This is a genomic window from Inquilinus limosus DSM 16000, from assembly GCF_000423185.1.
In the GTDB taxonomy this organism is placed as follows: domain Bacteria; phylum Pseudomonadota; class Alphaproteobacteria; order DSM-16000; family Inquilinaceae; genus Inquilinus; species Inquilinus limosus.
Genome location: NZ_AUHM01000022.1, coordinates 1 through 111122 on the forward strand (window position 1 = coordinate 1; position 111122 = coordinate 111122).

The window sequence follows — 111122 nt, forward strand, 5'->3', positions numbered from 1 at the left end:
TTACTCGATGATGGAGGCGACGACGCCGGCGCCGACGGTGCGGCCGCCTTCGCGGATGGCGAAGCGCAGGCCCTCGTCCATGGCGATCGGGGCGATCAGCTCGACCGTCATCGAGATGTTGTCGCCCGGCATCACCATCTCGGTGCCCTCCGGCAGATGCACCACTCCGGTCACGTCCGTGGTCCGGAAGTAGAACTGCGGCCGGTAGTTGGTGAAGAACGGCGTATGGCGCCCGCCCTCCTCCTTGGTCAGGATGTACGCCTCGGCCTTGAACTTGGTGTGCGGCGTGATCGAGCCCGGCTTGGCCAGAACCTGGCCGCGCTCGACCTCCTCGCGCTTGGTGCCGCGCAGCAGCGCCCCGATGTTGTCGCCCGCCTCGCCCTGGTCCAGCAGCTTGCGGAACATCTCCACGCCGGTGCAGGTCGTCTTCTGCGTCGGACGCAGACCGACGATCTCGATCTCCTCGCCGACCTTGATCACCCCGCGCTCGACCCGGCCCGTCACCACCGTGCCGCGGCCCGAGATCGAGAACACGTCCTCGATCGGCATCAGGAACGGCTTGTCCTTCGGACGCTCCGGCTGCGGGATGTACGCGTCCACCTGCTTCATCAGCTCCAGGATCGCGTCACGACCCAGCTTCGGGTCGCCGTCCTCCAGCGCCACCAGCGCCGAGCCCGGCACGATCGGAATGTCGTCCCCCGGGAACTCGTACGAGCTCAGCAGCTCCCGCACCTCGAGCTCCACCAGCTCCAGCAGCTCCGGATCGTCGACCATGTCGACCTTGTTCAGGAACACCACCAGCGCCGGCACGCCGACCTGGCGCGCCAGCAGGATGTGCTCCCGCGTCTGCGGCATCGGACCGTCCGCCGCCGACACCACCAGGATCGCGCCGTCCATCTGCGCCGCGCCGGTGATCATGTTCTTCACGTAGTCCGCGTGGCCCGGGCAGTCCACATGCGCGTAGTGACGGTTGTCCGTCTCGTACTCCACATGCGCCGTCGAGATCGTGATACCGCGCGCCTTCTCCTCCGGCGCCTTGTCGATCTGGTCGTACGCCGTGAACGTCGCCCCGCCCTTCTCCGCCAGCACCTTCGTGATCGCCGCCGTCAGCGACGTCTTCCCATGGTCCACGTGACCAATCGTGCCAATGTTGCAGTGCGGCTTCGTCCGCTCAAACTTCGCCTTCGCCATTCCTTGGAGACCTTAATCCGTTCGCGGTTGGGACCAGAGGATCCCGGATGGAGCGGGTGAAGGGAATCGAACCCTCGTATTCAGCTTGGAAGGCTGCTGCTCTACCATTGAGCTACACCCGCCCGTGGCCCGGGACGCGCCATGTCCTTGACCGTGACCACGAAGCCAGGCGGGCTTTGGTGGAGGGGGCTGGATTCGAACCAGCGTACGCTATGCGGGCAGATTTACAGTCTGCTGCCTTTAACCACTCGGCCACCCCTCCACAGGGCTTCGCCGCACGGCTCGGCGAATGGCGGGGCGGAATATCGACATCCCGGCGCGGAAGTCAAGCATGCGTGTTGCGAAAATCGTCATCTTGACCCCGCTCCGCCGACGGCGCAGAGGACGGCGATGACCCGCACGCCCCAGAACCGCCCGCCCCGCGCCCCCCATGCCGCCGGCCGCACCGGCCCGCGCAGCCCCGATTCCCGCGGCCCGCGCCCGCCCGGCGGCGGCCGTCCGCCCGCCGGCCGGCCGCCGGCGCGCGAGCCCGACCGCTATCTCTACGGCGTGCACGCCGCGGTGGCCGCGGTGCTGAATCCGGAGCGCGTGATCACCCGGGTGCAGTGCACCGAGGCCGGCCTCGCGAATCTGTCCGAGGCGCTGGCCGAGGCCGCCCAGGCCGGGATCGCCCGCCCCGAGCCGGAGGTCGTGCCGCGCGAACTGATGGACCGGTTCCTGAAGGGGGCGGTGCATCAGGGCATCGCGCTGGAGGTCAAGCCGCTGGAGGCGCCGGACATCGACGATATCGGCCGCCAGGCCTCGCTGCGTGAGCCGGGGGGCGAGCCCGGAGAGGCCGCGCGCAGCATCGTGGTGGTGCTGGACCAGGTCACCGATCCGCATAATATCGGCGCCATCCTGCGCTCCGCCGCCGCCTTCGGGGCGCTGGCGGTGGTCGTCACCGACCGGCATGCGCCGGAGGTCACCGGGGTGATGGCCAAGACCGCGTCGGGCGCGGTCGAGCACGTGCCGCTGGTCCGGGTGAAGAACCTGGCCCGCGCCCTCGAGTCGCTCGGACAGTGGGGCTTCCGCCGGATCGGCCTGGCCGAGCAGGGCGAGGCCACCCTGGCCGAGGCGGTGCAGGGCGACAAGGTGGCGCTGGTGCTGGGGGCCGAGGGCGAGGGCCTGCGCCACCTGACGCGCGAGACCTGCGACGTGCTGGCCCGGCTGCCGACCCAGGGCCCGATCGCCAGCCTGAACGTCTCCAACGCCGCCGCGATCGCACTCTATGAGGCGGCGCGGGGAGGCTGAACGGGCTGAGCAAAATGGGGGCGGACCGATGGACGAACTCATCCTGGCTGCGATCCGGCGCCGGATCTTGGCGAAGATCACGGATCTTGATGGCTACGCGGCGGCCCGATTGCAACCGGCCGATCCGACCGACGTCGCCGATGACGAAAGACAGCTCGGCTTCTCGCTTCCGCCGCTACTGAAGCGCATCTACACGCAGATCGGAAACGGAGGCTTTGGGCCCGGCTACGGGCTGATAGGCCTGACCAATGGCGTGCCGGACGACACCGGCAAGACCGGCCCCGCCATCTACAGGCAGCTCCGCGACGGCAGCTCGGAAGACTCCTATTGCGAATGGCCAGAGGGGCTTCTGCCGATCTGCCATTGGGGATGCGCCATTCTGTCGTGTGTCGACTGTTCTGATCCGAACTTCCGGATGCGGATTTTCGATCCGAACGTGCATGATAGCGACGATTGGGCCGACGCCTTCTTCGAGGAATCCCCGAGCTTCGAAAAATGGATCCGAGCGTGGGCCTCGGGCGTCAAGCTATGGGCGCTGATGTACGGTGAAGAGGGACATATCACCCGGCTGTTGGCGGCCCGGAATCCAATTCCCTAAGTCAGCACACGCCCCCAAAGCGTGGCTGCGCCACGCGAAGCCCGTAAGGGCGAAGCGTGGTGGGCCCGGCAGGATTCGAACCTGCGACAACACCGTTATGAGCGGCGGGTTCTAACCACTGAACTACAGGCCCGTCGGCGCTTCTTCTAGCAAGCGGCGCCGATGCGGGGAAGCGGGTTGCGGCGCCCGGCGCGGACCGGCCGGGCGCCGCGTCTCGCTAGAGCCCTACTGCGCCTTCTGACCGCCGCCCATCATCTGCTTGATGATGCCGACGATGACCATCAGGATGCCGCCGCCGACGCCGCCGCCGACGATCTGGCCGATGATCGAGCCGATGTCGAGGCTGCCGCTGGCGGCCGCCGCGGAGAGGGCGGGGACGATGGCGGTCAGGATCTGACCGCCGATGCCGCCGCCGACGATGCCGGCGATCGAGTTGCCGAGCGTGCCGAGGTTGTACTGCTTGAGCGCGGCGCCGGCCACATTGCCGCCGACCGCACCCGCCACGAGTTGGATGATCAGTGTCACGATGTCCATAGGATCCCCCTTCCGATCCTTGGAGCGCCGTCGGGCGGTGCGGCGCATGAGACAACCGAATCGCCGAATCATCGGCACCGCACAAATAAAGATGCGCCTCGTCTCGTTTCTCCTCAAGAGATATTTGAGCGTGGACTTCGACGGCCGCCGGGCACCTGAAGAAGCCGCCGTGTCGTCGGGGAGCCTGTTCGCCGATTCTATTGGCTGATTTACGGGTGGCTACACTGAGTCGTGGAGATCGTTTCGGGACCGACCCAGGCACCGGCAGACGGGCCAGAGCGGGTCGGCCAGCCAAAGAAATTACGTTGCAATTTCGGCAATAAACTAATAATACAACTTTATTGGATTGATATTTTCGTCCCCGCTCAGAATCCTTGTTTAATAGCCGCCAGCCGGAGACCGCCGCATGCGCCGCCTTCTCGGATCCATTGTCGCCGCCGCGACGCTGCTCGCCCTTGCCGTCCCCGCCCAGGCCGAGACCGCGACGCTGCGGATCGCCCAGCAATTCGGCATCTCCTACCTGCCGCTGATCGTGGCCAAGCAGCAGAAGCTGATCGAGGCCGCGGCGGCCGAGGCCGGGCTGACGCCGCCGACGATCGAATGGATCCAGGTCAGCGGCGGCGCGGCGATGAACGAGGCGCTGCTGTCCGGCAGCCTGGACGTCGCCGCGGCCGGGGCGCCGCCGGCGATCACGCTGTGGGCCAAGACCCGCGGCTCGATCGACGTCAAGGGCATCGCCTCGCTCGGCTCGATGCCGATCTACCTGACCACCACCAACCCGCAGGTGAAGACCCTGGCGGACTTCACCGACAGGGACCGGATCGCCCTGCCGGCGGTGAAGGTCGGGTTCCAGGCGGTGGTGCTGCAGATGGCGGCGGCCCAGGCCTTCGGCGAGGACCAGGCGACGAAGCTGGACGATCTGACCGTCAGCATGTCGCATCCGGACGCGACCGCTTCCCTTCTGTCCGGCGGGTCCGAGGTCACCGCCAATTTCGGCGCCCCGCCCTTCCAGAACCAGCAGTTGCAGGACTCGAAGATCCACAGGGTGCTGAGCAGCTTCGACGTGCTGGGCGGCCCGCACACCTTCAACGTGATCTACGCGACCGGCGCCTTCTATGCCGAGAACCCGAAGACGGTGGCGGCGATCGTCACCGCGCTGGACCGGGCCGACCGGTTCATCCAGGACCACCCCGCCGACGCGGCGAAGCTGTACATCGCGGCCGAATCCTCGAAGCTGCCGGAGCCCTTCGTCGAGGCGCTGATCACCGCGCCCGACACGCGCTACACCGTGGCGCCCGAGAACATCCTGAAATTCGTCGACTTCCAGCACCGCATCGGCCAGATCGCCACCACCACTTCGGACTGGCGCGACCTGTTCTTCCCGCCGCTGCACGACCGGCAGGGCAGCTGAGATGGCGGCCCCTGCCCTCGCCCCTGCTCCCGAGACGGCCACGTCCCCGGCGCTGCGGCTGGAGGGCGTCACCCTGTCCTATGTCGCCGACGGCCGGATGGTGACGGCGGTCGAGGACGTGACCCTGGAGATCCGCCGCGGCGAGCGGCTGGTGCTGCTGGGCCCGTCCGGCTGCGGCAAGTCGAGCCTCTTGAAGAGCATCGCCGGCTTCCTGCCGCCCAGCGCCGGCCGGGTGCTGCTGGACGGGCGGCCGGTGTCGCGGCCCGGCCCGGACCGGATGATGGTGCTGCAGGATTTCGAGCAGCTGCTGCCCTGGCTGACGGTGCGGCGCAACCTGGTCGCGGCCTTGTCCTGGGCGAAACGCACCCGACGGGCCGAGGCCGAGGCGGCGGCCGACGACATGCTGCGGCGCGTCGGCCTGGCCCGCGTCGCCGACCAGTATCCGAACACGCTGTCGGGCGGCATGAAGCAGCGCGTGGCCATCGCCCGCGCCCTGGCGCTGCGGCCCGAGGTGCTGCTGATGGACGAGCCCTTCGCCGCGCTCGACGCCATGACCCGGCGGCGGATGCAGGAGGAGCTGCTGGCGCTGTGCGAGGCGACCGGGGTCACCACCCTGTTCGTCACCCATGCGGTCGACGAGGCGATCGTGATCGGCAGCCGGATCGTGGTGATGACCGCGCATCCCGGCCGAATCCGCGCCGTGCTCGATCTGCCGGGCGGCCGCGGCCCGGACCGCGGCGATCCGGCCTTCGCCGCGCTGGAGGCGCGAATCGGCGGGCTGATCACCGACCAGATCGGGGCGACGGAGGCCATCGATGGTTGACTATCAGGGCCTGCTGCAGGCCGGGTCGCCGCTGCGCCGGGTCGTGACCGACACTCCCGCGCGGCGGCTGCTCGGGATCGGGGCCTGGCGCCGCCTGCTGATCCTGGCAGCGCTGGCGGCGGTGTGGGAGGCGGCGGCGCGCCTGATCGGCAGTCCGCTGCTGCTGCCCGGCTTCCTGACCACGCTGTCCGCCTTCGGTGAGGGCCTGGCCAGCGGCGAGCTGCCGCTGCGCACCCTGGCCTCGCTGCAGGTGCTGGTGGCGGGCTACGCCATCGGCGTGGCCGCGGCGGCGATCCTGGCCGGGCTGGCCACGGCCAGCCGCCTGGGTGCGGAACTCCTGTCGACCCTGACCGCGATGTTCAACCCGCTGCCGGCGATCGCGCTGCTGCCGATCGCCCTCCTGTGGTTCGGTCTGGGCACGCCCAGCCTGCTCTTCGTCATCGTCCATTCGGTGCTGTGGCCGCTGGCCCTGGCCGCCCACTCCGGCTTCCGCGCGGTGCCGCGGCCGCTGGCCATGGTCGGGCAGAATCTCGGCCTCGGCGGCCTCGCCTATGTCGCCCGCATCCTGGTGCCGGCCGCCTTCCCGGCGATCCTGGCGGGCCTGAAGATCGGCTGGGCTTTCGCCTGGCGCACGCTGATCGCGGCCGAGCTGGTCTTCGGCGTCTCCTCCCGCTCCGGCGGGCTCGGCTGGTTCATCTACGTCAACCGCAACCAGCTGGAGACGGCGAATGTCTTCGCCGGCCTCCTCGCCATCATCCTGATCGGCCTGCTGGTCGAAAGCCTCTTGTTCCGCACCCTGTCCCGGCTCACCGTCGAGCGCTGGGGCACGCAGCACGCCTGAGACACAGAACGGAAACGCCGCCATGTCCAGCTTCACCACCCGTCCCCTGTCCGACCTGCTCGGCGTCGAGATCACCGGGCTCGACCTCGCCGCCGCGCCGGACGAAGCCACCTTCGCCCGGATCAAGGCGCTGTTCGAGGCGCATTCCCTGGTGGTGTTCCGTGACCAGCGGATCACGCCGCAGCAGCACATCGACTTCAGCCGCCGTTTCGGCGAGCTGGAGATCCATGTGCAGCACCATTTCCACCTGGCCGGGCACCCGGAGATCCTGATCGTCTCGAACGAGATGCGGGACGGGAAGCCGATCGGCCTCGCCGACGCCGGCCGCTACTGGCACTCCGACCTGTCCTACAAGGCCGAGCCGAGCCTGGGGTCCCTCCTCCACGCCCAGACCCTGCCGCCGGTCGAGGGCGACACGCTGTTCGTTAGCATGGCCGCGGCCTATGACGCGCTGGACGACGAGACCAAGGCGCAGATCGAGACCCTGACCGCGGTGCACGACTACAGCGCCCGCAACGTGGCCCAGCAGGCCAAGAGCTCGCTGCGGCCCGGTCTGACCGCGGAGCAGGCCAAAACCGTGCCGCCGGTGACTCATCCGGTGGTGCGGATCCACCCGGCCACCGGCCGCAAGGCGCTGTTCGTGAACGAGGGGTTCACCACCCATATCGTCGAGCTGGAGCGGCCGAAGAGCGACGCGCTGCTGCGTCGGCTGTTCGAGCACATGATCCAGCCGCAGTTCCAATACCGGCACCGCTGGCGGGCGCACGACCTGGTATTCTGGGACAACCGGGCGACCATCCATCTCGCCACCGGCTGCCCGCCGCACCTGGCCCGCACGCTCTACCGCACCACGGTGAAGGGCGACCGCCCGATCGGCCCGCGCGACCGGGCGGCGGCGTAAGGTCTACGCGTCAGCCTTCCAGCCGCGCATAGGCCGCGGCCGTGGCCTTGGCGCCCTGGCGGTACAGGGCGTCGAGGGCCCGGGTCACCGCGGCGCGGAATTGCGGGTTGGCAGGCAGATCGTCGCCGAACACGGCGCGGACGCCCAGCAGCGCCGACGCCAGCCGGTCGGCGACCGGCCCGGCCTCGCGGGCGATCGCCGCGAAATCGGCGGCCAGCGGATCGCGGACATCGATCGGCTTGCCGGCCTCATCGGTGCCGGCGACATAGCGCATCCAGGCGGCGACGCCGAGCGCGTGGCGGTCCACCGGCAGGCCGCGGGCCAGACGGTCGCGCACGGTGCCGAGCAGCCGCTGCGGCAGCTTCTGCGATCCGTCCATGGCGATCTGCCAGGTACGGTGCTTCAGCGCCCTGTTGCGGAAGCGGTCGATCAGCGAGCGCCTGTAGCCCGCGACATCGGCGCCGGACGGCAGGGTCAGAGTCGGGGTGGAATCCGCCATCAGCGCCTCGACGAAGGCGGCGATGCCCGGCTCCGCCATCGCCGCCGCCACCGTCTCGCAGCCGGAGAGATAGCCGAGATAGGCCAGCGAGGAGTGGCTGCCGTTGAGCAGCCGCAGCTTCATCGTCTCGTAGGGCGCGACCTCCGACACCAGCGTCGCCCCTGCCGCCTCCCAGGCCGGTCGGCCGGACAGGAAGCGGTCCTCGATCACCCATTGCAGGAAGGGCTCGGTGACGATCGGCCAGGCATCCTGGACCCCGAGCGCGGCGGCGATCCGGCCTCGATCCTCGTCGGTGGTGGCCGGCACGATGCGGTCGACCATGGTCTCGGGGCAGACGATCTCGCCCTCGACATAGGCGCCGAGATCGGGCGAGACCAGCGCGGCGAAGCGCGACAGGATGCGGTGCAGGGTGCGGCCGTTGGCCGGCAGGTTGTCGCAGCACAGCGGGGTGAAGGGCGCCAGCCCCTCCGCCCGGCGGCGGGCGATCGCCCGGGCCAGGATGCCGATGGCCGAGCGCGGCGCCTCGGGGTGGGCGAGGTCGTGGACGATGTCGGGGTGGCTCTCGTCCAGCCGGCCGGTGGCCGGGTCGTGGCAATAGCCCTTCTCGGTCACGGTCAGGCTGACGATGGCGACCGAGGGCCGGCACAGCGCGTCGAGCAGCGCCGCCGGGCTCTCCGGCGCCACCAGCACGTCGCGCACCGCACCGATCACGCGCAGCGCCTCGCCGTCGCTGTCGCGCACCGACAGGGTGTAGAGCCCGTCCTGCGGCACCAGCGCGTCGCGCGTGTCCGGACTGCGCAGGCTGGCGCCGAGGATGCCCCAGCGCCGGTCGCCCGTCGCCAGCACGTCGTCGGTGCAGACCGCCTGATGGGCGCGGTGGAAGGCGCCGATGCCGAGATGGACGATGCCGGTGGCGACCGCGTCGCGGTCATAGCCCGGCCGCGCCACCGATGCCGGCAGCCCGGCCAGGGCGGCCGTGCCGAGCCGGCGCGAAGACGCCATCGTCACGGGCGATACTCCTTGCGGCCAGAGGTCATCAGGCGAACACGGAACCGCATCGGCAGCGCCCTCTCCTACTCCGTTCCGCGGCGGCGCGGATTGCCGCCACATCATCTTCCTGTTGGGTCGGAATACTAGTATGGCGACTCCACCCCAGCAACCTTGCGCGGCTATATCCCGGCTTGGTGGAGTACGCCATGCTTTACTGCCCCGTCCGTCCGCCGAGGCCGCCGATCATGTCCGCCCGCGTGCAAGTGCAGTTCTCCGTCTCGACGCTGCGGCAGCCACAGCCGCCCTCCCCCTCGGCGCAGCGCGCCGCCATGCTCGACCATGTCGTGAGCCGAATCCTGGCCTGCGGGACCGGCCGGCTGCGCATCGGCATCGACGGCTTTACCGCCGCCGGCAAGACCAGCCTGGGCGATGAACTGGCGCAGCGCATTGCAGACCGCGGCCGCCCGGTGCTGCGCGCCAGTCTCGACGACTTCAAGAGGCCATGGCAGGACCGCCATCTCTATGACCGCGAATCCGGTGAGGGATACTACCGGAACGCCTATGACTATCACACGGTGAAGGAGCTGCTGCTTGACCCCATGGGGCCGGAAGGATCCGGCGAATGCGCGCTCTGCTGCATCGATCCCGTACCCAGATCGATCATCGCACCGAAACGACCCGCGCGGCGGAGGATGCGGTGCTGATCGTCGACGGCGTCTTCGCGTTCCGGCCGGAGATCGACGCCTTCTGGGATCTTCGCATCTGGCTTCAGGTCGATCCCGAGCTCAGCCTCAGGAGGGGGATCGAACGCGACCGGAGCTGGGCGGGGCCAGAGGCGGAAGCGCTGCATCGCAACCGGTATCAGGTCGCCGAACGGCTGTATCTGCTCGAAGCGGCCCCCACGGCCCGGGCCGATCTCGTGATCGACAACTCGAGCTTCGACCACCCGTCGATCCTGAGGTCGGGCAGGCCAGACGGATCTGCCGGCTTTCGAGCCTGAACAGTCGGCCGCCCCGGAGCGAGCCTTCCGCCAAACGAAAACGGGCAGCCCGGAGGCTGCCCGTTCATAGCCGGAATCCGGCCTTGCTTCAGGTATCCAGGAAGCTGCGCAGCTTGCGGCTGCGGCTCGGGTGCTTCAGCTTGCGCAGCGCCTTCGCCTCGATCTGGCGGATACGCTCGCGCGTCACCGAGAACTGCTGGCCGACCTCCTCCAGCGTGTGGTCGGTGTTCATGCCGATGCCGAAGCGCATGCGCAGCACCCGCTCCTCGCGCGGCGTCAGCGAGGCCAGGACGCGCGTGGTGGTCTCGCGCAGATTGGCCTGGATCGCGGCGTCCAGCGGCTGGACCGCGTTCTTGTCCTCGATGAAGTCGCCGAGATGGCTGTCCTCCTCGTCGCCGATCGGCGTCTCGAGGCTGATCGGCTCCTTGGCGATCTTCAGGACCTTGCGCACCTTCTCCAGCGGCATCAGCAGGCGCTCGGCCAGCTCCTCCGGGGTCGGCTCGCGGCCGATCTCGTGCAGCATCTGCCGGCTGGTGCGGACCAGCTTGTTGATCGTCTCGATCATGTGCACCGGGATGCGGATGGTCCGCGCCTGGTCGGCGATCGAGCGGGTGATCGCCTGCCGGATCCACCAGGTGGCATAGGTCGAGAACTTGTAGCCGCGGCGGTACTCGAACTTGTCGACCGCCTTCATCAGCCCGATGTTGCCCTCCTGGATCAGGTCCAGGAACTGCAGCCCGCGGTTGGTGTACTTCTTGGCGATCGAGATCACCAGGCGGAGATTGGCCTCGACCATCTCCTTCTTCGCCCGGCTCGCCTCCTTCTCGCCCTTCTGCACGGTCGAGACGATGCGGCGGTACTCCGAGATCGGCAGGCCGACCTCGTCCGAGATCTGGCTGATCTGGGTGCGCACCTTCTGGGCCGCGGCGCCGTTCTTCTCGACGAACTTGGCCCATTTCTTGTCGATGCCGCGCACCCGCTCGATCCAGTTCGGGTCGAGCTCGTGGCCGAAATAGTTCTCGAGGAAGGACTCGCGGGGGACCCCGGCGTCGGCGACCAGGCGCAGGAGCTGGCCCTCCAGGCCCATCAGCTTGCGGTTCTGGGCGTAGAGCTGCTCGACCAGCTGTTCGATCCGGACATTGTTGAGGTGCACGCCTTCCATCAGGCGGACCATGTCCTCCTTCAGCTTGTCGTATTTCGCGTCGGCCTGCTTGGAGATCGCCTCGCCCTTCTGGATCTGGGTCAGGCGCTGCTCCTGCAGCTTGTGCATCTTCTGGTAGGTCTGCTCGATCGCCTCGAAGGTGTCGAGCACCTGCGGCTTCAGCGCCTCCTCCATGGCGGAGAGGGAAATGCCGCCGTCGTCGTCCTCGCCGGCGCCGCCGCCCGCCGCGGCCTCGCCTTCGCCCTCCGACTCGGATTCGGCCTCGTCCTCGGCCTCGCTCTCGCCTTCGCTCATCGCCAGCGCCTCGCCGTCCGGGCTGGCGCCGTAGGTGGCGTCGAGGTCGATGATGTCGCGCAGCAGCATCTTCCCGTCCTTCAGGGCGGAATGCCACTCGATCATCGCGCGGATGGTCAGCGGGCTCTCGCAGATGCCGCCGATCATCATCTCCCGGCCGGCCTCGATCCGCTTGGCGATGGCGATCTCGCCCTCGCGCGACAGCAGCTCGACCGAGCCCATCTCACGCAGATACATGCGCACCGGGTCGTCGGTGCGGCCGACATCGTCGTCGTCCAGGTTGCCGGCCGCGCGGCCCTCGCCGTCGCTGTCGGCCGCAGCCGAGGCGTCGTCCGTCTCCTCGTTCTCGACGACGTTGATGCCCATCTCCGACAGGTTCGAGGTCACGTCCTCGATCTGCTCGGAGGAGGTCAGGTCCGGCGGCAGGGCGGCGTTCAGCTCGTCGATCGTGACGTAGCCGCGCTCCTTGCCCTTGGCGATCAGCTTCTTCACCGCCTGGACGGTCACGTCCATCATCGCGCCGTCCGCGCCATCCTCGCGCGTCTCGGCCGAATCCGCCGCCGTCACTGTCTTGGTTGCCATCTGCACCCGTGCCCCTTCACCCGCCGCCGTCGGGAGTGACCCGAAGTTGGCTCTCATACCTAAGCTTCCGCGCGCAAGGAAGGGGCACGACTCGGAACCCGGTCATGCCCCGCCGCGCCGCGGCGTCCATTCGATCCCTGCGGGCGGTCAGAATCCGCCCGGTATCGCCTGCCGACGCTCGATCTCCTGCCGCAGCCCGCGCCAACGTTCCAGCGCGGCCGCCGTGCCCTGCCTGGCCATGTCGCGCGCCGCATCCGCCAGCTCGCGCCTGAGGGCGCGCAGCTCGAGATGGCCCATGACCATGGACCAGCCGGCGCGAGCCTCCTCGGGAGGCGCTTCCGGCCGGGTGAAGGGCCATTTCCTGCGAATGCGGTCGACCAATGCCGGCGGCAGTCCATCGGCTTCGGGAACAGTCAGGTAGGTCCGAGTCGGCTGCGAATCAAGTCCGTCCGATTCGCCGCTCTGCGAATCACCGAGTCGCGCCAGCAGCGACTGGCGCAGCGAATCGAGGTCCGGATCGGCGATCTCGATCATGGCGAAGGCCTCGCCGACCTCTTCGCCCAGATCGGGATGGGCGGCGAGAAGGCACAGGAGGACGCAGATCGCCAGGCGGTCGTCCTGCTCGTCGCGGATCGATTGCGGCTTCGGCCCGACCGGCGCCGGCGGCTTGCCCGGCCGCCAGTCCCCGCCCTGTCGGCGCGGCCGGGCAGGAAAGGCTTCCTCGAACCGGGTCCGCAGCTCGGCCAGGTACTGGGCCTGCACCGCGGGATCGGCGATCCGCCGGGCCTGGGCCTCGACGCCGGCGCGCAGGCCCGCCCGCCCTTCCGGCGTGTCCAGCCGGTGCATCGTGGTCTGCCGGTCGTACAACACCCGGACCAGCGGCAGGGCGCCCTCCAGCACCGACTGCATGGCCGCGCCGCCGCCGGAGCCGCGGATCAGGCTGTCCGGGTCCTCGCCCTGCGGCAGGAAGGCGATCCGCGCGGAATGGTCCGGCCGCAGCTGCGGCAGGATCCGGTCCATCGCCCGCCAGGCGGCGCGCCGCCCGGCCTCGTCGCCGTCGAAGCACAGCACCGGCACCGGCGCCATCTTCCACAGCTCGACGATCTGCTCCTCGGTCAGGGCGGTGCCGAGCGGCGCCACCGCCGCCTCGAAGCCGGCGCGGACCAGCGCGATCACGTCCATATAGCCTTCGGCGACGATCACGGTCTGGCCCTGCGACGCCGCCTGGCGCGCCCGCGACAGGCCGTACAGCAGCTTGCCCTTGTGGAACAGCGGGTTGTCCGGGCTGTTCAGGTATTTCGGCCCGTCCCCCTCCATGATCCGGCCGCCGAAGGCGACGGTGCGGCCGCGCCGGTCGGCCACCGGGAAGATCACCCGATTGCGGAAGAAGGAATAGAGGTCGCGCCCGTCATCGGGCCGGCGGGCCAGCCCGACCTCCTCGATCATCGCGTCCTGGAAGCCCTGGCCGCGCAGATGCTTGATCAGCCTGCCCCCATCGCCGGGCGCGAAGCCCAGGCGGAAGCGGGAGACCGTTTCGTTGTCGAGGCCACGGCCCCTGAGATAGTCGCGGGCCGCCCGGCCGCCGGGGCCGCGCAGCTCGGCCTCGAAGAAGGCGCAGGCCGACTCGACGACGTCGTACAGGGTCTTCTGCCGCTCGAACCGGGCCCGGTCCTCGGGCTTCGTCTTCGGCACCTCCAGCCCCGCCTGGGCCGCCAGCATCTCCACCGTCTCCATGAAGGACAGGCGGTCGTGCTGCATGACGAAGCTGATGACGTCGCCATGGGCGCCGCAGCCGAAGCAGTGGAAGAAGCCCTTCTGGTCGTTGACCGTGAAGCTCGGCGTCTTCTCCTTGTGGAACGGGCAGCAGGCCTTGTACTCGCCCTTGGTGCTGCGCTGCAGCGGCACCCGCTTGCCGACCACGTCGGACACCTGGAGGCGGGTGCGCAGCTCGTCGAGGAAGCCGGGAGGAAGGGACATGCACGGGTTCTAGCGGGCGGGACCGCTTCAGCCTAACGCGATTCCCGCTCCGCAGGTCAGCGGTTCTCTGCAGGCGGGCCCCGTCCTCAGCCCAGCTGCGCCTTCACCGCGGCCGAGACCTTGGAGAAGTCCATTCGGCCGGCATAGCGCGACTTCAGCTCGGCCATCACCCGGCCCATGTCCTTCATGCCGGCGGCGCCGATCTCCTTGATCACCGCGCCGATCGCGGCCGCCGTCTCGGCCTCGTCCATCGCCTGGGGCAGGAAGCGCTCGATCACCGCGATCTCGCCCTGCTCCTTGTCGACCAGGTCCTGCCGGCCGCCCTTCTCGTAGAGGGCGATGCTCTCGCGCCGCTGCTTCACCATGCCCTGCAGCATCGACAGGATCTCCTCGTCCGGGATGCCGTCGGCGTTGCCCTTGGCGCGGGCGTCGATGTCCTTGGTCTTGAGCGCGGCGATGATCATCCGCACGGTCGAGAGCGTGCGCTCGTCCTTGGCCTTCATCGCCTGCTTCAGCGCGTCGGTGAACTGGGCGCGCAGCATGATCGGATCCTCCTGACAGAAGCGGCGCGGACTGTCGGCCATTCGGCCGACATAGACAAGAGTGAGGGCGGCCATTCTGCCGGCATAGGCAAGAGAAGGGGGCGGCCATTCCGCCAGCGCGGGCAAGAGGGGCTGGAATCTCGCCGCCGTCCGTGCTTTATGCCTGGAAATTCACACCCCGAGGTTGCCATGACCCACACCGCTCCGCCTCCCGGCGCCACTGCGGCGCTCGTGCTCGCCGACGGCACGGTGCTGTGGGGCCGAGGCATCGGGGCCACCGGCCGCGCCATCGGCGAGGTCTGCTTCAACACCTCGATGACCGGCTATCAGGAGATCATGACCGATCCGTCCTATGCCGGGCAGATCGTCACCTTCACCTTCCCGCATATCGGCAATGTCGGCGCCAACCCCGAGGACGTCGAGACCGGGACCACGGCGGCGCGCGGCCTGGTGCTGCGCGACGACATCACCGAGCCGTCGAACTGGCGCGCCACCCGCGACTTCGACGACTGGCTGCAATCCTTCGGCCTGATCGGCATCGCCGGGGTCGACACCCGCGCCCTGACCCGCCGCATCCGCGACGCCGGCGCCCCGACCGGGGTGGTGATCCACGCGCCCGACGGCGCCTTCGACATCGGCGCCGCCCTGGCCGAGGCCCAGGCCTGGCCGGGGCTCGAGGGCATGGACCTGGCGAAGGAGGTGTCCTGCACCCAGACCTATCGCTGGGGCGAGACGCGCTGGGCGCACGGCACCGGCTACGGCACGCTGGAAAACCCGAAGCGCAAGGTCGTGGCGATCGATTTCGGCGCCAAGCGCAACATCCTGCGCTGCCTGGCCTCGACCGGCTGCGAGGTCACCGTGGTGCCGGCGACGGCGACGGCCGAGGACGTGCTGAGCCACAGCCCCGACGGGATCTTCCTGGCCAACGGCCCGGGCGACCCGGCGGCGACCGGCAGCTATGCCGTGCCCACGATCAAGGCGCTGCTCGACACCGGGCTGCCGATGTTCGGCATCTGCCTCGGCCACCAGATGCTGGCGCTGGCGCTGGGCGGCCGCACCGGCAAGATGGCGCGCGGCCATCGCGGGGCCAACCACCCGGTCAAGGACCTGACCACCGGCAAGGTCGAGATCACCAGCCAGAACCACGGCTTCCAGGTGCTGCCGGAGAGCCTGCCGGACACGGTCGAGGTCACCCATGTCAGCCTGTTCGACGGCTCGAACGAGGGGCTGCGGCTGAAGGACCGGCCGGTGTTCTCGGTGCAGTACCACCCCGAGGCCAGCCCGGGACCGCAGGACAGCCACTACCTGTTCCAGCGCTTCGTCGACCTGATCGACGCGCGGAAGCGCTGATGCCGCAGCGCGAGCCGCCACGCCTGCTCGGCCCCAGGGTCGCCCTGACCCTGGCCGGACCGGCCGACGGCGCGGCGCTGGCCGCCTTCCACGACCGGGAGTGGGATTATCTCGGTCCCTGGATGCCGCCGCGCAGCGCCGCCTGGCGGACCGAGCCCTATTGGCGCCGCTGGGGCGCGGACGCGGCGGAGCTGTTCCTCGAGGACCGCGCCGTGCGCCTGGTGCTGCGCCTGCCCGACCAGCCGGAGGCCGGCATCATCGGGCAGCTGAACCTGAACATGCTGGCGCGCGGACCTTTCCAGGCCGCGACGCTGGGCTACCACCTGGCCGCGGCGCAGCAGGGCCAGGGCCTGATGCGCGAGGCGCTGGAGTTGGCGATCGCCTATGCCTTCGGCCCTCTGGGGCTGCACCGGCTGATGGCCAACCACCTGCCGGAGAACGCGCGCAGCGCCGCCCTGCTGCAGCGCCTGGGCTTCGCCCGCGAAGGCTATGCCAAGGACTATCTGTTCATCGGCGGGGCCTGGCGCGACCATGTGCTGACGGCCCTGACCAACCCCGATCCGGTCGATCCCCGGCCGGGTAGGCCCGGAACCCGCTTCCCCCGCCCGCCGTTGCTTTGACGACGGCCGGCCCGCTCCGCGGCCGGCGCGCAGCGCAGCGAGGAGGCGACATGCCGGACGACCGTCCTCCGCCGACGATCAACACCACCGAGGCCCGGCAGGGCGAATCCCGCGGCCGCATGCGCTGGGTGCTGCACCTGTCGCTCGGCCTGGCGATCGTGGTGCTCGGCGCACTTCTGCTCGGATGGGTGTTCTGACCGGGGCACAAGAAGAGGGCGGCCGCGAGGCCGCCCCAGTCTCCCTAGCCTGCCTTCGTTTCTACAGCCAATAGGGCGGCACGCGGTAATAGTCGTGCACTTGCCGCGCCCATTGCCGGTCGTCCCAGTCGAAGCCGTCGCCGACGTCGTGGGCCGGGGCGCCACGAAGCTGGTCCTCGGTGATGTCCAGCTCATAGGCGTCGAGCGCCTCGTTGTAGGTCAGCATCGACCACGGCAGGGCGTAGTAGTCCTCGCCGATGCCGAGGAAGCCGCCGAAGGTCATGACCGCATAGGCGACGCGGCCGGTCCGCTTGTCGATCATCACCCGCTGGATGGTGCCGATCCGATCGCCGTTCGGCCGCCGCACCGGGGTGCTCTCGACCTTGTCGCTGGCGATCAGCCGCTCGGTCTCGCGGGTGCGGAGATCCCGGTCTGCCTGGGTCTGCATGTCGCTCTCCCGCAGTTGTGGCCTCATCCCGGCAACGCCGCGTCGGACCCGCCGGTTCCCCGGAACCGGAGCGGATGGGCGGCGATTGACCAGGGAGACCGCCGTCCCCGGATATGCGAGGCCGTGACGATGAGCGATCCCAAGAAGCCGCCGCCGGACCCGACCCAGCCGCCGATCCCCAATCCGCGGCCGGACACGCCGCCCGACCAGCCGGGCCAGCCGCCGCCGGAAGTGCCGCCGGGAATCCCGCCCGAGCCGCCCCTGCCGGATCCGGTCCGGATGTGACGGCCCATGAAAAAGGCCGGCACCCGAAGGGTGCCGGCCCCACCGTCCTTGGCTGGTCGCGCGCGATCAGTAGCGCCAGTACCAGTAGGGACGGCGCCAGCTGTGGTCGCGCCAGCGCCAGTCGCGATGCTGCCAGTACCGGCGGTCGTGGCGCCAATGGTCGCGATACCACTCCCGGCGGTCGCGGCGCCAGTCGCGGTAGTCGCGCCGCCATTCGCGACGGTCGCGGCGCCAGTCGCGGCGGTCGCGCCAGTCCACCTTGGTGTTGAGCGACGTGTCCCCCTGGCCATGCCAGACCGCCGGCGTCGCCACAGGGGCAGGCGCCCGGTCCTGGGCGAGGGCGGCGCCCGAGGCGCCGGCGAGGAGCAGGGCCGCCGAAGCGGCCATGAGAACACGCTTCATACGAGACAACATAGGGGTGATCCCTCTTCCATCAACCGGCGATGTGCCCTGGGGAACAACAGCCGGCTCCCACACTTCACGCTCCACCCCGAAGACTCCGTCGCCGCCACCGGCAGTCGACACAAGCAATCACCAACAAACCGAGCCGCGATGCGGCCAAATTCCTTTTAAGCCACGAAGATATCAAAAAGAAGCCACAATTTGAATTCGCGATAGATTGCAATCGGACGCCAAAACTCAATTATCAACATAAAAGGAAGACCAGAACTCTGCGTTCCCAGTGATCGGGAGCGTCGTCGGCGGTCAGAGGATGGCGAGCGGCATCTTCCGCCGCGGCGGCGGGAAGGCCTGGTCCAGCGCCGCCAGATCGGCCTCGTCGAGGACGATATCCAGCGCCCGGCGGTGGTCGCGCAGGCGGTCGACCCGGCTGGATTTCGGGATGGCGACGACGCCCTGCCGGGTCAGCAGCCAGGCGAGCGCCACCGTGGCCGGCGCGACGTCGTGCCGGCTGGCGACTTCGCCGAGGACGGGGTGGCCGAGCAGCCGGCCCTGGCCGAGCGGGGAATAGGCCATCACCGGCAGGCCGCGCCGCTGGCACCAGGGCAGGAGGTCCCATTCGATGCCGCGCGCCGACAGGCTGTAGCAGACCTGGTTCGTCGCGGTGCGGTCGCCGCCCTTCTCGCCGGTCCAGGCCTCCATGTCGCCGAGATCGAAATTGCTGACGCCCCAGTCGACCACCTTGCCGTCGGCGCGCAAACGCTCGAAGGCCTCGATCGTCTCGGCATAGGGCACACGGCCCTGCCAGTGCAGCAGGTAGAGGTCGATCCGGTCGGTGCCGAGCCGGCGCAGGCTGCGCTCGCAGGCTTCGATCGCGGCGGTGCGGCCGGCATTGTGCGGATAGACCTTGCTGACCAGGAAGACCTCGTCGCGGCGGCCGCGGACCGCCTGGCCGACCACCTCCTCGGCCCCGCCCTCACCATACATCTCGGCGGTGTCGATCAGGGTCAGGCCGAGATCGATCCCGGCGGCCAGCGCCGCCGCCTCCTCCTTCGCCCGGCGCCGGTCCTCGCCCATGCCCCAGGTGCCCTGCCCCAGGATCGGCATGGCGGCGCCGGACGGCAGCGCCACGGTGGTCTCGCCCGCCGGCCGGCGGCGCAGGCCGGCCCCATCGCTGCTGCTCATGCGCATCCTCCTATTCCGCGATCGCCACCCGTCCCTGCGACGCCGCGCCGAGCGCGGCCAGGGTCCAGATCGCCAGCGCCTCCTGCCGGCCGCGGATCTCCGCCTGCCCGGCCGGCCCGAAATCGTCCAGCACCTCCCGCGGGCAGCCTTCGCGGGCGGCCTGGGAGACCGCGGCGTCGCTGGCCACCACCCGGGCGGCGAGGCGGCGGCTCAGCCGCTCCAGCCGGCTGGCGACGTTGACCGTGTCGCCGACGACGCCGAATTCCAGGCGCCGCTCGTCGCCGATATTGCCCATCACCACCAGGCCGTAATGCAGGCCGATGCCGACCTCGACCGGCGCGGCGCCGCGCCGTTGCCGCTTCTCGTTCCAGCGCTCGACCTCCGCGCACATCGCCCGGGCGCAGCACAGCGCGTTGCTGGCGTCGCGCGGGCCCGGCTGGGGCGTGCCGAAGGTCGCCATCACGCAGTCGCCGATATACTTGTCGATCGTGCCCTCATGGGCGAAGACCTGCTCGGCCATCCGCCGGTGGAAGCTGCGCAGCAGCGCCACCACCCGTTCCGGCGCCAGCCCTTCGGCCTGGCCGGAGAAGCCGACGATGTCGACGAACAGGATCACCGCCGGCTGCCGCTGGATCTCGCCCAGCGGCGCTGCCGAGGCGGCGAGCCGGCCGACCAGGTTGGGCGAGAAGTAGCGCGACAGCGCCGCCTTGGCCGCCTCCATCCGCGCCACCCGCCCGACCAGCCGGCGCGACCGCCACACGGCCAGCGCCAGGACCAGTGTCATCAGCACCAGGATGACGGTCTGGATCATCCACAGGGTGCTGCTGACGGCGTGCGGGTCGAGCGACATCGCGATGCGCTTGCCGTCGGCGCCGGGGCCCTCGACCACGTCGCTGGCGCTGGTGACGATGCTGTCGGGCCGCGTCGCCAGCCAGGCGAAGCCGAGCGACCAGGACACGGTCAGCGTCCCGCCGACCAGCAGCACCAGCTTCGGCGAATAGCTCAGCGCCACGCCGCACAGGAACAGCAGCAGGAACAGGAAGTTGGGGATGCGCTGGGTGAACTGGACCGGCACCTCGGAGCCGAACAGCGGGTTCGGCGCCACCATCACGAAGGTCAGCAGCACCGCGTCGAGCACCAGGAAGGCGCCGACGCCCCAGACGCCGATGCGGCCGCGCCGCTGCAGCAGATACGGGATCAGCCCGAGGCCGAGGAAGGCGGCGATCACGCCGAGATAGGCGATCGACCGTTCGGCCGGGATCGACAGCACGACATAAAGCGCCAGCAGCGCCGACACCAGGACGCGGCCGTAGAAGACATAGGAGAGGCCGTCCCGCTCCTCCCGCTCCATGGCGCCCCGGATGCCGCCGGGCGTCGCCTGCGCCGGCTCGGCCATGCCGTCCTCCCAGCCTGATGACCCGCTGCAGATAGGGCGTCGGAGCGGCTTTCGCCAGGGTGCGGATGACGTCAGATCGCCCCAGCCCTGCGCCGATGGGCTTTCCCCCATCGCCATCCTTCCTTATAAGAGCGCGCTCCTTCGGGAGCGTGCCCCCCGTACCCAGCAGGCCGCCCCCATGCCCAAGCGCACCGACATCCGCTCGATCTGCATCATCGGCGCCGGACCGATCGTCATCGGTCAGGCCTGCGAGTTCGACTATTCCGGCGCCCAGGCCTGCAAGGCGCTGAAGCAGGAGGGCTACCGCGTCATCCTGGTCAACTCCAACCCGGCGACGATCATGACCGATCCGGAGCTGGCGGACGCGACCTATATCGAGCCGATCACGCCGGAGATCGTGGCCCGCATCCTGGAGGCGGAGAAGCCGGACGCCCTGCTGCCGACCATGGGCGGGCAGACGGCGCTGAACACCGCCATGGCCCTGGCCGAGGACGGCACGCTGGAGCGGCTGGGGATCGAGCTGATCGGGGCCAAGCGCGAGAGCATCGAGAAGGCCGAGGACCGCGCCAAGTTCCGCGAGGCGATGGACGCGATCGGGCTGGAATCGCCGAAGAGCGCCGTGGTCCATTCCGTGGACGAGGCGCTGCGGGCGCTGCCCAATGTCGGCCTGCCGGCGATCATCCGCCCGTCCTTCACCCTCGGCGGCACCGGCGGCGGCATCGCCTACAACCGGGTCGAGTTCGAGGAGATCGTCCGCTCCGGCCTCGCGGCCAGCCCGACGCATGAGGTGCTGATCGAGGAATCGGTCCTCGGCTGGAAGGAATACGAGATGGAGGTGGTCCGCGACCGGGCGGACAACTGCATCATCATCTGCTCGATCGAGAACGTCGATCCGATGGGCATCCACACCGGCGACAGTGTCACCGTCGCCCCGGCCCTGACGCTGACCGACAAGGAATACCAGCGGATGCGCGACGCCTCGATCGCGGTGCTGCGCGCGATCGGCGTCGACACCGGCGGGTCGAACGTGCAGTTCGCAGTCGACCCCGAGACCGGCCGCATGGTCGTGATCGAGATGAACCCGCGGGTCAGCCGGTCCTCCGCCCTGGCGTCGAAGGCGACCGGATTCCCGATCGCCAAGGTCGCGGCCAAGCTGGCGGTCGGCTACACGCTCGACGAGCTGGCCAACGACATCACCAAGGTCACCCCGGCCAGCTTCGAGCCGACGATCGACTATGTCGTCGTCAAGATGCCGCGCTTCACCTTCGAGAAGTTCCCGGGCGCCGAGCCGACCCTGACCACCAGCATGAAGTCGGTGGGCGAGGCGATGTCGATCGGCCGCAGCTTCCCCGAGGCGCTGCAGAAGGCGCTGCGGTCGATGGAGACCGGGCTGACCGGCCTGGACGAGATCGAGATCCCGGGCGTCGCCATGGACGCGCCGGACCCGCAGGTCGTCCGCGCCGCCCTGGCCCGCCCGACCCACGACCGCCTGCTCGTCATCGCCCAGGCCATGCGCCTCGGCCTCGGGGTCGAGGAGATCCGCGCCGCCTGCAAGTTCGACCCCTGGTTCCTGCGCGAGATCGAGCGGATCGTCGCGGCGGAGGAGGAGGTGCGGCGCTACGGACTGCCCGAGGACGCCCAGGGCTTCGCCCGGCTGAAGCGGCTCGGCTTCTCCGACGCCCGGCTGGCGAAGCTGGCCGGCGTCAGCGAGGCGGAGGCCGCCTCCGCCCGCCGCGGCCTCGGCGTGACGCCGGTCTACAAGCGGATCGACACCTGCGCCGCCGAGTTCGCCTCGGCCACGCCCTACATGTACTCGACCCACGAGGCCGGCTTCGACGACGGCGAGTGCGAATCCGACCCGACCGACCGCGAGAAGATCGTCATCCTCGGCGGCGGCCCGAACCGGATCGGCCAGGGCATCGAGTTCGACTATTGCTGCGTCCACGCCGCCTACGCGCTGAAGGAGGCCGGCTACGAGACCATCATGGTCAACTGCAACCCGGAGACGGTGTCGACCGACTACGACACCTCGGACCGGTTGTATTTCGAGCCGCTGACCGCCGAGGACGTGATCGAGCTGATCCGGGTCGAGCAGGAGCGCGGCACGGTCAAGGGCGTGATCGTCCAGTTCGGCGGCCAGACGCCGCTGAAGCTGGCGCACGACCTGCAGGCCGCGGGCATCCCGATCCTCGGCTCGCCGCTCGATGCGATCGACCTGGCCGAGGACCGCGAGCGCTTCCGCGACCTGCTGGACCGGCTGGGCCTGCGCCAGCCGAAGAGCGGCATCGCCCGCTCCGCCGAGGAGGCGGAGGCGATCGCCCAGGAGGTCGGCTTCCCCTGCCTGATGCGCCCGTCCTACGTGCTGGGCGGCCGGGCGATGGAGATCGTCTACGACCTGCAGGGGCTGCGCCGCTACATCACCACGGCCGTGAAGGTCTCCGGCCGCAACCCGGTGCTGATCGACCGCTACCTGCAGGACGCGATCGAGGTCGATGTCGACGCGGTGCGCGACGGCGAGCAGGTCTATGTCGCCGGCATCATGGAGCACATCGAGGAGGCCGGGATCCATTCCGGCGACAGCGCCTGCGCCCTGCCGCCCTATTCCCTGCCCGCCTTCGTGGTGCGCGAGATCGAGCGCCAGACCCGGATGCTGGCCGACGGCCTCGGCGTCATCGGCCTGATGAACACCCAGTACGCGGTCAAGGACAACGAGGTCTACGTCATCGAGGTCAATCCCCGCGCCAGCCGCACCGTGCCCTTCGTGGCCAAGGCGACCGGCACGCCGATCGCCAAGATCGCGGCCCGGGTGATGGCCGGCGAGAAGCTGGCCGACTTCCCCCTGACCGGACCGACCCCGCCCTACACCGCGGTGAAGGAGGCCGTGTTCCCGTTCAACCGCTTCCCCGGCGTCGACGTGATCCTGGGGCCGGAGATGAAGTCGACCGGCGAGGTCATGGGCCTGGACCGCGACTTCGGCCGCGCCTTCGCCAAGAGCCAGCTGGGCGCCAACCAGAAGGTGCCGCTGTCGGGCACGGTCTTCATCTCGGTCAAGGACCGCGACAAGCCGGCGATCCTCCCGATCGCCCGCCGCATCGCCGAGCTGGGCTTCGAGATCCTGGCCTCGACCGGCACCGCCAAGGCCCTGGAGGAAGGCGGCCTCAAGGTCCGGCGCATCAACAAGGTGATGGAAGGCCAGCCGCACATCGTCGACGCCATCCTGAACGGCGAGGTCCAGCTGGTGTTCAACACCACGGACGGCGCCCAGACGGTGCGCGACAGCTTCGGCTTGCGCCGCGCCGCGCTGGTCAATAACATCCCTTACTCGACGACCGTGGCCGGGGCGCGCGCGACCGTGGAGGCGATCGCCGCGCTGAAGGCCGGGGCGCTTGAAGTCGCCCCGCTGCAATCCTACCTAGGTTCGGCGCGGTAGCACCGGGGGCAGGGATACGAGCAGGTCTGGAAGGCCGGCGTCCTTGACGCCGGAGGTACCGCTTTTTGGCTTTTTGGGACTGGAGCGCGATGGAAAAGGTGCCGATGACCGCGGCGGGGTACAACCGGCTGCAGGAAGAGTTGAAGCATCTGAAGAGCGTGGCGCGGCCCGAGGTGATCAAGGCGATCGCGGAGGCGCGCGAGCATGGTGACCTGTCCGAAAACGCGGAATACCACGCGGCGCGCGAGCGCCAGAGCTTCATCGAAGGCCGGGTGATGGAACTCGAGGACCGGATCAGCCGGGCCGAGATCATCGACACCTCGAAGCTGTCGGGCGACACCATCAAGTTCGGCGCCACCGTGACGCTGGCGGACGAGGACACCGACGAGGAGATCACCTACCAGATCGTCGGCCAGGACGAGTCCGACATCAAGGAGGGCCGCCTGTCGATCACCGCCCCCCTGGCGCGCTCGCTGATCGGCAAGGCCGAGGGCGACCAGGTCGAGGTCACCACCCCCGGCGGCTCCAAGAGCTACGAGATCGTCACGGTCCAGTTCGTCTGACCACCGATCCTCTTTGCATTGCGCAGCGGCCCCGCTTCGGCGGGGCCGCTTCCGTTTCGGCTCCGCCCATCGGAGCGGACCGGCCATTCCCACCGGACCGGTCCTGTGGTATACGCCGCGCATGACCCACGCTCTGCGATATCCATGCGAAAAATCCACCTTCTGATCGGAAGGGTGGCAGAGCGGTCGTGCGTCGGTTTTCCAAGCCGCAGTTAACATTCAGCCCCAGCGAGAGTCCGGTGCCCCTTCCCTGTCCGGGAATGGTGCGTCCGCTGGGCCGGCTTTCCGGCTTCTCCGCCAGCCTTCCGCGGCCCACGGGCTCGCCTATCGGTGAAGGCAAGGCGCTGTAAACGCCCCGCTCGCGCTGTGGTGGTTCGACTCCATCCCCGTGGACCAGACCTCCCGGATCCGTCCGGTGGATCCGACAGGACAGGATCGATGGCGAATTCCGGCGCGGCGGCACCGTCGAGGGACGTCGCGCCATCCCTTGTCGTCATCGGCGGTGCAGGCAGGCCGTAAGGGCGGCGCGCCGGAACCTTGACGCGCCGTTCGACCCGGCCGTCTGCACCGCATCACCTGTGCCCTGCTTCAGCGGGGTCGGTTGCCTTGACGACAGCTGTCATGCGGCCGGTCGCGGCACCGGTCCGCCGCCGGATCTCCAGGAACACCAGACCCGCCAGACTGCCGAGGCCGGCCGTCAGCCAGAGGGCCGGCGCAGGCCCCAGCCGGCCCAGCAGAGCGGCGAACAGGAACGGCGCCAGGGCAGAGACGATGTGGACGATGCTGGAGATCCAGCCGAGGCGCTCGGCATAGCCGGACCGCCCGAACAGCGCCAGCGGCACCGTGCCGCGGACGATGCTGTTCAGCCCGGATCCCAGCCCGAACAGAACCGCGAAGCCGACCGCCGCCGCCAGGGCGGGCGCGCCGAGCAGCAGCAGGCCGAGCGCCAGCGGCGGCAGGACGGTGGCGATGATCGCCAGGCTGACCGGGCTGGCGCGGCGGCCGGCGGTCATGGTCAGGAACCGGCTCAGCACCTGTGCCGGGCCGAAGAGGCTGCCGACCAGCAGGCTGCCGGCGCCCAGGCCGATCGCCCCGAGCAGCGGGACCATATGCACCAGCACGGCCGAGGAGACGAAGCCGGCGAGCGAGAAGCCGGTCATGGTCAGCACCAGCAGAGCGCGCTGATCCTGGCGCCAGGCCCCGTCACCCTCGGGAACCGCGACGGCCTCGGCCGGATGCGCCGCCGGGCCGGTCGCCCGGGCGAGGCCGCGGAGCCAGAGATGGACGGGCAGGCACAGGAGCAGGTGCAGCGCCGCGAAAACGAGATACACCTCGCGCCAGGCCAGGTGGTCCTGCATCGCCGCTGTGAGAGGCCAGAACAGGGTCGAGGCGAAGCCGGCGATCAGGGTCAGATGGGTGATGCTGCGCCGGGCGCCGAAGCCGGCGACCTGGACCAGGGCCGGGAAGGCCACCTCGTAGAGAACAAAGGACGACGCCAGCTGGATCGCGATCAGCCCGAGGGCGAAGCCGACCGGCCCGGGCGCTAGGGCGCAGCCGATCAGGGCGAGCGCCGAGGCCGCCGATCCGAACGCCATGATCCGGCCGGCGCCATGCCGGTCGACCCACCGGCCGCATCTGGGGCCGATCAGCGCCCCGATCAGGAGGGCAGCGGAAAAGGCGCCGTAGACGCGATCCAGTCGCCAGCCGATATCGGCGGCCATCCCGGCGGCCAGGATGCTGAAGCTGTAGTACAGCGTGCCGTAGCCGATGATCTGGGTCAGCCCGAGCCCGGCCACGGCGGCGAGCAGGCGCCGCCCCGAGACCGGACCGGCCGCGCCGGTCGCTCCAGCCATGACCAGGTTTCCCCCTGAGGCCTATCCGCAGCAGGCGGATGCCGTGGCGGACTCGGCCGGTGCGGCGGGGCCGCAGCAGGTCGCCGCCTCCGTCTTGCGGCCGGGACCGTTGCAGACGCCGGTCTCCGGCAGCACCAGCTCGACCCGCCGCGCCGCCTCGTGGTCCCCGGCCAGATGGGCCGCGACCGATCGCGCCTGCTCATATCCGGTCGCGAGCAGAAAGGTCGGGGCTCGGCCATAGGCCTTCATGCCGATGATGAACAGGCCGGGCTCCGGCTGCGCCAGCTCGGCCGCGCCATGCGGGCGGACGGTGCCGCAGCTGTGCTCGTTCGGGTCGATCAGCGGCGCCAGCGCCCGGGGGCAGTCGAGCGCCGGGTCGAGGTCGAGGCGCAGCTCGGCGAGGATCGACAGGTCCGGCCGCAGCCCGGTCGCCACCACCATCTCGTCGGCCTCGATGCCGCGCACGGCCCCGTCCTGGTCGCCGAGGACGCGCAGGCCGTTCCCGGCCGCCTCGATCGCATCGACCGCGAAGGGCGCGACGATCTCATAGGTCCCCGCCTCCGCCAGCGCCCGCAGGCGCAGGCCGAGGGCGCCGCGGCGCGGCAGCTGGTCGGCCTCGCCGCCGCCGAACAGCTTCGCCCGGTCGGTATTGCGGAAGGCCCAGACGATGCTCGTGCCCGGTGCCTCCCGGGCCAGATCGGCCAGGTCGAGCAGCGTGCCTGTGGCGGAATGGCCGCTGCCGAGGACGAGGATGCGGCGGCCGGCATAACGGTCGCGCTCGCGGCCCAGCACGTCGGGCATGCCGTAGCGGATGCGGGATGCGGCCGCGCGCTCGCCGACCGCCGGCAGGCCGCTGGCGCCGGCCGGATTCGGCGAGGACCAGGTGCCGGAGGCGTCGATCACCGCCCGCACGAACAATCGCCCTTCCCGCCCCTCGTCATCGACATACCGCACCTCGAACGGCCGGTCTTCCCGTCCGGCAGTCCGGACCTTGCCGAGGCCGGCGCGGGCGATGCCGGTGACCCGCGTGCCCAGGCGCAGGCGGCCGGCGACCTCCGGCGTCGCGGCCAGCGGGTCGAGATAGCGCTCGGCCAGGTCCCGGCCGGTCGGATAGCCGGCCTCGTCCGGATGCGTCCAGCCATGCCGCCGCAGCAGCGCGACCGCGGTCCGGTCGGTGCTGTACCCCCAGGGCGAGAACATCGGGACATGGCCCCAGTCGCGCACCGCGGCGCCGACCACCGTGCCGGCCTCCAGAACCACGGGCTCGATCCCGTAGCCGAGCAGATGCACCGCGGCGGCCAAGCCCACCGGTCCCGCGCCGATGATCGCGACCGGCAGCTCCGACGGCGCGGCGGTCTCGAGCGCCATACGGTCCGACGAGACAAGAGGACGATTCATCTCGCATCTCCTTTGGCTTCTAGGCATTGATGGTCGATGTATTGAGGCAAAAAAGAGAGGCTGCTATCCGCAGCAGCCTCCGCCGCTGCCCTGCCGCTCGATCACCTGGCCGGTCTCGGTCAGCACCTGGGTGACCTCGAGCCAGGCCTCGACGCCGACCCGGAAGGCTTCCCGCCCCTTCTCGGTCAGGGTGTAGGTCTTGCGCGGGCGGCCGGAGACGACGCTGCTCTCGACCGTGACATAGCCGCCCTCCTCGAACTCGCGCAGCACCGGGTAGATCGTGCCCTCGGTCGGGGAGCAGCAGCCATTCGTCGTCAGTTCCACCGCGCGGGCGATGTCGTAGCCGTGCATCGGCCGGTCGTGCAGCACGCGCAGGATGAAGAACTTGGACAGGCTCATCTTGATCGTGCCGGCCCAGTAGGACCGGCTGGTGTAGTCGACCGCGGGACGGGCGACGGCGGAGAGTTTGCGGGCTTCGGTCATGCGCCGATCCTCATACCTTGATGGTCGATGAGTCAAGGGATAATGTATGCGCATTCCAGCCCGGCCGGGAAACCCGATGATCCGCCTCGCCACGCCGGAGGACGCCCCTGCCCTCCAGGCCATCTATGCCCCGATCGTCGCCGAAAGCGCGATTTCCTTCGAGCTGGCGCCGCCCACGGCGGCAGAGATGGCCGACCGCATCCGCGGCACGATCCCGGCCCATCCCTGGCTGATCATGGAACAGGACGGCCGGATCCTGGGCTATGCCTATGCCGGCCCGCACCGGACGCGGCCGGCCTATCGCTGGTCGGTCGACGTCAGCGTCTATGTCGCCGAGGCCGGGCGACGGCGAGGCATCGGCCGCGCCCTCTATGAGCGGCTGTTCGAGCTGCTGCGGCGGCAGGGCTACCACTCCGCCTTCGCCGGCATCGCCCTGCCGAACCCGGCCAGCGTCGCCTTGCACGAGGCGGTCGGGTTCGTGCCGCTCGGCGTCTACCGCGACGTCGGCTTCAAGCACGGCGCCTGGCACGACGTCGGCTGGTGGCAGCGCCCGATCGGCGACCGGCCGGATCAGCCGGCCGAACCTCGGCCGGTGACCGAGGTCCTGGACTGATCAGATCGCCCGGCGCTCATACCAACCCCGCGTCGCCGTCACCAGGCGTACCACCGACAGCATGACCGGCACCTCGACCAGTACGCCGACCACGGTGGCCAGCGCCGCGCCGGAGTCGAGGCCGAACAGGCTGATCGCGGCCGCCACCGCCAGCTCGAAGAAGTTCGACGCGCCGATCAAAGCCGCCGGCGCCGCGACGCACCAAGCGACGCCGAGCCGCCGGGACAGCCAATAGGCGATGCCGGCGTTGAGATAGACCTGAACCAGGATCGGCACGGCCAGCAGCAGGATCACCAGCGGCTGGGCCAGGATGTGCTCGCCCTGGAAGCCGAACAGCAGCACCAGCGTCGCCAGCAGGGCCGCGAGCGACAGCGGCTGCAGCACCGCCAGCGTCCGGCGCAGCGCCGGTTCGCCGCCCGCGGCCAGCAGCAACCGGCGCCAGAGCTGCGCCGCCGCCACCGGCACGACGATGTAGAGCAGCACCGACAGCAGCAGCGTGTCCCAGGGCACGGTGATCGAGGCGACGCCGAGCAGCAGTCCGACCAGCGGCGCGAAGGCGAAGACCATGATCAGGTCGTTCAGCGCCACCTGGCTCAGCGTGTAATGCGGCTCGCCCTCGCACAGGTTGGACCAGACGAAGACCATGGCGGTGCAGGGCGCGGCGGCCAGCAGGATCAGCCCGGCGATGTAGGACGGGATCTGGTCCGGCGCCAGCCAGGGCGCGAACAGATGGCCGATGAACAGGCTGCCCAGCAGCGCCATCGAGAACGGCTTGACGCCCCAGTTGACGAACAGGGTCACGCCGACGCCGCGCCAATGCTCCTTCACCTGGCCGAGGGCCGCGAAGTCGATCTTCAGCAGCATCGGCACGATCATCGCCCAGATCAGTACCGCCACCGGCAGATTGACCTTCGCAGCCTCCGCCGAGGCGACGAGCGCGAAGAAGCCCGGCGCCACCGCGCCGAGGCCGATTCCGGCGACGATGCAGAGCGCGACCCAGAGGCTGAGATAGCGTTCGAAGAGTCCCATGGGCGGGGCTGCCGGCGCGGGCCCGGCCGCGGTGGTTTCGGCGGTCATCACGGATCCGATCGGTCGGAGGGAAGGATCAGGCGCGCTTGCCGGAGGCGTCGACGACCAGCTCGCCGTCCTCCTTGCGGAACTCGCCCCGCTGCGGCGCCGGCAGGATGTCCAGCACCGTCTCCGATGGGCGGGCCAGCTTCACCCCCCGCTCGGTCACGACGATCGGGCGGTTGATCAGGATCGGATGCGCCATCATCGCGTCGAGCAGCTGGTCGTCGGTGAGCTCCGGATTGTCGAGGCCGAGTTCGTGGTAGGGCGTGCCCTTCTCGCGCAGCACCGCCCGCACCGGGACACCCATGCGGCGGATGAGATCAGCCAGCTCGGCCCGGCTCGGCGGCGTCTTCAGATACTCGATGACCGTCGGCTCGATGCCGGCGTTGCGGATCAGGCCGAGGACGTTGCGCGACGTGCCGCAGGCCGGGTTGTGGTAGATCGTGACCGCGCTCATGACGATGCCGGTTCCTTCTGGGTCTGGCCGATCTCACGCAGCCGATGCCCGAGCGAGATGCGGTCCAGCGACCGCAACGGCAGGCAGGTGAAGATCGAGATGCGATTGGACAGCAGGCGATAGGTCTCGGCGAAGGCGAGGCCGATCTCGGACTCCTTGCCCTCGACCGCGGCCGGGTCCGGCACGCCCCAATGGGCGCTCATCGGCTGGCCGGGCCAGACCGGGCAGACCTCGTTCGCGGCGTTGTCGCAGACGGTGAACACGAAATCGAGCCGTGGGGCGTCCGGGCCGGTGAACTCCTCCCATCCCTTGGAGCGGAGACCGCTGACGTCGTGATGGCTGTGCTCGAGCACCGCTAGGGCGCGGGGATGAACCCGGCCCTTGGGCTGGCTGCCGGCGGAGAAGGCCCGGAACCGGCCCTGCCCGACCCGGTTCAGGATCGCCTCTGCGATGATCGAGCGGGCGGAGTTTCCGGTGCAGAGGAACAGCACGTTGAAGACGGGATCGCTCATGCCACACCTCCCGATGCCGATGGCGCGGGAACGCAGCCGCAGCTCGCCTGCTCGATCACGTCCATCAGCGGCGCGCAGATCTCCGGCCGTCCGTGGCAGCAATCCTGCACCAGGAAGGACAGCAGGGCCCGTACGCCGTCGAGATCGGCGGAGTAGATGATCGACCGGCTTTCCCGCCGCGACCGGATCAACCCGGCGCGGGCGAGGATGCCGAGATGGGTCGACAGCGTGGTCGCGGGCACGCCGAGCCGTTCCGCCACGGCTCCGGCCGGCACCCCGTCCGGCCCGGCCTGGACCAGCAGGCGGAAGACCGCCAGGCGGGTGGACTGGGCAAGCGCCCCAAGGCCTTCGATCGCTGCATTCTCATCCATATTTCGAGAATAGCAGAAATATGGAATTGGAGCAAGCTCGCTCGGATGTGGACCTATCGCGCTTTTGTCTAATCCATTGAACTCATTCGCGAAATCCACAGGCGAGCACGCCAAATGTCACTTCGGCGATACGAATGTTAAATCGAATCGTCATCATCCCCCTGTAGGGAACGATCCCGTCGCCGCCGCCGTGGGGCGTGCAGGGGCGGCCAAACGGGAGACACACATGACCGTCGTGACCAAGCTGTCGGCGGCCGCCTTCGCGCTGGCCGCCGCCGCGGCATTCGCACAGCCGGCCCAGGCCGAGCGCACCAAGTTCGAGTTCTGGTACGGGCTGACCGGGGACCTGGAGCAGCGGGTGCAGGACACCTGCAAGCGCTTCAACGACAGCCAGGCCGATTACGAGATCGTCTGCGTCGGCCAGGGCGGCTATCCGAATGCGGTGCAGAACGCCATCGCCGCCTACCGGGCCCAGAAGCAGCCGACCGTGGTGCAGGTGTTCGACGCCGGCACGCTGGACCTGATGCTGTCCGGCGCCTATGTCCCCGCCCGCAAGCTGATGGCCGACAACGGCTACGACATCAAGTGGGACGACTATTTCGGCGGCATCGCGAACTACTACGCGACGTCAAAGGGCGAGCTGATGTCGTTCCCCTACAACTCCTCGACGGCGCTGTTCTACTGGAACAAGGACGCCTTCGCCAAGATCGGCCGCGACAAGGGCCCCGAGACCTGGGAAGACGTCGAGCAGATCGCCCGGCAGCTGAAGGCCGCCGGCTACGACTGCCCGCTGGCCTTCAACTTCGACCCCTGGCCGACGCTGGAGCAGTTCTCGGCGATCCACAACCAGCCGATCGCCAGCAAGAACAACGGCTATGACGGGCTCGACGCCGAGCTGGTCTTCAACAAGACCAAGTTCGTCGACCATGTCGCCTTCATCAAGAAGATGTACGACGAAGGCCTGTTCGTGCTGAAGACCAAGGAAGGCGGCCAGGACGTTGTCCCGGCCTTCGCCTCCGGCACCTGCCAGATGACGCAGTCCTCGGTCGCCGATCACGGCACCATCGGCAAGCTGGCCGCCCCGGACATGCATTGGGACGTGGTCAAGCTGCCGGTCTGGGCCGGCACCGAGCGCAAGAACTCGCTGGTCGGCGGCGCCTCGCTGTGGGTCCTCGCCGGCAAGTCCGACGCCGAATACAAGGGCGCGGCGTCGTTCCTGAATTTCCTGGCCCAGCCCTCCTCGGTCGAGTGGTGGTCGACCGTCACCGGCTACATCCCGGTGACCAATTCCGGCTTCCAGGCGATGAAGGCCGAGGGCTTCTACGACAAGGCGCCCTACAAGGGCCGCGAGCTGGCGATCGAGAGCCTGACCTACACCCCGACCACCCCGATCTCCCGCGGCATCCGCCTCGGCGGCTACATCCAGATCCGCAAGGAGGTCCAGGACGCGCTGCAGGCGATCATCAGCGGCAAGGTCTCGGTGCAGGACGGCCTCGACCAGGCGGTGGAGCGCGGCAACGCGATCCTGCGCCGCTTCGAGAAGACCTACGCCGGCAAGCAGCTGCTCTGACCGGCGCCGCCGCCCTCACCCTCTCGGCCCACGGGAGGGTGAGGGACGGCAGGTCCCTTTCCATCCCCATACTTCACCAGTCGCCTCGGACCCGATGGAAAAACGCGCCTTCTTCAAGAACCGGACGCTGGCCTGGCTCCTGATCGCACCGCAGCTGCTGCTGGTGTTCCTGTTCTTCTACTGGCCGGCCGGCGAGGCGCTGTACTGGGCCTTCACCCTCGAGCAGCCCTGGGGCGGCGGCAATGAATGGGTCGGGCTGGAGAATTTCCGGGCGCTGTTCCAGGACGGAGCCTATTGGGGCTCGATCGGCGTCAGCTTCGGCTACGCCCTCCTGGCCACCGGCATTGCCATGGCCGGCGCTCTGGTCCTGGCGCTCTTCGTCGACCGGCAGCTGCGCGGCTTCCAGGCCTACCGCTCGGTCTTCGTCTGGCCCTATGCCATCGCCGCGCCCGCCGCCGCCGTGGCCTTCCGCTTCATCTTCGCGCCCGAGAGCGGGATGATCGGGGCGCTGAACGCCCTCTGGCCCGGCCTGTGGAACCCGGTGCTGAACGCCACCCAGGCCCTGATCATGGTCGTGCTGTGCCACGCCTGGATCTGGATCGGCTACAATTTCATCTTCTTCCTGGCGGCGCTGCAGTCGATCCCCCGCAGCCTGATCGAGGCCAGCGCCATGGATGGGTCGGGCGCGCTGCGCCGGATGCGCGACATCCAGTTGCCGCTGATCGCCCCGACCCTGTTCTTCCTGGTCGTGATCAACCTCACCGGCAGCTTCACCGACAGCTTCGGCATCGTCGACATCATGACCGAGGGCGGCCCGGCCCGCGGCACCGAGGTCATGGTCTACAAGATCTATTTCGACGGCTTCAAAGGCCTCGACTACTCCGGCGCCGCCGCTCAGAGCATCGTGCTGATGCTGCTCGTCATGGCCCTCACCTTCGTCCAGTTCCGCTGGGTCGAACGCCGCGTGCACTACAGCTGAGGGAGGTCGGCGATGATCGAACGCACCCCGATCCTGAACGCGCTGACGCATGTGATCCTGATCACCGGCCTGGTCCTCGTGCTGCTGCCCTTCGCCATCGTCCTGGCCGCCGCGACCAAGGACATCCAGGGCGTCAACCAGGTGCCGATGAGCCTGATCCCCGGCGGCCATCTGATCGACAACCTGGCCGCGGCCTGGGACCGCGCCGAGTTCGGCCCGAAGCTGCTGAACAGCCTGATCGTCGCGGTCGGCGTCACCGTCGGCAAGATCGTGCTGGCGGCGCTGACCGCCTTCTCGATCGTGTTCTTCCGCTACCGCGCGCGGATGCTGGTGTTCTGGCTGATCTTCACCACGCTGATGCTGCCGCTCGAGGTCCGTATCGTGCCGACCTATTCGATCGCGGCCAACGCCCTGTCGCCGTTCCAGAGCATGCTCGCGGCCATCGGGCTGCAGGTCGACCTGCAATGGAACCTGCTGAATTCTTACACCGGGCTGATCCTGCCGCTGATCGCGACCGCCACCGGCACCTTCCTCTACCGCCAGTTCTTCCTGACCGTGCCGGACGAGCTGCTGGAGGCGTCGAAGATGGACGGCGCCGGCGCCATGCGCTTCTTCGCCGAGATCCTGATGCCACTGTCGCGCACCAACATGCTGGCGCTGGCCGCGATCCTCTTCGTCTACAGCTGGAACCAGTATCTCTGGCCGTTGCTGGTCACCACCGACCAGTCCTTCAGCACCGCGGTGGTCGAGCTGAAGCGCCTGATCCCGACCAACCAGGGCGGCCTGCCGGAATGGAACATCGCCATGGCCGGCACCCTGATCGTGATGATCCCGCCGCTCCTGGTCGTCGCGCTGATGCAGCGCTGGTTCGTGCGCGGCCTGATCGCCACCGAAAAGTGAACCGGAAGGAGAAAGCCATGGCCCACATCGCCATCCGCGGCGTGCGCAAGAGCTACGGCAAGACGCCGGTGGTGCACGGCGTCGACCTGGACCTGCCGTCGGGCACCTTCGCCGTGATCCTCGGCCCGTCCGGCTGCGGCAAGTCCACCCTGCTGCGCATGATCGCCGGCCTCGAGGAGATCACTGCCGGCGAGATCGCGATCGGCGGCCGGGTGGTGAACCAACTGGAGCCGCGGGAGCGCGGCTGCGCCATGGTGTTCCAGAATTACGCCCTGTACCCGCACATGACCGTAGCCCAGAACATGGGTTATGCGCTGAAGGTGGCCGGCGTGCCGAAGGCCGAGCGCATGGCCAAGGTGCGCGAGGTGGCGAAGCTGGTCGGGCTCGAGGATTTCCTCGACCGCAAGCCGGCCGCCCTGTCCGGCGGCCAGCGCCAGCGCGTCGCCATGGGCCGCGCCATCATCCGCGAGCCGCAGGTGTTCCTGTTCGACGAGCCGCTGTCCAACCTGGACGCCAAGCTGCGGGTGCAGATGCGGGTCGAGATCCGCCGCCTGCACCGGCGCCTGGGCGCCACCTCGGTCTTCGTCACCCACGACCAGGTCGAGGCGATGACCCTGGCCGACGTGCTGATCGTGATGAACAAGGGCGTGGTCGAGCAGATCGGCCGCCCGGCCGAGATCTACAACCACCCCCGCACCCGCTACGTCGCCAGCTTCATCGGCTCGCCGGCAATGAACTTCATCGAGGGCCGCATCTTCGCCCCCGGCCAGTTCGGCTTCGACGAGACGAAGACGATCGCGATCGACCCGGCCTATGGCGGGCGCTTCGTCGAGCGCTCCGCCGCGCTGGGCATCCGGCCCGAGCTGGTGGAGATCGTGCCGGCCGACCGGCCCGGCGCGCTGGTCGCCACCGTCGATTTCATCGAGGAGCTGGGCGCCGGCCGGGTGATCCACACCGACATCGACGGCCTGTCCTTCGCCGTCACCACCGGTGACGAGGCGGACTACGTCCCCGGCCAGCCGCTGGGCCTTCACCTGCCGCCGTCGCAGCTGCATTTCTTCGACCCGCACACCGGGCTGCGGCTCGATGCCGACCTGCCGGCCGAGCATCGCTTCGCCGTCGCCACCGCCGCCTGACCATCCGCTTCAGCGAGACAACTCCATGACCGACATCATCACCGCCATCGGCTTCTCCACCGGCGTCAGCGGCAAAGGCGACCTGTCGCGCCTGGACGCCAGCCTCGGCCGACTCACCGAGATCGGCGCCGACGCGGCCGAGCTGTCGCTGTACGGCGAGGACCTGATCGCCGGCGGGCGGCTGCTGCCCGACCGCGTGCACAAGCTGGAGCAGATCGTGCGCCGCCACGATCTGCACTACACCGTGCACGGCCAGATCGTCTCCAACTTCATGGACGAGCAGAACCTACATCTGCAGAAGGCGGTGGTGCGGGCGATGCTGGAGCTGTGCGACCAGGTCGGCGCGACCGTGCTGGTACACCACGCCGGCAAGGCGGCGATGACCGACCAGGCCGGCCGCGACCGGCTGGACGCGATGGAGCGCGAGGCGCTGGCCGAGCTGGCCGAGGTCGCCCGCGGCTACGGCGTCAAGCTGGCCTTCGAGAACATCTTCGCCATGGATGACGGCGAGTACCGCCAGACCCCGGCCGAGGTGGCCGACACGGTGCGGGCGGTGAGCCACCCGAACCTGTGCACGCTGATCGACTTCAGCCACGCCTATATCGAATGCACCCGCCGCGGCCTGGACTGGCGCGCCCAGATCCGCAGCATGGCCTCGGCCACCGGCCATCTGCACGTGCATGACAGCTTCGGCCGGCCCTACACCATGACCAGGTTCTACGATCCGTCCGAGGCCGTGGCGCTGGGCATCGGCGACCTGCACCTGCCGTTGGGCTGGGGCGACATCCCCTGGGACGAGATCTTCGCCGAGCTGCGCTTCCAGCCGGACACGGTGATGATCCTGGAGCTGAACGGCGACCGCTACGACGCCGAGCTGGCCGACAGCCTGGCCCGCGCCCGGCGCCTGGCCGATCTGGTCAACCAGCGCGCGCTCGCGGCCTGACCCGGACGATGCGGGAGATCATCACCCGGAGGGCCGGCGTGCTGCCGGCCCCCGACCCGATCCTCTTGGCCGACGCCGCCCTGGCGCCGGACGACGCGCATGACCGCTTCGCCGCCCAGGTGCCGGCGCTGACCGCGGTCGAGCACCGCCCGGCCCCGGTGGAACTGCCGGTGCCGCCGCGGCTCCGCCTCGCCGCCTGGAACGCCGAGCGGCTGAAGTACCACGCCCCCTCCGCCGCCCTGCTAAGGGGCACCGATGTGGTGCTGCTGACCGAGGCCGATATCGGCATGGCCCGGTCCGGCAACCGGCACACGGTGCGCGACCTGGCCGAGGCGCTGGGCATGGGCTGGGCCTATGGCGTGGAGTTCGTCGAACTCGGCCTCGGCGACGCCCGCGAATGCGAATGGCACGCCGACGAGGACAACCGCGTCGGGCTGCACGGCAACGCCATCCTCAGCCGCCATCCGCTGCTGGACCCGGTGATCATCCCGCTCGACGCCGGCGGCACCTGGTTCGCCGGCCGCAGCGGCAACCAGCGCCGGCTGGGCGGCCGCATGGCGGTCGCCGCCCGGCTCGATGCCCCGCGGCCGCTCTGGCTCGTCGCCGCCCATCTCGAGAGCCACAGCGACGCCGCCGACCGGGCGCGCCAGGGCGAGCGGCTGGTCGCGGCGCTCGACCGGCTGGTGCCGGCCGGCGCCGGGGTGGTGCTGGGCGGCGACTTCAACACCAAGGAGGCGTCGGGCTCGCTGGAGGCGCCGGAGGCGGAGGAGCCGCTGTTCGCCGTGCTGCGCGACGCCGGCTTCGACTGGCGCCGCTGCAATGCGCCGGGCATCACCCAGCGCACCCGCCCCGACGGGACGCCCGAGCCGCCCTTCGCCAGGCTGGACTGGCTGTTCACCCGCCATGTCGAAGCCGAGGCGCCGGAGACCATCCCTGCGGTCGACGCCGCGGGCGCCGCGATCTCCGACCACGACGCGGTGGCGGCGACGGTGGTCACGGGCGTGGCGGCGGAGCCGAAGGTCACGGCCCGGGCTGAGGCTTAGGTTTCCTGCTTCACCGTCATGGCGAGCCCCGAAGGGGCGTGGCCATCCAGGGGCCGGTGTCGCTGGATGGCCACGTCGCTTCGCTCCTCGCCATGACGACAGGGGGAGCCCCTTCCCAAATGACTCCGATGTCATGAAACGTCCCGGCCATCCGCTCCGTATAGAGGGATGGCCGCGCTATTCTCTCCGTGGCCGCAACCCCGACCGCGTCCACCGAGGATCTGATGCGTTCGCCCTTTACCGACCGTGCCGGCCGCTTCTCCTGGCTGAAGACCGTGGTCTTCGTGCTGCTGCTCCTGCCCGGCCTGTGGTACGGCGGGCGCCTCCTGGCCGGCGATCTGGGCGCCGATCCGGTGCAGACCTTCCTGCGCAATATCGGGCTTTGGGTGCTGTATCTGCTGGTCATCGGCCTGGCCGTCACGCCGCTGAAGCGGGCGCTGCGCTGGCCGCAACTGATCCAGGTGCGGCGCATGATCGGTGTCGCCGCCGCCACCTATGTGCTGATCCATTTCACCGGCTACATCGTCCTGCAGCGCTTCGACCTGACCTTCGTGGCCTCGGAGATCGTGAAGCGCCTCTACCTCACCATCGGTTTCCTGGCGCTGCTGGGACTGATGCCGCTGCTGGCCACCTCGACCGACGCCATGGTCAAGCGCCTGGGCGGCAAGGCCTGGCAGCGGCTGCACCGGCTGGTCTATGCGATCGTGGTGCTGGGGCTGATCCACGGGGTGATGCAGTCCAAGGTCGACGTCGCCATCCCGACCACGCTGGCCGGCTTCACCATCTGGCTGCTGGCCTGGCGGGTGCTGGACGCCCGCTTCGGCCGCGGCGACGGGCTGCCGCTGTGGTCGCTGGCGCTGCTGTCGGTGGTCACCGCATTGGTCACCGCCGGCGGCGAGGCGGCGATGTACGGGCTGTTCACCGGCGTCGACCCGATGCGGGTGCTGCGCGCCGATCTGGTGTTCACCTTCGGCCCGCGCCCGGCCTGGATCGTGCTGGGCGCCGGCCTGGCGGTCACCCTGCTGGCAGCGCTGCGCCGGCTGCAGAAGGACCGCGCCCGCCGCCCTGCGCTAGCTTGAGGCGGCCGGCTTCCGGATCCAGATCACGGCGGCCAAGAGGCCGAGCAGCATGGCGCCGCCGCCGAGGCCCATCGCCAGCCGCATGCCGTCGACCGAGACCCCTCCCCCGCCGATCGCGCCCAGCACGGCGACGCCGATGGCGCCGCCGGTCTGACGCACCGCGTTGAGCACGCCCGACGCGATGCCGGAGCGGGCGCGGTCGACCGTCGCCAGCAGCGCCGCGGTCATCGGCGGCACGGTCAGCGCCGTGCCGCAGCCGATCAGCAGCAGCGTCCACCAGATCGCGCCGTAATCCGTCGCCGGGTTCAGCTCCAGCGCCAGCGCGGCGAAGCCGGCCACGGTGACGCACAGGCCGGCGACCATCGGCTGCCGCGCCCCGCGGCGCGCCGCGATCCGGCCGGCGGCGACGTTGACCAGGGCGATCAGCCCGGTCATCGGCACGAAGGCGAGGCCGGTGAGGAAGGGCGACAGGCCGAGCGGCCCCTGGAAGTAGAGGCTGAGCAGGAAGGTGGCGCCGTAGAAGCCGGCATTCATCAGGAAGCCGATGAAGGATACCGCCGAGAACACCGGATGGCGGAACAGGCCGAGCGGCATCATCGGCGCCCGGCTGCGGGATTCGACCAGGAGGAAGCCGGCGCCGGCCAGCAGGAACAACGCCGCCCCGCCCAGCACCAGCGGATGGGTCCAGCCCAGAGGCTCGCCCTCGATGATCGAGCCGGTCAGCGCCACCAGCGCGACGATCGCCAGGATCTGACCCGGCAGGTCGAGGGCGCGGTTGTGCCGGCCCTCGGTCTCGGCGGTGAAGCGCAAGGTCAGCCACAGGCCGATCACGCCGACCGGCAGGTTGACCAGGAAGATGCTGCGCCAGCCGAGCAGCGCGATCAGCACGCCGCCGACCACCGGCCCGGCCACCATCGCCATGCCGCCGGCCCCGGCCCAGATGCCGATCGCCCGCATCCGTTCGCCCGGATCGTGATAGGCATGTGCGACCAGGGCCAGGGAGCAGGGCATCAGCAGCGCCGCCCCCAGCCCCTGCGCCACCCGCGCCGCGATCAGCACCGTGCCGGTCGGCGCCAGGCCGCAGGCCAGCGAGGCCAGGGTGAACAGGGCGAAGCCGGCCAGGTACAGGCGCCGCGCCCCGAACCGGTCGCCCAGCGCGCCGCCGGTCAGCAGCAGGCTGGCGAAGGCCAGGGTGTAGCCGTTGACCACCCATTGCAGCCCGGCGACGCCGCCCTGCATCAGCCCCTGGATCTGGTCGAGCGCGACGTTGACGATGGTGACGTCGAGCTGCACCACGACGATGCCGAGGCTGAGCGCGGCGAGGCGGGCGGCGCGCCGCACGGGGGCAGCGCGATCGAGGCTGGCGTCGAAGGGCATGGGCTCGCCGGCGGCGACGGGACGTTCGGTTTCTGTTCCCTAGCACGAGTCGCGCAGACCCGAGGCCGCCATCGGCGCATCGCTGTCCCGCGGGTCGGTCAATCCGGCGACGGCCTGCCCTACACTGGACATGGACCACGGGAGGGGTGATCGTGACAGCCGAATTCTATCTGATCCGCCACTGCCGGGCCGCCGGCCAGGAGCCGGACGCGCCGCTGACCGACGAGGGCCGGGAGCAGGCGTACCGGCTGAGCGACCGGCTGTCGGCTCTGCCGATCGCGCGCATCGTCTCCAGCCCCTTCCTTCGCGCCCGCGACAGCGCCGCCCCGCTGGCGGAACGCCTGGGGCTGTCGGTCGCGATTGATGCGCGGCTGGCGGAGCGGGTGCTGGCGGCGGAGCCGGCCGAGGATTGGCGGGACCGGCTGCGCCGATCCTTCGCCGATCCCGCCCTGGCCTGGCCGGGTGGAGAATCCGGCGCCGCGGCGACCCGGCGCGGCCTGGCGGCGCTGATGGATGCCGCGGCCGGCGCCGAGGGGACGGTGGGGATCGTCACCCACGGCAACCTTCTGGCCCTGCTGCTGCAGAGCTTCGACGGCCGCGACGGCTTCGCCGCCTGGGCCGCGCTGAGCAACCCCGATGTGTTCCACATCGACATCGCCGGCGCGGTCCGGCGCTTCTGGAAGGACGACGACTGAGATGGCCCTGACGATCGCCCGGGAGACGCCGGACCAGGCGGAGGTGCATGCGCTGCTGGAGCAGGCCGATCGCCGCTCGGCCGGCCTCTATCCGGAAGAGAGCCGGCACGGGCTGGACGTCGCCGCCCTCCTGGCGCAGCGGGTCCACTTCTTCGTCGCCCGGCTGGACGGGCGCGCGGTCGGCTGCGGCGGCTATGCCCCCGAGGGCGACGGCACGGCGGAGCTGAAGCGGATCTTCGTCGCCACCGAGGCCCGCGGCCTGGGCATCGGCCGCGCCCTGCTGGCGGCCCTCGAGGCCGAGGCGCGGCGCGAGGGCATCCGGCTGTTGCGGTTGGAGACCGGGGTGAAGTCGACCGAGGCGCTCGGCCTCTACCGCCGCTTCGGCTATCGCGAGACCGGCCCCTTCGGCGCCTACGGCCCCGACCCGCTGAGCGTGTTCATGGAGAAGGCGCTGCCGGACGAGTGAGGCGCCCGTCATCATCCTGTCGCGATCCGGCTGCTACGCCCGCGCAGACCGAACGACGGAGACAGCCTTGGACCACATTGATTGGGCCTCACGCCTGACGGCACCTGCCGAGGGCGCGCCGAACCCGACGCTAGCCGTGAAATTCGCGCGCGACGGGTCGCCCCTGCCCTTCCGCGGCAACACCATCATCTGCCACATCCCGGCAACGGCGCCGGAACAGCCCGCCCTGGCCGAGCTGGCGCAGCGGCTGCGCGACCTGCCTTGGGGTGGCCGTTTCGCCTTCCTGCCGGCCTCCAGCTATCACATGACCGTGTTCGAAGGCGTGATCTGTGCCGAGCGGTCGCCGGAGCGCTGGCCGCAGGGCGTGGCTCCCGATGCGCCGCTGGAGGACATCACCCGCCGCTTCATCGACCGGCTGCGCGGCCTGTCCGCGCCGCAGCGCTTCGCCATGCGTCCCGCCGGGCTGTTCCCGATGGGCACCGGCGGTACCGTGGTCGGGCTGGAGCCGGCCGATGAGGACACCGCCCGCCAGATCCGCGGCCTGCGCGAGGCCTTCGCCTTGATCCTGGGCCTGCGCAAGCCGAACCACGACGCCTACCGCTTCCACATCACGCTGAGCTACCTGCTGGAGTGGCTGAGCCCGGCCGAGGCGGAGCAGCATCTGGCCGCGCATCAGCGCCTCGGCGAGGCCTTCATCCAGGCCCATCCGGTGCTGCATCTCGGCCCGCCGGAATTCTGCGTGTTCGAGACCCTGCACCGCTTCCTGCCGGTGCTGCGCTTCCAGGGCTAAGAAAAGACCCGCCACCCCGGAGGATGGCGGGCCAGTCCGGACGGCGGCCCCACAGAGCAACGGCCGCCGTCCTTGGGATCGGGTCAGGCCGCGGCGTCGACCGAAACGGTCAGGCCCAGCCGCTCGGCCACGCCGGCGCCGTAGGCCGGGTCGGCCTTGGCGAAATGGGCGATCTGGCGGCGCTGGATCGCCTCCGGCACCGGGCGCATCGAGGCGGCGATGTTGTCCATCAGTCGGGTGCGGGCGCCGTCGTCCATCAGCCGGAACAGCGCGCCGGCCTGGCTGTAATCATCATTGCCGACGCGGTGGTCGTAGCGGTCGGCGGCGCCGCGCAGCGGCAGGGGCGGCTCGGCCGCCGCCGGGTCCTGCTTCGGGCCGCCGAAGCTGTTCGGCTCGTAGTTCACCGCGCCCTTGCCGTTGTTGTCGAAGCGCATCGCCCCGTCGCGCTGGTAGTTGCTGGCCACGGCGGCGTGCGGCCGGTTGACCGGCAGCAGGCCGTGATTGCCGCCCAGGCGATAGCGATGCGCGTCGCCATAGGCGAAGAGCCGGCCCTGCAGCATCTTGTCCGGGCTGAAGGAGATGCCGGGCACCACATTGGCCGGGCTGAAGGCCGACTGCTCGACCTCGGCGAAGTAGTTCTCCGGGTTCCGGTTCAGCACCAGCTCGCCGATCTCGATCAGCGGATGCGCGGCGTGCGGCCAGACCTTGGTCAGGTCGAACGGGTCGATCGGGAAGGCCTCGGCCTCCGCCTCGGTCATGATCTGCACCGAGACTTTCCAGGCCGGGAACTCGCCGTCCTGGATCGAGGCGAACAGGTCACGGGTGGCATGGTCGGGATCGATGCCGATCATCGCCGTCGCCTGCTCGGCGGTGAAGTTCTGGATCCCCTGCTTCGTCTTGAAGTGATACTTCACCCACACCCGCTCGCCGGCGGCGTTGATCCAGCTGAAGGTGTGGCTGGAGAAGCCGTCCATGTGGCGGTAGCTGCGCGGCGTGCCGCGGTCGCTGAACAGGATGGTGAACTGGTGCAGCGTCTCCGGCGACAGGGAGGCGAAGTCCCAGACCGCCGTCGGGTCCTTCAGGTTGGTGGCCGGGTTGCGCTTCTGGGTGTGGATGAAGTCCGGGAACTTCAGCGGGTCGCGGATGAAGAAGACCGGCGTGTTGTTGCCGACGATGTCGTAGTTGCCGTCCTCGGTGTACAGCTTGAGGGCAAAGCCGCGCGGGTCGCGCTCGGCATCGGCCGAGCCCTTCTCGCCGCCGACGGTGGAGAAGCGCAGGAAGACCTCGGTCTCCTTGCCGACCTCCGACAGGAACTTCGCCCTGGTCCATTTCGTGACATCGGCGGTGACGCGGAAGGTGCCGTAGGCGCCGGCGCCCTTGGCGTGCACCACCCGCTCCGGGATCCGCTCGCGGTTGAAATGCGCCAGCTTCTCGATCAGGTGGAAGTCCTGGATCAGCACCGGGCCGCGCGGCCCTGCGGTCAGCGAGTTCTGGTTGTCGGACACCGGGGCGCCGAAGGTCGTCGTCAGGGTGGTCATCGAGGGCTCCTGTCGGGGGCGGGACATCCGCCGTGGGAAAGAGGGTTGCCGTCGCGCCGCGATCAGGGAAATCGATCGTTCTTATCGGCGCGATAAGTGAACGCCGCGCTCGACCAGGGGCAGCAGGTCTCGGCGGTGACGGTGCAGCCGCAGCAGCAGCTGGGGCGGCAGGTCGCCCTGCACCCCGACCCGGCCGTTCTCGAGGGTCAGCCGGGCGCCGTGGCGGGCGAGGTCGGCGAGCAGCGCGTTCAGGGCGGGACGCATCAGGCCGCCCTCCGCATCGGCCCGGCGCCGAGGGCCCGCCGGACCTGGGCCACCAAGCCGGCGACATAGGCAGGATGCACGCCGACGGTCGGGACGCGGATGAAGGAGGGCACGCCGGCGGCCTCGGCCACCGCGCGGTATTCGCGGTCGAGCTCGACCAGCGTCTCTGAATGCTCGGAGACGAAAGCGACCGGCACCAGCACCAGGCCGACGCCGTCGCGCCCGGCCTGCCGCACCTCCTCCTCCGTGTCCGGCTTCAGCCATTCCTGCGGCGTCACCCGGCTCTGGAAGGCGATGCGCCAATCGAGGTCCGGCAGGCCGAGTGCCGCGACCACCGCCTCGGCCGAGGCGCGGACCTGGTCGGGATACGGGTCGCCCGCCTTCACGATCGACAGCGGCAGGCCGTGGGCGGTGAACAGCAGGCGATGGCGCCCGCCGTCGCGCGGCCAGGCCCGGCGGATCAGATCCGCCTGGGCGGCGATGAAGCCGGGGTCGACGGGCGCCGCCTCGACGATCCGGGTCGGCGCGTCGAGCCCGGCCGCGCGGGCGGCTCGTGCCCAGTCCGCCAGGGCGGAGCGGGTGGTGGTGGTCGAATACTGCGGGTAGAGCGGCAGCAGCACGATCTCGTCCGGCCCCCAGGCGCGAACCAGCGCCGCCGTCTCGGCCGCGAAGGGGTGCCAGTAGCGCATCGCCACGAAGGACCGGACCTCGCCGAGATCGCCGAGCCGTTCGGCCACGGCCTGGCCTTGCGCCCGGGTCTGGCCGAGGATCGGCGAGGCGCCGCCGAGCTGGCGATAGATCCCCTGCGCGATCGGGGTGCGGCGCCGGGCGATCAGCCGGGCCACCGCGGCCCGCAGCGGGCCGGGCAAACGGATGATCTCGGGGTCGGAGAAGAAGTTGCGCAGGAACGGGCCGACCGCCTCCAGCCGGTCCGGGCCGCCGATCTGCAGCAGCACCAGGGCGATGCGACGGCGACGGGCAGCGGGGACGGGTCCGGCGAAGGGCGACATGGCGGGCTCCTGTGGCTGACCGGAGCCTCACTTACCGCTTCGATAAGATCCAATCGATCTATCCGATCTGGTAGATAGACATCGCTTATCGTACATAGATGGGCATGACCCTCGCCGGCCTCTCCCTTCGCGATCTCGAATATCTCGTCGCCGTCGCCGAGCTGCGCCATTTCGGCCAGGCGGCGGAGCGCTGCGGCGTCAGCCAGCCGGCGCTGAGCATGCAGATCCGCAAGCTGGAGGAGACGCTGGGCCTGGCGGTGTTCGAGCGCGGGCCGAAAACGGTGCTGGTGACCGCCAAGGGCGAGGTCATCCTGGCCCAGGCCCGCCGCGTGCTGCTGGAGGCGCGCCGGCTGACGGCGCTGGCGCAGGAGCTGGACGCGCCCCTGTCCGGCCCGCTGACCGTGGGCGCGATCGAAACGCTGGGCCCCTATCTGTTCCCGCACATGCTGAAGCCGCTGCGCCGGGCCTTCCCGAAGCTGGAGCTGGTGCTGCACGAGGGCCGCACCTACCAGCTGGTGGAGGCGCTGCGGCACGGCGCGCTGGATCTGGTGTTCCTGTCGCTGCCGGTCGCCGATCCGCAGATCGCGACGGCGCCGCTGTTCTTCGAGCCCTTCGTCCTGGCCCAGCCGGCCGACCGGCCGGTGGCGGCGGACGGCGCCGCCCGAGTCGCCGAGCTGCCGCGCGAAGGCCTGCTGCTGCTGGAGGACGGGCACTGCCTGCGCGACCAGGCGCTGGAGGTGTGCGGCACGCTGGGCACCGGCGGCAAGCGGCACAGCACCAGCCTGGAAACTCTGCGCCAGATGATCGCGGCCGGCGCCGGCTACAGCCTGTTCCCGCGCCTGGCCACGCTGGGCGAGGCCAGCGTCGGCGGCCTGGTCAGCTATGCCGGCTTCGACGGCGCGCCGCCGGGCCGGATGATCGGCCTGGCCTGGCGCCAGAGCGACCCGCGGGCGGAGCAGTTCGAGGCGCTGCGCCGCGTCCTGCTCGACCACCCTCCGCCCGGTACACGGATTGCGGACGGGGCCGAGCCCATGAAAAACGGGGGCGCGGCGTGAGGCCGGCCCCCGTCGAAGCGATGCGATCCGCGCGGATCACTCGTCGCGATGATGGTCCTTCACGTCGACGTCGATCGGCACGCCCGGCAGCTGCTTGGCGGTGCGGATCGCCAGGGCCGATTTGACGTGGTTGACGTTCGGCGCCGAGGTCAGCTGGGTGGTCAGGAAGCGCTGATAGCTGTCCCAGTCCTCGGCCACGATCTTCAGCAGGAAATCGGTCTCGCCGGCCAGCATGTGGCATTCGCGGACCAGCGGCCAGCTGCCGACCAGATCCTCGAACTTGCGCAGATCGGCCTCGGCCTGGCTGGTCAGCCCGACCTGGGCGAAGACGGTGACGCCGAAGCCCAGCGCCTCGGGGTTGATGTCGGCATGGTAACCGCGGATGTAATGCGCTTCCTCCAGCGCCCGGACTCGGCGCAGGCAGGGCGGGGCGGAGATGCCGGCACGGCGCGCCAGCTCGACATTCGTCATCCGGCCGTCGTCCTGGAGGTCGCGGAGGATACGGCGGTCGATGCGGTCGAGCTTCACACGGCGCATGGGTTCTCTCATGAAAGGGCTTCCGTGATTACGCGCAAGGATATTGCCGGACTTTCGCCGGGCGCAAGCGCAATCCTGTTTCGCGGGGAGGGTTTGGCAGCATGAGCGCGACGCCGCGCGCGGGGACAGGCGACATCGGCTCCCTGCGGGTGTGGGTGGTGTCGGATGGCCGCCCGGCGAACGAGAACCAGTGCCTGGGTCTGGCGGAAGCGCTCGGCATCGTCCCGGAGGTGGTCCGACTCGGCACTCGCCATGGCTGGCATCGGCTTCTCGATCCCGTTCGGCCCGCCGCCGGCTTCGGCCTGAACGGGCCGCCCTGGCCCGACCTGCTGATCGCAGCCGGCCGGCAGAGCGTGTATCCCGCCCTCGCCGTGAAACGGGCCAGCGGTCATCGGACGCGCCTTGTGCAAATATTTCGTCCCGGCGTCAACCCGCGGCGTTTCGATCTGATCGTGACGCCCCGCCACGACGGACTGAAAGCACCCAACGTCTTCGCCACCAGCGGCGCGCTCAACCTCGTCACCCCGGCCCGCCTCGCCGCGGCCGCGGCGGAGTGGGAGCCGGTGCTGGGCGGGCTGCCGCGACCACGCGCCGCGGTGCTGATCGGCGGCAGCAGCAAGTCGGTCGCGGTGCCGGCGGGCGCCGTGGCCCGACTCGCCGGGCAGCTCGCCGACCTGGCCCGCAGCGGGGTCGGGCTGATGGTCACCACCAGCCGGCGCACGCCGGAGGGCGAGGCCGCGGCGCTGCGCCGGGCGCTGGAGGGGCTGCCCGCCTGGATCTGGGACGGCCGTCCGCCCAACCCCTACTTCGGCTTCCTGGCCCTGGCCGACGCGGTGATCGTCACCAATGACAGCATCAACATGACCTCGGAGGCGGCGACCACCGGCAAGCCGGTGCATGTCGTGCAGTGGGCCGAGCTGGCGCCGAAGCACCGCCGTTTCCACGAGGCGCTGGCGGCCGCGGGCGTCACCCGCCCCTTCGCCGGCCGGCTGGAGCAATGGGACTACACGCCGCTCGACGACACCGCGCAGGCGGCCGAACGGGTGCGGGCGCTGTTCCGGCCCGGCTGAGGCGACGCCGAAGCAGCGGACCCTAGGGCTTCAGGAGCCTGAACTCGACAGCTGTCCCGGCCCGGATCTTCGCTGCGATGGCGTTCAGATCCGAAGACGCGCCGGCCGCGGCCGGCGCGAGATTCAGGCGACCGCCGGCGAGGGGCATCAGAATTCGCACCGACGGCGACACGATCTGCTCGCCGACTCGGATCTCGACGTCCCGATCCAGATGCTCCGACGTGAACTCGAACAGCCGCCCCGCGGCTGCCTCGGTCAGGGACACCCGGACCGACGGCCTCGGCAAGCCGTGATTGACCTGGACATCGGCGATATCGGATGGGACGAACCGAAGCACATCCCCGCCGAGCCCGGCCTGAGCCTGCGCCATGGCATCGGGTATGAGTGGCCCACCGCCCGCGGTCGTGAGCGGACCTAGGGTCGCCAGCGTCGCCATAAGAACGGCGAGTGTTCTGCACCAAAAGTTCATTCTGCGCTTCATTGACCAAGCCGGATCAATGCCTTAACTGACGACAGGGTATCACGTCGGGCGAACTCAGCGAGGTCGCGGATGAGGAAAATTCCTGATCACAGCGACCCGCTCGAATGGCTCGTCTATCGCGTTGCAGATTTAGTGCGTAGGGCTTTTCCCAACGTGTTCGGTCGCCTGATTGCCGTGGCCATCCTTATCGCCGGGCTGACCATTCTGATCGCCCTATACGGCAGCGAATGGTTGGCCATCCTGTCGAAATGGATAGGAGAGTAGCCCATCATGGAAACTGTGGTGGTTCAACCGAACCTTGGACCAAAGCCGGCGCCGCATGAGTCGCTCGCCGTAGCTTCATTTGGCGCATTCGGAAATAGAATCCCGAGAGTTCGTGGGCACTATCACTATGCCACATTCGGGTATTATACCACCCGCACCCCGAATACTTATGTGCTCCAGATACAAGGATTGATGGGTTTTGCAAATTACACAGCACCAATTTTAGTCGCGATCGAGTACTATGACGCAGCGCAAAGAGCAACGGTTCGGGAGTGGCAAATAGCCGGGGGAGGCCAATCCCCGACGCAGGTCAGCATTGTTGCAGGAGGCTCTCAAGACGGCAGGACTGAGGGAGCGTTTGAGATCAGAGTCGCGGTATTCCCACTGTCTGGGACTATTCCTGGCATAGGCCCGGCAGCACGATTTCTGGGACGGGTAGGAAGAGTGGCCAATCGCCTCGGCGATGCCATTGATGGAATCAATGTGAACCCGAGCTATCGCATTTCCCTGATTCAGGTGGCGCCAGCTCCACGCCCGCCGCAATTTGCCGGCCTCCAGTGCACAGCAGAAAATCCGTACGGAAGATCGGCAGACAATCGCATAATGACGATCATTCGATGGTAGAGAAGCTGCGAACGCCCGTTGAGACTTGAGAAGTCCATGGGCCGGGCTATGACCGGCGACCCGTCGTCGGCCGCCGGTCCGCGCCTACCTTGCCACCCCGGGTGGCGGTGGCTATCTATCGGTGACACTTCCCCGCAGCGGATTGTCGCCCCATGCCGGCCACCCATCGCACCAAGGTCCTGATCATCGGTTCCGGCCCGGCCGGCTACACCGCCGCGATCTACGCGGCGCGCGCCAATCTGGAGCCAATCCTGGTGCAGGGGCTGCAGCCCGGCGGGCAGCTGACCATCACCACCGATGTCGAGAACTATCCCGGCTTCGCCGACGTGATCCAGGGCCCCTGGCTGATGGAGCAGATGGAGGCCCAGGCCCGGCACTGCGGCGCGCGGATGGAGTTCGACCTGATCACGAAGGTCGACTTCTCGCGCCGGCCCTTCGTCTGCACCGCCGATTCCGGCACGGTCTACGAGGCCGATTCGGTGATCATCGCCACCGGCGCCCAGGCGCGCTGGCTGGGCCTGCCCAGCGAGCAGGCGTTCCAGGGCCGCGGCGTCTCCGCCTGCGCCACCTGCGACGGCTTCTTCTTCCGCGGCAGGGAGGTGGCGGTGATCGGCGGCGGCAACTCCGCGGTCGAGGAGGCGCTGTACCTGACCAACCACGCCACCAAGGTGACGCTGGTGCACCGCCGCGACCAGCTGCGCGCTGAGCGCGTGCTGCAGGACCGGCTGTTCGCCCATCCCAAGATCGAGGTGGTGTGGAATCATGTGGTCGAGGAGATCGTCGGCGGCGGCATACCGGAAGCCGTGACCGGCGTCAGGCTGCGCGACACCCGCACCGGGGCCGAGACCCTGCTGCCGGTCGACGGCGTCTTCGTCGCCATCGGCCACGACCCGGCGACCGCGGTGTTCAAGGGCCATGTCCGCATGGACGCCGACGGCTACATCCTGACCGCGCCCGATTCGACCGCGACCGACGTGCCCGGCGTCTTCGCCGCCGGCGACGTCAAGGACCGGGTCTACCGCCAGGCGGTGACCGCCGCCGGCATGGGCTGCATGGCGGCGCTGGAGGCCGAGCGCTTCCTGTCCGAGCATGCCGGCACCGGACATCTGGCCCGGATCGCCGACCGCGACGCCCGCCCGGTGGCCGCCGCCGCGGGCTGAGCCTGCTGCCGGCCTCCCGGCCCGCCTCGATTCGTAAGGGCGATGACGAAGGGGGTGCCATCCCCCCTTTCGAGTCGGGCGGCAACAATTGTTCCCGCCCGGCCCAAGCTTTGCTTGCGTTCCGTCGGGGGTGGCCGTCATAGTGTATATAGTGTGATTCGCAGGCGCGACGCCGAGCGCTGGTATATCGACCACCCCGCCCTAGTCGCCCGCGCAAGAAACGAACGGGTGCCGGAGATGGACTGGGACAAGCTGCGCGTTTTCCACGCCGTCGCTGACGCGGGCAGCTTTACCCATGCGGGCGAGAAGCTGAACCTCAGCCAGTCGGCGGTCAGCCGTCAGATCAGCGCTCTTGAGGAGAGCCTCAAGGTTCCGCTGTTCCACCGCCATGCCCGCGGCCTGATCCTGACCGAGCAGGGCGAGCTGCTGTTCCGCACCGCGCGCGAGGTCTTCGCCAAGCTGTCGATGACCGAGGCGCAGCTGAGCGAGAGCAAGGACCACGCCCGCGGCCCGCTGAAGATCACCACCACCGTCGCCTTCGGCTCGACCTGGCTGACGCCGCGGGTGCGCGAGTTCCTGACCGCCTACCCCGAGATCGACCTGACGGTCCTGATCGACGACGAGGAGCTGGACCTCGGCATGCGCGAGGCCGATGTCGCCATCCGCATGACGCCGCCGCGGCAGCCGGACCTGATCCAGCGCCACCTGATGACGGTGAAGATCCACATCTTCGGATCGGTCGACTACCTCAAGCGCAACGGCATCCCGCAGACGCTGGACGACCTGAACAAGCACTCGATCATCATCTATGGCGAGGATGCGCGCGGGCCGATCGCCGACATCAACTGGCTGGCCCATGTCGGCAGCCCGCCGCCGGGCGGCCGCAAGATCGCGCTCAGGGTCAACAACCAGTACGCGATCTACCGCGCCGTGCGCAGCGGCCTCGGCCTCGCCGCCCTGCCCGACTTCATGGTCGATCCGACCCTGAACGTGGTGCGGGTGCTGCCCGAGGTCACCGGCCCGACCACCGAGGCCTATTTCGTCTATGCCGAGGAGCTGCGCCACTCCAAGCGCATCGCGGTATTCCGCGACTTCCTCGTTCGCAAGGTGGCCGAAAGCAAGTTCTGACGCCTGCCGCAGGGCGGAGTCGGGCGGCCCACGCCTCCCGCATAGGGCATGATGCGCGCTTTTCCAGGGCGGGATGTGGGAAAAAGACGGCAAATGTCCGAAATCTGTGCAAAAGCACCTGGAAAAGTGGCGGATTTCCTAGGGGTTGCATGGCGCGGAGCGAGCTATGCAATGCGCGCATAAAAGCAATGGTAGAAACTGGTTACCAATCGCTCAGAGATTGCCTATCTTAAGAGCGTTCGTGCTGCAGCGCAGCAGAACAAGGGTCCGGCACTGCCGGCTCCTTGCGTCTCCCAGACGTGAAGCCTCCCTGTTTGACTCGGGCCGGAACGCGTTTCCGGCCCTTTTTTTGTGCAGATTCCGGGCCCGGACGGACCGGACCCTGCCGCTGCCGCGGGAACGGGCAGGACGCGGGAGGATGAGGGGGGGTGCCGCCCCCCCTCCCGCTCGGTCCCGTTGCCGGTCAGGCGTACAGGCGCTCGTTCTCCAGCCCTTTGTAGAGGTCGGCGACATATTCGCCGTAGCCGTTGAACAGCTGGGTCGGCACCCGCTCGCCGGTGCCCAGCACCCGCTCCATCGCCTGGCTCCAGCGCGGATGCGGCACCTGCGGGTTCACATTGGCCCAGAAGCCGTACTCGCTGCTCTGCAGCTGCTCCCAGAAGCTGACCGGCCGCTCGTCGGTGAAGCCGATGCGGACGATGCTCTTGATCGACTTGAAGCCGTATTTCCACGGCGTCACCAGCCGCAGCGGAGCGCCGTTCTGGCGCGGCACCGGCTTGCCGTAGAGGCCGGTGACCATGAAGGCCAGCTCGTTCGTCGCCTCGGCCATGGTCAGGCCCTCGACATAGGGCCAGGGGTAGAAGATCTGGCTGAAGCCCGGCGCCTCGTCGTCCTGGAATGTTTGCATGCGTACATATTTCGCCGAGGACAGCGGCCGGGCGTAGTCGACCAGCGCCTTCAGCGGGAAGCCGGTCCAGGGCACCGCCATCGACCAGGCCTCGACACAGCGGTGGCGGTACAGACGCTCCTCCAGCGGCATGGCGCGGATCAGGGTGTCGATGTCGACCTCCCGCTCCTCTTCGACCATGCCCTCGAACTTCACGGTCCAGGGGCGGATCTTCAGCTCCTGCGCCGCCTCCCAGATGTCCTTGTCGGAGCCGTATTCGTAGAAGTTGTTGTAGGTGGTGACGTCCTGCTCGGGCGTCAGCGGCCGGTCCAGCGTGTAGCGCCCGTTGCGCCTGGCCGGGTAGAGGTCGGCGGTCGGGTCCGGATCGGCCGCCCGGGCCGGGCGGAGGCTGAGCGCCGCGCCGGCGGTGGCCAGCAGGCCGGCGCCGAAGCCCATCGCCTGCAGCAGGCGCCGCCGGTCGAGATACACCGCCTCCGGCGTCGCCCGGCTTTCGGGGATGCGCCATCCCGGGTTGCGCTTGATCAGCATCGGCCTGTCTCCCTTGACCCGAACCATCCGACCGCGAAGCGGTCTCCCCTGTAGTTCGCGGCAGGACCGTCCGACGTTACCGCGGGCCGCCCCCGACATAGGGCGCCAGCACGCCCAGCAGCGCCGCATGCGTCGGGGTCGGGACGCCGGCTGCGGCGCCGAGCCGCACCACCGCGCCGGACAGCCAGGGCAGCTCCAGCCGCCCGCCGGCCTCGAGGTCCTGCTGCATCGAGGTCCGGATCATCGGCGGCCGCTCGTCCAGCGCCGCCAGGATGCGGGCGGCGAAATCGGCGGGCAGGCCGACCCCGCGGGCCCGCCCCACCGCTTCGATCTCCGCGATCGCAGCGACCAGGACGGCCCGGGTCTCCCGCACCGAGCGGATGACGCCGACGGGCTGGCGCGCCGCGGCCCCGACCCCGGCGAAGGCGGCGAGGAAGGCGAACTTCTCCCACAGCGCGACCTCGATCCGGTCGCTGGCGCCGCCCTCGATCCCGGCGGCGCGGCACAGCCGGTCCAGCGCCCGGACCGCATCGCTCATGGAGCCGTCGCGCCGGCCGAAGGTCAGCCGCCGCAGCGCGCCGGTCTGGCGGATCACACCCGGCGACTCGATCCGCGCCGAGACATGGGCCACGCCGCCCAGCACCTCCGGCCCGGGCAGCGCGGTGGCGACGATGTCCGCCGCCTCGACGCCGTTCTGCAGCGGCAGCAGCAGCGTGCCGGGCCCGATCAGCGGCCGGGCCGCCGCCGCGGCCGTGGCGAGGTCCCACAGCTTGACCGTGAGGATGACGAGGCCGACCGGGCCGATCGCGGCCGGGTCGTCCGTGGCGGTGACGGGCCCGGCGAACAGCACGGCGCCGGTCTCGTCCCGGATGGTCAGGCCCTGCTCCTGCAGCGCCTGGAGATTCGCGCCGCGGGCGAGAAAGGCGACCTCGGCCCCGGCCTGCTGCAGCGCCGCCCCGAACACGGCGCCGACGCCGCCCGCCCCGATGATCGCAATGCGCATGGGTCTGCCCTCCTCCCGCAGGTTGGGTTCGCCGACGGCGAACCCAACAACCCACAATCGGAAAGATGTTGGGTCCGCTCCCGCGAACCCAACCTACGCAAGCACCCCGGATCAGCTACCGCAACGCGGCGCAGGCGCGCTGGATGCGGATGCCGGCCTCCTGCAGCGCCTCGGTCGCGGTGGCGTAGGAGATGCGGAAGAACGGCGCCAGGCCGAAGGCCGAGCCCTGCACCACCGCCACGCCCTCGGATTCCAGCAAATAGGTGACGAAGTCCTCGTCGGTCTCGATCACCTTGCCGTCCGGGGTCTTCTTGCCGATGGTGCCGGCGCAGGACGGGAAGACGTAGAAGGCGCCTTCCGGCCGGTGGCAGGACAGGCCGGCCGACTGGTTCAGCATCGACACGATCAGGTCGCGGCGCTGCTTGAACACCTCGTTGTGCCGCGGGATGAAGTCCTGCGGGCCGTTCAGCGCCTCCACCGCGGCCGCCTGGCTGATCGAGGAGGGATTGGAGGTCGACTGGCTCTGCACCTTGGCGATGGCCTTGATCAGGTCCGGCCGGCCGGCGGCGTAGCCGATGCGCCAGCCGGTCATGCAATAGGCCTTGGACACGCCGTTCAGCGTCAGGGTGCGGTCGTACAGCTTCGGCTCGACCTGGGCCGGGGTGACGAACTGGAAGCCGTCATAGACCAGGTGCTCGTACATGTCGTCAGTCAGGACATGCACCTGCGGGTGGCGCAGCAGCACGTCGGTCAGCGCCTTCATCTCGGCGAAGCTGTAGGCGGCGCCGGTCGGGTTCGAGGGCGAGTTCAGGATCAGCCACTTGGTCTTCGGCGTGATCGCGGCCTCGAGAGCGGCCGGCTGCAGCTTGAAGCCCTGCTCCGCCGGGCAGATCACCGGCACCGGCGTGCCGCCGCACAGCAGCACCATGTCGGGGTAGCTGACCCAGTAGGGGGCGGGGATGATCACCTCGTCGCCCGGGTCCAGCGTGGCCAGCAGCGCGTTGTACAGCACCTGCTTGCCGCCGGTGCCGACGGTGACCTGGTTCGGCTCGTATTTGAGGCCGTTCTCGCGCAGGAACTTGGCGGCGATGGCCTTCTTCAGCTCCGGCGTGCCGTCGACCGCGGTGTATTTGGTCTTGCCGGCCTGGATCGCGGCGATCGCCGCCTGCTTGATGTTGTCCGGCGTGTCGAAATCCGGCTCGCCGGCGCCGAGGCCGATGACGTCGCGGCCGGCGGCCTTCAGCTCGGCCGCCTTGGTGGTGACGGCGATGGTCGGGGACGGCTTGACGCGGGCGAGCGAGGCGGCGAGGAAGGCCATGAGTCCGGATCCCGGAAAGTTGGAAGCGGGGGACGGTAGACCCGCCCGCCGCCCGCCGACAAGCCGAGAGCTCTGCGAAAATTCGGCACCGCGCCCGCGCCGGGCGCGGATGCTACCCCTTCACCGCGCCCTGGGTCAGGCCGGCGATGAGCTGGCGGGAGAAGAAGGCGTAGAGCACGAGGACCGGGATGATGGCCAGCGTCAGCGAGGCCAGCACCGCGTTCCAGTCGGTCACGTACTGGCCGACGAATTGCTGCACGCCGAGGGTGATGGTGCGGGTGCTGTCGCCCGGCGCCAGAATCAGCGGGAACCACAGATCGTTCCAGATCGGCACCATGGTGAAGACCGCCACCGTGGCCAGCGCCGGCCGCACCAGCGGCAGAATGATGCGGAAGAAGATGCGGTATTCGCCGACCCCGTCGCAGCGCGCGGAATCCTTCAGCTCCTTCGGGATCTGGCGCATGAACTCCGACAATATGAAGATCGACAGCGGCAGCCCCATCGCGGTGTAGACCAGGATCAGCGCCGCCAGCGTGTTGATCAGGTCGAGCGACACGACGAGGCGCAGGATCGAGACGGTGCCGAGCCGGATCGGGATCATGATGCCGACGGCGAGGTACAGCGCCAGCACGGCGTTGCCCTTGAAGCTGTATTCCGACAGCGCCCAGGCGGCCATGGCGCCGAGGAACACGACCAGGAACAGGGTCGCCAGCGTCACCGTGAGGCTGTTGCCGAAATAGAGACCGAAGTCCGAGCGGGTCAGCACCGTGTCGAAGCCGATCAGGCTGAAGGTGTCCGACAGCGGCGGCGCCAGCGGCTGGCTGAAGATCGCCTTGCGCGACTTGAAGGCGTTGAACAGCACCAGGACGATCGGGAACAGCGCGATCGCGGTGTAGGCCAGCAGGATCGCGTGGACAGCCGCGGTCGAGACGGAGGAGCGACGGTTGGCCATGGGTCAGAGCTCGTAGCGCTGCAGCCGGCGCTGCACCAGGTAGAAGTAGATCATCACGCCGGTCAGGATGATCAGGAACATCACCGTCGCCACCGCGGCGCCCATGGTCGGGTCGCCCAGCTGCAGCTGGAAACCGAAGAAGGTGCGGTAGAAGAAGGTGCCGAGGATGTCGGTCGCGAAGTTCGGCCCGGCCAGCGCCCCCTGGGTCACATAGATCAGGTCGAAGGCGTTGAAGTTGCCGACGAAGGTCAGGATCGAGACCATGCCGATGGTCGGCCAGATCAGCGGCAGCTTGATCCGCCAGAAGATCGTCATCTGCCCGGCGCCGTCGACCCGCGCCGCCTCGGTCAGGCTTTCCGGGATGTTCAGAAGAGCGGCATAGGTCAGCAGCAGCGGCATGCCGACCCACTGCCAGACCGAGACCAGCGACAGGGCGACCAGCGCCGAGCCCTCCTGCCCCAGCCAGGGCGCGAAGAGCGAGCCGAGGCCGACCGAGGACAGCATCGACTTGGCGACGCCCCAGGTCGGCGACAGGATCAGCTTCCAGATGAAGCCGATGATCACCACCGACAGCAGCGTCGGGGTGAACATCAGGGTGCGGTAGGTGTTGGTGAAGCGCAGATTGGGCAGCGACAGCAGCGCCGCCAGGCCGATCGCGATCGGGTTCTGCACCAGCATGTGCACGGCGAAGAACAGCACGTTGTTGCCCAGCGCGTTCCAGAACCGGTCGGCCCATTGCGGGTCGAAGAACAGCGCCGCGTAATTGGCCAGCCCGGCGAAATGCTCCGCCCCCGCCTCGTCCCGCGTGAACAGGCTGAGCCGCAGGCTGTCGAGCAGCGGGTAGATCATGAACACGGTGTAGATCAGCGTCGCCGGCGCCAGGAAGACGACGACGTGCCAGGGGAAGCGGCCCCGGCGGCCCGCGATCTGCGAGCGGGGGATGGCGACGGCTTGGGTGCTGGCCATGGGAACAGCCTATCAATACGGGCACGGGGGCGCGCGGTCCGGGACAGCCGGCCCGCGCGCCCTGCGCCGGGGTCAGATCACTTGGCGGCCGGCTTGTACCAGGAGTCGAGCCCCTTCTGGATGCTCTCCGCCGCCTGCTGCGCCGTCATGGTGCCGTTCAGCACCTGGGCGGAGACGTTCCACAGCTCGTTCTCCAGGTTCGGCGTGCCGCGCGACAGGATCTGGTAGGAGTTGCGGATGGTCGACTCGCAGGTCTTGCGCCAGGACGCGAACTCCGCCGCCACCGGGTCCTTGATCGTGACCGGGTGGTTCGACAGCGAATAGAAGCCCGGCAGCGCGTTCGAGTAGATGTCCGCGAATTCCGGCGTCGCCAGCCATTCCAGGAAGGCCTTGGCGGCCTCCGGATTCTTGGTCTTGGCGTTCATGCCGAGGGCGATGTCGGTGTGGTCGCTGATGTAGCACTTGTCGCCGGCCTTCTCGACGGGCGGCGGGAAGGCGCCCATCTTGAAATCGGCCTGCTGGTTGAACACCGCGATGTCCCAGGACCCGGCCGGGTAGATCGCGGCGCGGCCGAGGGTGAACAGGTTCTGGCTGTCCGGATAGGCCTGCGCCTCATAGCCCTCGGGCAGGTAGGGCTTCCACTTCGCCAACTCCTCGAAGGCCTCGACATAGGGCTTATCGGTGAACTTCTGCGTCCCGGCGATCAGCGCCTTGCGCCCCTCCTCGCCCTTCCACAGGTTCGGACCGATGTTCTGGAAGCCCATGGTCGCGGCCTCCCACTGGTCCTTGGTGCCGATATCGAGCGGCGCGACCTCGCCCTTGGCCTTGATCTTGTCGAGCAGGGCGAAGAACTCGGCCTCGGTCTTCGGCGGGGTCAGCCCCTCGGCGTCGAAGAGGTCCTTGTTGTAGAGGAAGCCGTGGATCACCGAGGCCATCGGCACGCAGAACAGCGTCTTGCCGTCATCGGTGATCCAGGCGCTCTTGGCCACTTCGGAGAAGCTGTCCATGCCCTTCAGATCGGTGACCGGGGTCAGGTAGCCCTTCTGGAACAGCGCCAGCGAGGCGTCGAAGGGCCGGCAGGAGATCAGGTCGCCCGCGGTGCCGCCTTCGAGCTTCGCGTTCAGGGCGGCGTTGTACTCGGTCGGGGTCGACGGCGCGAACACCACCTTGATCCCCGGATGGCTCTTCTCGAAGGCCGGGATGATGGTGTCCTGCCAGACCTTCAGGTCGTCGTTGCGCCAGCTCTCGATCGTCAGGGTGACGTCGGCCGCGGCCGCCTGGCCGGCCAGGGCGACGAGCGCCGCACCGGCCAGGAACGCGCCGCGCAGGAACGAATGGGACATGTGCAATGGCCTCCTCTGTTCGGCGTTTCGCCGTGTTCACGGACGGCGGCCTCCCGCCGCCCGCTGTCTCGCTAGGATCGCTGCTTGGCCGCCAGGGCGCGGCGCAGGTCGCCGTCTGCGGCGTCCAGGCGGCGGCGCCCGTCCTCGGCAGTGTCGCCGAGCGCCACCAGGGCCGCCAGCTTGACGTTCTGGCCCGCCGCCTGCAGCGCCGCCCGGGCCGCCGCTTCGTCGACCGGGACGATGGCGCGCAGCATGCGCACCGAGCGGTCGTTCAGCTTGGCGTTGGTCGGCTGCATGTCGACCATCAGCCCGTCATAGACATGGCCGAGCCGGGTCATCACCAGGGTCGAGAACAGGTTCAGCGCCACCTTCTGCGCCGTGCCGGCCTTGAGCCGGGTGGAGCCGGCGATCGGCTCCTCCCCCGTCGCCAGCAGCACGGCATGGGCGGCGTCGCCGAAGAGCGGCGCGCCGGGGTTGGAGGCGATGGCGATGGTCAGGGCGCCGGCGCGGGAGGCCTCCTGCAGCACGGCGCGGGTGTAGGGGGTGCCGCCGCTGGCGGCGACGCCGATCACCACGTCGTCGGGCCCGAGGCCGAGCGCCGCGGCCTCGGACCGGCCGGCCTCGGCATCGTCCTCGGCGTTCTCCACCGGCCGGCTCAGCGCCGTGGCGCCGCCGGCGATCAGATAGGCCAGCCGGTCCTGCGGGTGGCCGAAGGTCGGGAACAGCTCCGACCCGTCCTGCGCCGCGACCCGGCCGGAGGTGCCGGCGCCGGCATAGACCAGCCGGCCGCCGCGGCGCAGCCGGGGCGCCGCATCGGCGGCGGCGGCGGCCAGCGCCGGCAGGGCCGGGCGCACCGAGGCAACGGCGGCGAGCTGGGATTCCAGCAGCGCGTCGAGGATCTCCGCATCCTCCCAGGTGTCGATGCCCCTGAAGCGGCGTGATGCGGTCTCGGTTCCCATGCGGCGCGGTCGCTGGTTGCGTGAGTGGTCTAGACCACTCTCTCAGCTTTGCCGGCGCAGCGCAAGATCGTCGTGGATGCGCCCGACCCGGGCGACGTCGCACTTACCAGTTGAAGGAGATCCCGGCGGTGAACTTGGCGCCCGGCTGATCGGTGCCGAGATCGACCAGCGAGGCGCTGACCTTCAACGGGCCGAACACAGTCTGCTCGGCGCCGACGCTGCCGGTCAGGTGCCGCTCGGTGCTGGTGTACTGGCTGCCGAGCAGCAGCGCGGTCGTGTGCCAGGGCAGCTCCACCCGGGTGGTGCGGTCGATCTCCCAGCTCGTCACCGGCGCCTCGGGGCCGAGCAGGCCGCCCTGGCTCACGACATAGCGGTTCTCGGACGACGCCGTCAGCCCGACCAGTGACCAGGAGCTGGAGAGCACCGCCGCCACCTGCCCGGTGCCCTCGCCGGCCTGCGGGTCGAAGCTGGCCTCGATCCGGGCCGAGCTGAAGAACGGCACGAACCAGGGCAACTGGGTCAGGCCGACGCTGGCCTCCGCCTTGCCGGACGCCGAGCGCCGCGCCATCTCCAGCCGGTTCCAGCGCTGGGCGAAGCCGGGATAGGGATCGGCCGGGATGTCGAAGGTGACGCCGGTCTTGGCGATGAAGCCGGACGACTGGGCCTGCAGCGCCGCCCCGACCGATCCGGCGCCGGTCGGGTCGCGCTGGCCGGTGACCACGGAATGGTCCTGGTCGGGCGCCGCATAGGCACTGAGCCCCATCGGGGCGCGCGGCGCCGTGTCCGGCCCGTCCCAGCGCCAGGCCGGCCCGAGCTGGGGGTCGGCAGGGATGTCGAAGATGATGCCGGTGTCGGGAATGAATCCCTGGACCTGCGACGCCTCCCCGGCCGGGCCGGGATCCGGCCAGGCACGGGCCGCGGGCGCAGCCGCCGGGATCAGCGCGGCGGCCACGGCGGCACGCAAAAAAAGGGGCTGGCAGGGCCGCGGCATCGGCGGGCTGGCTCTCCTGGGGAATGGTGGTGGTTCCCCCAAGACTAGCCTTCCGGCCGCTGCTGCCAACCCCTTGAATTGTGACAATTTCCGCCTGGCTGCGGCCGGTGCCTCAGAAGCCCAGCACGACCTTGCCGAAATGCCGCCCCGATTCGAGATGTCGCAGGGCCTCGCGCGCCTCGGTCCAGGGGAAGCTGCGGTCGATCACCGGCCGCAGCCCGGTGGCGGCGATGGCGCGGTTCATCGCCTCGAAGCTCTCGCGCGAACCGACCGGGATGCCGCGGATGCGGGCGCGGCGGAACAGGATCTGCACCGGGTTGATCTCGGCCGATTTGCCGCCGAGATAGCCGATCACGTTGATCTGGCCTCCGGTGCGGATGGCGGCCAGCGAGCGGGCGAAGGTCTCGGGACCGCCGACCTCGATGACATGGTCGACGCCGCGCCCGCCGGTCAGGTCGCGCACGGCCTCGTCCCAGCCCGGGGTCGTCCGGTAGTTGACCGTGCCGAAGGCGCCGAGCGCCCGCGCCCGCTCCAGCTTCTCGTCGCTGGAGGAGGTGACGATCACCCGGGCGCCGGCGGCCAGGGCGAATTGCAGGGCGAAGATCGAGACCCCGCCGGTGCCCTGGACCAGCACGGTGTCGCCGGGCTTCAGCCCGCCTTCGGTCACGAGAGAGGTCCAGGCGGTCAGCGCGGCGCAGGGCAGCGTCGCCGCCTCCTCGTCGGTCAGGTGCTCCGGCACCGGGACCACGCCTTCGGCGTCGAGCCGGACGTACTCCGCCAGCACGCCGGGGCCGGGCCCGCCCAGCGGCACCGCCCGCTCGATCTCCTCGAAATCGCCGGCGATCCAGCCCTGCCAGAAGGTCGTGGCCACCCGGTCGCCGACCTTGACGCGGGTGACGCCCTCACCCACCGCCGCCACCTCGCCGACCCCGTCGGACAGCGGCACCATCGGCAGCTCGAAGCCGGCGTGATAATTGCCGCGCACGATCTCCAGGTCGCGGTAGTTCAGCGAGGCCGCGCGCATCCGCAGCAGCACCTCGCCCCGCCGCGGCTCCGGCACCGGCCGCTCCGCCGGCCGCAGCCGGTCGAGACCCGACCCCTCTTCGATCACGAACGCCTTCATCGCTTCGCTCCAGGATGTTGCGCTGGAGAGATCGCCCAGCCTCCGCTAATCTTCAAATTCATTGTTTTCAGAAACTTCATGACGGACCGGCATGATGTTGGACGAGATGCGCGCCTTCGTGCTGCTGGCCGAGACCGGCTCGATCCAGCGGGTGGCGGAGCGGCTGCCGCTGACCCAGCCGGCGGTGACCCGGCAGATCCAGCGGCTGGAGCAGCATCTCGGCGCCGCCCTGCTGGACCGCCGGGTGAAGCCGCCGCGCCTGACCCCGGCCGGCCTCGCCGCGCTCGACCGCTGCCGCGCCATCCTGGCGGCGGTGGAGGACCTCAAGGCCGGCACCGGCGGGGATGCCGAGCCGGAAGGGCCGCTGCGGCTGGGCATCGGCGTGCTGCACGCCTTCGCCGAGACCGATTTCGCGGCGCTGATGCGCGACCTGCGGCAGCGCTGGCCGCGCCTGTCGCTGCGCCTGACCGGCGGCTTGGCGACGACGCTGCTGCAGGACCTGGACCGCGGCCGGCTGGATGCCGCGGTGGTGCTGCTGCAGGAGAGCTCGGCCCCCTATCCCGGCCGGGTGGTGGGGCAGGAGAAGCTGGTGGTGGTCGGTGCCCGCAGCCTGGCCCTGCCGCGCCGGCCGTCGCTGGCCGACCTCGCCGCCTGCGACTGGGTGGTCAGTCCGCGCGAATCCTGCGACGTGCGGCCGGCGCTGGAAGCGCTGTTCGCGCGGGAAGGGCTGACGCTCAAGGTCTCGGCCGAGGTGCACGACCTGGCGATCCAGCAATCGCTGATCCGCTCCGGCTTCGGACTCGGCGTGCTGCCGGCGCGGCGCTGCGCCCCGTTCACTGCACGCGACGAGCTGCGCCGCATCGACCTGCCCGGCTTCCGCTTCGACTTCGCGATCAGCGTGGTGCGGGCGCCGCATCTCGGCCGGCTGGACCGCGCGGTCGACCATCTCGAGGACGCGCTGCGGCAAAGGCTGGCGCCGGCAGTGGTTTCCCTGGCCACGGGATAGCCCCTCACCATCATTGCGAGGAGGCGAAGCCGACGAAGCAATCCAGGGGCCGGTGCGTGGGGCCCCTGGATTGCTTCGCTGCGCTCGCAATGACAATAAAGAGTTACGAAGCGGGAGAGGTCACGCCCCGTCGGTCACTCGGGCAGGCTGCGCCGGCAGCCCGAAGCGGCGGGCGGCGATGTCGACGATGCGGCGCGGCGCGTGGCGGATGTCGACCGTCACCACCCGTTCGCCGTCGCCCGGCGGCTCCAGCGTCTCGAACTGGCTGCGCAGCAGCGAGGGCGGCATGAAATGGCCCTTGCGGTTGGCCAAGCGCGCGGCGATCACCGCCTCCGATCCCGAGAGATAGAGGAAGGCGACGCCGGGCCGGCCGGCGACCAGCTGGTCGCGATACACCCGCTTGAGGGCCGAGCAGGCCAGCACCGCCGGCTGACCGTCCGCCAGCCACCGCCCGATCTGCGCCGCCATGGCGTCGAGCCAGGGCCAGCGGTCCTCGTCGGTCAGCGGGTGGCCGGCCTTCATCTTCTCGATATTGGCCGGCGGGTGGAAGCTGTCGGCATCGGCGAAGACGCCGCCCATGCGGCGGGCCAGCTGCTTGCCGATCGTGGTCTTGCCCGAGCCCGAGACGCCCATGACGATGATCACGCCGGGCGGGCCGCCGCGGCCGGAGTCGGAAGGTTGGGTCGCGCCGTGATCCGCGGCCGCCATAAGCATGTCCTCAGCTGAGCTTCACAACCTCGCCGGTGCGGAAGCTCTCATCCGCCGCCAGCACGATGCGCAGGCTGTCGATCGCCGCCTGCATGGAATCGGTGAGGTCCAGATCCTCGCGGATCGCGCGCAGGAAGAACTCCTGCTCGCGGTCGCACAACTCCTGGTGGCCGGGCTCGTCCGCCATGGTGATCCAGCGGTCCTTCTCGACGAAATGGTTGTCCGCGTCGATCGCGGCGGAATGCAGCTTCAGCGCGTTGGTCTTGGTGTGCCGGTCGATGTCGGCGGAATCGGAGATCGCATCGGTCCGCGCCTCGCCCTGCCCGTCCTGCGGCACCACGATCGAGACGCAGCCCTTCGGCCCGACCACGTCCTTCACGAAATAGGCCACCTCGCTCATCATCGGGCCCCAGCCGGCCTCGTACCAGCCGACCGAGCCGTCGTCGAAGACGACGTGCAGATGGCCGTAATTGTGGATCGCGACCTCGTCCGACAGCCGGGCGCCGATGCCGTGCACCCGCACCGGCTTGGCGCCGGTCATCTGGCACATCACGTCGACATAGTGGACGCCGCAATCGACCACCGGCGACAGCGACTGCAGCAGGTTCTTGTGCCAGGTCCAGGAGGGGCCGGAGCTCTGCTGGTTCAGGTTCATCCGCATCACCAGCGGCTTGCCCAGCGTCTTCGCCACCTCGATGAACCTCATCCAGGAGGGGTGGACGCGCAGGATGTAGCCGACCACCAGCTTGCGCCCGGTCTCCTTCGCCCGGGCGACCACGCGCTCGGCATCCTCGACCGTGGTCGCGATCGGCTTCTCCATGAACACATGGGCGCCGGCATCCATCGCCTTCAGCGCGAAGTCGGCATGGGTGTCGGACCAGGTGTTGATCGAGACGGCGTCCGGCCGGGTCTCGGCCAGGGCCTGCTCGTAATCGGCGAAGCGCGGATAATCCGTCAGCTCGGCCGGCAGGTCGGCCCGGGCGATGGAGCGGGCGACGAGGCCGACGATCTGAAACCCGTCCAGCTTGTGATAGGCCAGGGCGTGCGACAGGCCCATATGGCCGACGCCGACGACGAGGACGCGCACCGGACCGGTCATGACAGGCCTCCATGGTCGCCAAACGGCATTGCTGCCCGGGTCTTCATTCCAGCCTCCCGGAGAATCGCTCGCCGGAACCCTAGCGGACAGCGCCGGTCGGTCCCAGGCCCGATGTGCCCGGCCCGATAACCTGAAGTTCAGGCCTCCGTCGCTTTCGTGACTTGTCAGGGGCGACGGCCGCCTGCCCAAATCGCCGGCGGCGGGGCGGAACGTTCCCGCAGGACGCTTGGGGCAGGAAGGCACACAAGGATCGGCCCGGCCGGACCGGGACCGTCGCGCCGCCTCGGCGGAGGGGGATCACGGATCTGGGGGATCGCATGAGCTTTCTGAACAAATCGGCTATGGCCGCCCTGGCCTTGGGCCTGGCGGTGTCCGCCGTAGCGGTGTCCGGATTGACCGGCCCGGCGGCGGCGGAGACGGTGCTGAACCGCGGCTTCGGCAGCGCGCCGTCGACGCTGGACCCGCAGCTGAACACCGGCGCGCGCGAGAACTACATCGTCGCCGACCTGTTCGAGGCGCTGCTGGTCCTGGACCCGCAGGGCAACCCGCAACCGGGCGCGGCGGAGAAATGGGAGACCAGCGCCGACGGCCTGACCTGGACCTTCCATCTGCGGCCCGGGCTGAAATGGTCGAACGGCGACCCGATGGCGGCGGCCGATTTCGTGCGCGGCATCGTCCGCGCGCTGGACCCGGAGATGGCCTCGAACCACGCCTACTATCTGACCCAGGTTCTGCCGATCAAGAACGGCAAGGCGTTCAACGAGGGCAAGCTGAAGGATGCGAGCCAGCTGGGCGCCGCGGCGCCGGACGACCGCACCGTCGTGCTGACGCTCGACTACCCGATGCCGGACGCGCCCTACATCCTCGACTTCCACACCACGGCGCCGGTGCACGAGCCGAGCCTGAAGGCCGCCGGCAACAAGCTGGACTACACCCGGCCGGAACTGTTCGTCGGCAACGGCGCCTATATGCTGAAGGAATACGTGCCGCAGTCGAAGGTGGTGCTGGTCAAGAACCCGCATTACTGGGACGCGGCCAACGTCAAGATCGACACGGTCGTCTACCACGTCACCGAGGACGCCTCGACCGAGCTGAAGCGCTATCTGGCGGGCGAGCTGGACTCGACCATGACGGTGCCGGTCGAGCAGCTGGAGAAGCTGAAGGCCGAGCGGCCGCAGGAGCTGCGCCAGAACCCGACGCTGGGCATGAAGTATCTCAGCTTCCAGCCCGATGCCGGCCCGCTGTCCGACATCCGCGTGCGCAAGGCGCTGGCCTACGCCATCGACCGCGACTTCCTGCAGGAGAAGATCGAGAAGGCCGGCAACGTGCCGATGTACACCTTCTCGATCAACCAGGACCCCAGCTACAAGCCCGGCAAGGTGCAAGAGGCGGGGCTGAGCAAGGAGGAGCGCCTGGCCGAGGCCAAGAAGCTGCTGGCCGAGGCTGGCTACGGCCCGGACAAGCCGCTGCAGCTGGAGATCATCGGCCCGTCCAGCGCCGCCAGCAAGCGGCGGGTCGAGGGCATCGTCGCGATGTGGAAGCAGAATCTCGGCGTCCGCACCAAGCTGGACCTGACCGAGGTGAAGACCTGGCTGGAAAAGCTGCACACCGGCACCTGGCAGGTCTGCATGGACAGCTATGGCGGCGACTATCCGCAGGCCAAGACCTGGCTGGACGCGCTGCGCTACACCGGCACGCCCAGCTACCACTGGAAGGACGACGAGTACGAGAAGCTGATGGACGAGGCCAACGCCAACGCGGCGGACAAGGCCAAGTTCTACGAGATCCTGGGCAAAGCCGAGCAGCGCATGCTGGACCAGTACGTGTTCATCCCGATCACGGTGTCGAGCGACAACCTGCTGGTCCAGACCTATGTCAAGGGCTGGGGCGCCAACCCGATCGGCCATCCGATGTCGAAGTATCTGAGCATCGAGAAATAGGCGTCGGAGTCCTTCGATCGACACCCCCCTCCCCCTGCCCCCTCCCGCAGGGGGAGGGGGGACGTGAATGGTTCGGCTGGAATCGTTGACCCGGAAGAGATCGCAATCGTTTCGAGTCCCCCTCCCCTCGCGGGAGGGAGCTAGGGGGAGGGGGTTCCCTCCACCGGAGCAGAGACAGGGAGCCACCAGGGCCGATGGTCTTGTCCGTCCTCCGCCGCATACTGGGCAGCGTGCCGACGCTGTTCGCGCTGGCGACGATCACCTTCTTCGTCATCCGCTTCGCGCCGGGCGGTCCCTTCGACGACGACAAGAAGCTGCCGCCGGCCCTGATCGCCCGGATGGAGGCGCAGTTCCACCTGAACGAGCCGCTGTGGCAGCAGTATCTGCGCTTCCTGGGCGATGTCGTGCGGCTCGATTTCGGCCAGTCGATGTACTACCGCGAATACACAGTGGCACAGCTGATCGGCCACGGCCTGCCGATCTCGCTGCAGATCGGGCTGTGGGCCACGCTGCTCTACGCCGTCGCCGGCGTCACCCTGGGCGTGGTCGCGGCGCTGCGGCGCAACGGCATCCTGGACAACCTGGTCAGCGCCGTGGCCATGGGCGGCATCGTGGTGCCGACCTTCGTGATGGCGCCGATCCTGCAGATCGTCTTCGCCCTGATGCTGAGCCTGGTGCCGGTGGCCGGCTGGGACAATGGCTGGCGGTCGATGGTGCTGCCGGTGGTGGCCATGGCGCTGCCGAACATCGCCTATGTCGCCCGGCTGACCCGCGGCGCGATGATCGAGACGCTGCGCAGCAACTACATCCGCACCGCCCGGGCCAAGGGCGTCGGCGAATGGCGCGTCCTGACCCACCACGCCATCCGCGGCGCCATGATCCCGGTGGTCGCCTATCTCGGCCCCGCTACCGCCGGGCTGATCACCGGGTCGATGGTGATCGAGACCATCTTCGCCGTGCCGGGCATCGGCCGCTACTTCGTCGAGAGCGCGATCAGCCGCGACTACACCATGGTGATGGGGGTCACCCTGGTCTACGGCAGCTGCATCATCCTGTTCAACATGGCGACCGACGTGGCGCAGATGCTGCTGGACCCGAGGTCGCGGACATGACCGACGCCGCCGCCGATCTCGCCGTGCCGGAGGACGGCGCCGAGGGCGTCAGCCCGCTGCGCGAGGCGCTGCGCCGCTTCCGCGCCAACCGGACCGCGGTCGCCAGCCTGGTCATGCTGGTCCTGATCGTAATCGTCTGCTTCGGCGGGCCGCTGCTGTACGGCTACGAACCGGACGACGCCAATTTCGAGGCGATGAACGCGCCGATGGACCTGCTTTCGGCGCATCCCTTCGGCACCGACGACCTCGGCCGCGACCTCTTGCTGCGGATCATGGCCGGCGGCCAGGTGTCGCTGATCATCGGCCTGGTGGCGACGCTGATCGCGGTCGCCATCGGCGTCACCTGGGGGTCTGTCGCGGGCTTCCTGGGCGGGGCGGTGGACCAGGTGATGATGCGCATCGTCGACGTGCTGTACGGCATCCCCTACATCTTCCAGGTCATCCTGATCAGCATGGCGCTGGGCCGCGGCAGCACCGCCGTGATCATCGCCGTGGTGCTGTCGCTGTGGCTGACGCCGTCGCGCATCGTCCGCGCCCAGGCGATCGCGCTGCGCAACCGCGAGTTCATCGAGGCGGCGCGGGCCGGCGGCATGACCCGGCGGCAGATCGTGCTGAAGCACATCATGCCGAACTGCGTCGGCGTGGTGATCGTCTATTCCAGCCTGCTGATTCCGGACGTGATCCTGAGCGAATCCCTGCTCAGCTTCCTCGGCCTCGGCGTGCAGGCGCCGGAGACCAGCTGGGGCGTGCTGATCAGCGAGGGCCAGGCCAAGATCGAGACCGACCCGCATATGCTGATCCTGCCGGGCGCCGCCCTGGCCCTGACCCTGTTCTGCATGAACTTCGTCGCCGACGGGCTGCGCGATGCCTTCGACCCCAATGAGCGCTGATCCCCTGCTGTCGGTCGAGGATCTGGCGATCCGCTTCCGGATGCGCAGGGGCGACACCGTCGCCGTGGCCGGGGTCGACTTCACCGTCCGCCGCGGCGAGGTGCTGGGCATCGTCGGCGAGAGCGGATCGGGCAAGAGCCAGATCCTGCTGTCGATCATGGGCCTTCTGGCCGGCAACGGCACGGCCACCGGCCGGATCCGCTTCGAGGGGCAGGACCTGCTGGCGCTGGACCGGCGCGGGCTGGACCGGCTGCGCGGGTCGGCCATGACCATGATCTTCCAGGACCCGATGACCTCGCTGAACCCCTATCACCGGGTCGGGGCGCAGCTGACCGAGGTGCTGATCCGCCACCAGGGAATGCGGAAGCAGGAGGCCTGGGACAAGGCGGCGCGGATGCTGGACCGGGTGAAGATCCCCGATGCGGAGCGCCGGATGCGGCAGTATCCGCACCAGCTGTCGGGCGGCATGCGCCAGCGCGTCATGATCGCCATGGCTCTGTTGTGCAACCCGCGCATCCTGCTGGCCGACGAGCCGACCACGGCGCTGGACGTCACCGTCCAGGCCCAGGTGCTGGACCTGCTGCGCGACCTGGTGCGCGAGCTGGGGACGGCGGTGATCCTGGTGACCCACGACCTCGGCGTCGTCGCCGAGATGTGCGACCGGGTGCTGGTGCTGTATGGCGGCAAGGTGATGGAGGCGGCGCCGGTCGAGCCCCTGTTCGCCGACCCGGCCCACCCCTACACCCGCGGCCTCTTGGATTCGACGCCGGATCTGGAGGGCACGGAGGGCGAGCTGCGGGTGATCCCGGGCCAGCCGCGCGCCGCGGCCGGCGACCTGCCGGGCTGCCCGTTCGCGCCGCGCTGCGACCGCCGGGTCGAGGCCTGCACCGCCCAGATGCCGCCGCTGCTGCCGGCCCGGGACCAAGCCGGCCGCGTCGTCGCCTGCCATCGGCCATTGCCGCAGCCCGCCGCCGTGCCGGAGCTGGTGCCGTGACCCCGGTGCTGTCGGTCCGCAACCTGAAGATCCATTTCCCCCTCTCGGCCGGGCTGCTGGGCGGGCCGCCCCTGGTGGTGAAGGCGGTGGACGACGTGTCCTTCGACCTCGCCCCCGGCGAGGTGCTGGCGGTGGTCGGCGAATCCGGCTGCGGCAAGTCCACCCTGGGCCGGGCCGTGCTGCGGCTGATCCCGGCCAGCGGCGGCACCATCGCCTGGAACGGCGCCGACGTGACCGGCCTGCCCGAGGACGCGCTGCGGCCGCGCCGGCGGGACATGCAGATCATCTTCCAGGACCCGCTGGCCTCGCTGGACCCGCGCATGACGGTGGCCCAGATCATCGGCCGGCCGCTGCGCACCTTCCACCCCGAGCTGAAGCGGGCCGAGGTCGCGGCCCGGGTGAACGAGGCGATGCGCCAGGTCGGGCTGTCCCCTGCCCTGGCCCACCGCTATCCGCACGAATTCTCCGGCGGGCAGTGCCAGCGCATCGGCATCGCCCGCGCCATCATCCTGCGACCGAAGCTGATCGTCTGCGACGAGCCGGTCTCGGCGCTGGACGTCTCGATCCAGGCGCAGATCGTCAACCTGCTGATGCGGCTGCGGCAGGAGATGGGCATGGCGCTGATCTTCATCTCGCACAACATGAGCGTGGTGCGGCACATCAGCGACCGGGTGATGGTGCTGTATCTGGGCCGGGAGGCCGAGATCGCCGGCCGCGACGCCTTCTTCGCCCGGCCGCTGCATCCCTATGCCCAGGCCTTGCTCTCGGCCGTGCCGGTGCCGGACCCGGTGCGGGCGCGGCAGCGCCGGCGAGTGGTGCTGCAGGGCGACACGCCGTCGCCGATCGACCCGCCCTCCGGCTGCGCCTTCCGCACCCGCTGCCCGCACGCGGCCGAGCTGTGCGCCCGCGCCGTGCCGGTGCTGCGCGACTTCGGCCCCGGCCACCGCGCCGCCTGCCACCGGGTCGAGGAGCTGGCCCATGCGCCGGCGGCGGGTCACACCGAAGCGGTGCTGGGGTAAGATTTCCGTCATGAGCATCGATCCCGGCTTCCTCGACCGCCTGATTGCCGCGCCGCGGCTGCTGTTCCCGGCCGTGTCGCCGGACGGTCGCTGGGTGGCCTGGCTGTGGAACGGCAAGGCCGAGGGCAACGGCCCCTGGGTCGCCCCGACCGCGGGCGATGCGCGGCCGCGCCTGCTGCTGGAACCGCATTCCGGCTGGGATTGCAAGAGCTTCTCCTGGGCGCCGGACAGCCTGTCGCTGATCGTCGCCCGCCGCCGCGACGGCGAGGAGCAGGTCGGGCTGCAGCGCGTCTGGCTGGATCCCGCGCGGCCGGCGGAGACACTGCTGCCGGACCGGCCGGGCTACTACGTCTACACCGCCCAGCAGCATCCGGACGGACGGCGGCTGGTCTACGCCGCCAGCCGCGACCCGGCCACCGGGCTGGGTGGCGACATCCTGCATCTCTACGAGCACGACATAGCCACCAGCGTGCAGCGCGTCCTGGCCTCGCCGCGGCGGTCCTGCAAGCTGATGCCGAAGCTGGATCCGACCGGGCGCCGGATCCTGTATCTGCGCAATGACCACCACCCGAGCGGCCGGGCGCTGTGGGTCTACGACCTGGAGACCGGCGCGGACCGAGAGCTGTACAGCCCCGGCGGCCCGGCCAAGGCCGAGGGCGTGTGGTCGCCGGACGGGTCTCGCGTGGCCTTCGTCGCCGAGGGGCCGACGCACAAGCGGCTGGGGCTGATCGACCCGGCCACCGACGATCTGCGCTGGCTGATCGACGACCCGGCGATCCCGGTCGAGCATGTGCGCTGGCCGCGCCAGGCCGATGGCGGCCAGGACCTGCTGGTGGTGATCGAATCCCGCGCCGCGCGGGACGAAGCCGGCTTCCTGATGGTCTCGACCGGCGCCTATGCCCCGGTGTTCCGCGGCGGCGACATCCTGCGCCCCATCGCGCCGCTGCCGGACGGGCGCTGGGTGCTGGAACGCGGCCGGGCCACGGCGCCGACCGATATCGTCACCCTGGCGGCCGAGGCGCCGGACCAGCTGACCGCGCACCAGCTGTCGCCGCTGCCCGAAGGTTCGCTGCCAGACCCGGCGGATCTGAGCCCCGCCGAGCCCTTCTGGTGGCATTCGGTCGACGGGCTGCGCGTCCAGGGCTGGCTCTACCGCGCGAAGGGTGAGGCCCGCGGCGCCGTGATCCACGTCCATGGCGGGCCGACCGCGCATTACGACGGCCGCTTCGATCCCATCCCGCAGGCGCTGTGCCGCGCCGGCTTCCACGTGCTACAGCCGAACTACCGCGGCAGCACGGGCCTTGGTCTCGCCTATCAGGAGGCAATCAAGGTGGACGGCTGGGGCGGGCGCGAGCAGGAGGATATCCGCACCGGCATCCTGGCGCTGATGAATGCCGGGCTGGCGCAGCCGGGCCGCGTCGGCATCACCGGCCTGTCCTATGGCGGCTATTCCGCCTGGTGGGCGATCACCCGTTTCCCGCGCGATGTCATAGTGGCCTCGGCGCCGATCTGCGGCATGACCGACCTGGTCACCGATTACTGGACCACCCGGCCCGACCTGCGCCCCTATTCCGAGGCGATGATGGGCGGCACGCCAGACGAGCTGCCGGAGAAGTACCGCGAGCGGTCGCCGATCCATTTCGTCGACCGGATCGAGGGGCGCCTCTTGATCGTCCAGGGCCTGACCGACCCGAATGTGACGCCGGAGCATGTCGAGATCATGCGCGCGGCGCTGGATGCCCTGGGCAAGCCCTATGAGACGCTGCTGTTCCCGGACGAGGGCCACGGCATCGTCAAGCCGGAGAACTGCCGGGTGCTGTACGAGCGGCTGATCGCCTTCTTCGCCGAGGCCTTCGCGGTGGGGCCGCAGAAGACGCCCGCCTCCTCCGCGGCTACGGCGGAGGAGCTCTGCCCGCTCGATCCGGACGTCGGCCCTGCCGGATAGCGCGACATCGCGGATGCAATCCGGCGGCCGGCCCGATACTGTGCGGCCCAGCACCCGATCCTGCCGCCTGGACCCCGAATGAGCCGTACCGTCCCCTCCGAAGGCGCCCCCGCCTGGCGCACCACCGTCACCGTCGGCCCCGCCATCGGCGATGCCGTGCAGACGGCCTTCGACGACCTGTTCGCCTCGGTGGCGGCCTTCGAGGTCGAGGAGGGCGGCGACTGGCTGATCGAGGGGATCGACCGCAACCCGCCGGACACGGCGCAGCTGAACGCCAGGCTGGCGCTGGTCTCGGCCATGATCGGCACGCCCCTGCCCGCCCCGATGGTGGAGAAGATCCCGCCGACCGACTGGCTGGCCGCGACCTATCAGGCCTTTCCGCCGCTGCGCATCGGCCGCTTCTTCATCCACGGCTCGCATATCGAGGACGCGCCGCCACCCGGCACCATCCCGCTCTGCATCGACGCCGCCACCGCCTTCGGCTCCGGCGAGCACCCGACCACCGAAGGCTGCCTGCGGGCGCTGGACCGGCTGTCGCGGCGCCGCCGCTTCCGCCGCATCCTCGACATGGGCTGCGGCACCGGCATCCTGTCCTTCGCCGCCGCGCAGCTGTTCCACGCCCCGGTTCTGGCCGCCGACATCGACCCGGAATCGATCCGCGTCACCCGGATCAACGCCCGGATCAACAAGCTGTCGGACCGGATCACCGCCGTGGTCTCGAACGGCTATGCCAGCCGGGTGGTGGCCGAACACGGCCCCTACGACCTGATCGTCGCCAACATCCTGGCCCGGCCGCTGATGAGCATGGCGGCCGATCTGCGCCGCCACCTGGCGCCGGGCGGCGTGGCGATTCTGGCCGGGCTGCTGGACCGCCAGGCGCCCCAGGTGCTGGCCGCGCACCGGCTGCAGCGCCTGACGCTGGCGGACAAGATCCCGATCCGGGGCTGGCCGACGCTGATCCTGGGCTGAGGCGGCACAGCGCGCCCGCTGCAGCGGCCGTCGCTCCTGGACAAAATCCCGGCCCGCGGCCGGCCTAGGCTGACCTTGGGCTGGTGCCTCCGGTCCGGACTGTCGACTTCACTCACTGTCATGCTCGGGCTTGACCCGAGCATCCAGGGGCCGCAAGCACCGCTCTTGATGGCCCTGGATCACCGGGTCAAGCCCGGTGATGACAAGTAAGGGGAGCAGACCTCCGAACCCGGCGGCATACGGAATGATTTGCCGCCGAGGTTCCCCCGATGACCGCCGTCCTTTCTTCCGTCGCCGCGCTCCTGGCCGGGGTCGGGCTGATGCTGTGCGGCAACGGGCTGCAGGCGGTGCTGGTGGCGGTGCGGGCGACCGATGCCGGCTTCGGCACCGTGGTCACCGGCCTGCTCGGCTCCGGCTATTATGCCGGCTTCGTGCTGGGCTGCCTGCTTGGCCCCCATCTGGTCCGCCGCGCCGGGCATGTCCGCACCTTCGCCGCGGTGGCGGCGCTGGCGGCGGCGGTCGCCCTGTCCTTCCCGCAACTCGTCCATCCGGCGCCCTGGATCGTGCTGCGCGGCGGCACCGGCTTCTGCTTCGCCGTCGTGTTCATGGTGATCGAGAGCTGGCTGAACGAGCAGGCGACCAGCCGCACGCGCGGCACCGTGCTGTCGCTCTACACCACCGTCACCCTGGTCGCGATCACCATCGGCCAGATGCTGCTGGGGGTGGAGACCGGCAACCCGACGACCGCGTTCACCTGGATCGCGATCATGATCTGCCTGGCGGTGCTGCCGATCGCGATGACCCGCGTCGCGGCCCCGCCGCCGCCCGAGGCGGTGCGGCTGCGGCTGGGGCGGCTGGTCGCGACCTCGCCGGTCGGCGCGGCCGCCTGCCTGGTGGTCGGCATCGCCAACGCCGCCTTCTGGTCGCTGGGACCGGTCTTCGCCCAGCGGCGCGGCTTCGACGCCGCGGCCGTGGCGCTGTTCATGAGCGTGGGCGTGCTGGGCGGCGCCATCGGGCAATGGCCGCTGGGCCGGCTGTCCGACCGGGTCGACCGGCGGTGGACGATTGTGATCTCGGGCATCGGCACCGCCGCCGCCGGAACGGCGCTGCTGGCGGTCGACTGGCTGCCGGAGGGGCCGGTGATCGGCCTCGCCTTCCTCTACGGCGCCTTCTCGCTGCCGCTCTACCCGCTGGCCCTGGCGCACACCTTCGACCAGGTCCGGGCCGGGGAGTTCGTCGAGACCTCGAGCGGCCTGCTGCTGATCTACGCCGTCGGCGCGGTGGTCGGGCCGGTGCCGGCCAGCCTGCTGATGGTGCAGTTGGGCTATCCGACGCTGTTCGCCTTCGTCGGCGCGGTGAACCTGGTGCTGGTCGCCTTCACCCTCTACCGCATGGGGCAGCGGGCCCGCGCCCCGGCCGAGTCGCGGCCGGGCTTCGTATCCGTGCAGCCGGCGACCCAGGGTGCCATCGGGCTCGACCCGCGGGCGCCCGAGACGCCCGCCGTCGAAGCCGCAGAGCCCTGATCAGGCCGCGCCGGCGACCCGGTTGACGTTGGCGGCGCGCAGCAGCGAGGCGCGCACCGCGCCTTCCGGCAGCATGGCGGCGACGTCGTCGTCGCCCTGCACCAGCACCGTCTCGATCAGGTTGCGGGTCAGGCCGATGTCCTCGAGCTGCCGGTCGGTCAGCTCCATCAGCTCGTGATAGGTCAGGCTGCGGTCGATGCCCCCGCGGAGCTTGAAGAAGCCGCGGATGAGAGTGGCGAGAAGCTGGTATCCCATGATCGTGTCCCGTGTTTCCGCTTCCTGTTGGCGCAGGTTATTGCGTTGCAACATCCGCCGCGGCCCTGCCGTGACGGTATGGAGGAACGCTGCTTCCGGGAGACGTTTCCGAGATTGTCGTTGATGGAGCGATCGCCGGGGACGGCGATCTCACATCGATAGAATGCGCGCTTTTTTGTGCAGCGCAATATCGATTTTGTGCATAGCAACATATCGATATGCGCGGCCGCGCCGGGCTTGATCGGAGCGACGCCCGCCCGCTTCCCCCGCCCCGCCCGATGCGCGATAAGGATTCATCCCGCCCGGCGCCGAGGCCCGGGCCGCCCCCGTTCACGGAACGCGCCGACCATGACCACCGATCTCGCCGATGCCCTCGCCGCCGCGGCCGCCGACACCGGCGGCCGCTACGACGCCGCCGGGCTGCAGGAGCTGCTGGAGGGCGTGATCGCCGCACCCGCGGCGCTGGACGACCGGGAGTGGATGGAGCTGGCGGTGCCGGGCGCGACCGAGGCTCAGGCCAAGCGGCTGCGCGCCGCCAAGGCCGCCGTCGCCGCCGCCCGCCGCCCGGCCGGACCGAAGCCGGCGGAGCGGCTGGCCGCGCTGCGCGCCGCGCTCGCCCGCCTCGGCCTCGACGCCTATGTCGTGCCGCATGCCGACGAGCATCAGGGCGAGTACCTGCCGGCCCGGGCCGAACGCCTGGCCTGGCTGACCGGCTTCACCGGCTCCGCCGGCGTCGCCGTGGTCACGGCCGAGCGGGCCGCGCTCTTCATCGACGGCCGCTACACCATCCAGGCCGAGCAGCAGACCGACCCGGCGCTGTGGGAGCGTCGGCACCTGCACCAGGAGCCGCACGAGGCCTGGCTGGCCGAAGCGCTGCCGAAGGGCGGTCGCGCCGGCTACGACCCACGCCTCGTCACCGTCGGCTGGGTCGAGAAGGCCCGCAAGGCGGTCGAAGCGGCGGGCGGCACGCTGGTGGCGGTGGAGGAGAACCCGATCGACACGCTGTGGACCGACCAGCCGCCGGCCCCGATCTCCCCCACCATCGTCCATGGGCTCGATGTCGCCGGCAAGGAGGCTCGGGAGAAGCGGGCCGAGATCGCCGAGGCGCTGCGGCGCGAACGGCTGGATGCCGTGGTGCTGACCGCGCCGGAGAGCGTGGCCTGGCTGCTGAACCTGCGCGGCGCCGACGTGCCGCACACGCCGCTGCCGCTGTCCTTCGCCGTGCTGCACGCCGACGGCCTCGTCGACCTGTTCATCGACCGGCGCAAACTGGTGCCGGGCGTCGACACCCATCTCGGCAACGAGGTGGCGATCCAGCCGCCGGCCAGCCTGGGCCAGGCGCTGGAGGCGCTGGGCCGGGCCGGCAAGGCGGTGCGGATCGACGCCGCCTCGGCCAGCGCCTGGGTGCAGGACCGGCTGAAGGGCGCCAGGGTCGATGTCGGAACCGACCCCTGCGCCCTGCCCCGCGCCCGCAAGAACGCGATCGAGCTGGAGGGCACCCGCGAAGCCCATCGCCGCGACGCCACCGCGGTCAGCCGCTTCCTGGCCTGGCTGGCGCGCGAGGCGCCCTCCGGCACGCTGGACGAGGCCAGCGCCGCCGCCAAGCTGCTGGAGTTCCGGGTGGCGACCGGCGCGCTGCGGGACCTCAGCTTCGACACCATCTCCGCCGCCGGCCCCAACGCCGCCCTGCCCCACTACCGCTTCAGCGCCGAGAGCAACCGGCGGATCGAGCCGGGCAACGTCTATCTGGTCGACAGCGGCGGCCAGTACCGCGACGGCACCACCGACATCACCCGCACCATCATCGTCGGCACCCCGACCGAGGAGATGCGGCGCAACTTCACTTTGGTGCTGAAGGGCCATATCGCGATCTCGACCGCGCGCTTCCCGAAGGGCACCACCGGCTCGCAGATCGACGCCTTCGCCCGCCGGCCGCTGTGGGAGCACGGCCTCGACTACGACCACGGCACCGGCCACGGCGTCGGCAGCTATCTCAGCGTGCATGAAGGGCCCGCGCGGATCGCCAAGACGCCGAACACGATCGCGCTGGAGCCGGGCATGATCCTGTCGAACGAGCCCGGCTACTACGCCGCCGGCCGCTACGGCATCCGTACCGAGACGCTGGTGGTGGTGCAGCCCTGCGCGGAGCTGAGCGACGAGACCCGGACCTTCTACGAGTTCGAGACCATCACCTTCGCCCCGATCGACCTGAACCTGGTCGACCCGGCGCTGCTGACCGCGGACGAACGCGCCTGGCTGGACGCCTACCACGCCCGGGTGCGCGAGATCGTTGGTCCGCAGCTGGAGGGCGAGGACCGCGCCTGGCTGGAGCAGGCGACGCGGCCGGTGGGGTAACGGACCGCGTAGGTTGGGTTCGCCTCGGTGAACCCAACATCTTGACGACGGAAACTGTTGGGTTCGCGTCCGCGAACCCAACCTACTCGAGTTCGATCCCTCTGGTCTCCGGCAGCATCAGAGTCGCGCCGACGTCGATCAGATAGATCACCGCCAGCAGCCCGATCGCCAGGCTGAAGGAGTACTGGGAGGCCAGGGCGCCGACCACCAGCGGGCCGAAGCCGCCGACGCCGCGGCCGAGGTTGAACAGCACGCTCTGCGCCGTCGCACGCGCCTCGGTCGGGTACAGCTCCGACATCAGCGCGCCGTAGCCGCCGATCATGCCGTTGACGAACAGCCCCATCACCGCGCCGCCCAGCAGCAGCGCCATGGGCGAGGTCAGCTGGGCGTAGACCACCACCATCACGGCGGCGCCGATCTGGAAGAGGATGAAGGTCGGGCGCCGGCCGATCCGGTCCGCCAGATGGCCGAAGGCGCCGATGCCGACGCACATGCCGAGGATCGTGACCACCGTCCACAGCGCCGACTTGGTCAGGGAATAGCCCATGGCCGTCGACAGGTAGCTCGGCAGCCAGATCATCAGCCCGTAATAGCCGAAGTTCTGCACCGAGCAGAGGATCAGCACGGCGAAGCTGATCCTGGCGGTGCGGGCGTCCTTGACCAGCAGCCGCAGCGAGTTGCCCTGGCGCGGCCGGGCGGCGCGTTCGACGAACAGCGCCGGCTCGCCGACCGTGCGGCGGACGATGAAGGAGACCACGGCCGGCAGCAGGCCGATCGCGAACATGCCGCGCCAGCCGATCAGCGGCAGCAGCAGTGGCGTGACCAGCGCCGCGGCCAGCACGCCCGCCTGCCAGCCGAGCCCGACATAGGAGGCGGCGCGCGCCCGGTAGCGGGCCGGCCAGGTCTCCGCCACCAGGGCCATGCCGATGCCGAACTCGCCGCCGAGGCCGAGCCCGGCGATGGTGCGGTAGGCCAGCAGGTCCCAGTAGCCCTGGGCCAGGGCACAGAGACCGGTGAAGACGGCGAAGAGCAGGATGGTCCAGGTCAGCACCCGCACCCGGCCGATGCGGTCGCTGAGCATGCCGAACAGGATGCCGCCGGCCACCGCGCCGATCAGGGTGGCGGTCACCAGCGACCCCGATTCGGCCGGGGTGAGGCCGAGCCCGGCGGCGACCGCCGTCAGCATGAAGCCGAGGATCAGCAGGTCGAACCCGTCCATGGCGTAGCCGACCGTCGAGGCGATCAGCGCCCGCCGCGCCGTCGCATCCGGCCGGTCCGCCGCCGTGCCGCCCGCCGCCATCGCGATTTCTGTCGTTGCCATCGCCATCCCCCTGCCCTGGTCCCGCCGCTGTCCGAGCATTGTTTCAGTTCGATTGCAAGCAAGACCGGTGCCAAGGGGACCGATCGCGCTAGACTGGAATCGGAACGACCGGCGGCGAGGACGGCGATGCTGAGCGAGACGCAGAAGGCGCAATACGAGCGCGACGGCTATCTGGTGCTGGAAGGCTTCAAGCCGATCGAGGAGATCCGCACCGTCCGCGCCCGGGCCGAGGCGATCGTCGAGGCGTTCGATCCCGGCGACACGGTGTCGATCTTCACCACGAAGGACCAGGAGCGCAAGTCGGACGAGTACTTCCTGACCTCGGGCGACAAGATCCGCTGCTTCTTCGAGGAGGAAGCCTTCGACGAACACGGCCGACTACGCCAGGCCAAGGCGCTGTCGATCAACAAGATCGGCCATGCGCTGCACGACCTTGACCCGGTGTTCGACCGCTTCTCGCGCGACCCGAAGCTGGCCGCCCTGGCCGCCGATCTCGGCCTCGCCGAGCCGCAGATCTGGCAGTCGATGTACATCTTCAAGCAGCCGGGCATCGGCGGCGAGGTGCGCTGGCACCAGGACGCCAGCTTCTTCGAGACGACGCCGATCAGCGTCACCACCTTCTGGTTCGCGCTGGAGGATGCCGACCGCTCCAACGGCTGCCTGTGGGTCGAGCCCGGCGGACATCGCGGCCCGCTGCGCGAGCGCTTCGTGCTGGAGGACGGCGCGACGCGGATGGAAAAGCTGGACGCCACGCCCTGGCCGACCGAGGCCACCGCCGTGCCGGTCGAGGTCAAAGCCGGCGCCCTCGTCTGCTTCCACGGCAAGCTGCCGCATTACAGCGCCCCAAACCGGTCGCCGGTGTCGCGCCATGCCTATACGCTGCACGTCACCGACGGCCGAACCGCCTATTCACCGCTCAACTGGCTGCGCCGCGGCCGGGATCTACCGGTCCGCGGATTCATCTGAGAGAGCAAAGCCTTGCATCCCGTCGCCGGTTGATTCCATCCTTCCGGCAACAGAGTCCGCAAGGAACCAACCGCAAGTTGGGAGGGACCCATGGTCAAGGCTGTGCTGACCGGGACGGACGATCAGGGCGGCAGCGTCTCGATCGCCAAGGGCGACATCGTCTTCATCCGCGAATCCTACCGGTCGGGCGAGATCCCCGGCCGCACCAAGATCGATTTCGGCACCGCCGAGGCCGAGCAGGAGGCCTATCTGGTGGATTCGCTGCCCACCGTGCTGAAGAAGCTCGGCAACGGCGTGTCCGTGGCCCGGCTGACCACCCCGCTGGGCACGCCGGTGCATGTCGTCGCCGCCCGGGTCGAGGCGGTGCGGGCGCCGCAGAGCTGGCATCACCCGAGGGCGCGCACGGTCCTGCTGGCCCGCGGCCGCGAGATCCAGGTGCGCGAGGAGCGCGACCTGGTGCTGCGGCGGATCAACGCCGCCCGGCCGGAGAAGGCGAAGCCGGTCGCGTCCTGAGGCCTGTGCCGGGGAAAGAGGCCGGCACAGGCCGCCCCAGGTCGTGCGCTTCCGGCGTGATCAGTGCAGGTTGCGCGACCAGGCGTCGACCTGCCGGTCGGCCTCCTCCTTGGCGATGCCGTAACGCTCCTGGATCCGGCCGACCAGCTGGTCGCGCTGGCCGGCGAGCCTGTCGAGGTCGTCGTCGGTCAGCTTGCCCCACTGCTCCTTGGCCTTGCCCTTCATCTGCTTCCACTGGCCTGCGATCTGGTCCCAGTTCATCGCGATCTCCTGTCCGTGAGGTGGTCAGGCCCGGATCAAAGCGAGCCCGCTCTCCGGGTCGAGCGCCTTGCGAAGATGGGCCGGCGCCTCGGTGACGATCAGCTCCAGCGTCGGCCGCACCCGGGCCTCGGCCAGATGGCCGGCCAGGGCCGTGCCGTCACGGCGGCCGAGCACCAGATGCACATGCAGCGCCGGCTTCCCTTCGGGCGACACCGCCACATCGCCGATCAGCGACGCAACCTCGACCTGCTCCCGGACCGGGATCGGCAGATACTCCTTCCGCTCCCAGTCGAAATAGCGCAGCTCGGCCTCGCTGAAGGCGCCGATGCCGGTGATCTGCGCGGCGGTCAGCCGCTCCGCCTCGGCGAAGCGCTGCAGGCACTCCATCACGGCCTCGCCGGTCTCGAGGATCACGGCGAAGACCTTCTGGCCGGCATCCGCGTGCAGCTGCTTGACGTTCATCGCATCGCTCCCGTGGCGCTCGATCAGGCAACGAGGTCCCGGGGCGATGCGTTCCGCTACGTCACACCAGCGGCGTTTGAAATCGGCTCCCCGATTTTTTCCCCGTCATGGCGAGGCGCGCAGCGCCGTGGCCATCCAGGGGCCGGTGCGAGCGGCCCTGGATGGCCACGCCCCCCAATTGGACTCAGGGGCGGGGCTCGCCATGACGAATCAATGTTCCGGACCGTCGGTATCAGTGGTCGACGCGCCGGATCCGGGCGCCGCAGCGGCGCAGCCGTTCGACCAGCGTGTCGTAGCCGCGGTCGACATGCTCGACCCCGTGCAGCGTGCTGGTGCCGTCGGCGGCCAGCGCCGCGATCAGCAGGCCGGCGCCGGCGCGGATGTCGGTCGCCGTGACCTCCGCCCCGTGCAGCGCCGGCACGCCCCGGATCACGGCGTGGTTGCGCACCACCCGGATGTTGGCGCCCATGCGCTGCAGCTCCGGCACATGGCGGAAGCGGTTCTCGAACAAGGTCTCGGTGACCATCGCCGCGCCTTCGGCGCAGGACAGCAGCGCCATGGCCTGGGGCTGCAGGTCGGTGGCGAAGCCGGGATAGGGCTGGGTCATGATGTCGACGCCCACGAGCCCGCCGGCGCCGCGCCGGGCGAGGATGGCGCCGTCGGAGGACCCGATCTCGATGCCCGCCCCTTCGAACACCGGCAGCGCGGCGCTGAGGAGATCCGCCGGCGCGCCGGTCAGGCGCAGCGCGCCGCCCGTGGCCGCGGCGGCGCAGATCAGGGTGCCGAGCTCGATCCGGTCCGGCAGCACGTCATAGGTGGCGCCGTGCAGCCGGTCGACGCCGGTGATGTGCAGCGTGTCGGTGCCGATGCCGTCGATGTGGGCGCCCATCGCCGCGAGGCAGCGGGCGAGATCGGTCACCTCGGGCTCCCGCGCCGCGTTGGTGATGCTGGTCTCGCCCTTGGCGAGCGTCGCCGCCAGCATCAGGTTCTGGGTGGCGCCGACCGAGGGGAACGGCAGCACGATCGGGGCGCCGTGCAGCCCGTTCGGCGCGCTCAGCACCACCTCGCCGCCTTCGATCTCGGCGGTCGCCCCCATCTGGCGGAAACCGGCGAGGTGGAAGTCGACAGGCCTGAGACCGATGGCGTCGCCGCCCGGCAGCGGCAGGGCGATCCGGCCCAGCCGGGCCAGCGCAGCGCCGGCGATCAGGAAGGAGGCGCGCATCCGCGCGACCAACGCGGAGTCGACCCGGCCGGTGCCGAAGCCGGCGCCGCTCATGGTGCCGGAGAGGACCGAGCCGGATTCGTCCCACGACACCTCGACGCCGAGCTCCGCCAGGATGCCGGCCAGGATCGCGACGTCGAGGATGCGCGGCAGGTTGCGCAGCGTCAGCCGCTCGTCGGTCAGCGCGGCGCAGACCATCAGCGGCAGCGCCGCGTTCTTCGCCCCGGCGACGGCGATCTCGCCTTTCAGCGGCACGCCGCCGTCGATCTCCAGCCGGCCGGCCGCAGAGGCAATCCACCACGGCGCCGCCCGGCGGAACGACACGACATTGGCACGCGACATAAGGATCCCCCGGGGTGTGATCAGGACGGCGGCGTCTTCCGGGCGGGGATAGCACGATCGGCGGTGCGGTGGTCCAGCCCGAAGCCGGAATGGGTCACGATCCGGGCGGGAGCGCGAATCCGGTCGCCAGGGCGTGGGCCCAGTCATGCCGGCCGTTCTCCGCCGCCCGGCGGGCCGCGCGGTCGTGGTCGTAGGGGATTGCGATCAGCTCCGCCGTCACCCGATCGCCGTCCAGCTCCAGCATCGCGTAGCGGGCGGAGGGCGAGCCCGATTCGGAGATATGGGCCGGCGGCGTCGGGTCTTCATAGGCCGGGCAGCCGATGCTGCCGGGGTTGAGGATCCAGCGCCCGTCCGGCAGGCACAGCAGCCACGGCAGATGGCTATGACCGCACAGCAGGGCCGGGGCGGAGACACCGCCGAGCCACGCGGCGATCGCGTCCGCGGGGGCGCGCACCAGCCGGCCGCCTTCGACATCCTCCAGCAGATAGGCATCGTCGTTATCCGGCCGGGCATGGAAGGCGACGATGCCCCCAGGCACCTCCAACTGCACCGGCAGGGCGCCGAGCCAGGCGCGGCCGGCAGCGTCGAGCGCGTGGCGGGCATAGCCGTCGGAGGTGTTCAGCGGCTCGTCCCGGTCCTCCGCCACCCAGCGGTCGTGGTTGCCGCGCACGGTCGGCCAGCCCTTCGCCATCAGAAGGTCAAGCGCCTCGCGCGGCCAGAGGGGGCCGGAGACGCAGTCGCCGAGATTGACGATGCTGTCGGCGCCGCGGCGGCCGAGATCGGCCAGAACGGCCTCAAGAGCCGGAAGGTTGCCGTGAATGTCGGCGAGGACGGCGAGGCGCATGCTGGACCTGCGGCGGAGAGCGGGACGGCCACGATGCCGCCCCGCGGCGGCGATGGGAAGCCTACTCCGCCAGCGCCTCCTCCCGCTTGCGGGTGACGGCCGGCACCAGCATCGCCAGCAGCAGGACCGCCGCCACGGCCAACAGCACCGCGCTGATCGGGTGGCTCAGGAACACGGTGAAGTCGCCGTCCGACAGCAGCATGGCGCGGCGGAAATACTCCTCGAGCTGCGGTCCCAGCACCAGGCCGAGCAGCAGCGGCGCCGGCTCGGCCTTCACCTTGACGAAGAAGTAGCCGACCACGGCGCAGCCGAGCATGAGCCAGACGTTGAACATGCTGTTGGCGATGCCGTAGGTGCCGATGCAGCAGAACAGGACGATCGCCGGGAACATCAGCCGGTAGGGGATCTTCAGCATGGAGATCCAGATCCCGATCAGCGGCAGGTTGATCACCAGCAGCATCAGGTTGCCCATCCACATGCTGGCGACCACGCCCCAGACGAGCTGCGGCTGCTCGATCATGATCTGGGGCCCGGGCTGGATGCCGTGCATCATCAGCGCCCCGATCATCAGCGCCATCAGCGCGTTGGACGGGATGCCGAGCGTCAGCAGCGGGATGAAGCTGGTCTGCGCCCCGGCGTTGTTCGCGGCCTCCGGCCCGGCCACGCCCTCGATCGCGCCCTTGCCGAAGCGGCTGGGATCCCGCGCCAGCTTCTTCTCCATGGCATAGGCGGTGAAGGGCGGCAGCGCCGCCCCGCCCCCCGGCAGCACGCCAAGGAAGGAGCCGATGGCAGTGCCGCGGACCATCGCCGGGAAGGCCTGGCGCAGATCGGCCCAGCGGGGCATCAGGTCGCGCACCTTGCGGCTGACCAGCTGGCGCGACTGCGGCCGGTCGAGATTGGCCATGATCTCGCCGAGCCCGAACAGCCCCATGGCGATCGGCACGAAGTCGAGCCCGTCGCCCAACTCCGGGATGCCGAAGGTCAGGCGCGAGGCGCCGGAGGAGACGTCGATACCGACGGTGCCGAGCAGGAGGCCCAGCACCACCATCGCCAGCGCCTTCACCACCGAGCCATGCGCCAGGATCACCGCCGCGATCAGGCCGAGCACCAGCAGGCTGAAATACTCGACCGCCGTGAACTCCAGCGCCAGGGCGGCGAGCGGCAGGGCCAGGGCGGCGATCACCACCGTCGCCACCGTGCCGGCGAAGAAGGAGGAGATGGCGGCGATGGCCAGCGCCAGCCCGGCCTTGCCCTGGCGCGCCATCTGGTGGCCGTCGAGGCAGGTGACGACCGATGAGGTCTCCCCCGGCACATTGACCAGGATCGCCGTGGTCGAGCCGCCGTATTGCGCGCCGTAGAAGATGCCGGCGAGCATGATGAAGGCGGAGGCCGGCTCGAGCCCGAAGGTGAAGGGCAGCAGGAGGGCCACGGTCGGGATCGGCCCGATGCCCGGCAACACGCCGATGGCCGTGCCGATCAGGACGCCGAACAGGCAGTAGAGCAGGTTCTGCCACTGCAGCGCGGTGGCCAGGCCGAGGAGCAGATTGTCGAACAGGTCCATGGCGTCCTGAGGGCAGGCCTAGAAGCGCGGCCAGACCGGCACCGGCAGGTCCAGCAGCAGCACGAACAGGATCACCGCGCCGGCGCTGAGCGCGACGGCGAAGATCGCGGTTTCGCCCAGCCGCGTCTCCCGGCTGGCGAGGCCGGCGACGATCACCGTGGCGAAGGCGGCGACCGCCAGCCCCGCCTTGACGGTGAGCAGGGCGAAGACGGCGACGGCGGCGAGAATGCCGAGGATCGGCCGCAGCTTCGGCGTTTCGATGCCCTCGCCGCCGATCGCCAGGCTGCGGAGGGCGAAGACGAGCCCGAAGCCGGCGGCGCCGATGGCCAGCACCCGCGGCATGAATCCCGGCCCCATCTCCGTCGGGTTGCCGAAGCTCAGCTTGCGCGTGGCGACCAGGACAATGGCCGCCACGACGCAGAGAAAAAGGCCGAACAGCAGATCCGGCCAGTTGATGCGCCCCGGCATCACTCGGCCTTGATGCCGGCGTCCGCGATCACCTTGCCCCAGGCCTCGGTGTTGGTGGCGAGCCAGGTCCCGAGATCCGCCGGCGGGCCGGCGACGACCCGACCGCCCTGCTGGGCGATCCGTTCCACCACCTCCGGCTTCTTCAGGATCTCGCCGAGCGCCTGGTTCAGCTTGTCGACCAGGGCCGGCGGCGAGCCGGCGGTGGTCAGGAGGCCCTGCCAGGAGCCGACATCGGCGGAGGGCAGCTTCGCCTCGATGAAGGTCGGGATGTCGGGCGCGCTGGCGATCCGGTCCTTGCCGGTCACCGCGATGCCGCGGAGCTGGCCGTTGGCGACGAAGGGCAGGGTCGCGGTGGCGCCGTTGATGATGACCTTGCTCTCGCCCGAGACCACGGCCTGGGTGGCCGCGGAACCACCGCGATAGGGCACGGTCTTCCACTGGATACCGAGCTCCTTGGCCATGGCGACCGCGGTGATGTGATTGACGCCGCCGATGCCGGAATTGGCCACCGCCAGCTTGCCGGGATTGGCCTTGGCGTAGTCGACCAGCTCGGCCGCCGTGTTGACCGGCAGATCCTTGTTCACCGCCAGCACATAGGGCACGAACATGATCATGCCGACCGGCGCCAAGTCCTTCAGCGGGTCGTAGGACAGGTCGGGGAACAGCCCGGGCGCGGTGGCGATGGAGCCGACATCCGCCAGCAGCAGCGTGTGCGCGTCCGGGTCGGCCTTGGCCACCGCATCGGCGCCGATGTTGCCGGCGGCGCCCGGCTTGTTCTCCACCACCACGGTCTGGCCGATGGCCTCGGAGAGCTGCGGCGCGATGATGCGCGCCAGCGTGTCGGAGGTGCCGCCCGGCGCATAGGGCACGATGATGCGGACGGTGCGCTGGAAATCCTGCGCGGCAACCGGCCCGTTGCCGGCGGTGGCGAGCATCGCGAGGCCGGCGGCGAGCGCGAGCGCAGAACGTCTGGTGATCATGGTTGTCCTCCCCCTGAATGGATCGTCTCGGCCCCGCCCGTCTTCCGGCGGGCTTGGGGCGGACGTTACGGAGGTCAACGATCCGACTCCATGTCCAAGACGGCATCGATCGATGCTCTACCTGCATCAATCTGAGGGCAGATCGGGTCCCGGCGGTCTCAAGGTAATGTCCCTTGCCCCGCCGGCGGACCTCGCGTCTGATGCCACAGCAAGCAGGATCAGAGGGAGAGAGGCGCGATGGACATCCTGGACGAGACCTTCCTGTCCCCTGCCCTCGACCCGCGCCTGGCCTGGACCAACCCGCCGCCGGACTGGTCGATCGGGCCGGAAGGGCTGCGGCTGCGCACCGCGGCCCGGACCGATTTCTGGCAGGGCACGCATTACGGCTTCCGGGTCGACAACGGCCATGTGCTGGCGCTGCCGGTCGCGGGCGACTTCGTGATGGAGACGGTGGTGCGCGGCAGGCCCCTGCACCAGTACGACCAGGCCGGGCTGATCGTGCGCCAGTCGCCGGAGAGCTGGATCAAGACCTCGGTCGAGTTCGAGACGGCGGCGCACAGCCGCCTCGGCGCCGTGGTCACCAATGCCGGCTGGTCCGACTGGTCGACCCAGGACGTACCGACCCGGCCGGGCGGCGCCGTGGGCTTCCGCATCCGCCGCACCGGCGCCGACTACATCGTGGAGGCGGCACCGGAGGGCGAGGAAAGTTGGGTGCAGATCCGCATCGCCCGGCTGCACGCCGATGACGGCGTCGGCCCGGTCCTGGCCGGCCTCTACGCCTGCAGCCCGAAGGACGCGGGCTACGAGGCGCAGTTCGCCCATCTGCGGATCAAGCGTCCTTAGGCGGGTGCGAAGCCGGCGAAGGCGCCGCCATAGGGCTTCGGCCGCGGCGGGGCGTAGCCGCCGGTCTTGGCGGTGCGCAGGCCGAGCCGCGCCAGCCCCTCCACCAGCGTGACCGCTGCGGCGACGCCGTCAACCACCGGCACGCCGTGGCGCGCCGACAGCCGCGCGGCCAGATCGGCCATGCCGGCGCAGCCCAGCACGATCGCCTCGGCCCGGTCGATTTCCAGCGCCGCCGCGATCTCGGCCGAGATCCGCTCCTCGGCGGCCGAGCCCGGGCGCTCCAGGTCGAGGACCGGGATCTCCGCCGCCCGTACCCGGGTGCAACGCGCGGCCAAACCACAGCGCTGGAGGTTCGCCTCGATCACCGGGATCGAGCGCGCCAGCGTCGTCACCACCGAGAAGCGGCCGGCCAGCAGCGAGGCGACATGGAAGCCGGCCTCGCCGATGCCGACCACCGGCGCCGTGGCGAGGCTGCGGGCGGCGTCGAGCCCGGTGTCGTCGAAGCAGGCGATCACATGCCCCGCGACGCCGCGCGCCTCCCCGCGAGCGATCTCCTGCAGCAGGCCGGGCACGGCGAAGGCGCCGTCGACCCAGCCCTCGATCGAGGCCGGCCCCATCTCCGGATTCACCGCGGTGACACGGGTGCCCGGCGCCGCGGCGGCCGCGGCGGCGGCCCCGATCTTGGCGGTCATGCCGGCCGTGGTGTTCGGGTTGACGACGAGGATCTCCATGGGGTCAGGCCGCAGCATGCGTGGTGGGAGCGGCAGCCTTCCCCACGCTGTCATACCCGGGCTTGACCCGGGCATCCAGAGAGCGTCGACATCTTCTGGATTGCCGGGTCAAGCCCGGCAATGACAATGAAAGAAAACCGAGCTTCTTCACCATCCTTACACCAGCCCCTGGCCTGCATCTGAGCCGTGGCGGCCGCGGCGGCGGCGCAGCAGCGCGATCAGGCCGAGCGCGGTCAGCACCACCGCCAGCGACACCGCCGTGGTCACGGTGCCGAGGGCGTAGATCTCCGGCGTCGTCACCGTGGTGGTCAGGCCCTGCAGCTCCAGCGGCAAGGTGTTCTGCTCGCCGATCGCCTGCGACGACCGGGCGATCTCGTCCCAGGACAGGGTGAAGCCGAACAGGCCGACGCCGACCACGCTGGCGCCGATGATCGGCAGCACGACGTGCCGGAAGCTCTGCCAGGAGGACGCGCCGAGGTCCCGCGCCGCCTCCTCGTAGCGGCGGTCGAAGCGGTTGAAGACCGCGAACATGATCAGGAGGCCGAAGGGCATGGTCCAGGTCAGATGCGCGCCGAGGCCGGAGCGGAACAGGCCCATCGCCGTGGTGAACTCGTCGGTGATCCAGGCGATGTCCCAGCTCTCGCCCAGGGCCTTGATCGCCTCGTCCAGCAGGCGGAACTCGAGCGCGATGCCGAGCGAGACCACGATCGACGGCATGATCAGGCTGGCGATCGCGGTGTAGAACAGCGCCGACTGGCCCGGAAAGCGCCGGCGGAAGGCGAGGCCCGCCGAGACCGAGAAGACCATGGTCAGCACCATGACCACGAGGCCGAGCTTGAGCGAGCGCCAGAAGGCGGCGCCGATGTCGACCACGCCCATCCCGTCCCACAGCTTGCCGAACCAGAAGGTCGAGACCCCGTTCATCGGGAAGGTCAGCCCACCCTGCGGCCCCTGGAAGGACAGGACGAAGATGGTCAGCGTCGGGCCGTAGAGGAACAGCACGAAGAGGGCGAAGACCGCAGCCAGGACGTAGAAGGAGAGAGGACGGCCTTCGCGCATCACAGTTCCTTCCGGATGTCGACCAGCCGGGTCAGCGCCACGATGATCATGATCACCACCGCCAGCAGGATCACGGCGTTGGCCGCCGCGGCCGGGAACTGCAGGTAGCTGAGCTGGACCTGAATCACCTTGCCGACCGAGGCGATCTGCTGCCCGCCCATGACGCCGACGGTGACGAAATCGCCCATCACGATGGTGACGACGAAGATCGAGCCGATGACGATGCCCGGCTTGCACAGCGGCACGATCACGTTCCGCAGGATCTGCCAGCCGCTGGCGCCGGCGTCGGTCGCGGCCTCGATCAGCGACCGGTCGATGCGCAGCATCGAGTTCAGGATCGGCACGATCATGAACACGGTGAACAGGTGGACGAAGGCCAGCACCACCGAGAACTCGGAATAGAGCAGCCCGTCGATCGGCCGGTCGATCAGGCCGAGGCCGAGCAGCCCTTGGTTGACCAGCCCGTTGCGGCCGAGCAGCGGGATCCAGGAGATCATCCGGATCACGTTCGAGGTCCAGAACGGGATGGTGCAGAGGAGGCAGAGCACGATCTGCATCGCCGTGCTGCGCACGTGGAACACCAGGAAATAGGCGATGGTGAAACCGAGGACGAGGGTGATGGCCCAGACCATCGCCCCGATCTTGAGCGTCGAGAGATAGGTCTTGAAGGTGGTGCACAGCTCCGGCAGCGACGTCAGGCAGCCGTCGAAGGCCTCGACATAGTTGCGCAGCGTGAAATCCGGGACGATCGAGTATTCGGTGTAGTCCCAGAAGCTGACCACCACCGTCACCGCCAGCGGCAGCACGAAGAACAGCAGAAACACCAGCATCATCGGTGCCGCCTGCAGGAACGCCGCCAGCCGGCCGGAGGATGGGGCCCGGGGCGCCGCGGCGGTGTGGGCGGGTGCGTCTTCCGCGGGGATGGCGGTCATGGTCGGCGGCCCTCGGCAAGAAGGGGACGGCGGGCACGATAAAATGAGTCCCCCCTCCCCTCGCGGGAGGGGGTTAGGGGGAGGGGGGGGGCGAAGCCCCGCGCCGACATTGCCCTTCGGCGTCGATCAATGGATCCGTGAGAACGATCGGAAGCCGGCTCATGCGGCAAGAACCCCCTCCCCCTACCCCCTCCCGCAAGGTGAGGGGGGACAAGGAAAAGCACCCGTTGCGAAGCCCTGGCGTCATCACGCGGCGATGAAGCCGTTCCACTTGCGGACCATGTAGTCGTTCTCGTCCATCACCGCGTTCCAGCAGGCGACGCCGCCCATCCGCTGTTCGTAGGAGCCGCCGTCGCGCACCGCGCCGGCCTTCTCCATCACCGTGCCGTCCGGCGCCTTGATGTCCTTCTCGGCCGGCTTGCCCTCCATCCAATAGGCCCACTCGTACGGCTCCATATTGGCCTTGGCCGTCTCCAGCACCGCCGAATAGTAGCCCTGGCGGTTGAGATAGGCGCCGGCCCAGCCGGACAGGAACCAGTTGATGAAGTCGTAGGCGGCGTCGAGCTTCCGGTCCTTCAGTGTCTTCGGCAGGCCGAAGCCCGAGGCCCAGGCGCGGTAGCCCTCCTTCAGCGGCTGGAAGGTGCAGGCGATGCCCATGGAGCGCACCTTGGTCACGGCCGGCGACCACATCGACTGGATCACCGTCTCGCCCGAGGCCATCAGGTTCACGCTCTCGTTGAAATCCTGCCAGAAGGCGCGGAACTGGCCGGCCTGCTTGGCCTCGGTCAGCACCTTCATGGTCAGGTCGATCTCCTCCTTCGTCATGTTGCCCTTGTCGGCATAGGTGTGCAGGCCCATCGCCTCCACCACCATCGCCGCGTCCATGATGCCGATCGACGGAATGTTCAGGATCGAGGCCTTGCCCTTGAACTCGGGGTTCAGCAGCTCCTTCCAGCTCTCGACCGGGCGGCCGATCAGGTCGGGCCGGATGCCGAGCGTGTCGGCGTTGTAGGTGGTCGGGATCAGGGTGATCCATTCGGTCGGCTCGGTCGCGAAGGCCTTGCCGTTCTTCTCGGTCAGGTAGAAGACCTTCTTCGGCGCGGTGCCCTGGTCGCCGATCTTCTTGCCGTTCAGCTCGCCCTTGGTGAAGACCGGCGAGATCTGATCGACATACTTGATCCGCTTCGCGTCCATGCCCTGCAGATTGCCGGAGGGCAGCAGCTTCTTCAGCGAGAAGTATTCGCTGTCGACCAGGTCGAAGGAGTTCGGCTGGGTGACGATGCGCTTGGTCACCTCGTCGGTCGTGACCGGCACGTATTCGATGGTGATGCCGAGGTCCTCCTTCGCCTTCCGGGCGATGTCGGCGCTCTGGTTCACCGCGGTGCCGAGATAGCGCAGCGTCACAGGCTCGGCCGCGATGATCGCCGGAAAGCCGGTGATCGCGCGGCTGCCGACCAGGGCCCCGGCCGTCGCCGCCGTGGTCTTCAGCAGGGTGCGGCGGGAGAGGCCGCGCGGGGTCTTGGTGTTCGTGGTATCCGCCATGGTGAGCCTCCTTAGGGTTGGGGGCGATGGTCGCCGCGCCCCGCGGCGTCGAGGGGATGGATGTCCCGGTCGGCCCAGGCGACGGCGACGCGGTCGCCCGGCGCCACCGGGTCGGCGAAGAATTCGGCCTCGGGCAGCCAGGCCAGCATGTCGGGCGCCAGGTCGCAGGCGAAGGCGACATGGACGGTGGCGCCCTGGTACTCGACCCCCTGCACCACCGCCTCGACCTGGCCGGGCGGCAGGCCGGAGCCGTTCAGCCGCGAGAGCCGCAGCCGGTCGGCGCGCAGCGTCGCCAGGCGGCCGCCGAGGGTCACGACGTTGTGGCCGCCGATGAAGCGGGCGACGAATTCGGTGGCCGGCCGGGCGAACAGATCCTGCGGCGGGCCGGCCTGCTCGATCCGGCCGCCCTGCATCACCACCGCCAGGTCGGCCAGAGCCATCGCCTCCTCCTGGCTGTGGGTGACATGGATGAAGCTGATGCCGAGCTCCGCCTGCAGCCGCTTCAGCTCCGCCCGCATCCGGACCCGGAGGAAGGGGTCGAGGGCCGAGAGCGGCTCGTCCAGCAGCAGGATCTGCGGCTGGGTGATCAGCGCCCGGGCCAGCGCCACGCGCTGCTGCTGCCCGCCCGACAGCTGCGCCGGCAGCCGCCCGCCATAGGTCTCCATCGCGACCAGGGCCAGCAGCTCCGCCGCCTTGGCCCGGCGCTCCGCCTTCGCCACGCCGCGCATCTTCAGGCTGAAGGCGACGTTGTCGACGACCGAGAGATGCGGGAACAGGGCGTAGGACTGGAACATCATCGCCGTGCCGCGCCGGGCCGGCGGACGGTCGGTGACGTTGGCGGCACCAAGGATGATGTCGCCGTCCGACACCGCCTCGTGCCCCGCGACCATGCGCAGGGTCGAGGTCTTGCCGCAGCCCGACGGGCCCAGCAGGCAGCAATAGGTGCCGGCCGGGATCCTCAGGTCGATCGCGTCGACGGCGGTGGTGCCGCCGTAGCGCTTGGTCACCTTCACCAGTTCGAGATCTGCGCCGCGCATCCGCTCTCCCTTTCGGGACAGCGAATGTGCAAGCGCCGTGCCAAGCGCCGGACGGCGGGACTCTCCCGCCCGGGCACCGCATCGCGGATCGATCGTCGCCTAAGCTTTGGGCAGATGCATACAGATAGACCTAGGATTGTGCACAATCCTTGCCATACAAGAATACAATCTTGAGCCGCACCGGCCTGCGTGGGATGGTGGGCCGGGACGAGTCGCGGATGCGCCTCGTCGCCGGAGCGGAACAATGGACACGATCGAGACCGTCGGCACCCTGGCCGGAACCCGCGACCTCCCCGACCGCGGCGCGCGGGCGACCGCCATCTACCGCTCGATCCTCGACGCGATCGTCGAGCATCGGCTGCCGCCGCGCACCAAGCTGTCGGAAGACGAGATCGGCTCGGCCTTCGGCGTCAGCCGCACCATCGTCCGCTCCGCCCTGCAGGCGCTGGCGCATCAGCACATGGTGGTGATCGAGAAGAACCGCGGCGCCTTCGTCGCGGCGCCCTCGGTCGAAGAGGCGCGCGAGGTGTTCGAGGCCCGGCGCACGCTGGAGGCCACGATCGCCCGCCGTGCCGCCGAGCGCACCGTGCCGGCCGATATCGCGCGGCTGCAGCGGCACCTGGCCGAGGAGGCGGAGGCGCTGCGCCGGGGCGACCGGCCGCGCGCCATCCAGCTCTCCGGCCTGTTCCATCTCGGCATCGCCGAGATCGCCCGGCAGCGGGTGATGGAGCGGTTCCTGCGCGAGCTGGTGTCGCGCGCCTCGCTGGTCATCGCGCTCTACGGCCGCAGCGGCGCTTCGGCCTGCGGTCATGCCGAGCATGAGGCGATCCTGCAGGCCCTGGCCCGGCACGAGCCCGACCGCGCCGGCGCCGCCATGCTGGCCCATCTGACCCATATCGAGCAGGACCTCGACCTCAGCCCGGCCGAGGCCGGGCCGGTCGATCTGGCCGCGGTGCTGCGGGGACGATAGGGGCGGCGCCGGTTCAGAGGATCGGCCAGTATTCCCCCTCACCCGAAATCGCTGACGCGATTTCGACCTCTCCCCAAGGAGAGGTGTGGCGGTCGCGACCCACACTCCCCTCTCCTCGGGGAGAGGGAGGGGCCCGTTGCGTCAGCAACGGGAGGGTGAGGGGGATGGAGCCGCTTTCACTCCAGCGAGATCATCGCGGCCCGACGGCTGGTGACCTCGCCCCTCGCCCTCGCCTCGGCGGCCGCCCTGGCGCGCCTGTGGCCGCTGTGCATCTCCAGGAGATCGGCGATCCAGCCGCCCGGACGGAAGGCCTCGACCGTCGTCGGCTGCCAGTCGTCATAGGCGGCGCCCGCCTTGTTCACCATCGAGACGCCGAACACCGTCTCTCCGGCCGTCGACAGATAGGCCTCGCCGTGGCTGTCCCCGTGCTCGTCCGGATGCAGCGACCGCTCCTTGAAGGTGATGGCGTAGTGCCGGCCGCGATAGGCGAAGGTGACGGCGAAATCCTTCATGTGATCCGTGACCAGGTCGAGATCGGCGTATTCCGACGGAACCGGCTTGGCGTGGCACGACCAGGCGGCGAAGCGGCGGACGTCCCACACGATCGCGCACAGCGCCGCGCCGATGCCGCTGCCTTCCATGAACCGCTGCGCCTCGGCGACCTTGGCCCTGGCCTCCGCGGTGCACGCCAGGCAATTGTCGCTCTCCTCCTGCTCGAGCCGGCGGGCCTTCTCCCGGAACTCGTCGACCAGGGACCGCCACTTCTCCAGATGGGCGTTTCCCATCGCAGCCTCCTCCTCGGCCACATGACGGAATGGTGCGCCGTTTTCGCGGGAATGCAAGGGGTTGGACACCATCCTCCAGGCTGGCGGCTTGACAATTCCCGGCAAATGTTCTCTTTTTGTTCGAGCCTGTGCGCGACATGACCGGGGCGGAGATGACGGCCACCATCCTCCACGCGGATCTGGACGCCTTCTATGCCTCGGTCGAGCAGCTGCTCGACCCTTCCCTGCGCGGCAGGCCGGTCGCGGTCGGCGGCGGGGTGGTGCTGGCCGCCTCCTATGAGGCCAAGGCCTTCGGCGTCCGCAGCGGCATGCCGGGGCGGAAGGCGCGCGAGCTGTGCCCGCAGCTGGTCTTCGTTCCCGGCCATTTCCGCGACTACCAGCGGCTGGGCGACGCGGCAATCAAGGTGCTCGGCGACTTCACGCCGGTGGTGGAGCGCATCTCCATCGACGAGGCCTTCGCCGACGTCGCCGGCTGCACTCATCTGTTCGGTCCGCCGGCCGAAATCGCGAGGGCGGTCCGCCGCCGGGTGCGGGACGAGCTCGGCCTGCCGATCTCGATCGGCGTCGCCCGCACCAAGCACCTGGCGAAGATCGCGTCGCAGGTGGCCAAGCCGGACGGGCTGGTGGTGGTCGCCCCGGACACGGAGCTGGCCTTCCTGCACGACCTGCCGGTCGAGCTGATGTGGGGTGTCGGCCCGGTCACCCGGGCGCGGCTGGCCGACAGCGGCGTGCACACGATCGGGCAGCTGGCGGAGATGCCGGGCTGGTCGCTGGAACGGCTGCTCGGCCGTGCGGCCGGCGGGAAATTGGCGGCCCTGGCCTGGAACCGCGATCCGCGGGAAATCGAGACGCGGCGGCGGTCGCGCTCGGCCGGGGCGCAATCCGCGCTCGGCCGGAAGCCCGCCGAGGAACGGGTGTTCGTGCCGACCCTGCGCCATCTCGCCGACCGGGTCGCCACGCGGCTGCGGGCCAAGTCCCGCCCCGGCCGGACGGTGACGGTCCGCGTCCGCTTCGCCGATCTGCGGTCTGTCACCCGCTCGGTCACCCTCGACGCGCCGATCGCGGCGACCGCGACCCTGGCCGAGGTCGCCGAGGAGCTGGTGCGCGGGGTGTTGGCGCAGCATCCGGAGGAGAGGACGATCTCGCTGCTCGGAATCTCGGTCTCGCATCTCGAAGACCGGCCGCAACTGCAGCTCGAGCTTCCGCTCGGCCTCGCCGACGAGCGGCGCCGGCCCGGCACCCGGAAGGGCATGGCGCGCTGGCAGGCCGACCGCGCCATCGACGCGATCCGCGACCGGTTCGGCTGGCAGGCGGTCGGCTACGGGTCGGTCGTGTTCGGGCCCTCCCGCTCCGTCCCCGACGCGTTCCGGGAGCTCGCCGAGAAGGATCTGTGACCGTCACTGGAGGGCGCGGATCCGCCGGTCCGCTTCGGCCGCGAGCGGATGGTTCGGATAGGTCCTGGCGAAAGCGCGATAGGCCTCGGCCGCGCCGACACGGCGGGCGGCATCGAACGCCGCGTAGATCGCCGCGTCCGGATCATGGGCGAGCGGCCGCTCGTCCGGCGCGGTCCGGCCCTCCAGACGGCGCCACGCCTCCCCCGCCAGGGCGTGCTCCGGGTGGCGCGCGATGAAGCGGATCAGCGCCGCGCTCGAGCCGTCCTCGACGGCGCCACGGAATTCCTGGGCGATCACCGCCTCCTCGTCCGGCGGTCGCCCCATCTCTGCCTGTGACATCCGCCATTCCTCCCGGATCCGCTGGACGCCGTCACCGGCGATGACGTCCTCCGCCCGAAGCAACGCAACGAGCAGAAGGGGCCATACGAGGCCGGCGGATCCCCGCCCCCTGGCCTTCCGCCCCCTGCTGGCGCATGCCGTCGCGATGCCGGCCATTCGAGCTCCGCCGGGACAACAGAAACGCATAAGTTTCCGATTCACATATAAGCAACTCATAACGATTCTCAGAAGTCTATACCCATCGCCATACCTCTTCAGTCTATATATTGGGCTACTCTATATAGTCGTACAATAGGGCACTTTTTAACCACATTTTTAAATCTTCAGACATCACATTGACATTATCAACAATTAAAACTATGATCTAAGAGTAGGAAAATATCGTTTCCTTTGGGATGCTCTGAAATGTAATCAGATCAAAACATCGTCTCTCTCTATATAAGTCAGGATTGCGACATATTCGCAACCAGATCCCATGCCATGATCAGTGCTGGCTCGAATTGCTGCACATGACGACGCGACCTTTTGCGTCCGAACGACCCAACAACTGACAACAAGTTGCGGATCTTAACTCAAAGGTTGCGGTTCTTCACCACGTAGGGGAGACCCGACATGAAATCGTCACATCTTTTCGAACACCCCACGCTGTTTTCGGACAACGATCTCTTCCACGATCCATTGGCATGGTCGCTGATGCGGAGATCGCCGAACGATCTCCTGTTCCACCAGACCTTCTTCGACGGGTCCCGCATGGACGCGCTCCTGTCCAGGTCGAGCGGCGGCGTTCGCTCCGCAACCGGCGACCGGTCCGACGGCGCGGTGGTCTCCGCGCCCGCGTCGGGGGCGCCGAAGCCGGAGGAGAACGGCTCGGGCGACACCACCGCGGCGGTCGCCGCCTCCGGCAACCAGCAGATCGACGGGCTGCTGAGCGGCGTCCGCTGGGCGGACGGCTTCATCACCTACAGCGATCCGGATGCCGTCTCCGACTACCAGGCCGGGCATCCCGAGGCGTTCACCAATTTCTCGCAATTGACGGCGCAGCAGATGATCGCCGTCCACTTCGCGCTCAACGCAGCGATCTACACGCAGCCCTCCGGGGCTTTCGGTTTCTCGGTCGAGGGCTTCAGCAATCTTGACATCACCTATGCCGGCTCCGGGCTGGGGACCGGCACGATCCGCCTCGCCAACACCGACGATCCGGGAACGGCCTATGCCTATTACCCGGCCAACGCGGTCTACGGCGGCGACGCCTTCTTCGGCCCCAGCGGCGACCTGCCGACCGCCGGCAACTACGACTGGCACACCGTGATCCATGAGCTCGGCCATGCGCTGGGCCTGAAGCACGGTCACGAGACCAGCGTCTACGGGGCGTTGCCGGCCGACCGCGATTCGCTCGAATATTCGGTGATGACGTACCGCACCTTCATCGGCGACGACGCGAGCGGCTACAATTACGAGACATGGGGCGCGCCCCAGACCTTCATGATGCTGGACATCGCCGCCCTGCAATACATGTACGGGGCGGATTTCAGCACCAACAGCGGCAACACGGTCTACAGCTGGAGCCCGACCACCGGCGAGACCTTCGTCAACGGCAGCATCGCCATCGACCCGGGCGGCAACCGCATCTTCGCGACGATCTGGGACGGCGGCGGCATCGACACCTACGACCTGTCGAACTACACCACCAACCTGATCCTGGACCTGACGCCCGGCGGCCACTCCGTCTTCTCGTCGGCCCAGCTCGCCTATCTCGGCGGCGGACCGAATGGCGGCTATGCCCGGGGCAACATCTTCAACGCCCTGCAATTCAACGGGGATGCCCGGTCGCTGATCGAGAACGCCAATGGCGGCAGCGGCAACGACACCATCCAGGGCAATGTCGCCAACAACACGCTGAACGGCAATGCCGGCAACGACACCCTTTATGGCGACTGGGGCAACGACGTCATCAACGGCGGGGCCGGCAACGACTGGATCGAGGGCGGCTTCGATGTCGACACGGTCAATGGCGGCGACGGCGACGACACCTTCGTCGTGCGTCTCGGCCAGTTCGCCGACAACGTCACCGGGGGCGCGGGGATCGACCTGCTCGACTTCAGCAACGTCACGTCCTTCGGGCTGAACGTCAACCTCGCCACGGGTGGCTACAACTTCACGACCCCTCACCCCGGGCCGTACACCGTCACAGGAGTCGAGAACGTCAACGGCTCGAACTTCGCCGATACCATCATCGGCGACGGCACCAGCAACACGTTCTTCGGCAACAACGGCGACGACAACCTGCAAGGCGGCGCCGGCAACGACGTCGTCAACGGCGGCGGCGGTGCCGACTTCATCCGGGGCGGCGACGGCAACGACACGCTGACGGCCGGCTCGGGGCTGGACCAGATCTACGGCGACGCGGGCAACGACCGCTTCTACATCGAGACCGGATGGACCGGCGGCCCCGGCGAGGCCTTCTTCGGCGGCGCCGGTATCGATACCTTCGACACCTCGACCGTGATCTTCAGCGGCTTCTCCGCCTACATCAACCTGCAGGACGGCATCTTCTACATCCTGGGCTCCGGATCGGGCGAGATCTGGCTGTCGAGCGTCGAGAACGCCATCGGCACCGACGAGAACGACCAGATCACCGGCTCCGGCGAGAACAACCTCCTTGATCTCGGCGCCGGCAACGACACCGGTTCCGGGCTCGGCGGCAACGATACCCTGCTGGGAGGGGCCGGCAACGACGTGCTCCGCGGCGGGGCGGGGGCCGACACGCTCAATGGCGGCACCGGCACCGACACGGTCAGCTACTACGACAGCTCGGTCGGAATCACGGTCAACCTCGCCACCGGCGTGGGCAGCGGCGGCGACGCCGCAGGCGACGCACTGGCCGGGATCGAGAACCTCTCCGGCAGCCAGGGCAGTGACAGCCTGGCCGGGAATGCCGGCGTCAACACGCTGCAGGGCTGGAACGGCAACGACGTCCTCGTCGGCGCAGGCGGCAAGGACACGCTGCAAGGCGGGGCTGGAGCAGACCGCTTCCGCTTCGCCGCCCTCAGCGACAGCGTGGTGGGCGTCAATGCCGACCGGATCACCGATTTCAGCCATGCCCAGGCCGACCGCATCGACCTGAGCGCGATCGACGCCAACATCGGCGTCGCCGGCAATCAGGCCTTCAGCTTCATCGGCACCGCGGCCTATACCGGCGTCGCCGGCCAGCTGCGCTATGCCGTGAGCGGCGGCGTCACCACCGTCGCCGGCGACGTCAACGGCGACAAGGTGTCCGACTTCCACATCCAGCTCACCGGCTCGATCGCCCTCGTGGCGGCCGATTTCGTGCTGTGAGCCGGGCTGAGGAAGTCCAAGGATAGTCCGTAACTCACGAGGCCTGGGGCAGGTCTTCCTCAGGCCTCGTTCTCATTCGCCCTTCCCTTCTGCCCCCGCCCCGCCGATCAGGTCGATCCATTCCTGCTCGGTCAGCGTGGCGACGCCGAGCTCACGCGCCTTGGCGGCCTTGGAGCCGGCATCGGCGCCGACCACGACATAGTCCGTCTTGCTGGAGACCGAGCCGGCGACCTTGGCGCCGAGGAATTCCGCCCGCGCCTTCGCCTCCGGCCGCGTCATCGTCTCCAGCGTGCCGGTGAACACCACGGTCTTGCCGGCCACGGCGCTGGCGACGGCGCGCGGCCGCGCGAAATCCTCGACCGTGAGCTGCGCCCCCAGATCCTCGATCACCGTGCGGTTGTGCTCCTCGGCGAAGAAGGCCAGCAGGTCGTCGGCCACCGACGGGCCGATCTGGTCGATCGCGGTCAGGTCGCGATAGGCCTCGCTGTCGCGGTCCTGCGCCGCCTCCATCGCCGCGCGCCAGTTGGCGAAGCTGCCGTAGTGCCGTGACAGCAGCTTGGCCGTCGCCTCGCCCACCTGGCGGATGCCGAGGGCGTAGATGAAGCGGTCGAGCGGGATGGTCCGCCGGGTCTCGATCGCCTCGAACAGCTTCTGCGCGCTCTTCGCCCCCCAGCCCTCGCGGTTGCGCAGCGGCGTCAGGCTGGTCTTGTCGCGCTCCGCCAGCCGGAAGATGTCGCCCGGCGTCTTGATCAGACCGTCGGCGTAAAAGGCGCGGATGTGCTTGTCGCCGAGACCTTCGATGTCGAAGGCGTTGCGCGACACGAAATGGCGCAGCCGCTCCACCGCCTGGGCCGGGCAGATCAGGCCGCCGGTGCAGCGGCGGATCGCGCCGCCCTCCTCCCGCACCGCCAGGCTGCCGCATTCCGGGCAGTGATCGGGGAAGACGTATTCCTCCGCCCCTTCCGGCCGCCGCTCCAGGATCACCCGCACGATCTGCGGGATCACGTCGCCGGCGCGCTGCACCACCACCGTGTCGCCGATGCGCACATCCTTGCGCCGGATCTCGTCCTCGTTGTGCAGCGTGGCGTTGGAGACGACGACGCCGCCGACCGTGATCGGCTCCAGCCGCGCCACCGGCGTCAGCGATCCGGTGCGGCCGACCTGGATGTCGATCGCCTTCAGCACGGTCTGCGCCTGCTCGGCCGGGAACTTGTGCGCCGTGGCCCAGCGCGGCGCCCGGCTGACGAAGCCGAGCCGGTCCTGCCAGTCCAGCCGGTCGACCTTGTAGACCACGCCGTCGATGTCGAAGGGCAGCTCCGCCCGCAGCGCCGCGATCTCGTCGTAATAGGCCAGCAGCTCCTCGGCCGTGTGGCACAGCCGCGCCGGCTCGTTCAGGCGGAAGCCCCAGCCGGCGAGGCGCCGGCGGATCTCGTCGAGGGTCTTGCCCAGCGGCGCCGACACCTCGCCCCAGGAATAGCCGAAGAAGCGCAGCGGCCGCGACGCGGTGATGGCGGGGTCGAGCTGGCGCAGGCTGCCGGCGGCGGAGTTGCGCGGATTGGCGAAGATCGGCTCGCCCGCCTCGGCCCGGCGGGCGTTCAGCGCGGCGAAGTCGCTGCGCTCCATATAGACCTCGCCGCGGATCTCCAGCACGTCCGGCGCATCGCCGTTCAGCCGCTGCGGCACGTCCTTGATCGTCCTGACATTGGCGGTGACGTCCTCGCCCTCGCTGCCGTCGCCGCGGGTCGCGGCCTGGACGAAGCGCCCCTTCTCGTAGCGCAGCGAGCAGGACAGGCCGTCGATCTTCGGCTCCGCCATGATCGCGACCGGGCGCTCGGGATCGTCGCGCAGCTCCTTGATGAAGGAACGGATCGAGCTCAGGAAATCGTGCACGTCCTCCGGCGTGAAGGCGTTGCCGAGCGACAGCATCGGAATCGCGTGGCGGATCTTGCGGAAACCGCCCGCCGGCGCCGCCCCGACCCGGGCCGAGGGGCTGTCCGGCCGGATCAGCTCCGGATACAGCGCTTCCAACTCGGCGTTGCGCCGGCGCAGCGCGTCGTACTCCGCGTCCGAGATCGTCGGCGCATCCTTCTGGTGGTAGGCGATGTCATGCGCCGCGATCTCGGCGGCCAGCGCCTTCAGCTCCTCCGCCGCCTCCTCCGGCGTCAGCGCGTCCACCGGCCGGCTGCGCAGATCCTGATCGCTCATCGACGCCTCCTCGCGCATCGGCCCGTCCGGCAGGCCGCATGGCAGCCCCCCCTCGCCGACTCACAGCAGAATCCTAATGGTTGCGGCCCGGTTCACGCGAGAGATCCGATCAGGACCGGGCGGCCAGCAAGCTGTCGGCCGCCGCGCGCGCCTCCGCCGTGATCTTGGCCCCGGACAGCATCCGGGCGATCTCCTCCCGCCGCTCCTCCGGCGACAGCGCCGCCACCTGGGTGACGGCGGCGCCACCGCGCGCAGCCTTGCGCACCTGCCAGTGATGGTCGGCGCGGGCCGCCACCTGCGGGCTGTGGGTCACCACCAGCACCTGCACCTGCTGCCCGAGGCGCTTCAGCCGCTCGCCCACCGCATCGGCCACGGCGCCGCCGATGCCGGCATCGACCTCGTCGAAGACCATCGACGGCAGGGTGCCCGGCGCGCCGCGCCGGTGCAGCAGCACCACCTTGAGCGCCAGCATGAAGCGGGCCAGCTCACCGCCCGAGGCGATCTTGCCGATCGGCCCGGGCGGGCTGCCCGGATTGGCGGCAACCAGGAAGGTGATGCGGTCGAGCCCGGCCGGCCCCCATTCCGATTCCGGCAGCCGCTCGACCTGGGTGACGAAGCGGGCGCGCTCCATCTTCAGCGGCGGCAGCTCCGCCTTCACCCCCGCATCCAGCTTCGCCGCCGCCTTGCGGCGGGCCTCGGACAGCGCCTCGCCGGCCCGGACATAGGCGGCGCGCGTCTCGGCGGCGGCCGCGGCCAGCCGCTGCAGCACCGCGGCCCGGTCCTCGACCAGCGCCAGCCGCTCGGCGAACTGCCGGCGCAGATCGGGCAGCGCGTCGGTCTCCACCCCGTGCTTGCGCGCCAGCGACCGCAGCGCATAGAGCCGGTCCTCGAGCCGTTCCAGCTCACCGGCGTCGAGATCGATGTCGGCGGAGAAGCGCTCGATCGCCGCCGTGGCCTCCGCCGCCTCGTCCAGGGCGCGGCCGAGCTGATCGAGAACCGGGTCGAGCCGGCCGGCGGCGCGGTCGGCGATGCGCTGCAGCGCCCGCTGCGCGGCCACCAGCGCCCGTTCGGCGCCGCGGTCGCCGGACAGCTCGGTCAGGGCGGCGGCGACGCCCTCCATCACCTTCTCGCGATGCTGCAGCAGGGCGCGGCGCTCAGCCAGCTGCGCCTCCTCGCCCGGCTCCGGCGCCAGCGCCTCCATCTCCTCGACCGAATGGCGCAGGAAGCCCTCCTCCGCCTGGGCGCGCTCGGCCTCGGCCAGCGCCTCCTCCTGCCGCCGCAGCGCGCCGCGCCAGGCGTCCCAGGCGGCGGCACAGGCGGCAGCCAGGGCCTCGGCCCCGGCATAGGCGTCCAGCACCTCGCGATGGGTCTTCGGGTCGAGCAGCCCCTGGGTCTCGAACTGGCCGTGCACCTCGACCAGCCCGGCGCCAATCTGGCGCAGCAGGCCGATCGACACCGGCTGGTCGTTGACGAAGGCGCGGCTGCGCCCGTCGGCGCCGACGCTGCGGCGCAGCACCAGCGCGTCGTCGACCGGCAGATCCTGCTCGGCCAGCAGCGCCTTGACCGGGTGGCCGTCGGGCAGCAGGAACTCGGCGCTGACCGTAGCGGCGTCGGCGCCGTGCCGCACCAGCCCGGCGTCGCTGCGGCCGCCGAGGGCGAGGCCGAGCGCGTCGAGCAGGATCGACTTGCCGGCCCCGGTCTCGCCGGTCAGCGCCGACAGGCCTTCGGCGAAGCCGAGCGAGAGCTGTTCGATCAGAACCACATTCCTGATCGAAAGTCCGGCCAGCATGGGATCAGAGGATCGACCCGAGGGTGCGGTCGAAGAAATCCTTGTCGTCGGGCGGCCGGATGCCGGACCCGGTCAGCAGCACATAGGCGTCCTGGTACCAGGGATCGCCCGGATAGTTGTGACCGAGCACCGCCGCGACGTGCCGCGCCTCCTCCTTGAGGCCGAGCGCGACATAGGCCTCGACCAGCCGCTCCAGCGCCTCCGGCACCTGGCTGGTGGTCTGCCAGTTCTTGACCACGTTGCGGAACCGGTTGATCGCCGCGTTGTAGTCGCCACGCTTCAGGTAGAAGCGGCCGATCGACATGTCCTTGCCGGCGAGCTGGTCGTAGGTCAGGTCCAGCTTCAGCTTGGCGTCGCGGGCGTAGTCGCTGTTCGGGAAGCGGGTGATGACGTCGTTCAGCGCGTTCGTCGCCAGCTGGGTGATGCGCTGGTCGCGCTCCACGTCCGAGATCCGGTCGTAGTAGCACAGCGCCTTCAGGTAATAGGCGTAGGCCAGCTCCTCGCTGCCCGGATGCAGGCTGATGAAGCGGTCGAGCGCCACGATCGCGCCATCGTAGTCGCCGCGCTTGTAGCTGGAATAGGCCGACATCAGCTGGGCCTTGGTCGCCCAGCTCGAATAGGGGTGCTGCCGCTCAACCTCGTCGAACCGGGTCGATGCGGTCCGATAATCCGCGTCGTCGAAAGCCTGCTGCGCCTGGGAATAGAGCGCCTCGGGCGGCTGGTCCGCGGCCGGCGTGCTATCGGAGGAGGAGGAACCGCCGCAGGCGGTGAGAAGAACGGCCGGCAGGACGAGCCCGATCCGCGCCATATGGCGAAACTGCAGACGCTTGTTCACTCGATCATCGCCTTCGGTTCTGTCCGGGCCTCTATATACCCACCCCGAATGCGAATGGCGAGACGCCTTCCCGGGGGCGGACGCGCATCGTCCCTCCACGCGAGGCGAAGAGGGACGACGGCGTCAAGCGAAACGGGATCAGGCTGCGTTGGCGGTGGGCATCGCCGCGGCCGGCGCGGGCCGGGCCCAGGGCTCCGCCGCCGCCGGTTCGGCACCGAAGCTGGTGTCGTAGCACCAGGCGGTGTCGTCGGCGAACAGCGCCCGCAGCAGCTGGTTGTTCAGGGCGTGCCCGGCCTTGTAGCCGTGGAAATGGCCGAGGATCGGGGCGCCGGCGAGATACAGGTCGCCGATCGAATCGAGGATCTTGTGGCGCACGAACTCGTCCTCGTAGCGCAGCCCCTCGGCGTTCAGCACCCGGTCGCCATTGACCACGATCGCGTTCTCCAGCGACCCGCCGAGGGCGAGGCCGTGCCGGCGCAGCGCCTCCACCTCCTGGGCGAAGCCGAAGGTGCGGGCGCGGGCGATCTCGGTCTTGAAATTGCCGTTCGACAGCCGGACCAGGCCTTCCTGATGCGCGATCGCGCGGCTCTCGAAGTCGATCTCGAAGCTGAAGGTGGTGCTGGCCGACGGCGTCAGCCGGGCCCAGCGGTCCTCGGCCGTGACCTCGACCGGGCGCAGCACGCGGATGCTGCGGCGCAGCGCCGGCTGGCTGACCAGCCCGGCGCATTCGATCAGGAACACGAAGGGGGCGGCGCTGCCGTCCATGATCGGCACTTCCGGGCCGTTCAGCTCGACCACCGCATTGTCGACGCCGCAGCCGCGCAGCGCCGCCATCAGATGCTCGATGGTGCCGACCGAGACGCCCTGGGCATTGCTGATCAGGGTGCACAGGCGGGTGTCGGTGACCTTGTCCCAGCGGGCGGCGACGGTGCGCCGGCCCTGGGGCACGTCGGTGCGGACGAAGACGATGCCGGTGTTGATCTCACCCGGACGCAGCACCATGGTGACGTCCTGCCCGCTGTGCAGGCCGACGCCGGTGCACTTGATCGCGGTCTTCAGCGTCTTCTGCGTCGCCGCGCCCGATTCCGCCGAGATGTGAGCCACGATGGGTGTCCTTCGATTCGTTTGGATGCACTTCGCCGGGCAAAGTGCTGACAGGATGTCCCTTTCGGGACGCAGGGCACCCTAGACCCCTCGGCGCGCAAGCAAAAATCACACTTTGTTTCGGACTGTTACGTGCAGGTGTTCATGTTCCGACCGCCGCAAAAGAAAGGCCGCCCGCGGGGAGGCGGGCGGCGAAGGAGCAAAGAAATCCCCACCGGCCGCGAGGGGAGCGTGCGGCCGGTGGAAGCGGCGGAGGCGGCCTTCAGTTCGCCTGGCGGCGGAGGAAGGCCGGGATGTCGAGCGCGTCCTCGTCGCTGCGCGGCAGCGGGGCGCGGCCGGCATCGATCGCCAAGCGCTGCTGCGCCACCGGGCGCGGCGCCTCCGGGGCCGCCCCCCGCGGCGGCTCGGCCGCGCGCGGCGCCGGCTCCTGGCGCAGCGTCGGCTCGTGATGCGCCTCGGGCTGCGGCTGCTCCTCCTCGCGCAGCAGGCCGGTCACCCGCCGGAACAGGCCCAGCTTCTTGCGTCCCTCGGCCGGGGCGGCGGCCGGCGCCGCTTCGACCGGACGCTGCGCCGCGGGCTGCGGGGCGGGCATCGGCGCCGGACGCGGCGCCGCGAAGCCCGGGCGCGCGCCGGCCGACATCGCCGGGGCGCGGGCTGCGGCCGACTGCGCCACCGCCTGCTCCTGCGCCTCGGCCGCCGCCGACTCGGCCTGGTCCTCGGCCGCCGGGGCGTAGTCCGGCTCCGGCGCCGCCTCGACCGGGGTGGCCGCCGCCGGAGCCTGAGGCTCGACCGGGGCCGGGGCGACCGGCTTCGGCGCCGGGGCGAAGCGCTGCTGCGTCACCGCCGCGGGACGGACCGGCATCGCCGGCTGCGGCGCCGGCGCGGCGGCCGGCTGCGGCCGGGCGCGGTCGCCCGAGGGCAGCGTGGTGGTGCTGTAGGTCTGCGGCCGCGCCGCCTGGTTGACCTGCATGTCGATGCCTGTGGCGACGACCGACACGCGCACCCGGCCCTCCATGCTCTCGTCGAAGGTCGAGCCGAAGATGATGTTGGCGTCGGGGTCGACCTCGTCGCGGATGCGGTTGGTCGCCTCGTCGACCTCGTACAGGGTCATGTCGAGGCCGCCCGTGATGTTGATCAGGACGCCCTTGGCCCCCTTCATCGAGATGTCGTCGAGCAGCGGGTTCGAGATCGCGGCCTCGGCGGCGCTGATCGAGCGGCGCTCGCCCTCGGCCTCGCCGGTGCCCATCATCGCCTTGCCCATCTCGGCCATCACCGTGCGGATGTCGGCGAAGTCGAGATTGATCAGGCCCGGCTGCACCATCAGGTCAGTGACGCCGCGGACGCCGGAATGCAGCACCTCGTCCGCCATGCGGAAGGCGTCCGCGAAGGTCGTCTTCTCGTTGGCGATGCGGAACAGGTTCTGGTTCGGGATGATGATCAGGGTGTCGACATACTGCTGCAGCTCCTGCAGCCCCTGCTCGGCCATGCGCATGCGGTGCGCGCCCTCGAAGTGGAAGGGCTTGGTCACCACGCCGACGGTCAGGATGCCCTGCTCGCGCGCCGCCCGGGCGATCACCGGGGCCGCGCCGGTGCCGGTGCCGCCGCCCATGCCAGCGGTGATGAACACCATGTGCGCGCCTTCGAGATGGGCGACGATCTGGTCCATGGCCTCCTCGGCCGAGGCCCGGCCGATATCGGGCCGCGACCCGGCGCCGAGGCCCTGGGTCAGCCCGGCGCCGAGCTGGATCCGCTTCTGCGCCGCGGAGCCGGCCAGCGCCTGCGCGTCGGTGTTGGCCACCACGAACTCGACCCCGGCCAGGTTGGCGCGGATCATGTTGTTCACGGCGTTGCCGCCGGCGCCGCCCACGCCCACCACAGTGATCCGCGGCTGCAGGCTGACATCGCCCTGCGGGATGCTCAGATTGATCATATCGGTGCTCCCCTACTGTCCCCTATTCACCCTTCGACCGCTTCCATCCGTCCGATCCGTGCTCCCGGCATCGCCCCGGATGGGCCAGACGTGCCGGGTTTATTGGTCTCTGCTCAGAGGTTGTCACGGAACCACCCCCCGATCCGGCTGAAGAAGCCGCCGCCCGAGGCGCCGCTCTCCTCCAGCCCCGGGCCCGAGCCGACCAGGTCGGCAGGCCCCGAAATGGCGTAGGCCAGGAGGCCCGTCGCCGTCGAAAAGCTCGGCCCCGCCGTCGCCTCGGCCAGGCCGTCGAGGCCCAGCGGGCGGCCCATGCGGACCTGCTTGTCGAGAACCAGCTGCGCCAGCTCGCGCGCGCCCTGCAGCTGCGAGGCGCCGCCGGTCAGCACCACGCGGCGGCCGAAGGCCTTGTCGAAGCCGCTGGCCTCGAGCCGCGAGCGCACCAGCTCGAAGATCTCCTCCATCCGCGGCTGGATGATGCCGGTCAGCAGGCTCTTCGGCACGTGGGTCGGCTGGCTGTCCTCCTCCTCGCCGACCTGCGGCACGTCGATCACCTCGCGGTCGTCGGCGACCGAGGGCAGGGCCGAGCCGTAGAGCGTCTTCATCCGCTCGGCATGCACCACAGGCGTGGTCAGGCCGCGGGCGATGTCGTTGGTGACATGGGCGCCGCCGACCGGCAGGCAGTCGGCGAAGACCATCCGGCCCTCGATGAACACGGCCAGCGAGGTGGTGCCGCCGCCCATGTCGATCACGGTGCAGCCCAGCTCGCGCTCGTCCGGCACCAGGCAGGCCAGGCCCGAGGCATAGGGCGAGAGCACGATGCTCTCGACCTCGAGATGGGCCCGGTTGACGCAGCTCGACAGGTTGCGCACGGCGCCGGTGTTGGCGGTGATCAGATGCAGGTCGATCGACAGCTGGTCGCCGACCATGCCGCGCGGGTCGCGCACGCCGCGCACCTCGTCGAGGCCGTAGCTGATCGGCACGGCATGGATGACCTCGGCGTCGGTGGCGACGCTGCCGTTGAAGGCGCGGGCGGCGCGGCGCAGGTCGTTGTCGTTCACCTCGCGGCCGCCGACCGGCACCTGCAGCGACAGGCTCTGCGACGCCGGATGGCCGCCGGAGAGGTTGACGATCACCTCGTTGACGGTCTCGCCGGCCATCTGCTCGGCCGCCTGGACCGCCAGGGCGATGGTCTTCTCCGCCGCGTCGAGCTCGACGATCGCGCCGGCGCGGACGCCGCGGCTGGCCTGGTGGCCGATGCCGATGACCTGGGCCCGGCCCTCCTCGGCCACGCGCGCGATGAAGCACACGACCTTGGTCGTGCCGAGGTCCACCGCGGCGACGATCGAACCCCGGGCGCGGGTGCGGGGGCGGCGCATCGCATTAAATCCCATGAGAGCCATCCGCGCCGCCCATCACGTCTTGTCCTTCGACGGCGTGCGCTGCGCCGCCGCCGCGGGGGTGAGCTGGATCACCATCCGGTCGCCCAGGCGCAGATCGACCGCCACGATGTCGCGGTCCAGCACCGATTCCCTGCGCTGCGCCTCGTCCAGCCGGGCCAGCGCCGGGGCGACGTCGCCATCCGGCAGCTTCACGGTGACGTGGTTGTCGAGCACGAGGTCCCAGCGCCGGCCGCCGACCCGCATCGCCGAGCGGATCCGGCGGGCGATGTCCGGCGTCTTCGACAGGGCGTCGATCAGCGGCGCCGCGGTCTGGGCCGCGTCGGCGCCGACCACCATCGGCAGGTCCGGATAGTCGGCCACCGACGGCACCGGCAGGACATGGCCCTCGCGGTCGATCAGGCTGAACTTCTGGTTGTTCTGCCACAGCGCCAGCGGCACCCGCTCCTCGATCCGCACGAAGATCGTGTCCGGCAGCCGCCGCTCGACGCTGGCCGAGCGGATCCAGGGAATCTCCAGCAGCTTGGCCTGGGCCGCGTCCGGATCGAGGTCGAAGATCGGGTCGCCGCGGCCGACGCCGAGCGCCGCCATGATCGCGCCGCCATCGACCGAGCGCCGGCCCTCGACCAGCACCTCCTGCACCGAGAAGCCGGCCGCTGCCGTCAGCCCCATCACCGCGCCGTGGATGCCCCGTCCGGCCGCGGTCAGCGTGCCGCTGGTCCACAGCGCGGCCAGGAGGCCGAACACGGCGATGCCGCCCAGCGCCATGCCGCCCAGGCGCAGCGCCGCCGCCTGGCGCCGCGCCATCGGCTTGCGGCGGACCGAGGTGCCGCCGCTGCCGCGCCGGCGCGCGGCGTCGGGTTCGGCGCTCAGCGGCCGCATGCGGCGTCCTCCAGCAGCCATTCGCAGAGGTCGGCGAAGTCGACGCCGACGTATCTGGCCTGTTCCGGCACCAGCGAGATCGGGGTGAAGCCCGGCTGGGTGTTGATCTCGAGGAAGTACAGCCCCTCGGTCCCCGGCCGGGAATCGTCCCAGCGGAAATCGGTGCGGCTGATGCCGCGGCAGCCCAGGGTGCGGTGCGCCAGCAGCGCCAGGCGCATGGCCTCGGCGAAGACGGCGTCCGGCACCCGCGCCGGCAGGGTGTGGACGGCGTGGCCTTCGGTGTACTTCGCCTCGTAGTCGAAGAAGGCGTGGCTGTGGGTGACTTCGGTCACGGTCAAGGCGCGATCGCCCATCACGCCCACGGTCAGCTCGCGGCCGGGGATGTACTCCTCGACCAGCGCGTCGCCGAAATGCCAGGAGCCGAGATCGATCGGCGGGGCGTTGTCGTTGGCGCGGACGATGCGGACGCCGACGCTCGACCCCTCCTCCGCCGGCTTCACCACATAGGGCGGCTCCAGCAGGTGGCGCTCGGCCACCTGCTGCGGCGGCGCCACGGCGCCGCGGACGGTGCGGACGCCGGCGGATGCCAGCACCAGCTTGGTCAGCGGCTTGGACATGGCGATCGCCGAGGCCCGCACGCCGGAATGGGTATAGGGCAGGCCCAGCATGTCGAGCACGCCCTGAACCGTGCCGTCCTCGCCGCCCTTGCCGTGCAGCGCGTTGAACACCACGTCCGGAGCCGGCCGCAGGGCGCGCAGCAGCGCGTCGAGGTCGCGGCCGACATCGATCAGCTGGACCCGGTGGCCGCGGTCGCGCAGCGCCATGGCGACGGCCTTGCCGGACACGAGGCTGACCTCGCGCTCCGCCGACCAGCCGCCGTAGAGGACCGCGACGGACCTAGCCTGCATCTCTCGCCCCCCTTACGTCCTGCGTCGCCTTGCGGCGAGTCGAATGAGGGCGCGGGTCGCGAAGAGCGTATCGGGCCATACGGTCGAGCGGCCCGCGCCCGCAGGCGGCCGCCGCAAGGCGACCCTTCGGGCCGGTTGAACCTGCCGACCGGGGGCGTCGAACGGCTTGCGCGATGTCCCACATCGCGCTGCGCCGCTCTCCTGCCCAGTCGGCAGGTTGAACCGGCGCAGGACGCAAGGGGGGCGAGAGATGCAGGCTAATCATCGGCCCGCCCCCGCCGCCTTCTTGGCGCGCAGCGCGTCGAGCTCGGTGGGCAGGGCGTTGGCCCAGGCGGTGATGTTGCCGGCGCCGAGGCAGACCACGAAGTCGCCCGGCTGCGCCAGGTCGTAGACGAGCTGCGGCAGCGCCTCGGGCCCCGGCAGCGGGATCACCCGGCGGTGGCCGCTGTCGCGCAGGCCTTCGACCAGGGCCGAGCGGGTGGCGCCCTCGATCGGCGCCTCGCCGGCCGCGTAGACATCCGCGACCACGACGATGTCGGCGTCGTTGAAGCAGGTGCAGAATTCCTGGAACAGGCTGGCCAAGCGGCTGTAGCGGTGCGGCTGCACCACCGCGATCACCTTGTGCTTCTGGGCCGCGGCCCGGGCCGCCTTGAGCACCGCCGCAATCTCCACCGGGTGGTGGCCGTAATCGTCGATCACCATCACGCCGCCCGACTCGCCGGTCTTGGTGAACCGGCGCTTCACACCGCTGAAGCGCGCAAGCGTTTCGATGATCTGCCCGTCGTCCATTCCCATCTCATGGGCCACGGCGATAGCGGCCAATGCATTCTGGATATTGTGTTGCCCGAGCATTGGCAACACAATATCGCGGATCATTCGGCTTT

Annotated in this window: 105 protein-coding genes and 4 tRNA genes (1 of these 109 running past the window's edge); 47 read left to right on the forward strand and 62 right to left on the reverse strand. The window is 69.8% G+C overall.

The window, feature by feature from the left end; all coding sequences use genetic code 11:
- From tuf to G537_RS0119180, 3 genes are all read right to left on the reverse strand, one after another.
- The gene (gene tuf / locus G537_RS0119170) at positions 1-1191 is read right to left on the reverse strand and encodes an elongation factor Tu (RefSeq protein WP_026871507.1); all 1191 of its coding nucleotides are present in this window, start codon (positions 1189-1191) and stop codon (positions 1-3) included.
- 48 nt (positions 1192-1239) lie between these two features.
- Positions 1240-1313 (reverse strand) — tRNA-Gly (locus G537_RS0119175).
- Between the two features lie 55 nt (positions 1314-1368).
- Positions 1369-1453 (reverse strand) — tRNA-Tyr (locus tag G537_RS0119180).
- Positions 1454-1581: 128 nt separating this feature from the next.
- Between G537_RS0119180 and rlmB the strand changes: the two genes are divergently transcribed.
- Both rlmB and G537_RS0119190 read left to right on the forward strand, forming a co-directional pair.
- Complete coding sequence (gene rlmB / locus G537_RS0119185) at positions 1582-2481, forward strand: 23S rRNA (guanosine(2251)-2'-O)-methyltransferase RlmB (protein ID WP_026871508.1); 900 nt, start codon at positions 1582-1584, stop codon at positions 2479-2481.
- Positions 2482-2509: 28 nt separating this feature from the next.
- Positions 2510-3079, forward strand: a complete 570-nt coding sequence (locus G537_RS0119190) for an SMI1/KNR4 family protein (RefSeq protein ID WP_026871509.1) — start codon at positions 2510-2512, stop codon at positions 3077-3079.
- Between the two features lie 57 nt (positions 3080-3136).
- On the opposite strand, the gene G537_RS0119195 is transcribed toward G537_RS0119190, so the two are convergent.
- Positions 3137-3212: transfer RNA gene (locus tag G537_RS0119195), tRNA-Ile, on the reverse strand.
- Positions 3213-3304: 92 nt separating this feature from the next.
- Positions 3305-3613 (reverse strand): hypothetical protein, encoded by a 309-nt coding sequence (locus G537_RS0119200; protein WP_026871510.1) that lies wholly within the window; start codon positions 3611-3613, stop codon positions 3305-3307.
- Between the two features lie 406 nt (positions 3614-4019).
- On the opposite strand from G537_RS0119200, the gene G537_RS0119205 reads away from it, so the two are divergent.
- Genes G537_RS0119205 through G537_RS38730 form a run of 4 tightly spaced genes read left to right on the forward strand, consistent with a single transcriptional unit; the run spans position 4020 to position 7589 of the window.
- Positions 4020-5024: an ABC transporter substrate-binding protein gene (locus G537_RS0119205; RefSeq protein ID WP_026871511.1), complete on the forward strand. Its 1005-nt coding sequence runs from the start codon at positions 4020-4022 to the stop codon at positions 5022-5024.
- Position 5025: 1 nt separating this feature from the next.
- Positions 5026-5847, forward strand: coding sequence for an ABC transporter ATP-binding protein (locus tag G537_RS0119210; RefSeq protein WP_026871512.1), 822 nt, complete (start codon positions 5026-5028; stop codon positions 5845-5847).
- Entirely contained in the window at positions 5840-6688 is an 849-nt protein-coding gene (locus G537_RS0119215; RefSeq protein ID WP_081688915.1) for an ABC transporter permease, read from the forward strand. Before G537_RS0119210 ends, G537_RS0119215 begins: the two co-directional genes overlap by 8 nt.
- A gap of 22 nt (positions 6689-6710) precedes the next feature.
- On the forward strand, positions 6711-7589 hold the full coding sequence (locus G537_RS38730; protein WP_034852272.1) for a TauD/TfdA dioxygenase family protein: 879 nt from the start codon (positions 6711-6713) through the stop codon (positions 7587-7589).
- Positions 7590-7599: 10 nt separating this feature from the next.
- On the opposite strand, the gene G537_RS0119225 is transcribed toward G537_RS38730, so the two are convergent.
- On the reverse strand, positions 7600-9090 hold the full coding sequence (locus G537_RS0119225) for a mannitol dehydrogenase family protein (RefSeq protein ID WP_026871514.1): 1491 nt from the start codon (positions 9088-9090) through the stop codon (positions 7600-7602).
- A 233-nt stretch (positions 9091-9323) separates the two neighbouring features.
- Here G537_RS0119225 and G537_RS44690 point away from each other — a divergent pair, with 233 nt between their 5' ends.
- Positions 9324-9782, forward strand: a complete 459-nt coding sequence (locus G537_RS44690) for a nucleoside/nucleotide kinase family protein (protein ID WP_211230431.1) — start codon at positions 9324-9326, stop codon at positions 9780-9782.
- Positions 9776-10078 carry a nucleoside/nucleotide kinase family protein gene (locus G537_RS44695; protein ID WP_211230432.1) on the forward strand — a complete coding sequence of 101 codons (303 nt, stop codon included), beginning with the start codon at positions 9776-9778 and terminating at the stop codon, positions 10076-10078. The genes G537_RS44690 and G537_RS44695 overlap by 7 nt, the downstream gene beginning before the upstream one ends.
- Positions 10079-10166: 88 nt before the next feature.
- Here G537_RS44695 and rpoD read toward each other — a convergent pair whose 3' ends face one another.
- The 3 genes from rpoD to G537_RS0119245 form a co-directional block, all read right to left on the reverse strand.
- Complete coding sequence (gene rpoD, locus G537_RS0119235; protein WP_026871515.1) at positions 10167-12116, reverse strand: RNA polymerase sigma factor RpoD; 1950 nt, start codon at positions 12114-12116, stop codon at positions 10167-10169.
- 147 nt (positions 12117-12263) lie between these two features.
- On the reverse strand, positions 12264-14093 hold the full coding sequence (gene dnaG, locus G537_RS0119240; protein WP_026871516.1) for a DNA primase: 1830 nt from the start codon (positions 14091-14093) through the stop codon (positions 12264-12266).
- 86 nt (positions 14094-14179) lie between these two features.
- Complete coding sequence (locus tag G537_RS0119245; RefSeq protein ID WP_026871517.1) at positions 14180-14635, reverse strand: GatB/YqeY domain-containing protein; 456 nt, start codon at positions 14633-14635, stop codon at positions 14180-14182.
- 189 nt (positions 14636-14824) lie between these two features.
- Here G537_RS0119245 and carA point away from each other — a divergent pair, with 189 nt between their 5' ends.
- Genes carA through G537_RS44495 form a run of 3 tightly spaced genes read left to right on the forward strand, consistent with a single transcriptional unit; the run spans position 14825 to position 16802 of the window.
- Positions 14825-15985: a glutamine-hydrolyzing carbamoyl-phosphate synthase small subunit gene (carA, locus tag G537_RS0119250; RefSeq protein ID WP_026871518.1), complete on the forward strand. Its 1161-nt coding sequence runs from the start codon at positions 14825-14827 to the stop codon at positions 15983-15985.
- Positions 15985-16605 (forward strand): GNAT family N-acetyltransferase, encoded by a 621-nt coding sequence (locus tag G537_RS38740; protein ID WP_051248631.1) that lies wholly within the window; start codon positions 15985-15987, stop codon positions 16603-16605. Before carA ends, G537_RS38740 begins: the two co-directional genes overlap by 1 nt.
- A 50-nt stretch (positions 16606-16655) precedes the next feature.
- Positions 16656-16802 (forward strand): hypothetical protein, encoded by a 147-nt coding sequence (locus G537_RS44495; RefSeq protein WP_169516733.1) that lies wholly within the window; start codon positions 16656-16658, stop codon positions 16800-16802.
- 61 nt (positions 16803-16863) lie between these two features.
- On the opposite strand, the gene G537_RS0119265 is transcribed toward G537_RS44495, so the two are convergent.
- Positions 16864-17250 (reverse strand): PRC-barrel domain-containing protein, encoded by a 387-nt coding sequence (locus G537_RS0119265; RefSeq protein WP_026871519.1) that lies wholly within the window; start codon positions 17248-17250, stop codon positions 16864-16866.
- Between the two features lie 129 nt (positions 17251-17379).
- Here G537_RS0119265 and G537_RS43765 point away from each other — a divergent pair, with 129 nt between their 5' ends.
- Entirely contained in the window at positions 17380-17535 is a 156-nt protein-coding gene (locus G537_RS43765) for a hypothetical protein (RefSeq protein ID WP_155888673.1), read from the forward strand.
- A gap of 66 nt (positions 17536-17601) precedes the next feature.
- Here the strand turns inward: G537_RS43765 and G537_RS0119275 are convergent, their stop codons facing one another.
- The 3 genes from G537_RS0119275 to G537_RS38745 all read right to left on the reverse strand — a co-directional run bounded on the left by G537_RS0119275 (position 17602) and on the right by G537_RS38745 (position 20515).
- Positions 17602-17922, reverse strand: a complete 321-nt coding sequence (locus G537_RS0119275; protein ID WP_051248634.1) for a hypothetical protein — start codon at positions 17920-17922, stop codon at positions 17602-17604.
- 318 nt (positions 17923-18240) lie between these two features.
- A complete protein-coding gene (locus G537_RS0119280; RefSeq protein WP_051248636.1) occupies positions 18241-19119 on the reverse strand; it encodes an aldo/keto reductase in 879 nt (292 codons plus the stop codon).
- Between the two features lie 10 nt (positions 19120-19129).
- Positions 19130-20515 (reverse strand): adenylate/guanylate cyclase domain-containing protein, encoded by a 1386-nt coding sequence (locus G537_RS38745; RefSeq protein WP_051248639.1) that lies wholly within the window; start codon positions 20513-20515, stop codon positions 19130-19132.
- 178 nt (positions 20516-20693) lie between these two features.
- On the opposite strand from G537_RS38745, the gene carB reads away from it, so the two are divergent.
- The 3 genes from carB to G537_RS0119300 all read left to right on the forward strand — a co-directional run bounded on the left by carB (position 20694) and on the right by G537_RS0119300 (position 24904).
- Positions 20694-23945 carry a carbamoyl-phosphate synthase large subunit gene (gene carB / locus G537_RS0119290; protein WP_026871522.1) on the forward strand — a complete coding sequence of 1084 codons (3252 nt, stop codon included), beginning with the start codon at positions 20694-20696 and terminating at the stop codon, positions 23943-23945.
- 89 nt (positions 23946-24034) lie between these two features.
- Positions 24035-24508 carry a transcription elongation factor GreA gene (gene greA / locus G537_RS0119295; RefSeq protein WP_026871523.1) on the forward strand — a complete coding sequence of 158 codons (474 nt, stop codon included), beginning with the start codon at positions 24035-24037 and terminating at the stop codon, positions 24506-24508.
- Between the two features lie 312 nt (positions 24509-24820).
- Positions 24821-24904 (forward strand) — tRNA-Tyr (locus G537_RS0119300).
- Positions 24905-25080: 176 nt separating this feature from the next.
- On the opposite strand, the gene arsK is transcribed toward G537_RS0119300, so the two are convergent.
- The 3 genes from arsK to G537_RS0119315 form a co-directional block, all read right to left on the reverse strand.
- A complete protein-coding gene (gene arsK, locus G537_RS38750) occupies positions 25081-26361 on the reverse strand; it encodes an arsenite efflux MFS transporter ArsK (protein WP_051248641.1) in 1281 nt (426 codons plus the stop codon).
- Positions 26362-26382: 21 nt separating this feature from the next.
- Positions 26383-27759, reverse strand: a complete 1377-nt coding sequence (locus G537_RS38755) for an NAD(P)-binding domain-containing protein (RefSeq protein WP_211230434.1) — start codon at positions 27757-27759, stop codon at positions 26383-26385.
- 63 nt (positions 27760-27822) lie between these two features.
- Positions 27823-28242, reverse strand: coding sequence for a PadR family transcriptional regulator (locus G537_RS0119315; RefSeq protein ID WP_026871524.1), 420 nt, complete (start codon positions 28240-28242; stop codon positions 27823-27825).
- A gap of 76 nt (positions 28243-28318) precedes the next feature.
- Between G537_RS0119315 and G537_RS0119320 the strand changes: the two genes are divergently transcribed.
- Positions 28319-28855 (forward strand): arsinothricin resistance N-acetyltransferase ArsN1 family B, encoded by a 537-nt coding sequence (locus tag G537_RS0119320; protein WP_162146128.1) that lies wholly within the window; start codon positions 28319-28321, stop codon positions 28853-28855.
- On the opposite strand, the gene arsB is transcribed toward G537_RS0119320, so the two are convergent.
- The 4 genes from arsB to G537_RS0119340 form a co-directional block, all read right to left on the reverse strand.
- Positions 28856-29884, reverse strand: coding sequence for an ACR3 family arsenite efflux transporter (gene arsB, locus G537_RS0119325; protein ID WP_026871526.1), 1029 nt, complete (start codon positions 29882-29884; stop codon positions 28856-28858).
- Positions 29885-29960: 76 nt separating this feature from the next.
- On the reverse strand, positions 29961-30383 hold the full coding sequence (arsC, locus tag G537_RS0119330; RefSeq protein WP_026871527.1) for an arsenate reductase (glutaredoxin): 423 nt from the start codon (positions 30381-30383) through the stop codon (positions 29961-29963).
- Positions 30380-30895 (reverse strand): arsenate reductase ArsC, encoded by a 516-nt coding sequence (locus G537_RS0119335; protein WP_026871528.1) that lies wholly within the window; start codon positions 30893-30895, stop codon positions 30380-30382. Before G537_RS0119335 ends, arsC begins: the two co-directional genes overlap by 4 nt.
- Positions 30892-31266, reverse strand: coding sequence for an ArsR/SmtB family transcription factor (locus G537_RS0119340; RefSeq protein ID WP_026871529.1), 375 nt, complete (start codon positions 31264-31266; stop codon positions 30892-30894). Before G537_RS0119340 ends, G537_RS0119335 begins: the two co-directional genes overlap by 4 nt.
- A 226-nt stretch (positions 31267-31492) precedes the next feature.
- Here G537_RS0119340 and G537_RS0119345 point away from each other — a divergent pair, with 226 nt between their 5' ends.
- The 7 genes from G537_RS0119345 to G537_RS38765 all read left to right on the forward strand — a co-directional run bounded on the left by G537_RS0119345 (position 31493) and on the right by G537_RS38765 (position 38916).
- On the forward strand, positions 31493-32836 hold the full coding sequence (locus G537_RS0119345; protein ID WP_026871530.1) for an extracellular solute-binding protein: 1344 nt from the start codon (positions 31493-31495) through the stop codon (positions 32834-32836).
- 94 nt (positions 32837-32930) lie between these two features.
- Positions 32931-33815, forward strand: coding sequence for an ABC transporter permease subunit (locus G537_RS0119350; protein ID WP_026871531.1), 885 nt, complete (start codon positions 32931-32933; stop codon positions 33813-33815).
- A gap of 12 nt (positions 33816-33827) precedes the next feature.
- Positions 33828-34715 carry a sn-glycerol-3-phosphate ABC transporter permease UgpE gene (ugpE, locus tag G537_RS0119355; protein WP_026871532.1) on the forward strand — a complete coding sequence of 296 codons (888 nt, stop codon included), beginning with the start codon at positions 33828-33830 and terminating at the stop codon, positions 34713-34715.
- Between the two features lie 17 nt (positions 34716-34732).
- Positions 34733-35851: a sn-glycerol-3-phosphate ABC transporter ATP-binding protein UgpC gene (gene ugpC / locus G537_RS0119360; protein WP_026871533.1), complete on the forward strand. Its 1119-nt coding sequence runs from the start codon at positions 34733-34735 to the stop codon at positions 35849-35851.
- Between the two features lie 25 nt (positions 35852-35876).
- Positions 35877-36794 (forward strand): TIM barrel protein, encoded by a 918-nt coding sequence (locus tag G537_RS0119365; protein WP_026871534.1) that lies wholly within the window; start codon positions 35877-35879, stop codon positions 36792-36794.
- 8 nt (positions 36795-36802) lie between these two features.
- The gene (locus tag G537_RS38760) at positions 36803-37837 is read left to right on the forward strand and encodes an endonuclease/exonuclease/phosphatase family protein (RefSeq protein ID WP_051248645.1); all 1035 of its coding nucleotides are present in this window, start codon (positions 36803-36805) and stop codon (positions 37835-37837) included.
- Between the two features lie 224 nt (positions 37838-38061).
- Complete coding sequence (locus G537_RS38765) at positions 38062-38916, forward strand: protein-methionine-sulfoxide reductase heme-binding subunit MsrQ (protein WP_051248647.1); 855 nt, start codon at positions 38062-38064, stop codon at positions 38914-38916.
- On the opposite strand, the gene G537_RS0119380 is transcribed toward G537_RS38765, so the two are convergent.
- Positions 38908-40293 carry an MFS transporter gene (locus tag G537_RS0119380; RefSeq protein ID WP_026871535.1) on the reverse strand — a complete coding sequence of 462 codons (1386 nt, stop codon included), beginning with the start codon at positions 40291-40293 and terminating at the stop codon, positions 38908-38910. The genes G537_RS38765 and G537_RS0119380 overlap by 9 nt on opposite strands.
- 152 nt (positions 40294-40445) lie before the next feature.
- Between G537_RS0119380 and G537_RS0119385 the strand changes: the two genes are divergently transcribed.
- The 3 genes from G537_RS0119385 to G537_RS38770 all read left to right on the forward strand — a co-directional run bounded on the left by G537_RS0119385 (position 40446) and on the right by G537_RS38770 (position 42244).
- Positions 40446-40988 carry a histidine phosphatase family protein gene (locus G537_RS0119385; RefSeq protein ID WP_034852306.1) on the forward strand — a complete coding sequence of 181 codons (543 nt, stop codon included), beginning with the start codon at positions 40446-40448 and terminating at the stop codon, positions 40986-40988.
- A 1-nt stretch (position 40989) separates the two neighbouring features.
- Complete coding sequence (locus tag G537_RS0119390) at positions 40990-41454, forward strand: GNAT family N-acetyltransferase (protein ID WP_026871537.1); 465 nt, start codon at positions 40990-40992, stop codon at positions 41452-41454.
- Positions 41455-41521: 67 nt separating this feature from the next.
- On the forward strand, positions 41522-42244 hold the full coding sequence (locus tag G537_RS38770; protein WP_162146129.1) for a DUF1868 domain-containing protein: 723 nt from the start codon (positions 41522-41524) through the stop codon (positions 42242-42244).
- Positions 42245-42327: 83 nt separating this feature from the next.
- Here the strand turns inward: G537_RS38770 and G537_RS0119400 are convergent, their stop codons facing one another.
- The 3 genes from G537_RS0119400 to hemH form a co-directional block, all read right to left on the reverse strand.
- Positions 42328-43782, reverse strand: coding sequence for a catalase (locus G537_RS0119400; protein ID WP_026871538.1), 1455 nt, complete (start codon positions 43780-43782; stop codon positions 42328-42330).
- Between the two features lie 81 nt (positions 43783-43863).
- On the reverse strand, positions 43864-44046 hold the full coding sequence (locus G537_RS0119405; protein ID WP_026871539.1) for a hypothetical protein: 183 nt from the start codon (positions 44044-44046) through the stop codon (positions 43864-43866).
- Positions 44046-45056, reverse strand: coding sequence for a ferrochelatase (gene hemH / locus G537_RS38775; RefSeq protein ID WP_051248652.1), 1011 nt, complete (start codon positions 45054-45056; stop codon positions 44046-44048). Before hemH ends, G537_RS0119405 begins: the two co-directional genes overlap by 1 nt.
- A gap of 104 nt (positions 45057-45160) precedes the next feature.
- On the opposite strand from hemH, the gene G537_RS38780 reads away from it, so the two are divergent.
- Entirely contained in the window at positions 45161-46111 is a 951-nt protein-coding gene (locus G537_RS38780) for a LysR substrate-binding domain-containing protein (RefSeq protein ID WP_034852312.1), read from the forward strand.
- A 36-nt stretch (positions 46112-46147) separates the two neighbouring features.
- Here G537_RS38780 and G537_RS0119420 read toward each other — a convergent pair whose 3' ends face one another.
- On the reverse strand, positions 46148-46648 hold the full coding sequence (locus G537_RS0119420) for an Lrp/AsnC family transcriptional regulator (protein WP_026871540.1): 501 nt from the start codon (positions 46646-46648) through the stop codon (positions 46148-46150).
- Positions 46649-46749: 101 nt separating this feature from the next.
- Between G537_RS0119420 and G537_RS0119425 the strand changes: the two genes are divergently transcribed.
- Positions 46750-47718, forward strand: coding sequence for a mitochondrial fission ELM1 family protein (locus tag G537_RS0119425; protein WP_026871541.1), 969 nt, complete (start codon positions 46750-46752; stop codon positions 47716-47718).
- A 22-nt stretch (positions 47719-47740) separates the two neighbouring features.
- Here G537_RS0119425 and G537_RS0119430 read toward each other — a convergent pair whose 3' ends face one another.
- Positions 47741-48088 carry a hypothetical protein gene (locus G537_RS0119430; protein ID WP_026871542.1) on the reverse strand — a complete coding sequence of 116 codons (348 nt, stop codon included), beginning with the start codon at positions 48086-48088 and terminating at the stop codon, positions 47741-47743.
- A 180-nt stretch (positions 48089-48268) separates the two neighbouring features.
- Here G537_RS0119430 and G537_RS0119435 point away from each other — a divergent pair, with 180 nt between their 5' ends.
- The 3 genes from G537_RS0119435 (at position 48269) to G537_RS0119445 (ending at position 51375) form a co-directional block, all read left to right on the forward strand.
- Positions 48269-48463, forward strand: a complete 195-nt coding sequence (locus G537_RS0119435; protein WP_026871543.1) for a hypothetical protein — start codon at positions 48269-48271, stop codon at positions 48461-48463.
- A 776-nt stretch (positions 48464-49239) separates the two neighbouring features.
- Positions 49240-50247, forward strand: coding sequence for a thioredoxin-disulfide reductase (trxB, locus tag G537_RS38785; RefSeq protein WP_051248656.1), 1008 nt, complete (start codon positions 49240-49242; stop codon positions 50245-50247).
- 237 nt (positions 50248-50484) lie between these two features.
- Complete coding sequence (locus tag G537_RS0119445; RefSeq protein WP_026871544.1) at positions 50485-51375, forward strand: LysR family transcriptional regulator; 891 nt, start codon at positions 50485-50487, stop codon at positions 51373-51375.
- 463 nt (positions 51376-51838) lie between these two features.
- Here the strand turns inward: G537_RS0119445 and msrP are convergent, their stop codons facing one another.
- The 9 genes from msrP to G537_RS0119490 all read right to left on the reverse strand — a co-directional run bounded on the left by msrP (position 51839) and on the right by G537_RS0119490 (position 61465).
- Complete coding sequence (msrP, locus tag G537_RS0119450) at positions 51839-52810, reverse strand: protein-methionine-sulfoxide reductase catalytic subunit MsrP (protein WP_026871545.1); 972 nt, start codon at positions 52808-52810, stop codon at positions 51839-51841.
- A 76-nt stretch (positions 52811-52886) separates the two neighbouring features.
- On the reverse strand, positions 52887-53813 hold the full coding sequence (locus G537_RS0119455; RefSeq protein WP_026871546.1) for a ketopantoate reductase family protein: 927 nt from the start codon (positions 53811-53813) through the stop codon (positions 52887-52889).
- A 115-nt stretch (positions 53814-53928) separates the two neighbouring features.
- A complete protein-coding gene (locus G537_RS0119460) occupies positions 53929-55131 on the reverse strand; it encodes a pyridoxal phosphate-dependent aminotransferase (protein ID WP_026871547.1) in 1203 nt (400 codons plus the stop codon).
- Positions 55132-55243: 112 nt separating this feature from the next.
- A complete protein-coding gene (locus G537_RS0119465) occupies positions 55244-56083 on the reverse strand; it encodes a carbohydrate ABC transporter permease (RefSeq protein WP_026871548.1) in 840 nt (279 codons plus the stop codon).
- A gap of 3 nt (positions 56084-56086) precedes the next feature.
- A complete protein-coding gene (locus G537_RS0119470) occupies positions 56087-57049 on the reverse strand; it encodes a carbohydrate ABC transporter permease (protein WP_081688917.1) in 963 nt (320 codons plus the stop codon).
- 77 nt (positions 57050-57126) lie between these two features.
- Positions 57127-58392: an ABC transporter substrate-binding protein gene (locus G537_RS0119475; RefSeq protein ID WP_026871550.1), complete on the reverse strand. Its 1266-nt coding sequence runs from the start codon at positions 58390-58392 to the stop codon at positions 57127-57129.
- A 71-nt stretch (positions 58393-58463) separates the two neighbouring features.
- On the reverse strand, positions 58464-59351 hold the full coding sequence (locus G537_RS0119480; protein ID WP_026871551.1) for an N-acetylmuramic acid 6-phosphate etherase: 888 nt from the start codon (positions 59349-59351) through the stop codon (positions 58464-58466).
- Positions 59352-59454: 103 nt separating this feature from the next.
- Positions 59455-60342 (reverse strand): hypothetical protein, encoded by an 888-nt coding sequence (locus G537_RS0119485; RefSeq protein ID WP_155888674.1) that lies wholly within the window; start codon positions 60340-60342, stop codon positions 59455-59457.
- A 112-nt stretch (positions 60343-60454) separates the two neighbouring features.
- On the reverse strand, positions 60455-61465 hold the full coding sequence (locus G537_RS0119490; protein ID WP_026871553.1) for a zinc-dependent alcohol dehydrogenase family protein: 1011 nt from the start codon (positions 61463-61465) through the stop codon (positions 60455-60457).
- Positions 61466-61556: 91 nt separating this feature from the next.
- Here G537_RS0119490 and G537_RS0119495 point away from each other — a divergent pair, with 91 nt between their 5' ends.
- Positions 61557-62471: a LysR family transcriptional regulator gene (locus G537_RS0119495; protein WP_026871554.1), complete on the forward strand. Its 915-nt coding sequence runs from the start codon at positions 61557-61559 to the stop codon at positions 62469-62471.
- Positions 62472-62591: 120 nt separating this feature from the next.
- Here G537_RS0119495 and G537_RS0119500 read toward each other — a convergent pair whose 3' ends face one another.
- Both G537_RS0119500 and G537_RS0119505 read right to left on the reverse strand, forming a co-directional pair.
- On the reverse strand, positions 62592-63179 hold the full coding sequence (locus G537_RS0119500; protein ID WP_211230435.1) for a gluconokinase: 588 nt from the start codon (positions 63177-63179) through the stop codon (positions 62592-62594).
- Between the two features lie 10 nt (positions 63180-63189).
- A complete protein-coding gene (locus G537_RS0119505; protein ID WP_026871556.1) occupies positions 63190-64278 on the reverse strand; it encodes a Gfo/Idh/MocA family protein in 1089 nt (362 codons plus the stop codon).
- Between the two features lie 317 nt (positions 64279-64595).
- On the opposite strand from G537_RS0119505, the gene G537_RS0119510 reads away from it, so the two are divergent.
- The 8 genes from G537_RS0119510 to G537_RS38800 all read left to right on the forward strand — a co-directional run bounded on the left by G537_RS0119510 (position 64596) and on the right by G537_RS38800 (position 74670).
- Entirely contained in the window at positions 64596-66218 is a 1623-nt protein-coding gene (locus G537_RS0119510) for a peptide ABC transporter substrate-binding protein (RefSeq protein ID WP_051248658.1), read from the forward strand.
- 194 nt (positions 66219-66412) lie between these two features.
- Positions 66413-67330, forward strand: a complete 918-nt coding sequence (locus tag G537_RS0119515; RefSeq protein WP_026871558.1) for an ABC transporter permease — start codon at positions 66413-66415, stop codon at positions 67328-67330.
- A complete protein-coding gene (locus G537_RS0119520) occupies positions 67327-68220 on the forward strand; it encodes an ABC transporter permease (RefSeq protein WP_026871559.1) in 894 nt (297 codons plus the stop codon). The genes G537_RS0119515 and G537_RS0119520 overlap by 4 nt, the downstream gene beginning before the upstream one ends.
- Complete coding sequence (locus tag G537_RS38790; RefSeq protein ID WP_034852277.1) at positions 68210-69214, forward strand: ABC transporter ATP-binding protein; 1005 nt, start codon at positions 68210-68212, stop codon at positions 69212-69214. The genes G537_RS0119520 and G537_RS38790 overlap by 11 nt, the downstream gene beginning before the upstream one ends.
- Positions 69211-70233 (forward strand): ABC transporter ATP-binding protein, encoded by a 1023-nt coding sequence (locus G537_RS38795; RefSeq protein ID WP_155888676.1) that lies wholly within the window; start codon positions 69211-69213, stop codon positions 70231-70233. Before G537_RS38790 ends, G537_RS38795 begins: the two co-directional genes overlap by 4 nt.
- A gap of 10 nt (positions 70234-70243) precedes the next feature.
- Positions 70244-72178: a S9 family peptidase gene (locus G537_RS0119535; protein WP_026871560.1), complete on the forward strand. Its 1935-nt coding sequence runs from the start codon at positions 70244-70246 to the stop codon at positions 72176-72178.
- Positions 72179-72256: 78 nt separating this feature from the next.
- On the forward strand, positions 72257-73147 hold the full coding sequence (locus G537_RS0119540; RefSeq protein ID WP_026871561.1) for a 50S ribosomal protein L11 methyltransferase: 891 nt from the start codon (positions 72257-72259) through the stop codon (positions 73145-73147).
- A gap of 269 nt (positions 73148-73416) precedes the next feature.
- On the forward strand, positions 73417-74670 hold the full coding sequence (locus tag G537_RS38800) for an MFS transporter (protein WP_051248660.1): 1254 nt from the start codon (positions 73417-73419) through the stop codon (positions 74668-74670).
- Here G537_RS38800 and G537_RS0119550 read toward each other — a convergent pair whose 3' ends face one another.
- Entirely contained in the window at positions 74671-74925 is a 255-nt protein-coding gene (locus tag G537_RS0119550) for a YjiS-like domain-containing protein (protein ID WP_026871562.1), read from the reverse strand.
- Between the two features lie 348 nt (positions 74926-75273).
- Here G537_RS0119550 and G537_RS0119555 point away from each other — a divergent pair, with 348 nt between their 5' ends.
- A complete protein-coding gene (locus tag G537_RS0119555) occupies positions 75274-77280 on the forward strand; it encodes an aminopeptidase P family protein (RefSeq protein WP_026871563.1) in 2007 nt (668 codons plus the stop codon).
- A gap of 82 nt (positions 77281-77362) precedes the next feature.
- Here the strand turns inward: G537_RS0119555 and G537_RS0119560 are convergent, their stop codons facing one another.
- Entirely contained in the window at positions 77363-78601 is a 1239-nt protein-coding gene (locus G537_RS0119560) for an MFS transporter (protein WP_245579053.1), read from the reverse strand.
- A gap of 126 nt (positions 78602-78727) precedes the next feature.
- Here G537_RS0119560 and G537_RS0119565 point away from each other — a divergent pair, with 126 nt between their 5' ends.
- Together G537_RS0119565 and G537_RS0119570 are read left to right on the forward strand one after the other, a co-directional pair.
- On the forward strand, positions 78728-79567 hold the full coding sequence (locus tag G537_RS0119565; protein ID WP_026871565.1) for a phytanoyl-CoA dioxygenase family protein: 840 nt from the start codon (positions 78728-78730) through the stop codon (positions 79565-79567).
- Positions 79568-79657: 90 nt separating this feature from the next.
- Complete coding sequence (locus G537_RS0119570; protein ID WP_026871566.1) at positions 79658-80080, forward strand: hypothetical protein; 423 nt, start codon at positions 79658-79660, stop codon at positions 80078-80080.
- 60 nt (positions 80081-80140) lie between these two features.
- On the opposite strand, the gene G537_RS0119575 is transcribed toward G537_RS0119570, so the two are convergent.
- The 7 genes from G537_RS0119575 to G537_RS0119605 all read right to left on the reverse strand — a co-directional run bounded on the left by G537_RS0119575 (position 80141) and on the right by G537_RS0119605 (position 86220).
- Entirely contained in the window at positions 80141-80341 is a 201-nt protein-coding gene (locus G537_RS0119575) for a CsbD family protein (protein ID WP_026871567.1), read from the reverse strand.
- A gap of 24 nt (positions 80342-80365) precedes the next feature.
- Positions 80366-80803, reverse strand: a complete 438-nt coding sequence (locus G537_RS0119580) for a PPC domain-containing DNA-binding protein (protein ID WP_026871568.1) — start codon at positions 80801-80803, stop codon at positions 80366-80368.
- Positions 80804-81035: 232 nt separating this feature from the next.
- On the reverse strand, positions 81036-82367 hold the full coding sequence (gene murA, locus G537_RS0119585) for a UDP-N-acetylglucosamine 1-carboxyvinyltransferase (protein WP_081688919.1): 1332 nt from the start codon (positions 82365-82367) through the stop codon (positions 81036-81038).
- Between the two features lie 94 nt (positions 82368-82461).
- Complete coding sequence (locus G537_RS0119590) at positions 82462-83211, reverse strand: metallophosphoesterase family protein (protein WP_026871570.1); 750 nt, start codon at positions 83209-83211, stop codon at positions 82462-82464.
- A gap of 61 nt (positions 83212-83272) precedes the next feature.
- Positions 83273-84772 carry a tripartite tricarboxylate transporter permease gene (locus G537_RS0119595; protein WP_026871571.1) on the reverse strand — a complete coding sequence of 500 codons (1500 nt, stop codon included), beginning with the start codon at positions 84770-84772 and terminating at the stop codon, positions 83273-83275.
- Between the two features lie 18 nt (positions 84773-84790).
- The gene (locus G537_RS0119600) at positions 84791-85240 is read right to left on the reverse strand and encodes a tripartite tricarboxylate transporter TctB family protein (protein ID WP_026871572.1); all 450 of its coding nucleotides are present in this window, start codon (positions 85238-85240) and stop codon (positions 84791-84793) included.
- Positions 85240-86220, reverse strand: coding sequence for a Bug family tripartite tricarboxylate transporter substrate binding protein (locus G537_RS0119605; RefSeq protein ID WP_034852281.1), 981 nt, complete (start codon positions 86218-86220; stop codon positions 85240-85242). The genes G537_RS0119600 and G537_RS0119605 overlap by 1 nt, the downstream gene beginning before the upstream one ends.
- A 237-nt stretch (positions 86221-86457) precedes the next feature.
- Here G537_RS0119605 and G537_RS0119610 point away from each other — a divergent pair, with 237 nt between their 5' ends.
- Positions 86458-87063, forward strand: a complete 606-nt coding sequence (locus tag G537_RS0119610) for a DUF1349 domain-containing protein (protein WP_026871574.1) — start codon at positions 86458-86460, stop codon at positions 87061-87063.
- On the opposite strand, the gene G537_RS0119615 is transcribed toward G537_RS0119610, so the two are convergent.
- From G537_RS0119615 to G537_RS0119635, 5 genes are all read right to left on the reverse strand, one after another.
- Positions 87060-87794 carry an aspartate/glutamate racemase family protein gene (locus G537_RS0119615; protein WP_026871575.1) on the reverse strand — a complete coding sequence of 245 codons (735 nt, stop codon included), beginning with the start codon at positions 87792-87794 and terminating at the stop codon, positions 87060-87062. The genes G537_RS0119610 and G537_RS0119615 overlap by 4 nt on opposite strands.
- A gap of 156 nt (positions 87795-87950) precedes the next feature.
- Complete coding sequence (locus G537_RS0119620; protein ID WP_026871576.1) at positions 87951-88853, reverse strand: ABC transporter permease; 903 nt, start codon at positions 88851-88853, stop codon at positions 87951-87953.
- Positions 88853-89785 carry an ABC transporter permease gene (locus tag G537_RS0119625; protein WP_051248662.1) on the reverse strand — a complete coding sequence of 311 codons (933 nt, stop codon included), beginning with the start codon at positions 89783-89785 and terminating at the stop codon, positions 88853-88855. Before G537_RS0119625 ends, G537_RS0119620 begins: the two co-directional genes overlap by 1 nt.
- 246 nt (positions 89786-90031) lie before the next feature.
- A complete protein-coding gene (locus G537_RS0119630; RefSeq protein ID WP_026871578.1) occupies positions 90032-91327 on the reverse strand; it encodes an ABC transporter substrate-binding protein in 1296 nt (431 codons plus the stop codon).
- Between the two features lie 11 nt (positions 91328-91338).
- Positions 91339-92364 (reverse strand): ABC transporter ATP-binding protein, encoded by a 1026-nt coding sequence (locus G537_RS0119635; RefSeq protein WP_026871579.1) that lies wholly within the window; start codon positions 92362-92364, stop codon positions 91339-91341.
- 244 nt (positions 92365-92608) lie between these two features.
- On the opposite strand from G537_RS0119635, the gene G537_RS0119640 reads away from it, so the two are divergent.
- Positions 92609-93334, forward strand: coding sequence for a GntR family transcriptional regulator (locus G537_RS0119640; protein ID WP_026871580.1), 726 nt, complete (start codon positions 92609-92611; stop codon positions 93332-93334).
- Between the two features lie 176 nt (positions 93335-93510).
- On the opposite strand, the gene G537_RS0119645 is transcribed toward G537_RS0119640, so the two are convergent.
- The gene (locus G537_RS0119645; protein WP_026871581.1) at positions 93511-94119 is read right to left on the reverse strand and encodes a hypothetical protein; all 609 of its coding nucleotides are present in this window, start codon (positions 94117-94119) and stop codon (positions 93511-93513) included.
- A 152-nt stretch (positions 94120-94271) separates the two neighbouring features.
- Here G537_RS0119645 and dinB point away from each other — a divergent pair, with 152 nt between their 5' ends.
- Positions 94272-95513, forward strand: coding sequence for a DNA polymerase IV (gene dinB / locus G537_RS0119650; protein ID WP_034852328.1), 1242 nt, complete (start codon positions 94272-94274; stop codon positions 95511-95513).
- Positions 95514-95516: 3 nt separating this feature from the next.
- On the opposite strand, the gene G537_RS0119655 is transcribed toward dinB, so the two are convergent.
- Positions 95517-96008 carry a hypothetical protein gene (locus tag G537_RS0119655; RefSeq protein ID WP_155888678.1) on the reverse strand — a complete coding sequence of 164 codons (492 nt, stop codon included), beginning with the start codon at positions 96006-96008 and terminating at the stop codon, positions 95517-95519.
- Positions 96009-96545: 537 nt separating this feature from the next.
- On the opposite strand from G537_RS0119655, the gene G537_RS42175 reads away from it, so the two are divergent.
- Positions 96546-99188: a M10 family metallopeptidase C-terminal domain-containing protein gene (locus G537_RS42175; protein WP_155888679.1), complete on the forward strand. Its 2643-nt coding sequence runs from the start codon at positions 96546-96548 to the stop codon at positions 99186-99188.
- A 72-nt stretch (positions 99189-99260) separates the two neighbouring features.
- Here G537_RS42175 and ligA read toward each other — a convergent pair whose 3' ends face one another.
- The 9 genes from ligA to murC all read right to left on the reverse strand — a co-directional run.
- Complete coding sequence (gene ligA, locus G537_RS0119665; protein WP_026871584.1) at positions 99261-101393, reverse strand: NAD-dependent DNA ligase LigA; 2133 nt, start codon at positions 101391-101393, stop codon at positions 99261-99263.
- Positions 101394-101502: 109 nt separating this feature from the next.
- Positions 101503-103182, reverse strand: coding sequence for a DNA repair protein RecN (gene recN, locus G537_RS0119670; RefSeq protein WP_026871585.1), 1680 nt, complete (start codon positions 103180-103182; stop codon positions 101503-101505).
- 4 nt (positions 103183-103186) lie between these two features.
- Entirely contained in the window at positions 103187-104017 is an 831-nt protein-coding gene (locus G537_RS0119675) for an outer membrane protein assembly factor BamD (RefSeq protein WP_245579054.1), read from the reverse strand.
- 138 nt (positions 104018-104155) lie between these two features.
- Positions 104156-105121, reverse strand: coding sequence for a UDP-3-O-acyl-N-acetylglucosamine deacetylase (gene lpxC / locus G537_RS38810; RefSeq protein WP_064742174.1), 966 nt, complete (start codon positions 105119-105121; stop codon positions 104156-104158).
- Positions 105122-105383: 262 nt separating this feature from the next.
- Entirely contained in the window at positions 105384-107051 is a 1668-nt protein-coding gene (gene ftsZ / locus G537_RS0119685; RefSeq protein WP_026871587.1) for a cell division protein FtsZ, read from the reverse strand.
- A 113-nt stretch (positions 107052-107164) separates the two neighbouring features.
- A complete protein-coding gene (ftsA, locus tag G537_RS0119690) occupies positions 107165-108427 on the reverse strand; it encodes a cell division protein FtsA (protein ID WP_034852286.1) in 1263 nt (420 codons plus the stop codon).
- A gap of 36 nt (positions 108428-108463) precedes the next feature.
- Positions 108464-109330, reverse strand: a complete 867-nt coding sequence (locus G537_RS38815; protein WP_051248666.1) for a cell division protein FtsQ/DivIB — start codon at positions 109328-109330, stop codon at positions 108464-108466.
- The gene (locus tag G537_RS0119700) at positions 109318-110238 is read right to left on the reverse strand and encodes a D-alanine--D-alanine ligase (RefSeq protein WP_026871589.1); all 921 of its coding nucleotides are present in this window, start codon (positions 110236-110238) and stop codon (positions 109318-109320) included. The genes G537_RS38815 and G537_RS0119700 overlap by 13 nt, the downstream gene beginning before the upstream one ends.
- Before the next feature lie 261 nt (positions 110239-110499).
- Positions 110500-111122 carry the 3' end of a UDP-N-acetylmuramate--L-alanine ligase gene (gene murC / locus G537_RS0119705; protein ID WP_026871590.1) on the reverse strand. It continues 814 nt past the right edge of the window, so 623 of the gene's 1437 nt are visible here — the last part of the coding sequence; the start codon falls outside the window, past its right edge; its stop codon occupies positions 110500-110502.

What these genes read in the sequence shown, in the direction of transcription:
- G537_RS38755 (WP_211230434.1), bottom strand. Translation starts at nt 27,759, where the DNA reads ATGAATCGTCCTCTTGTCTCGTCGGACCGTATGGCGCTCGAGACCGCC.
- G537_RS0119430 (WP_026871542.1), bottom strand. Translation starts at nt 48,088, where the DNA reads ATGGCGCAGGCTCAGGCCGGGCTCGGCGGGGATGTGCTTCGGTTCGTC.
- G537_RS38815 (WP_051248666.1), bottom strand. Translation starts at nt 109,330, where the DNA reads ATGCGGCCGCTGAGCGCCGAACCCGACGCCGCGCGCCGGCGCGGCAGC.
- G537_RS0119610 (WP_026871574.1), top strand. Translation starts at nt 86,458, where the DNA reads ATGGACATCCTGGACGAGACCTTCCTGTCCCCTGCCCTCGACCCGCGC.
- G537_RS0119540 (WP_026871561.1), top strand. Translation starts at nt 72,257, where the DNA reads ATGAGCCGTACCGTCCCCTCCGAAGGCGCCCCCGCCTGGCGCACCACC.
- G537_RS0119445 (WP_026871544.1), top strand. Translation starts at nt 50,485, where the DNA reads ATGGACTGGGACAAGCTGCGCGTTTTCCACGCCGTCGCTGACGCGGGC.
- G537_RS0119390 (WP_026871537.1), top strand. Translation starts at nt 40,990, where the DNA reads ATGGCCCTGACGATCGCCCGGGAGACGCCGGACCAGGCGGAGGTGCAT.
- G537_RS0119605 (WP_034852281.1), bottom strand. Translation starts at nt 86,220, where the DNA reads ATGATCACCAGACGTTCTGCGCTCGCGCTCGCCGCCGGCCTCGCGATG.
- dinB (WP_034852328.1), top strand. Translation starts at nt 94,272, where the DNA reads ATGACGGCCACCATCCTCCACGCGGATCTGGACGCCTTCTATGCCTCG.
- G537_RS0119515 (WP_026871558.1), top strand. Translation starts at nt 66,413, where the DNA reads ATGGTCTTGTCCGTCCTCCGCCGCATACTGGGCAGCGTGCCGACGCTG.
- G537_RS0119520 (WP_026871559.1), top strand. Translation starts at nt 67,327, where the DNA reads ATGACCGACGCCGCCGCCGATCTCGCCGTGCCGGAGGACGGCGCCGAG.
- G537_RS0119205 (WP_026871511.1), top strand. Translation starts at nt 4,020, where the DNA reads ATGCGCCGCCTTCTCGGATCCATTGTCGCCGCCGCGACGCTGCTCGCC.
- G537_RS38780 (WP_034852312.1), top strand. Translation starts at nt 45,161, where the DNA reads ATGACCCTCGCCGGCCTCTCCCTTCGCGATCTCGAATATCTCGTCGCC.
- G537_RS0119535 (WP_026871560.1), top strand. Translation starts at nt 70,244, where the DNA reads ATGAGCATCGATCCCGGCTTCCTCGACCGCCTGATTGCCGCGCCGCGG.
- G537_RS0119480 (WP_026871551.1), bottom strand. Translation starts at nt 59,351, where the DNA reads ATGGGAACCGAGACCGCATCACGCCGCTTCAGGGGCATCGACACCTGG.
- G537_RS0119275 (WP_051248634.1), bottom strand. Translation starts at nt 17,922, where the DNA reads ATGGCCGCTTCGGCGGCCCTGCTCCTCGCCGGCGCCTCGGGCGCCGCC.
- G537_RS38730 (WP_034852272.1), top strand. Translation starts at nt 6,711, where the DNA reads ATGTCCAGCTTCACCACCCGTCCCCTGTCCGACCTGCTCGGCGTCGAG.
- G537_RS0119630 (WP_026871578.1), bottom strand. Translation starts at nt 91,327, where the DNA reads ATGGCGGATACCACGAACACCAAGACCCCGCGCGGCCTCTCCCGCCGC.
- G537_RS44495 (WP_169516733.1), top strand. Translation starts at nt 16,656, where the DNA reads ATGCCGGACGACCGTCCTCCGCCGACGATCAACACCACCGAGGCCCGG.
- hemH (WP_051248652.1), bottom strand. Translation starts at nt 45,056, where the DNA reads ATGTCGCCCTTCGCCGGACCCGTCCCCGCTGCCCGTCGCCGTCGCATC.
- ftsZ (WP_026871587.1), bottom strand. Translation starts at nt 107,051, where the DNA reads ATGATCAATCTGAGCATCCCGCAGGGCGATGTCAGCCTGCAGCCGCGG.
- G537_RS0119635 (WP_026871579.1), bottom strand. Translation starts at nt 92,364, where the DNA reads ATGCGCGGCGCAGATCTCGAACTGGTGAAGGTGACCAAGCGCTACGGC.
- G537_RS0119425 (WP_026871541.1), top strand. Translation starts at nt 46,750, where the DNA reads ATGAGCGCGACGCCGCGCGCGGGGACAGGCGACATCGGCTCCCTGCGG.
- G537_RS43765 (WP_155888673.1), top strand. Translation starts at nt 17,380, where the DNA reads ATGAGCGATCCCAAGAAGCCGCCGCCGGACCCGACCCAGCCGCCGATC.
- G537_RS0119550 (WP_026871562.1), bottom strand. Translation starts at nt 74,925, where the DNA reads ATGGGATACCAGCTTCTCGCCACTCTCATCCGCGGCTTCTTCAAGCTC.
- G537_RS0119280 (WP_051248636.1), bottom strand. Translation starts at nt 19,119, where the DNA reads ATGAGCAGCAGCGATGGGGCCGGCCTGCGCCGCCGGCCGGCGGGCGAG.
- G537_RS0119345 (WP_026871530.1), top strand. Translation starts at nt 31,493, where the DNA reads ATGACCGTCGTGACCAAGCTGTCGGCGGCCGCCTTCGCGCTGGCCGCC.
- G537_RS0119645 (WP_026871581.1), bottom strand. Translation starts at nt 94,119, where the DNA reads ATGGGAAACGCCCATCTGGAGAAGTGGCGGTCCCTGGTCGACGAGTTC.
- ugpC (WP_026871533.1), top strand. Translation starts at nt 34,733, where the DNA reads ATGGCCCACATCGCCATCCGCGGCGTGCGCAAGAGCTACGGCAAGACG.
- G537_RS0119580 (WP_026871568.1), bottom strand. Translation starts at nt 80,803, where the DNA reads ATGAACGTCAAGCAGCTGCACGCGGATGCCGGCCAGAAGGTCTTCGCC.
- G537_RS38765 (WP_051248647.1), top strand. Translation starts at nt 38,062, where the DNA reads ATGCGTTCGCCCTTTACCGACCGTGCCGGCCGCTTCTCCTGGCTGAAG.
- G537_RS0119570 (WP_026871566.1), top strand. Translation starts at nt 79,658, where the DNA reads ATGGTCAAGGCTGTGCTGACCGGGACGGACGATCAGGGCGGCAGCGTC.
- G537_RS0119575 (WP_026871567.1), bottom strand. Translation starts at nt 80,341, where the DNA reads ATGAACTGGGACCAGATCGCAGGCCAGTGGAAGCAGATGAAGGGCAAG.
- G537_RS0119225 (WP_026871514.1), bottom strand. Translation starts at nt 9,090, where the DNA reads ATGGCGTCTTCGCGCCGGCTCGGCACGGCCGCCCTGGCCGGGCTGCCG.
- G537_RS0119215 (WP_081688915.1), top strand. Translation starts at nt 5,840, where the DNA reads ATGGTTGACTATCAGGGCCTGCTGCAGGCCGGGTCGCCGCTGCGCCGG.
- ugpE (WP_026871532.1), top strand. Translation starts at nt 33,828, where the DNA reads ATGATCGAACGCACCCCGATCCTGAACGCGCTGACGCATGTGATCCTG.
- G537_RS0119465 (WP_026871548.1), bottom strand. Translation starts at nt 56,083, where the DNA reads ATGGCCAACCGTCGCTCCTCCGTCTCGACCGCGGCTGTCCACGCGATC.
- G537_RS0119485 (WP_155888674.1), bottom strand. Translation starts at nt 60,342, where the DNA reads ATGCCGCGGCCCTGCCAGCCCCTTTTTTTGCGTGCCGCCGTGGCCGCC.
- G537_RS0119340 (WP_026871529.1), bottom strand. Translation starts at nt 31,266, where the DNA reads ATGGATGAGAATGCAGCGATCGAAGGCCTTGGGGCGCTTGCCCAGTCC.
- G537_RS0119625 (WP_051248662.1), bottom strand. Translation starts at nt 89,785, where the DNA reads ATGACCGCCATCCCCGCGGAAGACGCACCCGCCCACACCGCCGCGGCG.
- tuf (WP_026871507.1), bottom strand. Translation starts at nt 1,191, where the DNA reads ATGGCGAAGGCGAAGTTTGAGCGGACGAAGCCGCACTGCAACATTGGC.
- recN (WP_026871585.1), bottom strand. Translation starts at nt 103,182, where the DNA reads ATGCTGGCCGGACTTTCGATCAGGAATGTGGTTCTGATCGAACAGCTC.
- G537_RS42175 (WP_155888679.1), top strand. Translation starts at nt 96,546, where the DNA reads ATGCGGAGATCGCCGAACGATCTCCTGTTCCACCAGACCTTCTTCGAC.
- ligA (WP_026871584.1), bottom strand. Translation starts at nt 101,393, where the DNA reads ATGAGCGATCAGGATCTGCGCAGCCGGCCGGTGGACGCGCTGACGCCG.
- arsC (WP_026871527.1), bottom strand. Translation starts at nt 30,383, where the DNA reads ATGAGCGCGGTCACGATCTACCACAACCCGGCCTGCGGCACGTCGCGC.
- G537_RS38745 (WP_051248639.1), bottom strand. Translation starts at nt 20,515, where the DNA reads ATGGCCGAGCCGGCGCAGGCGACGCCCGGCGGCATCCGGGGCGCCATG.
- G537_RS0119190 (WP_026871509.1), top strand. Translation starts at nt 2,510, where the DNA reads ATGGACGAACTCATCCTGGCTGCGATCCGGCGCCGGATCTTGGCGAAG.
- G537_RS0119400 (WP_026871538.1), bottom strand. Translation starts at nt 43,782, where the DNA reads ATGACCACCCTGACGACGACCTTCGGCGCCCCGGTGTCCGACAACCAG.
- G537_RS0119495 (WP_026871554.1), top strand. Translation starts at nt 61,557, where the DNA reads ATGATGTTGGACGAGATGCGCGCCTTCGTGCTGCTGGCCGAGACCGGC.
- G537_RS0119600 (WP_026871572.1), bottom strand. Translation starts at nt 85,240, where the DNA reads ATGCCGGGGCGCATCAACTGGCCGGATCTGCTGTTCGGCCTTTTTCTC.
- dnaG (WP_026871516.1), bottom strand. Translation starts at nt 14,093, where the DNA reads ATGTCCCTTCCTCCCGGCTTCCTCGACGAGCTGCGCACCCGCCTCCAG.
- G537_RS0119510 (WP_051248658.1), top strand. Translation starts at nt 64,596, where the DNA reads ATGAGCTTTCTGAACAAATCGGCTATGGCCGCCCTGGCCTTGGGCCTG.
- G537_RS0119565 (WP_026871565.1), top strand. Translation starts at nt 78,728, where the DNA reads ATGCTGAGCGAGACGCAGAAGGCGCAATACGAGCGCGACGGCTATCTG.
- G537_RS0119405 (WP_026871539.1), bottom strand. Translation starts at nt 44,046, where the DNA reads ATGCGTCCCGCCCTGAACGCGCTGCTCGCCGACCTCGCCCGCCACGGC.
- G537_RS38760 (WP_051248645.1), top strand. Translation starts at nt 36,803, where the DNA reads ATGCGGGAGATCATCACCCGGAGGGCCGGCGTGCTGCCGGCCCCCGAC.
- G537_RS0119435 (WP_026871543.1), top strand. Translation starts at nt 48,269, where the DNA reads ATGAGGAAAATTCCTGATCACAGCGACCCGCTCGAATGGCTCGTCTAT.
- G537_RS0119210 (WP_026871512.1), top strand. Translation starts at nt 5,026, where the DNA reads ATGGCGGCCCCTGCCCTCGCCCCTGCTCCCGAGACGGCCACGTCCCCG.
- G537_RS0119590 (WP_026871570.1), bottom strand. Translation starts at nt 83,211, where the DNA reads ATGCGCCTCGCCGTCCTCGCCGACATTCACGGCAACCTTCCGGCTCTT.
- rpoD (WP_026871515.1), bottom strand. Translation starts at nt 12,116, where the DNA reads ATGGCAACCAAGACAGTGACGGCGGCGGATTCGGCCGAGACGCGCGAG.
- rlmB (WP_026871508.1), top strand. Translation starts at nt 1,582, where the DNA reads ATGACCCGCACGCCCCAGAACCGCCCGCCCCGCGCCCCCCATGCCGCC.
- G537_RS0119655 (WP_155888678.1), bottom strand. Translation starts at nt 96,008, where the DNA reads ATGGCCGGCATCGCGACGGCATGCGCCAGCAGGGGGCGGAAGGCCAGG.
- G537_RS0119315 (WP_026871524.1), bottom strand. Translation starts at nt 28,242, where the DNA reads ATGACCGAAGCCCGCAAACTCTCCGCCGTCGCCCGTCCCGCGGTCGAC.
- msrP (WP_026871545.1), bottom strand. Translation starts at nt 52,810, where the DNA reads ATGCTGATCAAGCGCAACCCGGGATGGCGCATCCCCGAAAGCCGGGCG.
- G537_RS0119700 (WP_026871589.1), bottom strand. Translation starts at nt 110,238, where the DNA reads ATGCAGGCTAGGTCCGTCGCGGTCCTCTACGGCGGCTGGTCGGCGGAG.
- arsB (WP_026871526.1), bottom strand. Translation starts at nt 29,884, where the DNA reads ATGGGACTCTTCGAACGCTATCTCAGCCTCTGGGTCGCGCTCTGCATC.
- G537_RS0119490 (WP_026871553.1), bottom strand. Translation starts at nt 61,465, where the DNA reads ATGAAGGCGTTCGTGATCGAAGAGGGGTCGGGTCTCGACCGGCTGCGG.
- G537_RS0119380 (WP_026871535.1), bottom strand. Translation starts at nt 40,293, where the DNA reads ATGCCCTTCGACGCCAGCCTCGATCGCGCTGCCCCCGTGCGGCGCGCC.
- G537_RS0119245 (WP_026871517.1), bottom strand. Translation starts at nt 14,635, where the DNA reads ATGCTGCGCGCCCAGTTCACCGACGCGCTGAAGCAGGCGATGAAGGCC.
- carA (WP_026871518.1), top strand. Translation starts at nt 14,825, where the DNA reads ATGACCCACACCGCTCCGCCTCCCGGCGCCACTGCGGCGCTCGTGCTC.
- murA (WP_081688919.1), bottom strand. Translation starts at nt 82,367, where the DNA reads ATGTCGCGTGCCAATGTCGTGTCGTTCCGCCGGGCGGCGCCGTGGTGG.
- trxB (WP_051248656.1), top strand. Translation starts at nt 49,240, where the DNA reads ATGCCGGCCACCCATCGCACCAAGGTCCTGATCATCGGTTCCGGCCCG.
- G537_RS44690 (WP_211230431.1), top strand. Translation starts at nt 9,324, where the DNA reads ATGTCCGCCCGCGTGCAAGTGCAGTTCTCCGTCTCGACGCTGCGGCAG.
- carB (WP_026871522.1), top strand. Translation starts at nt 20,694, where the DNA reads ATGCCCAAGCGCACCGACATCCGCTCGATCTGCATCATCGGCGCCGGA.
- G537_RS0119420 (WP_026871540.1), bottom strand. Translation starts at nt 46,648, where the DNA reads ATGCGCCGTGTGAAGCTCGACCGCATCGACCGCCGTATCCTCCGCGAC.
- G537_RS0119560 (WP_245579053.1), bottom strand. Translation starts at nt 78,601, where the DNA reads ATGGCAACGACAGAAATCGCGATGGCGGCGGGCGGCACGGCGGCGGAC.
- greA (WP_026871523.1), top strand. Translation starts at nt 24,035, where the DNA reads ATGGAAAAGGTGCCGATGACCGCGGCGGGGTACAACCGGCTGCAGGAA.
- ftsA (WP_034852286.1), bottom strand. Translation starts at nt 108,427, where the DNA reads ATGCGCCGCCCCCGCACCCGCGCCCGGGGTTCGATCGTCGCCGCGGTG.
- G537_RS38800 (WP_051248660.1), top strand. Translation starts at nt 73,417, where the DNA reads ATGACCGCCGTCCTTTCTTCCGTCGCCGCGCTCCTGGCCGGGGTCGGG.
- G537_RS0119350 (WP_026871531.1), top strand. Translation starts at nt 32,931, where the DNA reads ATGGAAAAACGCGCCTTCTTCAAGAACCGGACGCTGGCCTGGCTCCTG.
- G537_RS0119620 (WP_026871576.1), bottom strand. Translation starts at nt 88,853, where the DNA reads ATGCGCGAAGGCCGTCCTCTCTCCTTCTACGTCCTGGCTGCGGTCTTC.
- G537_RS38740 (WP_051248631.1), top strand. Translation starts at nt 15,985, where the DNA reads ATGCCGCAGCGCGAGCCGCCACGCCTGCTCGGCCCCAGGGTCGCCCTG.
- G537_RS0119365 (WP_026871534.1), top strand. Translation starts at nt 35,877, where the DNA reads ATGACCGACATCATCACCGCCATCGGCTTCTCCACCGGCGTCAGCGGC.
- G537_RS0119615 (WP_026871575.1), bottom strand. Translation starts at nt 87,794, where the DNA reads ATGGAGATCCTCGTCGTCAACCCGAACACCACGGCCGGCATGACCGCC.
- G537_RS0119320 (WP_162146128.1), top strand. Translation starts at nt 28,319, where the DNA reads ATGATCCGCCTCGCCACGCCGGAGGACGCCCCTGCCCTCCAGGCCATC.
- G537_RS0119460 (WP_026871547.1), bottom strand. Translation starts at nt 55,131, where the DNA reads ATGGCCTTCCTCGCCGCCTCGCTCGCCCGCGTCAAGCCGTCCCCGACC.
- G537_RS0119500 (WP_211230435.1), bottom strand. Translation starts at nt 63,179, where the DNA reads ATGGCGGCCGCGGATCACGGCGCGACCCAACCTTCCGACTCCGGCCGC.
- G537_RS38790 (WP_034852277.1), top strand. Translation starts at nt 68,210, where the DNA reads ATGAGCGCTGATCCCCTGCTGTCGGTCGAGGATCTGGCGATCCGCTTC.
- G537_RS0119505 (WP_026871556.1), bottom strand. Translation starts at nt 64,278, where the DNA reads ATGACCGGTCCGGTGCGCGTCCTCGTCGTCGGCGTCGGCCATATGGGC.
- G537_RS0119455 (WP_026871546.1), bottom strand. Translation starts at nt 53,813, where the DNA reads ATGCGCATTGCGATCATCGGGGCGGGCGGCGTCGGCGCCGTGTTCGGG.
- G537_RS0119200 (WP_026871510.1), bottom strand. Translation starts at nt 3,613, where the DNA reads ATGGACATCGTGACACTGATCATCCAACTCGTGGCGGGTGCGGTCGGC.
- G537_RS0119555 (WP_026871563.1), top strand. Translation starts at nt 75,274, where the DNA reads ATGACCACCGATCTCGCCGATGCCCTCGCCGCCGCGGCCGCCGACACC.
- G537_RS0119475 (WP_026871550.1), bottom strand. Translation starts at nt 58,392, where the DNA reads ATGTCCCATTCGTTCCTGCGCGGCGCGTTCCTGGCCGGTGCGGCGCTC.
- G537_RS0119640 (WP_026871580.1), top strand. Translation starts at nt 92,609, where the DNA reads ATGGACACGATCGAGACCGTCGGCACCCTGGCCGGAACCCGCGACCTC.
- G537_RS0119265 (WP_026871519.1), bottom strand. Translation starts at nt 17,250, where the DNA reads ATGCAGACCCAGGCAGACCGGGATCTCCGCACCCGCGAGACCGAGCGG.
- G537_RS0119595 (WP_026871571.1), bottom strand. Translation starts at nt 84,772, where the DNA reads ATGGACCTGTTCGACAATCTGCTCCTCGGCCTGGCCACCGCGCTGCAG.
- arsK (WP_051248641.1), bottom strand. Translation starts at nt 26,361, where the DNA reads ATGGCTGGAGCGACCGGCGCGGCCGGTCCGGTCTCGGGGCGGCGCCTG.
- G537_RS0119335 (WP_026871528.1), bottom strand. Translation starts at nt 30,895, where the DNA reads ATGAGCGATCCCGTCTTCAACGTGCTGTTCCTCTGCACCGGAAACTCC.
- G537_RS0119470 (WP_081688917.1), bottom strand. Translation starts at nt 57,049, where the DNA reads ATGGCCAGCACCCAAGCCGTCGCCATCCCCCGCTCGCAGATCGCGGGC.